106 protein-coding genes and 1 riboswitch (2 of these 107 cut by a window edge) are annotated in these 113,842 nt (G+C 64.2%); of the genes, 63 read left to right on the top strand and 43 right to left on the bottom strand.

The annotated features are described in order from the left end of the window. From pyrC to ruvX, 3 genes are all read right to left on the bottom strand, one after another. A protein-coding gene (gene pyrC / locus E8M79_RS11235; protein WP_137151987.1) for a dihydroorotase crosses the window boundary here: on the bottom strand, positions 1 to 392 show its 5' portion. Its footprint begins 904 nt before the window's first position; the window shows 392 of its 1,296 coding nt (coding positions 1–392); it begins with the start codon at positions 390 to 392; the stop codon falls past the left edge of the window. A gap of 8 nt (positions 393 to 400) precedes the next feature. Next, positions 401 to 1,390, bottom strand: a complete 990-nt coding sequence (locus E8M79_RS11230) for an aspartate carbamoyltransferase catalytic subunit (protein WP_137151986.1) — start codon at positions 1,388 to 1,390, stop codon at positions 401 to 403. Positions 1,391 to 1,512: 122 nt separating this feature from the next. Then, positions 1,513 to 1,986: a Holliday junction resolvase RuvX gene (ruvX, locus tag E8M79_RS11225; RefSeq protein ID WP_137151985.1), complete on the bottom strand. Its 474-nt coding sequence runs from the start codon at positions 1,984 to 1,986 to the stop codon at positions 1,513 to 1,515. A gap of 72 nt (positions 1,987 to 2,058) precedes the next feature. Here ruvX and E8M79_RS11220 point away from each other — a divergent pair, with 72 nt between their 5' ends. The 6 genes from E8M79_RS11220 to E8M79_RS11195 all read left to right on the top strand — a co-directional run bounded on the left by E8M79_RS11220 (position 2,059) and on the right by E8M79_RS11195 (position 5,993). Continuing rightward, positions 2,059 to 2,592 carry a hypothetical protein gene (locus tag E8M79_RS11220; protein ID WP_137151984.1) on the top strand — a complete coding sequence of 178 codons (534 nt, stop codon included), beginning with the start codon at positions 2,059 to 2,061 and terminating at the stop codon, positions 2,590 to 2,592. Between the two features lie 111 nt (positions 2,593 to 2,703). Beyond that, positions 2,704 to 2,991, top strand: a complete 288-nt coding sequence (gene gatC, locus E8M79_RS11215; RefSeq protein ID WP_137151983.1) for an Asp-tRNA(Asn)/Glu-tRNA(Gln) amidotransferase subunit GatC — start codon at positions 2,704 to 2,706, stop codon at positions 2,989 to 2,991. Then, on the top strand, positions 2,992 to 3,474 hold the full coding sequence (locus tag E8M79_RS11210) for a GNAT family N-acetyltransferase (protein WP_137151982.1): 483 nt from the start codon (positions 2,992 to 2,994) through the stop codon (positions 3,472 to 3,474). 26 nt (positions 3,475 to 3,500) lie between these two features. Next, positions 3,501 to 3,935, top strand: coding sequence for a hypothetical protein (locus tag E8M79_RS11205; protein WP_137151981.1), 435 nt, complete (start codon positions 3,501 to 3,503; stop codon positions 3,933 to 3,935). Next, complete coding sequence (gatA, locus tag E8M79_RS11200) at positions 3,928 to 5,412, top strand: Asp-tRNA(Asn)/Glu-tRNA(Gln) amidotransferase subunit GatA (RefSeq protein WP_137151980.1); 1,485 nt, start codon at positions 3,928 to 3,930, stop codon at positions 5,410 to 5,412. The genes E8M79_RS11205 and gatA overlap by 8 nt, the downstream gene beginning before the upstream one ends. A 263-nt stretch (positions 5,413 to 5,675) precedes the next feature. Continuing rightward, complete coding sequence (locus tag E8M79_RS11195) at positions 5,676 to 5,993, top strand: hypothetical protein (protein WP_137151979.1); 318 nt, start codon at positions 5,676 to 5,678, stop codon at positions 5,991 to 5,993. A 49-nt stretch (positions 5,994 to 6,042) separates the two neighbouring features. On the opposite strand, the gene E8M79_RS11190 is transcribed toward E8M79_RS11195, so the two are convergent. Beyond that, positions 6,043 to 6,300 (bottom strand): YjhX family toxin, encoded by a 258-nt coding sequence (locus E8M79_RS11190; RefSeq protein ID WP_137153352.1) that lies wholly within the window; start codon positions 6,298 to 6,300, stop codon positions 6,043 to 6,045. A 248-nt stretch (positions 6,301 to 6,548) separates the two neighbouring features. On the opposite strand from E8M79_RS11190, the gene E8M79_RS11185 reads away from it, so the two are divergent. The 3 genes from E8M79_RS11185 to gatB all read left to right on the top strand — a co-directional run bounded on the left by E8M79_RS11185 (position 6,549) and on the right by gatB (position 8,990). Then, the gene (locus E8M79_RS11185) at positions 6,549 to 6,860 is read left to right on the top strand and encodes a chorismate mutase (RefSeq protein ID WP_137151978.1); all 312 of its coding nucleotides are present in this window, start codon (positions 6,549 to 6,551) and stop codon (positions 6,858 to 6,860) included. Positions 6,861 to 6,874: 14 nt separating this feature from the next. After that, entirely contained in the window at positions 6,875 to 7,384 is a 510-nt protein-coding gene (locus E8M79_RS11180) for a GNAT family N-acetyltransferase (RefSeq protein WP_137151977.1), read from the top strand. A 106-nt stretch (positions 7,385 to 7,490) separates the two neighbouring features. Beyond that, the gene (gene gatB / locus E8M79_RS11175; protein ID WP_137151976.1) at positions 7,491 to 8,990 is read left to right on the top strand and encodes an Asp-tRNA(Asn)/Glu-tRNA(Gln) amidotransferase subunit GatB; all 1,500 of its coding nucleotides are present in this window, start codon (positions 7,491 to 7,493) and stop codon (positions 8,988 to 8,990) included. 78 nt (positions 8,991 to 9,068) lie between these two features. Here the strand turns inward: gatB and E8M79_RS11170 are convergent, their stop codons facing one another. The 3 genes from E8M79_RS11170 to purM all read right to left on the bottom strand — a co-directional run bounded on the left by E8M79_RS11170 (position 9,069) and on the right by purM (position 11,747). Continuing rightward, positions 9,069 to 9,959 carry a DMT family transporter gene (locus E8M79_RS11170; protein WP_137151975.1) on the bottom strand — a complete coding sequence of 297 codons (891 nt, stop codon included), beginning with the start codon at positions 9,957 to 9,959 and terminating at the stop codon, positions 9,069 to 9,071. Positions 9,960 to 10,086: 127 nt separating this feature from the next. Next, on the bottom strand, positions 10,087 to 10,674 hold the full coding sequence (gene purN, locus E8M79_RS11165) for a phosphoribosylglycinamide formyltransferase (protein ID WP_137151974.1): 588 nt from the start codon (positions 10,672 to 10,674) through the stop codon (positions 10,087 to 10,089). Beyond that, complete coding sequence (gene purM, locus E8M79_RS11160; RefSeq protein ID WP_137151973.1) at positions 10,671 to 11,747, bottom strand: phosphoribosylformylglycinamidine cyclo-ligase; 1,077 nt, start codon at positions 11,745 to 11,747, stop codon at positions 10,671 to 10,673. Before purM ends, purN begins: the two co-directional genes overlap by 4 nt. A 134-nt stretch (positions 11,748 to 11,881) precedes the next feature. Between purM and E8M79_RS11155 the strand changes: the two genes are divergently transcribed. From E8M79_RS11155 to E8M79_RS11140, 4 genes are read left to right on the top strand one after another with little or no spacing between them, the layout of a single operon-like run. Next, complete coding sequence (locus E8M79_RS11155; protein ID WP_171015826.1) at positions 11,882 to 13,000, top strand: AI-2E family transporter; 1,119 nt, start codon at positions 11,882 to 11,884, stop codon at positions 12,998 to 13,000. After that, positions 12,978 to 13,724 (top strand): hypothetical protein, encoded by a 747-nt coding sequence (locus E8M79_RS11150; RefSeq protein WP_137151971.1) that lies wholly within the window; start codon positions 12,978 to 12,980, stop codon positions 13,722 to 13,724. The genes E8M79_RS11155 and E8M79_RS11150 overlap by 23 nt, the downstream gene beginning before the upstream one ends. Before the next feature lies 1 nt (position 13,725). Then, a complete protein-coding gene (locus E8M79_RS11145; RefSeq protein ID WP_248304975.1) occupies positions 13,726 to 15,882 on the top strand; it encodes an RNA degradosome polyphosphate kinase in 2,157 nt (718 codons plus the stop codon). A 2-nt stretch (positions 15,883 to 15,884) separates the two neighbouring features. Further along, on the top strand, positions 15,885 to 17,420 hold the full coding sequence (locus E8M79_RS11140) for a Ppx/GppA phosphatase family protein (RefSeq protein ID WP_137151969.1): 1,536 nt from the start codon (positions 15,885 to 15,887) through the stop codon (positions 17,418 to 17,420). Positions 17,421 to 17,448: 28 nt separating this feature from the next. Here the strand turns inward: E8M79_RS11140 and rnd are convergent, their stop codons facing one another. Next, the gene (gene rnd, locus E8M79_RS11135; RefSeq protein WP_137151968.1) at positions 17,449 to 18,618 is read right to left on the bottom strand and encodes a ribonuclease D; all 1,170 of its coding nucleotides are present in this window, start codon (positions 18,616 to 18,618) and stop codon (positions 17,449 to 17,451) included. A 199-nt stretch (positions 18,619 to 18,817) separates the two neighbouring features. Between rnd and aspS the strand changes: the two genes are divergently transcribed. The 14 genes from aspS (at position 18,818) to E8M79_RS11065 (ending at position 34,434) form a co-directional block, all read left to right on the top strand. Next, positions 18,818 to 20,611, top strand: a complete 1,794-nt coding sequence (aspS, locus tag E8M79_RS11130) for an aspartate--tRNA ligase (RefSeq protein ID WP_137151967.1) — start codon at positions 18,818 to 18,820, stop codon at positions 20,609 to 20,611. A gap of 172 nt (positions 20,612 to 20,783) precedes the next feature. Further along, positions 20,784 to 22,385, top strand: coding sequence for an EAL domain-containing protein (locus tag E8M79_RS11125; RefSeq protein WP_137151966.1), 1,602 nt, complete (start codon positions 20,784 to 20,786; stop codon positions 22,383 to 22,385). Between the two features lie 127 nt (positions 22,386 to 22,512). Beyond that, positions 22,513 to 24,798, top strand: coding sequence for an NADP-dependent malic enzyme (locus tag E8M79_RS11120; RefSeq protein ID WP_137151965.1), 2,286 nt, complete (start codon positions 22,513 to 22,515; stop codon positions 24,796 to 24,798). 433 nt (positions 24,799 to 25,231) lie between these two features. Continuing rightward, positions 25,232 to 25,630 (top strand): septum formation initiator family protein, encoded by a 399-nt coding sequence (locus tag E8M79_RS11115; RefSeq protein ID WP_137151964.1) that lies wholly within the window; start codon positions 25,232 to 25,234, stop codon positions 25,628 to 25,630. Positions 25,631 to 25,745: 115 nt separating this feature from the next. Then, complete coding sequence (gene pdhA / locus E8M79_RS11110) at positions 25,746 to 26,765, top strand: pyruvate dehydrogenase (acetyl-transferring) E1 component subunit alpha (RefSeq protein WP_137151963.1); 1,020 nt, start codon at positions 25,746 to 25,748, stop codon at positions 26,763 to 26,765. 11 nt (positions 26,766 to 26,776) lie between these two features. Next, complete coding sequence (locus E8M79_RS11105; protein ID WP_137151962.1) at positions 26,777 to 27,175, top strand: hypothetical protein; 399 nt, start codon at positions 26,777 to 26,779, stop codon at positions 27,173 to 27,175. Position 27,176: 1 nt separating this feature from the next. Further along, positions 27,177 to 28,565 carry a pyruvate dehydrogenase complex E1 component subunit beta gene (locus tag E8M79_RS11100; RefSeq protein WP_137151961.1) on the top strand — a complete coding sequence of 463 codons (1,389 nt, stop codon included), beginning with the start codon at positions 27,177 to 27,179 and terminating at the stop codon, positions 28,563 to 28,565. Continuing rightward, the gene (locus E8M79_RS11095; RefSeq protein WP_137151960.1) at positions 28,562 to 28,921 is read left to right on the top strand and encodes a hypothetical protein; all 360 of its coding nucleotides are present in this window, start codon (positions 28,562 to 28,564) and stop codon (positions 28,919 to 28,921) included. The genes E8M79_RS11100 and E8M79_RS11095 overlap by 4 nt, the downstream gene beginning before the upstream one ends. Beyond that, on the top strand, positions 28,911 to 30,278 hold the full coding sequence (locus E8M79_RS11090) for a pyruvate dehydrogenase complex dihydrolipoamide acetyltransferase (RefSeq protein ID WP_137151959.1): 1,368 nt from the start codon (positions 28,911 to 28,913) through the stop codon (positions 30,276 to 30,278). Before E8M79_RS11095 ends, E8M79_RS11090 begins: the two co-directional genes overlap by 11 nt. Positions 30,279 to 30,291: 13 nt before the next feature. Continuing rightward, the gene (locus tag E8M79_RS11085; protein WP_137151958.1) at positions 30,292 to 30,939 is read left to right on the top strand and encodes an SGNH/GDSL hydrolase family protein; all 648 of its coding nucleotides are present in this window, start codon (positions 30,292 to 30,294) and stop codon (positions 30,937 to 30,939) included. Positions 30,940 to 30,969: 30 nt separating this feature from the next. Further along, a complete protein-coding gene (gene lpdA / locus E8M79_RS11080) occupies positions 30,970 to 32,409 on the top strand; it encodes a dihydrolipoyl dehydrogenase (protein ID WP_137151957.1) in 1,440 nt (479 codons plus the stop codon). Positions 32,410 to 32,653: 244 nt separating this feature from the next. After that, complete coding sequence (locus tag E8M79_RS11075; RefSeq protein ID WP_137151956.1) at positions 32,654 to 32,911, top strand: GlsB/YeaQ/YmgE family stress response membrane protein; 258 nt, start codon at positions 32,654 to 32,656, stop codon at positions 32,909 to 32,911. A gap of 68 nt (positions 32,912 to 32,979) precedes the next feature. Then, positions 32,980 to 33,933: a lipoyl synthase gene (gene lipA, locus E8M79_RS11070; protein ID WP_137151955.1), complete on the top strand. Its 954-nt coding sequence runs from the start codon at positions 32,980 to 32,982 to the stop codon at positions 33,931 to 33,933. A 57-nt stretch (positions 33,934 to 33,990) separates the two neighbouring features. Beyond that, on the top strand, positions 33,991 to 34,434 hold the full coding sequence (locus E8M79_RS11065; RefSeq protein ID WP_137151954.1) for a type II toxin-antitoxin system RatA family toxin: 444 nt from the start codon (positions 33,991 to 33,993) through the stop codon (positions 34,432 to 34,434). Between the two features lie 21 nt (positions 34,435 to 34,455). On the opposite strand, the gene E8M79_RS11060 is transcribed toward E8M79_RS11065, so the two are convergent. Further along, complete coding sequence (locus E8M79_RS11060) at positions 34,456 to 34,965, bottom strand: CinA family protein (RefSeq protein WP_137151953.1); 510 nt, start codon at positions 34,963 to 34,965, stop codon at positions 34,456 to 34,458. Further along, positions 34,962 to 36,155 carry a bifunctional 2-C-methyl-D-erythritol 4-phosphate cytidylyltransferase/2-C-methyl-D-erythritol 2,4-cyclodiphosphate synthase gene (locus E8M79_RS11055; RefSeq protein ID WP_137151952.1) on the bottom strand — a complete coding sequence of 398 codons (1,194 nt, stop codon included), beginning with the start codon at positions 36,153 to 36,155 and terminating at the stop codon, positions 34,962 to 34,964. Before E8M79_RS11055 ends, E8M79_RS11060 begins: the two co-directional genes overlap by 4 nt. A 199-nt stretch (positions 36,156 to 36,354) precedes the next feature. Here E8M79_RS11055 and dusB point away from each other — a divergent pair, with 199 nt between their 5' ends. The 3 genes from dusB to ntrC are packed head-to-tail and all read left to right on the top strand — an operon-like array spanning position 36,355 to position 39,910. Further along, entirely contained in the window at positions 36,355 to 37,335 is a 981-nt protein-coding gene (gene dusB, locus E8M79_RS11050; protein WP_248304974.1) for a tRNA dihydrouridine synthase DusB, read from the top strand. After that, positions 37,332 to 38,468 carry an ATP-binding protein gene (locus E8M79_RS11045; RefSeq protein ID WP_137151950.1) on the top strand — a complete coding sequence of 379 codons (1,137 nt, stop codon included), beginning with the start codon at positions 37,332 to 37,334 and terminating at the stop codon, positions 38,466 to 38,468. The genes dusB and E8M79_RS11045 overlap by 4 nt, the downstream gene beginning before the upstream one ends. Further along, positions 38,465 to 39,910, top strand: coding sequence for a nitrogen regulation protein NR(I) (gene ntrC, locus E8M79_RS11040; RefSeq protein WP_137151949.1), 1,446 nt, complete (start codon positions 38,465 to 38,467; stop codon positions 39,908 to 39,910). Before E8M79_RS11045 ends, ntrC begins: the two co-directional genes overlap by 4 nt. A 3-nt stretch (positions 39,911 to 39,913) precedes the next feature. Here ntrC and E8M79_RS11035 read toward each other — a convergent pair whose 3' ends face one another. Beyond that, positions 39,914 to 40,816, bottom strand: coding sequence for a DMT family transporter (locus E8M79_RS11035; protein WP_137151948.1), 903 nt, complete (start codon positions 40,814 to 40,816; stop codon positions 39,914 to 39,916). Positions 40,817 to 41,111: 295 nt separating this feature from the next. Between E8M79_RS11035 and E8M79_RS11030 the strand changes: the two genes are divergently transcribed. The 4 genes from E8M79_RS11030 (at position 41,112) to hflX (ending at position 46,671) form a co-directional block, all read left to right on the top strand. After that, the gene (locus E8M79_RS11030; RefSeq protein ID WP_137151947.1) at positions 41,112 to 43,448 is read left to right on the top strand and encodes a PAS domain-containing sensor histidine kinase; all 2,337 of its coding nucleotides are present in this window, start codon (positions 41,112 to 41,114) and stop codon (positions 43,446 to 43,448) included. Next, a complete protein-coding gene (locus E8M79_RS11025) occupies positions 43,448 to 44,830 on the top strand; it encodes a sigma-54 dependent transcriptional regulator (protein WP_137151946.1) in 1,383 nt (460 codons plus the stop codon). The genes E8M79_RS11030 and E8M79_RS11025 overlap by 1 nt, the downstream gene beginning before the upstream one ends. Before the next feature lie 207 nt (positions 44,831 to 45,037). Then, positions 45,038 to 45,289, top strand: coding sequence for an RNA chaperone Hfq (gene hfq, locus E8M79_RS11020; protein WP_137151945.1), 252 nt, complete (start codon positions 45,038 to 45,040; stop codon positions 45,287 to 45,289). A gap of 8 nt (positions 45,290 to 45,297) precedes the next feature. Continuing rightward, a complete protein-coding gene (gene hflX, locus E8M79_RS11015; protein WP_137151944.1) occupies positions 45,298 to 46,671 on the top strand; it encodes a GTPase HflX in 1,374 nt (457 codons plus the stop codon). Positions 46,672 to 46,825: 154 nt separating this feature from the next. Here hflX and mazG read toward each other — a convergent pair whose 3' ends face one another. Then, complete coding sequence (mazG, locus tag E8M79_RS11010; protein WP_137151943.1) at positions 46,826 to 47,635, bottom strand: nucleoside triphosphate pyrophosphohydrolase; 810 nt, start codon at positions 47,633 to 47,635, stop codon at positions 46,826 to 46,828. 209 nt (positions 47,636 to 47,844) lie between these two features. Here mazG and E8M79_RS11005 point away from each other — a divergent pair, with 209 nt between their 5' ends. Then, positions 47,845 to 48,612 (top strand): hypothetical protein, encoded by a 768-nt coding sequence (locus tag E8M79_RS11005; protein WP_171015825.1) that lies wholly within the window; start codon positions 47,845 to 47,847, stop codon positions 48,610 to 48,612. 29 nt (positions 48,613 to 48,641) lie between these two features. Here the strand turns inward: E8M79_RS11005 and E8M79_RS11000 are convergent, their stop codons facing one another. Genes E8M79_RS11000 through E8M79_RS10990 form a run of 3 tightly spaced genes read right to left on the bottom strand, consistent with a single transcriptional unit; the run spans position 48,642 to position 51,518 of the window. After that, on the bottom strand, positions 48,642 to 49,703 hold the full coding sequence (locus E8M79_RS11000) for an iron ABC transporter permease (RefSeq protein WP_137151941.1): 1,062 nt from the start codon (positions 49,701 to 49,703) through the stop codon (positions 48,642 to 48,644). 39 nt (positions 49,704 to 49,742) lie between these two features. Further along, positions 49,743 to 50,702 carry an ABC transporter substrate-binding protein gene (locus E8M79_RS10995; protein ID WP_137151940.1) on the bottom strand — a complete coding sequence of 320 codons (960 nt, stop codon included), beginning with the start codon at positions 50,700 to 50,702 and terminating at the stop codon, positions 49,743 to 49,745. A 9-nt stretch (positions 50,703 to 50,711) separates the two neighbouring features. Continuing rightward, complete coding sequence (locus tag E8M79_RS10990) at positions 50,712 to 51,518, bottom strand: ABC transporter ATP-binding protein (RefSeq protein ID WP_137151939.1); 807 nt, start codon at positions 51,516 to 51,518, stop codon at positions 50,712 to 50,714. Between the two features lie 110 nt (positions 51,519 to 51,628). Beyond that, a riboswitch (cobalamin riboswitch) is annotated at positions 51,629 to 51,844 on the bottom strand. Positions 51,845 to 52,544: 700 nt separating this feature from the next. Here E8M79_RS10990 and fgd point away from each other — a divergent pair. The 6 genes from fgd (at position 52,545) to E8M79_RS10960 (ending at position 58,301) form a co-directional block, all read left to right on the top strand. Further along, positions 52,545 to 53,540 (top strand): glucose-6-phosphate dehydrogenase (coenzyme-F420), encoded by a 996-nt coding sequence (gene fgd / locus E8M79_RS10985; protein WP_205747907.1) that lies wholly within the window; start codon positions 52,545 to 52,547, stop codon positions 53,538 to 53,540. A gap of 54 nt (positions 53,541 to 53,594) precedes the next feature. Then, positions 53,595 to 54,446, top strand: a complete 852-nt coding sequence (cofE, locus tag E8M79_RS10980; RefSeq protein WP_137151937.1) for a coenzyme F420-0:L-glutamate ligase — start codon at positions 53,595 to 53,597, stop codon at positions 54,444 to 54,446. Positions 54,447 to 54,450: 4 nt separating this feature from the next. Next, positions 54,451 to 55,398: a putative F420-0 ABC transporter substrate-binding protein gene (locus tag E8M79_RS10975; protein ID WP_137151936.1), complete on the top strand. Its 948-nt coding sequence runs from the start codon at positions 54,451 to 54,453 to the stop codon at positions 55,396 to 55,398. Further along, complete coding sequence (locus tag E8M79_RS10970; RefSeq protein WP_205747906.1) at positions 55,395 to 56,414, top strand: putative F420-0 ABC transporter permease subunit; 1,020 nt, start codon at positions 55,395 to 55,397, stop codon at positions 56,412 to 56,414. The genes E8M79_RS10975 and E8M79_RS10970 overlap by 4 nt, the downstream gene beginning before the upstream one ends. Beyond that, positions 56,411 to 57,211 (top strand): ATP-binding cassette domain-containing protein, encoded by an 801-nt coding sequence (locus E8M79_RS10965; protein ID WP_137151935.1) that lies wholly within the window; start codon positions 56,411 to 56,413, stop codon positions 57,209 to 57,211. The genes E8M79_RS10970 and E8M79_RS10965 overlap by 4 nt, the downstream gene beginning before the upstream one ends. A gap of 88 nt (positions 57,212 to 57,299) precedes the next feature. Continuing rightward, positions 57,300 to 58,301 (top strand): TIGR03842 family LLM class F420-dependent oxidoreductase, encoded by a 1,002-nt coding sequence (locus tag E8M79_RS10960; protein ID WP_137151934.1) that lies wholly within the window; start codon positions 57,300 to 57,302, stop codon positions 58,299 to 58,301. Positions 58,302 to 58,524: 223 nt separating this feature from the next. On the opposite strand, the gene E8M79_RS10955 is transcribed toward E8M79_RS10960, so the two are convergent. From E8M79_RS10955 to E8M79_RS18675, 7 genes are read right to left on the bottom strand one after another with little or no spacing between them, the layout of a single operon-like run. Then, positions 58,525 to 59,361, bottom strand: coding sequence for an MBL fold metallo-hydrolase (locus E8M79_RS10955; RefSeq protein WP_137151933.1), 837 nt, complete (start codon positions 59,359 to 59,361; stop codon positions 58,525 to 58,527). 3 nt (positions 59,362 to 59,364) lie between these two features. Further along, positions 59,365 to 60,144: a TatD family hydrolase gene (locus E8M79_RS10950; RefSeq protein WP_137151932.1), complete on the bottom strand. Its 780-nt coding sequence runs from the start codon at positions 60,142 to 60,144 to the stop codon at positions 59,365 to 59,367. Positions 60,145 to 60,146: 2 nt separating this feature from the next. Beyond that, complete coding sequence (gene metG, locus E8M79_RS10945; RefSeq protein ID WP_137151931.1) at positions 60,147 to 61,697, bottom strand: methionine--tRNA ligase; 1,551 nt, start codon at positions 61,695 to 61,697, stop codon at positions 60,147 to 60,149. Beyond that, the gene (locus E8M79_RS10940; protein ID WP_137151930.1) at positions 61,694 to 62,722 is read right to left on the bottom strand and encodes an AAA family ATPase; all 1,029 of its coding nucleotides are present in this window, start codon (positions 62,720 to 62,722) and stop codon (positions 61,694 to 61,696) included. Before E8M79_RS10940 ends, metG begins: the two co-directional genes overlap by 4 nt. Then, on the bottom strand, positions 62,719 to 63,405 hold the full coding sequence (gene tmk / locus E8M79_RS10935) for a dTMP kinase (RefSeq protein WP_137151929.1): 687 nt from the start codon (positions 63,403 to 63,405) through the stop codon (positions 62,719 to 62,721). Before tmk ends, E8M79_RS10940 begins: the two co-directional genes overlap by 4 nt. A gap of 21 nt (positions 63,406 to 63,426) precedes the next feature. Continuing rightward, entirely contained in the window at positions 63,427 to 64,572 is a 1,146-nt protein-coding gene (locus tag E8M79_RS10930; RefSeq protein ID WP_248304973.1) for a D-alanyl-D-alanine carboxypeptidase family protein, read from the bottom strand. A gap of 45 nt (positions 64,573 to 64,617) precedes the next feature. After that, positions 64,618 to 65,658, bottom strand: a complete 1,041-nt coding sequence (locus tag E8M79_RS18675) for a septal ring lytic transglycosylase RlpA family protein (RefSeq protein ID WP_137151928.1) — start codon at positions 65,656 to 65,658, stop codon at positions 64,618 to 64,620. Between the two features lie 271 nt (positions 65,659 to 65,929). On the opposite strand from E8M79_RS18675, the gene metH reads away from it, so the two are divergent. The 3 genes from metH to E8M79_RS10910 all read left to right on the top strand — a co-directional run bounded on the left by metH (position 65,930) and on the right by E8M79_RS10910 (position 71,120). Next, positions 65,930 to 69,691: a methionine synthase gene (gene metH / locus E8M79_RS10920; RefSeq protein ID WP_137151927.1), complete on the top strand. Its 3,762-nt coding sequence runs from the start codon at positions 65,930 to 65,932 to the stop codon at positions 69,689 to 69,691. Positions 69,692 to 69,719: 28 nt separating this feature from the next. Beyond that, positions 69,720 to 70,070: a hypothetical protein gene (locus tag E8M79_RS10915; protein ID WP_137151926.1), complete on the top strand. Its 351-nt coding sequence runs from the start codon at positions 69,720 to 69,722 to the stop codon at positions 70,068 to 70,070. Positions 70,071 to 70,169: 99 nt separating this feature from the next. After that, a complete protein-coding gene (locus E8M79_RS10910) occupies positions 70,170 to 71,120 on the top strand; it encodes a patatin-like phospholipase family protein (protein WP_137151925.1) in 951 nt (316 codons plus the stop codon). A 20-nt stretch (positions 71,121 to 71,140) separates the two neighbouring features. On the opposite strand, the gene E8M79_RS10905 is transcribed toward E8M79_RS10910, so the two are convergent. Next, positions 71,141 to 71,692 (bottom strand): DUF1643 domain-containing protein, encoded by a 552-nt coding sequence (locus tag E8M79_RS10905; RefSeq protein ID WP_137151924.1) that lies wholly within the window; start codon positions 71,690 to 71,692, stop codon positions 71,141 to 71,143. After that, entirely contained in the window at positions 71,689 to 72,603 is a 915-nt protein-coding gene (locus E8M79_RS10900; protein WP_137151923.1) for a bifunctional methylenetetrahydrofolate dehydrogenase/methenyltetrahydrofolate cyclohydrolase, read from the bottom strand. Before E8M79_RS10900 ends, E8M79_RS10905 begins: the two co-directional genes overlap by 4 nt. 496 nt (positions 72,604 to 73,099) lie before the next feature. Here E8M79_RS10900 and E8M79_RS10895 point away from each other — a divergent pair, with 496 nt between their 5' ends. Continuing rightward, the gene (locus E8M79_RS10895; RefSeq protein ID WP_137151922.1) at positions 73,100 to 74,575 is read left to right on the top strand and encodes an AMP nucleosidase; all 1,476 of its coding nucleotides are present in this window, start codon (positions 73,100 to 73,102) and stop codon (positions 74,573 to 74,575) included. Positions 74,576 to 74,670: 95 nt separating this feature from the next. Further along, positions 74,671 to 75,084: an NAD(+)--rifampin ADP-ribosyltransferase gene (gene arr, locus E8M79_RS10890; protein ID WP_137151921.1), complete on the top strand. Its 414-nt coding sequence runs from the start codon at positions 74,671 to 74,673 to the stop codon at positions 75,082 to 75,084. Between the two features lie 52 nt (positions 75,085 to 75,136). Here the strand turns inward: arr and eno are convergent, their stop codons facing one another. Next, positions 75,137 to 76,414: a phosphopyruvate hydratase gene (gene eno, locus E8M79_RS10885; protein WP_137151920.1), complete on the bottom strand. Its 1,278-nt coding sequence runs from the start codon at positions 76,412 to 76,414 to the stop codon at positions 75,137 to 75,139. 186 nt (positions 76,415 to 76,600) lie between these two features. Between eno and E8M79_RS10880 the strand changes: the two genes are divergently transcribed. Continuing rightward, positions 76,601 to 77,032, top strand: a complete 432-nt coding sequence (locus E8M79_RS10880) for a VOC family protein (protein WP_248304972.1) — start codon at positions 76,601 to 76,603, stop codon at positions 77,030 to 77,032. Positions 77,033 to 77,035: 3 nt separating this feature from the next. Here E8M79_RS10880 and E8M79_RS10875 read toward each other — a convergent pair whose 3' ends face one another. Together E8M79_RS10875 and E8M79_RS10870 are read right to left on the bottom strand one after the other, a co-directional pair. Then, complete coding sequence (locus tag E8M79_RS10875; RefSeq protein ID WP_137151919.1) at positions 77,036 to 78,001, bottom strand: NAD-dependent epimerase/dehydratase family protein; 966 nt, start codon at positions 77,999 to 78,001, stop codon at positions 77,036 to 77,038. A gap of 3 nt (positions 78,002 to 78,004) precedes the next feature. Then, positions 78,005 to 78,235, bottom strand: coding sequence for a DUF4169 family protein (locus E8M79_RS10870; protein WP_137151918.1), 231 nt, complete (start codon positions 78,233 to 78,235; stop codon positions 78,005 to 78,007). 188 nt (positions 78,236 to 78,423) lie between these two features. Between E8M79_RS10870 and E8M79_RS10865 the strand changes: the two genes are divergently transcribed. Beyond that, complete coding sequence (locus tag E8M79_RS10865) at positions 78,424 to 79,113, top strand: peptidoglycan recognition family protein (protein WP_137151917.1); 690 nt, start codon at positions 78,424 to 78,426, stop codon at positions 79,111 to 79,113. Positions 79,114 to 79,118: 5 nt separating this feature from the next. Here E8M79_RS10865 and E8M79_RS10860 read toward each other — a convergent pair whose 3' ends face one another. From E8M79_RS10860 to tpiA, 4 genes are all read right to left on the bottom strand, one after another. Further along, the gene (locus E8M79_RS10860) at positions 79,119 to 79,619 is read right to left on the bottom strand and encodes a GNAT family N-acetyltransferase (RefSeq protein WP_137151916.1); all 501 of its coding nucleotides are present in this window, start codon (positions 79,617 to 79,619) and stop codon (positions 79,119 to 79,121) included. Continuing rightward, positions 79,619 to 81,247: a CTP synthase gene (locus E8M79_RS10855; RefSeq protein WP_137151915.1), complete on the bottom strand. Its 1,629-nt coding sequence runs from the start codon at positions 81,245 to 81,247 to the stop codon at positions 79,619 to 79,621. Before E8M79_RS10855 ends, E8M79_RS10860 begins: the two co-directional genes overlap by 1 nt. A 111-nt stretch (positions 81,248 to 81,358) precedes the next feature. Continuing rightward, entirely contained in the window at positions 81,359 to 81,901 is a 543-nt protein-coding gene (gene secG / locus E8M79_RS10850; protein WP_137151914.1) for a preprotein translocase subunit SecG, read from the bottom strand. A gap of 107 nt (positions 81,902 to 82,008) precedes the next feature. Next, the gene (gene tpiA, locus E8M79_RS10845; RefSeq protein ID WP_137151913.1) at positions 82,009 to 82,764 is read right to left on the bottom strand and encodes a triose-phosphate isomerase; all 756 of its coding nucleotides are present in this window, start codon (positions 82,762 to 82,764) and stop codon (positions 82,009 to 82,011) included. 124 nt (positions 82,765 to 82,888) lie between these two features. Between tpiA and E8M79_RS10840 the strand changes: the two genes are divergently transcribed. From E8M79_RS10840 to lexA, 8 genes are all read left to right on the top strand, one after another. Further along, positions 82,889 to 84,760, top strand: a complete 1,872-nt coding sequence (locus tag E8M79_RS10840) for a peptidylprolyl isomerase (protein WP_137151912.1) — start codon at positions 82,889 to 82,891, stop codon at positions 84,758 to 84,760. Positions 84,761 to 84,798: 38 nt separating this feature from the next. Beyond that, the gene (trpE, locus tag E8M79_RS10835; RefSeq protein ID WP_137151911.1) at positions 84,799 to 86,307 is read left to right on the top strand and encodes an anthranilate synthase component I; all 1,509 of its coding nucleotides are present in this window, start codon (positions 84,799 to 84,801) and stop codon (positions 86,305 to 86,307) included. Between the two features lie 80 nt (positions 86,308 to 86,387). Then, positions 86,388 to 86,987 carry an aminodeoxychorismate/anthranilate synthase component II gene (locus tag E8M79_RS10830; protein ID WP_137151910.1) on the top strand — a complete coding sequence of 200 codons (600 nt, stop codon included), beginning with the start codon at positions 86,388 to 86,390 and terminating at the stop codon, positions 86,985 to 86,987. Continuing rightward, a complete protein-coding gene (trpD, locus tag E8M79_RS10825; protein ID WP_137151909.1) occupies positions 86,987 to 88,006 on the top strand; it encodes an anthranilate phosphoribosyltransferase in 1,020 nt (339 codons plus the stop codon). Before E8M79_RS10830 ends, trpD begins: the two co-directional genes overlap by 1 nt. Then, entirely contained in the window at positions 88,003 to 88,815 is an 813-nt protein-coding gene (gene trpC, locus E8M79_RS10820; protein ID WP_137151908.1) for an indole-3-glycerol phosphate synthase TrpC, read from the top strand. The genes trpD and trpC overlap by 4 nt, the downstream gene beginning before the upstream one ends. Further along, a complete protein-coding gene (gene moaC / locus E8M79_RS10815; RefSeq protein WP_137151907.1) occupies positions 88,815 to 89,306 on the top strand; it encodes a cyclic pyranopterin monophosphate synthase MoaC in 492 nt (163 codons plus the stop codon). Before trpC ends, moaC begins: the two co-directional genes overlap by 1 nt. Beyond that, positions 89,303 to 90,505, top strand: coding sequence for a gephyrin-like molybdotransferase Glp (gene glp / locus E8M79_RS10810; protein ID WP_137151906.1), 1,203 nt, complete (start codon positions 89,303 to 89,305; stop codon positions 90,503 to 90,505). Before moaC ends, glp begins: the two co-directional genes overlap by 4 nt. 107 nt (positions 90,506 to 90,612) lie before the next feature. After that, complete coding sequence (gene lexA / locus E8M79_RS10805; protein ID WP_137151905.1) at positions 90,613 to 91,326, top strand: transcriptional repressor LexA; 714 nt, start codon at positions 90,613 to 90,615, stop codon at positions 91,324 to 91,326. A gap of 141 nt (positions 91,327 to 91,467) precedes the next feature. On the opposite strand, the gene E8M79_RS10800 is transcribed toward lexA, so the two are convergent. From E8M79_RS10800 to E8M79_RS10790, 3 genes are all read right to left on the bottom strand, one after another. Next, positions 91,468 to 91,965, bottom strand: a complete 498-nt coding sequence (locus E8M79_RS10800) for a GyrI-like domain-containing protein (RefSeq protein WP_171015824.1) — start codon at positions 91,963 to 91,965, stop codon at positions 91,468 to 91,470. Between the two features lie 97 nt (positions 91,966 to 92,062). Then, positions 92,063 to 92,458, bottom strand: a complete 396-nt coding sequence (locus tag E8M79_RS10795; protein WP_248305058.1) for a DUF2155 domain-containing protein — start codon at positions 92,456 to 92,458, stop codon at positions 92,063 to 92,065. Positions 92,459 to 92,504: 46 nt separating this feature from the next. Further along, on the bottom strand, positions 92,505 to 92,888 hold the full coding sequence (locus tag E8M79_RS10790; RefSeq protein ID WP_137153347.1) for an NADH:ubiquinone oxidoreductase subunit NDUFA12: 384 nt from the start codon (positions 92,886 to 92,888) through the stop codon (positions 92,505 to 92,507). Between the two features lie 771 nt (positions 92,889 to 93,659). Between E8M79_RS10790 and E8M79_RS10785 the strand changes: the two genes are divergently transcribed. The 6 genes from E8M79_RS10785 to E8M79_RS10760 all read left to right on the top strand — a co-directional run bounded on the left by E8M79_RS10785 (position 93,660) and on the right by E8M79_RS10760 (position 101,776). After that, entirely contained in the window at positions 93,660 to 97,370 is a 3,711-nt protein-coding gene (locus E8M79_RS10785) for a vitamin B12-dependent ribonucleotide reductase (protein WP_137151903.1), read from the top strand. Between the two features lie 119 nt (positions 97,371 to 97,489). After that, positions 97,490 to 98,062, top strand: a complete 573-nt coding sequence (locus tag E8M79_RS10780) for a 3'-5' exoribonuclease (protein ID WP_248304971.1) — start codon at positions 97,490 to 97,492, stop codon at positions 98,060 to 98,062. Further along, positions 98,063 to 99,070 (top strand): nucleotidyltransferase domain-containing protein, encoded by a 1,008-nt coding sequence (locus E8M79_RS10775; RefSeq protein WP_137151902.1) that lies wholly within the window; start codon positions 98,063 to 98,065, stop codon positions 99,068 to 99,070. A 401-nt stretch (positions 99,071 to 99,471) separates the two neighbouring features. Then, complete coding sequence (locus tag E8M79_RS10770; RefSeq protein WP_137151901.1) at positions 99,472 to 99,861, top strand: HNH endonuclease signature motif containing protein; 390 nt, start codon at positions 99,472 to 99,474, stop codon at positions 99,859 to 99,861. 194 nt (positions 99,862 to 100,055) lie between these two features. After that, positions 100,056 to 100,706, top strand: coding sequence for a hypothetical protein (locus tag E8M79_RS10765; protein ID WP_137151900.1), 651 nt, complete (start codon positions 100,056 to 100,058; stop codon positions 100,704 to 100,706). Positions 100,707 to 100,825: 119 nt separating this feature from the next. Beyond that, a complete protein-coding gene (locus tag E8M79_RS10760; protein ID WP_137151899.1) occupies positions 100,826 to 101,776 on the top strand; it encodes a Tim44 domain-containing protein in 951 nt (316 codons plus the stop codon). 116 nt (positions 101,777 to 101,892) lie between these two features. Here E8M79_RS10760 and E8M79_RS10755 read toward each other — a convergent pair whose 3' ends face one another. The 9 genes from E8M79_RS10755 to E8M79_RS10715 all read right to left on the bottom strand — a co-directional run bounded on the left by E8M79_RS10755 (position 101,893) and on the right by E8M79_RS10715 (position 112,604). Further along, entirely contained in the window at positions 101,893 to 102,144 is a 252-nt protein-coding gene (locus tag E8M79_RS10755) for a PepSY domain-containing protein (protein ID WP_171015823.1), read from the bottom strand. A gap of 140 nt (positions 102,145 to 102,284) precedes the next feature. Further along, positions 102,285 to 103,400, bottom strand: coding sequence for a PLP-dependent cysteine synthase family protein (locus E8M79_RS10750; protein ID WP_171015822.1), 1,116 nt, complete (start codon positions 103,398 to 103,400; stop codon positions 102,285 to 102,287). Between the two features lie 113 nt (positions 103,401 to 103,513). Beyond that, on the bottom strand, positions 103,514 to 104,473 hold the full coding sequence (locus E8M79_RS10745) for an ABC transporter permease (RefSeq protein ID WP_137151897.1): 960 nt from the start codon (positions 104,471 to 104,473) through the stop codon (positions 103,514 to 103,516). Positions 104,474 to 104,482: 9 nt separating this feature from the next. Further along, positions 104,483 to 105,532: an ABC transporter permease gene (locus E8M79_RS10740; protein WP_137151896.1), complete on the bottom strand. Its 1,050-nt coding sequence runs from the start codon at positions 105,530 to 105,532 to the stop codon at positions 104,483 to 104,485. Next, complete coding sequence (locus E8M79_RS10735) at positions 105,529 to 107,055, bottom strand: sugar ABC transporter ATP-binding protein (protein ID WP_137151895.1); 1,527 nt, start codon at positions 107,053 to 107,055, stop codon at positions 105,529 to 105,531. Before E8M79_RS10735 ends, E8M79_RS10740 begins: the two co-directional genes overlap by 4 nt. A 67-nt stretch (positions 107,056 to 107,122) precedes the next feature. Beyond that, positions 107,123 to 108,259 (bottom strand): sugar ABC transporter substrate-binding protein, encoded by a 1,137-nt coding sequence (locus E8M79_RS10730; protein ID WP_137151894.1) that lies wholly within the window; start codon positions 108,257 to 108,259, stop codon positions 107,123 to 107,125. A gap of 98 nt (positions 108,260 to 108,357) precedes the next feature. Further along, complete coding sequence (locus E8M79_RS10725) at positions 108,358 to 109,110, bottom strand: GntR family transcriptional regulator (RefSeq protein ID WP_137151893.1); 753 nt, start codon at positions 109,108 to 109,110, stop codon at positions 108,358 to 108,360. Next, positions 109,107 to 111,068, bottom strand: a complete 1,962-nt coding sequence (locus tag E8M79_RS10720) for an ABC transporter permease subunit (protein WP_137151892.1) — start codon at positions 111,066 to 111,068, stop codon at positions 109,107 to 109,109. Before E8M79_RS10720 ends, E8M79_RS10725 begins: the two co-directional genes overlap by 4 nt. Before the next feature lie 135 nt (positions 111,069 to 111,203). After that, positions 111,204 to 112,604: an extracellular solute-binding protein gene (locus E8M79_RS10715; protein WP_137151891.1), complete on the bottom strand. Its 1,401-nt coding sequence runs from the start codon at positions 112,602 to 112,604 to the stop codon at positions 111,204 to 111,206. Positions 112,605 to 112,965: 361 nt separating this feature from the next. On the opposite strand from E8M79_RS10715, the gene ugpC reads away from it, so the two are divergent. Further along, positions 112,966 to 113,842: the 5' portion of a sn-glycerol-3-phosphate ABC transporter ATP-binding protein UgpC gene (gene ugpC / locus E8M79_RS10710; protein WP_137151890.1), read on the top strand. 191 nt of this gene lie beyond the right edge of the window; 877 of the gene's 1,068 nt are visible here — the first part of the coding sequence; its start codon is at positions 112,966 to 112,968; the stop codon falls past the right edge of the window.

Genomic DNA, 113,842 nt, shown 5'->3' with positions numbered 1-113,842 from the left:
GCGCCGGCGGGCAGCACATTGACCTTGGACGTCGCCTTGGCGCGGCGGATGAGGAAATCGACGAGGGCGCCATCGTCCACCACCGGGGTGGTGTCGGGCATCATGACGAAGCTGGTGACGCCTCCGGCAGCGGCAGCCTCGCCGGCCGAGGCCAGGGTTTCGCGATATTCCTTGCCGGGTTCGCCGGTGAAGACCCGCATATCGATCAGGCCGGGCGCCAGCGCCAGGCCGCGTGCATTGATGACCTCGACATGGTCGGGCACGCCGATGGGCTTGCCGATGGCGATTTCGGCGATGATGCCGTTTTCGATCAGCACGGCGCCCAGATGATCGGTGCCGGTGGCGGGATCGAGGATGCGGGCGTTTTCGATCAGCGTGGCGGTGGTGGTCATGGCGGCGCTCATGGCTCGTTTCTCGCCGGCAGCAGCGCATCGAGCACGGCCATGCGCACGGCGACGCCCATTTCCACCTGATCGGTAATGACCGAAGCGGGGCCGTCGGCGATGGCGGGGTCGATCTCGACGCCGCGGTTCATCGGGCCGGGGTGCATGACGATGGCGTCCGGCTTGGCATAGCTGAGCTTTTCGGCGTCCAGGCCATAGAAGTGGTAGTATTCGCGGATCGAGGGGATCATGCGGCCATTGGCGCGCTCGTGCTGCAGGCGCAGCATCATGACCACGTCGGCGTCCTTGAGGCCCTCGCGCATGTCGGTGAAGACTTCGGTCGCGAGGTTCTCAATGCCGGCGGGCAACAGATTGCGCGGGGCGATGACGCGGGTGCGCACGTTGAGCGCGCCGAGCAGCAGCAGGTTTGAGCGCACGACACGGGAATTGCCGATGTCGCCGCAGATGGCGACGGTGAGCCCGGCAATGCGGCCCTTGTGATTGCGGATGGTCAGGGCATCGAGCAGGGCCTGGGTGGGATGCTCATGGGCGCCGTCGCCGGCGTTGATCACCGAGCAGCCGACTTTCTGGCTCAGCAGTTCCACGGCGCCGGCGGCCGAATGGCGCACGACGATGACGTCGGGGCGCATGGCGTTGAGCGTAGCGGCGGTGTCGACCAGGGTTTCGCCCTTACTGACCGAGCTGGTCTTGACCGACATGTTCATCACCAGTGCGCCCAGCCGCTTGCCGGCGATCTCGAACGAGGCCTGGGTGCGGGTGGAGGGCTCAAAGAACAGGTTGATCTGTGTCTTGCCCGTCAGGGTCGGGTGCGTCTTCCGCTCCTGGCGGGAGATGGGCACCATGGCCGCGGCGCGATCGAGCAGATCGATGATCTCGTGCTGCTTGAGGTCGGCAATCGAGAGCAGATGGCGCTGATTGAACGGGGGATAATCGCCGGAGGTGCCGGCGGGCGAATTCGAGGCTGTGCTGGCGCGAGCTTGGGCCATGCGCTCCCATTCCCTATCGATTTGCTGCGGTCTAGCGGAGGGGGACCACAGGGGCAAGGGGGCGCGCGATTTTCATACAGCTATCGCTTCGCGAAGCCGGGCTATCGCTTCGCGAAGCTGGGCTATCGCGGGCGCAGCCGGTCGAGCGCGCCCTGCAGGATGTAACTGGCCGCGAGCTTGTCGACCACTTCGGCGCGGCGGTCGCGGCGCAGGTCGGCATCGATCATCATGCGGGTGACCGCGCTGGTGGACAGGCGCTCGTCCCAGAAGGCGATCGGCAGGGTGATGCGCTGCGCCAGGCTCCGGGCAAAGGCGCGGGTGGACTGCACGCGCGGGCCTTCGCTGCCATCCATATTGAGCGGCAGGCCCAGAATGATGGCGACGATAGCGTTTTCGGCAATGAGCTGGTCGAGCCGGATGGCGTCGGCGGTGAATTTGGTGCGCTTGATGGTTTCAAGCGGGGTGGCCGAATAGCGCATGCCATCCGAGACGGCGACGCCAATGGTCTTGGTGCCCAGGTCCAGCCCCATGATGCGGCCGCTGGGGGGGATGGCGGCCAGCGGATTGGCGAACTCTGGATAGTCGGCGTCAGTCATGCGGGGGGCTCGCTTGCCATGATGGCTTGGTCCTATAGGGTGCGGGCCAATTTGGCGACAGGAAAGCGCGGCATGAAACTGACCTGGTTTGGCGGCACGACGGTGCGCATTCACATTGGCGGGGCCATTGTGGTGGTGGATGCCGCCGGGGCGCCCGCGGGAATCGATGCGGCCGAGCTGGTCGCCGGGGCCGATCAGGTGGTGGCTGACTTTGGCGCGGGGCTCGAGACAGTCGACGCCGCCCAGTTCAAGCCGCGCAAGCCGGTGCGGCTGCTGGATGAGGGCGAGGGCCTGCCCGATATGATGATCTGGTCGGCCGGGCCGGGGGCGCTGGTGATCGACGCCATGGGCGAAGCGCCGCTGCTGCTGGTGGCGGGCGAGATGCCGGCGCTGGGGCGCTGGGCCGATGCGGCCGTGGTGGCGCTGTTTGGCGACGGGGCAGGGCTGTTGGCGCGGGGGCAGGCGCTGCTCGGCATGCGGGCGCCGCGGCTGGTGATGCTGGGCGGCGACGAATCGGCTGTCGACATGGCCATAGACGGGCTGCGCGCGGGGCTCGATGGCACGGGGCTGGTGGCGTTGGAGGCCGGGCTGGCGCTCGAAGCCTGAGGCCGGCGACAGAACAGATGGGCTGATGGCGGGCATCCGCCATTTTCATTGTCTTTTTGGCTGGGCCGTTGCTAATAACGCGCCAACAGGCCGTATTTTCTGGAGTGACCCATGTCCGTCGACGCCACCACTGTAAAGCGCATCGGGCGCCTGGCGCGTATCCGCATCGAAGAGCATGAGGTGGCCGGCTACCAGTCCGAGATCAACTCCATCCTGGGCTTTATCGAGCAGCTGGGCGAAGTGGATGTGACGGGCGTTGAACCGATGACCTCGGTGAGCCCGATGGTGCTGCGCCGCCGCGACGACGTGGTGAGCGACGGCGGCTATCCCGAGCAGATCGTCGCCAATGCGCCGCTGGCGGAAGACAATTTCTTCATGGTGCCCAAGGTGGTCGAATAAATGGCGGTCAGCGTCGCCATCGAGACGCCGTTGCAGGACGATGTGCGGACGCTGGTTGCGGCGCTCAATGCGCATCTGCTGCCGCTGTCGCCGCCCGAGTTCCAGTTCAAGCTGACGGTCGAACAGATGGCGGGCGCCGACACCAGTGTGTTCGTGGCGCGCGACGAGAGCGGCCAGGCACTGGGCATTGGTGCGCTCAAGGTGCATTCGGAGACCATGGGCGAGGTCAAGCGCATGTTCACCCTGCCGGCGGTGCGCGGGCAGCGGGTGGGCTCGGCGCTGCTGGATGCCATTGTGGCGCTGGCGCGCAGCAAGGGGCTGAGCATGCTGATGCTGGAGACCGGCGCCGCGGCGGATATGCCGGAGGCGCATCGGCTCTATACGCGCAGCGGCTTTGTGCCGCGCGGGCCGTTCCTGGATTATCCCGATAGCCAGTGGTCGGCGTTCTTTGAGCTGCCGCTGAAGGTTGAGGTGACCGCATGAGGGCGTTGCTGGCATGTGTCATCTGCATGGCCGGTTTTCCGCTGGCGGTCGTGGCGCAGGATGATCTGCCGATCGACCAGTCCAAGCTCTATGTGAGCGATCCGGCCGCCTGTGACGCGCTGGAGAAGAAAGGCGTCGACGCCTTCATGGATTCCGACTTTCTGGTGCTGTCGTTCAAGGACGGCATCCAGTCGATGGAGTTCACCTGCGACCTCTTCGACATCAAGACGCTGCCCAACAACAACATGCTGTTCGTGGACGCCGTGTGCCAGGCACCGGGCGAGGTTTATCCTGACACGCTCTCGATCAGCCCCTATGATGCCAAGACCCTTCAGGTGGTTTCCACCTATGACGCCATGATGGCCATGGCCGCGCCCGCCGACCCGGCGGAGCTGACTGGCAATCCCGGCGTTACCCTTTATACCCGCTGCGACAATCTGAGCGAGATCCGTGTTGACTGACCTGACCAAACTGAGCCTGGCCGCCGCCCGCAAGGGCCTGACCGACAAGAGCTTTTCGGCAAGCGAACTGACCGGGGCCTATCTTGGCGCGATCGAGGCCGCCAATCCGGCGCTCAATGCCTATGTGGCCGTGACGGGCGAACAGGCCCTGGCCATGGCCAAGGACAGCGATGCGCGGCTGGCCAAGGGGCAGGCCGGGCCGCTCGAAGGCATTCCGCTGGGCATTAAGGACCTGTTCGGCACCAAGGGCGTCCATACCCAGGCGGCCAGCCATATCCTGGATGGCTTCAAGCCCGAATATGAATCGACCGTGACGGCGAACCTGTGGCGCGACGGCGCGGTGATGCTGGGCAAGCTGAACATGGACGAATTCGCCATGGGCTCGTCCAACGAGACCAGCTATTACGGCCCGGTGGTCAGCCCGTTCAAGGCCGAGGGCAGCAATGCCAATCTGGTGCCCGGCGGCTCGTCGGGTGGCTCGGCTGCGGCCGTGGCGGCCTGGCTCTGCGCTGGCGCGACGGCAACCGACACCGGCGGCTCGATCCGCCAGCCGGCCGCGCTGACCGGCACGGTGGGCATCAAGCCGACCTATGGCCGTTGCTCGCGCTGGGGCGTGGTGGCCTTTGCGTCCTCGCTCGATCAGGCCGGTCCGATCGCCCGCACGGTGGAAGACGCCGCGCTGCTGATGACGTCCATGAGCGGGTTCGATCCCAAGGATTCCACCAGCGTTGATATGGCGGTGCCCGATTTCGCGGCGGCCGTCGAACGCGGCGTCAAGGGCCTGACCATTGGCGTGCCGCGCGAATACCGTATGGACGGCATGCCGGGCGAGATCGAAAAGCTGTGGACCCAGGGCCTTGAGTGGCTCAAGGCCGAAGGCGCGGTGATCAAGGACATCTCGCTGCCGCACACCAAATATGCCCTGCCGGCCTACTACATCGTGGCGCCGGCCGAGGCCTCGTCGAACCTGGCGCGCTATGACGGCGTCAAGTTTGGCCTGCGCGTCAGCGGCAAGGACATCACCGACATGTATGAGCTCACCCGCGCCGCCGGTTTCGGCCGCGAGGTGAAGCGCCGCATCATGATCGGCACATACGTGCTGTCTGCCGGTTACTTTGACGCCTATTACGTCAAGGCGCAGAAGGTGCGTACGCTGATCAAGAAGGATTTCGAGGACGCCTTCCATGCCGGCGTCGACGCCATCCTGACCCCGGCGACGCCCTCGGCGGCCTTTGGCATTGGCGACGAGACCCTGGCTGCCGATCCGGTGGCGATGTATCTGCAGGACGTGTTCACTGTCACGGTCAACATGGCGGGCCTGCCGGGCATTGCCGTGCCCGCGGGCAAGGACGGCAAGGGCCTGCCGCTGGGCCTGCAGCTCATCGGAAAGCCGTTTGACGAAGAGACGCTGTTTGCCGCAGCCCGCGTGATCGAAAAGAGCGCGGACATGGACTTTTCGCCCAAGCGCTGGTGGTAACACCGCGCTTTTGCACGGCTGACCACCCCCACCTCTGATCCCTCCCCACAAAGGGGGAGGGAGACGATAGAGCGGTCGAAACAGGCTCCAGAGGCGCTTTGCCTGCAACGGCGAAGCACAGGCGGATCGATGTGCGCGTTAAGGGTCTGTTGACCTCGCCACTTGATCCGCCCGCCGATCCGCCTTATTTGGCGCCAATGCACAAATTGAAATTGGTTGCGACGACGCCCCGGGCGGCGTCCGGGCCGACAAGGGTTTCACCGATGGCCTCAGATATCTTCACCACGCTGGACTGGTCCGAGCCCCCCAAGGACATGAGCAAGCCGCTGCAGGCGCTGTGGTGGCTCAAAAAGGGCGGGCTGCGCGTCGGCCCTGAGTGGGAACAGGCCCATGTGATCGTCCAGGCCATGGAGGGCGTGGCGGCCTTTGACTGGGTGCATGCGCTGATGCACTGGATCGAAGCCGACATGGGCAATGCCGACTATTGGTATCGCCGCGCCGGCAAGAAGCGCGCCACGGCCAGCGTCGCCAGCGAATGGGAACATATCGCGGCGGCGCTGAGCGAAGTCACGCGGCACTAGCCTGTCACTGCCGGGCAAAGCCCGGCAATGACGATGCCACGATGCGCCGCTAGCGGTTGTCATACTCGCTGCGGACGAGCTCCAGCCCGCGCCGCGTGATGCGATACGGCTGCCCACCAGACGATTTGATCGCCTTCTTTGCCTTGAGCTTGCGGAACAGCAACAGGGTACAGCCGCTGCTCAGCCAGCCCTCGCGGTTGAAGAATTCAAGGCCGGTGACCTTGCCGTCTGCGTTGCGGATAAGGGCGATGCAGCCGCCCTGTGCGAGGGCATGCAGCACCCGCTGTTCGTCTCGGGAAATATCCATGAAAGTCTGAAGCCTGATGGCGGCCCCAAAAGGGCCGCGGATAAACAAGGCCCGTCGCCGGCATCGCGCGCGGCGTCAGGCTGGTTCATCAATGCCCCGTCGCAGTAGGACGGGGCGTCAGGCGGTTTCAGACTGCATACACATGCGCGTTTGATAGCGCCGCATGGACGAATTGCGCAAGGCGGGCGGTTGAAATCGCGCGGCAGTCGGTGCAAACCAGCAACAGAGCCAATTGAGTGGATAGTGCTGTGACCGCTGCCAAACTGCCTGCCGACTGCCAGACCAAGGACGATGTGCGCGCCGAGATCGACCGGATCGATCTGGCCCTGCTGACCCTGTTTGCCGAGCGGCACGCCTATGTGACGCGCATGGCCGAGATCAAGACCGATCCGCATGAGGCGCGCGACCCGACCCGGATCGAGGCGGTGATCGCCCGTGTCCGTGAGCGCAGTTTGGCCCTTGATCTTGACGAAGATCAGGCCGAACTTGTCTGGCGCACCCTGATCGACTGGAACATCAACTACGAGAAGGGCATCATCGCCGCACGGCGACGCAGCTAGACCCGGAGGTCTCAATGGCAGGTGTCAGCATACGCAAGGCGGTGACCGGTGATATGCCGCACCTGGCCGACATCGCCTACCGCGCCTGGGAAAGCGGCATCTATCCGCTGATGACGCCGCAGCCGGGCCTCAAGGCTCGCGAACAGGCGCGGCTGGGGCAGGTGGTGGCCGAGACGCTGAACCGCATCATCGTGGCCGAAGTGGCGGGCGTGGCAGCGGGCTGGTGCTCGCGGGCGGCGCGGCGGGCCTATATTCCCTATCTCTTCGTGGCGCCAGAGATGCAGCGCATGGGCCTGGGCTCAATGCTGCTGCGGCGCATGGAATCGCTGATGGAGCTGGAGGGCGCCGCGCGGGTGTATCTCGAAACTCCGGCGGACAATGTGCCCGCCGTGCGCTTCTACGAGAAGCAGGGCTATCATATCCTGGCGCTGCGCCAGGACGGCCAGGCTGCCCATGAGGCCTTTCTGAGCGTGCACCTGGAAAAGCGCCTGCTGCCCTTCACCGGCGAGATCGACGAGGACTGAGCCGGGCAGGGCCTGTTTGCGCCCTCGACTGCGCAAAGCAATTGCAACCGCAGCCCCCAGGCACTATGCGTTTGGCATCGCTTTGCCTCGCCTCAGGACGTCTCAATTGACCCTTATCGACACGCGCACGCCCAACCCCAAGAGCTTTATCGCCGGATCGACCGGCGACTGGGAAGTGATCATCGGCATGGAAGTGCATGCGCAGGTGACCTCCGAGAGCAAGCTGTTCTCGGGTGCGTCCACGCAGTTCGGCAATGCCCCCAATTCCAACGTGTCTTTCGTGGATGCCGGCATGCCCGGCATGCTGCCCGTGATCAATGAGGAATGCGTGCGCCAGGCTGTGCGCACCGGGTTGGGCCTCAAGGCCAAGATCAACAAGCGCAGCGTGTTTGACCGCAAGAACTATTTCTATCCCGATCAGCCGCCGGGCTATCAGATCTCCCAGTACAAGGATCCCATCGTCGGCGAGGGCGTTGTGGCGCTCGACGTCAATGGCGACCAGGTCGAGATCGGCATCGAGCGGGTGCATCTGGAGACCGATGCCGGCAAGCTGCTGCATGACCAGCACCCGAACATGAGCTTTGTCGATCTCAACCGCGCCGGCGTGGCGCTGATGGAGATCGTCTCCAAGCCCGACATGCGCTCGTCGGACGAGGCCAAGGCGTATCTGGCCAAGCTGCGCTCGATCCTGCGCTACCTGGGCACCTGCGACGGCAATATGGAGCAGGGCTCCATGCGCGCCGACGTCAACGTCTCGGTGCGTCGCCCGGGCGGCGAGTTCGGCACGCGCTGCGAGATCAAGAACGTCAACTCGATCCGCTTTGCCGGCCAGGCCATTGAATTCGAAGCCCGCCGCCAGATCGATATTCTCGAGGACGGCGGCGTGGTGGAGCAGGAAACCCGGCTCTATGACCCCAAGCTGGGCGAGACGCGCTCGATGCGCTCCAAGGAAGATGCGCAGGACTATCGCTACTTCCCCGATCCGGATCTGCTGCCGCTCGAATTCGACGATGCCTTCGTGGCCATGTTGGCCGAGAATCTGCCGGAGCTGCCGGACGAGAAGACCGCGCGCTTCATCAAGGACTTTGGCGTGACGCCCTATGACGCCATGGTGTTGACGCTGGATCGCGAGACTGCGGACTATTTCGAGGCCGTGGTCAATTTCGGTGGCAGCGTGCGCGACGGCAAGGCCGTGGCCAATATGCTGAACGCCGATGTGGCGGCCTTTGCCAATAGCCAGGGCCTGGCCATCTGGGAAACCCATCTCAAGCCGGCGCAGATCGCTGGGATCGTCGACCTCGTCGCCGCCGGGACCATCTCGTCCAAGGGTGCCAAGGACCTGCTGGCGATCATCATCAGCGAGGAGCCCGAAGGCGTGCCCGCCGAGATCGTCGAGGCCCGCGGCATGAAGCAGGTGACCGACATGGGCGCCATCGAGGCGATCGTGGACGAGATCATCGCCGCCAATCCCGACCAGGTGGCCAAGGTCATCGCCAAGCCCACCATGATGGGCTGGTTCGTCGGCCAGGCCATGAAGGCCTCGGGCGGCAAGGCCAATCCGCAGGCGCTCAATGAGCTGATGAAGAAAAAGCTCGGCCTCGAATAGGCGGCAAGCCAACGCCAGACAGAATGACGGCCAGTGTGAACGCACTGGCCGTTTTCGTTCATCCTATAGGGGAAGGCGTCAGGCGGGCTGGCGGCGACCGAGTTTGAGGATGCGGCCATCCAGCAGCAGCAGGCCGGCAAAGATCACCGCCATGCCGATCATGTGTACCGTCTCGAAGCGCTCATGCAGCACCAGCACGCCCAGCAGGATGGCCGAGATGGGGGTGATGAAGGTGTTGATGGAGAAGTTGGTGGCGCCGACGCGCGGCAGCATGCGGTACATCAAGAGGAACGCAAAGCTGCTCGACAGTAGGCCAATGCCGAGCAGTGCGCCCCAGGTTTCAAGCCGGGTGATCTGCGGCAGGCCCTCGAACGCCAGCGCCACGGGCGCAGAGACGATGGCCGCCGCGGTGAGCGAACAAGCGGCGATGGTGGTGGGGTCGATGCCCTTGAGGCGCCGGGCGTAATTGAGGGTAAAGGCATAGCAGAGCGTCGCCAAGAGGCAGGCGGCGATGGCCCAGAGCTGGCTGGAGGAGCCGCCGCCCAGCGAAGGCGAGGCCAGGATCGCCGCGCCGACAAAGCCGACCAGAACGCCGGCGGACTTGTTGAGCGTCGCCTTCTCCCCGCCCGGCCAGACATGGGAGACCATCACGGTCATCAGCGGGGTCAGCGCATTGATGACGCCGACCAGGCCACTGGGCAGATCATGCTCGGCCATGGGGAACAGGGCAAAGGGGATGGCATAGTTGAGCACGCCCAGCACGAAGAACTGGAAATAGCGCACCGGTTCGCGCGGCAGGCTGCGGCGCGTGGCGACGAAATAGGCCCAGCAGCCCAATGCGCCAATGGAGACGCGCAGGGCGGAGACCCAGATCGGCCCCAGCTCGCGGATCAGCACGGCATTGAACAGGAACGAACAGCCCCAGATCGCCCCGATCAAGATGATGAGCAGCCAGTCCCGTAATGCCATTGCGATTCTCCGTGAATGGATCGGACGCTACGCGGTGGCGGAACAAAGATCGAACCGATTTTGACGATGGGGGTGATCAAATCGGGTGATGACGGTGATTGGCTTGCCGCGCTGCGGCAGGCGCCTGTCAGGGGGCGGTGATGGCGCCGGAGGCGAGGAGGCGCAGAGCCTGGGGGTAGATGCGGTGCTCCTCAACCAGCACGCGGGCGGCGAGGGTGTCGGGCGTGTCGCCGGCGAGCACGGGCACTTCGGCCTGCAGGATCGGGGCGCCTTCGTCGAGGCCCGGGGTAACGAAATGGACGGTGCAGCCATGGGTGGTGGCGCCATCGGCCAGCGCGCGTTCATGGGTGTGCAGGCCCTTGTAGAGCGGCAGCAGCGAGGGGTGGATGTTGATCATCCGGCCGGCCCAGTGATTGACGAAATCATCGCCCAGGATGCGCATGAAGCCAGCGAGGCAGACGATGTCGACGGCCCAGCTCTCCAGCATCTGCGTCATGACATCTTCGAACATGTCCCGCGTGAGGAACTTGCTCTGGGCCAGCGAGGCGGTGGCGATGCCATGGCTGGCGGCGATGGTGAGGCCCTCGGCGGCCGCGCGGTTGGAGAGCACGCCGACGATCTCGGCCGGATAGTCCGGCGCCTTGGCGGCCGCGATCAGGGCCGACATGTTGGAGCCGCGGCCAGAGATCAGAATGGCGACGCGCTTGCGGGTCACAGCGCCAGGCTTCCCTCGAAGGTCACGGGTTCGCCGCTGCGATCGGTGAGCTGGCCGACGATGGAGGCGATTTCGCCGGCGGCGTTGAGCTGGTCGACCAGGGCCTGGGCGTCTTCGGGCGCCACGGCGACGAGCATGCCGACGCCGCAGTTGAAGGTGCGCAGCATCTCATGCTCGACGATGCCGCCGATGCGCGACAGCCAGCCGAAGACTTTTGGTACCGTGATGGCCGACAGGTTCACATGCGCGGCCAGATGGTCGGGCAGCACGCGCGGAATATTGTCGATGAAGCCGCCGCCGGTGATATGGGCCAGCGCCTTGATGGCCAGGCCCGCCTTGAGCGCGGCGAGCAGGGGCTTCACATAGATGCGGGTGGGGGTGAGGAGGGCTTCCGAGAGCGCCGTACCGGGGGCGAAGGGCGCGTCGGCGTCCCAGGCCAGGCCCGAGACCTCAACGATCTTGCGCACCAGCGAATAGCCATTGGAATGCACGCCAGAGGAGGCGATGGCCACCAGCGTGTCGCCGGCCGCGATATCGGCGCGGGGCAGCAGGGTGCCGCGCTCGGCGGCGCCGACGGCAAAGCCGGCCAGATCATAGTCATTGCCGTGATACATGCCCGGCATCTCGGCGGTTTCGCCGCCGATCAGCGCGCAACCGGCGAGGCGGCAGCCATCGGCAATGCCGGTGACAATGGCCGTGCCCTGGGCGACGTCGAGCTTGCCGGTGGCGAAGTAGTCGAGGAAAAACAGCGGCTCGGCGCCCTGGACGATGATGTCATTGACGCACATGGCCACCAGGTCCTGCCCGATGGTGGCATGATTGCCGGTGTCGATGGCGATCTTGAGCTTGGTGCCGACGCCGTCATTGGCTGCGACCAGCACAGGATCGGTGAAGCCGGCCGCCTTGAGGTCGAACAGGCCGCCGAAGCCGCCGATCTCGCCATCGGCGCCCGAGCGGCGCGTGGAGCGCACGGCTGGTTTGATGGCTTCGACCAGCGCATTGCCGGCATCAATGTCGACTCCGGCCTGCTTGTATGACAGACCATTTGATGTCAGGTTTTTCGGATCAGACATGGGCCTCGGACCATCATGGGGAAAGCGTGCGGAAAGCTGACACCGGTCGAGCAAGGCAGTTGCCAATTCCGGAGCCGGAAGCTATGCGGCCTGATAGCTTCTCCACCCCACATGCGCAAGGGCTGCCCAGCACCATGACACTGCGAAATCAAGTGCTGATCTGGATCGCGTTCCTCGTGGTCATGATTGTGCTGCTGTGGCTGTTCCGCGGCATCCTGCTGCCCTTCGTGGTGGGGGCGGCGCTGGCCTATCTGCTCAATCCGATGGTCAACCAGCTGCAAAGGTGGCGGTTCAACCGCGGCTGGGCGACCGCCGTGGTGCTGCTGGCGGTGATCACCATCTTTGTCGGGGTGTTCCTGATGTTCCTGCCGCTGGTGGGGCAGCAGATCATCGGCCTGATCCAGCGCCTGCCGGGCTATGTCACGTCGCTGCAGAGCCTGGTCACCGAATGGTCGCCGCAGGTCAATGAATGGCTGGGGCCAGAGCGTGCCGCGCAATTCCAGACCTCCATCACCGAGCTGACGCGCCAGGCGCTGGGCTTTATCGCGACCCTGCCGGCCGAGCTGGTCAATATCGGTTATACCGGCGCCGCCGTGATCGGGGTGACGCTGGTGACCCCGGTGGTGGCCTTCTATCTGCTGCTCGACTGGGAGGGCATGGTGCGGGGCCTGCAGGGCCTGTTGCCGCGCGACCACAAGCAGGAAATCGACGGCATTCTGAGTGACATCGACAAGTCCATGGCCGGGGTGATCCGCGGGCAGGGTGGTGTGCTGGTGATCGATGCGGTGTTCTATGCCACCGCGCTCAGCCTGATCGGGCTCAATTTTGGTCTTGCCGTCGGGTTGATCAGTGGCCTCTTGAGCTTTGTGCCCTTTGTGGGCTTTGCCTTTGGTTTCTCGCTGTCGGTGGGCATCGCCATCGTGCAGTTCTGGCCCAATTACTGGATGGTGGTGGCGGTGGCCGCGATATTCCTGGGCTGGCAGTTCATCGAGGGCAATGTGCTTTATCCCAAGCTGGTGGGGTCGAGCATCAACATCAATCCGGTGTGGCTGATGTTTGCCTTGCTGGCCTTTGGCGCGCTGTTCGGCTTCGTCGGCCTGTTGCTCGCCGTGCCGCTGGCGGCCATTGGCGGCGTGCTGGTGCGCTATGGCGTGGGCAAGTACAAGTCGAGCAGTCTCTATCTGGGCGCCAATGGCGGCACTGTCGCCATCAGCGATGCAGGCGATGGTGATGACCCTGTCCGAGCGCCCTGAGCCGGGCGATACCATACGACAGCTGGCCCTGGATCTGGCGCATACGCCGGCGCAGGGCGAGGCCGATTTCCTGGTGGGTGACGGCAATCGGCTGGCGCATGGCCGCATCCTGGCCTTTCCCGACTGGTCCGAACCCCTGACGCTGCTGCTGGGCCCGGCCAAATCGGGCAAATCGCATCTGGCGCGCATCTTTGCCGACCGGGCCGGGGCACGCTTTGCCCAGGTGGGGGCGCTGGAAGCGCTGGCCACCAGTGGCGGCAACCAGCCGCTGATCGTCGAGGATGCTGATCGGCTCGGCTATGACGAGACCGGGCTGTTCCATCTGCTCAACCAGTCGCTGCGCGACCGCCGGCCGATCCTGCTGACCGCGCGGGAAGAGGTTGCGCAATGGCCGCTGTCGACACAGGATGTGGTATCGCGGGTGCGCCGCGCCACGGCCTTTTCCCTGGAGCTGACGGACGACATCCAATTGTCACAGATGTTCGTGAAGTTGTTCGGCGACCGGCAGGTGGCCGTGGACCCCAGGATTATCGCCTATCTGGTGGCGCGCATGGAGCGCTCCTCGGAAGAGGCTGTGTTGCTCGCCGATTTGATGGATCGGCTGGCCCTGCAAAAGGGAACCGCGGTGACCCGCAGCATTGCCGCAGAAGCCCTTGACCGCCGCCGGCGCGACCGGGGCGAGACGGACGACGAACAGGATTGGGATAGCCAGGACGATGAATGACATGAGCGAGTTCTCCGACGGCGACGCAACGGTCCCCGACAGCGAGGCCCTGCGCGCAAGCCCGGCCCGGTTCGTCAACCGCGAGGTGAGCTGGCTGCAGTTCAACATGCGTGTGCTCGAAGAAGCGGGGAACGCCAATCACCCGCTGCTGGAGCGGCTGCGCTTTGTGTCCATCTCGGCCAACAATCTGGATGAATTCTTTATGGTGCGCGTCGCCGGGCTCAAGGGCCAGCTGCGCGCCGGGTTGACCAAGCAGAGCGCGGACGGGCTGAGCCCGGCCGAGCAGCTTGAAGAGATCGCGACCCTGGCCCAGCACCTGCAGCTTGAGCAGCAGGACCATTGGCAGGATCTGCGCGAGGAGCTGTTTGCCCAGAACGTGGTGATCCACGAGCAGGACGACCTGACGCCCGACCAGATCAACTATCTGCAGAAGCTGTTCCGCGAGGAAATCTTCCCGGTGCTGACGCCCATTGCGGTGGACCCGGCCCACCCCTTCCCCTTCATCCCCAATCTGGGGCTGGCGCTGGCCTTTGAGCTCAAGCGTCCAGACAATGATCTGCCGCTGACGGCGCTGGTGCGCATTCCAGGAAATCTGGATCGCTTTATCCATCTGCCCAGCACGCTGGTTTCGGAAGGGCGCAGCGAGGTGGTGACCATCGACACGCTGGTCAAGCTGTTCTTCCACAAGATGTTCCCCGGCCATGAAGTGGTGGGCTCGGGCGCCTTCCGCGTGATCCGCGACAGCGAAATTGAAATCGACGACGAGGCCGCCGATCTGGTGGTGGAATTCGAGAGCGCGCTGCGCCAGCGCCGCCGCGGCCAGGTGATCCGCCTGGAGATTGAAAGCTCGATGCCGCGGGCGCTCAAGCGCCAGATCGGCGAGCAGCTGGGCGTCAAGGACACCGAGCTGTTCGAGGTGCATGGCTTCCTGGGCCTGGCCGATGCCAGCAAGGTCTGCGAAGTGGACCGGCCGGACCTCAAGTTCACGCCCTACCACGCGCGCTTCCCCGAGCGTATCCGCGACTACAATGGCGACAGCTTTGCGGCCATCCGCGCCAAGGACATTCTGGTGCACCACCCGTTCGAGAGCTTTGACGTGGTGGCGCAATTCCTGATGCAGGCGGCGCGCGATCCCGACGTCGTGGCCATCAAGCAGACGCTCTATCGCACCTCGGCGGATAGCCCGATCATCAAGGCGCTGGTGCTGGCGGCGGAGGCCGGCAAGTCGGTGACGTGCCTGGTCGAGCTCAAGGCGCGGTTTGACGAAGAGGCCAATATCCGTTGGGCGCGCGATCTGGAACGGGCCGGGGCCCAGGTGGTGTTCGGCTTCATCGAGCTCAAGACGCATGCCAAGCTCAGCCAGGTGGTGCGGCGCGAAAAGGGCAAGCTGGTCAGCTATTGCCACATCGGCACGGGCAATTATCACCCGATCACCGCCAAGATTTATACCGACCTGAGCTATTTCACTATCGATCCGGCGATCACGCGTGACGTGGCGCGGGTGTTCAACTTCATCACCGGCTATGCCCGGCCGACGGAGCTGGAGACCATCGCGGTGTCGCCGGTGAACCTGCGGCAGACGCTGATCGACGATATTGCCCGTGAGGTGGAGTTTGCCCGCAACGGGCAGCCGGCGTGCATTCTGCTCAAGATGAACTCGCTGGTCGATCCGCTGATCATCGACGCCCTTTACGATGCAAGCCAGGCGGGCGTGAAGGTGGATCTGATCGTGCGCGGCATCTGCTGCCTGCGCCCGGGCATCCCGGGCTTCTCGGACAATATCAGGGTGAAGTCGGTGGTCGGCCGCTTCCTCGAGCACAGCCGCATCTATTGCTTCGGCAATGGCGAGGCCATGCCGAACCGCCGTGCCAAGGTCTATATTTCCTCTGCGGACCTTATGGGCCGCAATCTGGACGGACGCGTCGAGGTGATGGTGCCCATCCTCAACAACACCGTGCATAAGCAAATTCTGGATCGAATTCTGGTTGCCTATCTGCGTGACAACCAGCAGAGCTGGGAAGTGCTGCCCGATGGCAGCTCGCACCGTATCCGCGCGGCGGAGGGCGAAGAGCCTTTCAATGCGCATGACTACTTCATGACCAATCCCTCGCTGTCCGGCCGTGGCAGCGCCGGGCTGGTCGAAGCGGACGAGGGCTAGGGTTGAATAAATTCTGGGGCGTCGATGCCGATCCGACGGCGCAAGGCCGCATCAAGGGCGCCAAGCCCGTGGCGGTGCTCGATATCGGATCGAACTCGGTGCGTCTGGTGGTCTATGAGCGGCACGCCCGCGCGCTGACCCCGCTCTACAACGAAAAATCCGCCTGCGCCCTGGGGCGCGGGGTGGGGCAGACCGGACGGCTGGCCGATGCCAATGTGGCGCAGGCGCTCGACGCCATCCGGCGCTTTGCCCTGGTGTGCCGCATGATGCGGGTGGGCAAGGTGTTCGTGCTGGCAACGTCGGCGGTGCGCGACGCGGCCAATCGGCAGGACTTCGTCGGCGCCGTCGAAGCGATCATGGGCAGCAAGGTGCAGGTGCTCACCGGCGAGCAGGAGGCCCATTATGCGGCCCTGGGCGCGGTGGCCGGCATTCTGGGCTTCTCGGGCATTGTCGGCGATCTGGGCGGGGGGAGTCTTGAGCTCTCCTGCATTAGCAACGGCGCCGATACGGATGGCCGCTCGTTCGAGCTGGGCGTAATCCGCCTGCAGGACGACAGCGGTGGCTCGGCCGAGCGGGCCGCAGCCATGGTGCGCGAGCGCCTGGCGGCCAGCCCGCTGGAGCCCATGAGCAAGGGCGCCTCGTTTGCGGCCATTGGCGGCACCTGGCGTTCGCTGGCCAAGATCCACCAGGTGGTGACGAAATATCCGCTGCACATGGTGCAGCATTATGTGGTGCCAGCGGCGGACATGATCGCCTTCTGCAGCGAGATCGTGGCCACCGGCTCGCTCAAATCCTATCCCGGTTCGGTGCATGCCAGCTCATCGCGGCGCGAACTGGTGCCGTTCGGCGCGGCCGTCATGGCAGAAGTGCTCAAGGCCGGTCAGTTCAAGGATGTGGTGTTCTCCGCGCTCGGCGTGCGCGAGGGCTATCTCTATGGCATGCTGGACGCGCGCGAGCAGGCGATTGATCCGCTGATCCAGGGGGCCGAGGAGCTCTCGGTGCTGCGGTCGCGCTCGCCGGCGCATGCGGGCGATCTGATCGGCTTCACCAGCCAGTTCCTGGAGGCCACCGGCATTGCCGAGACCGATGAGCAGACGCGGCTGCGCATGGTGGCGTGCCTGCTCTCCGATATCGGCTGGCGGGCGCATCCGGACTATCGCGGGGCGCAGAGCGTGGATTCGATCGCCTATGGCTCACTGAGCGGCATCGACCATCCGGCCCGCACCTTCCTCGCCCAGACCATCGCCATCCGCTACGACGGGCTCAAGAGCAAGACGGCGGCCGCATTGGTGAACCTGGGTACCGAAGCGCTGACCGAGCGGGCGCGGCTCTTGGGTGCATTGTTCCGCGTCGCTTATCCGATGACCGCAGCGATGCCGGGTATTCTGCCACGCATCCGCTTTGAGGCGGAAGGCACGGGCGTCACCCTGGTGCTGCCGGCCGATCTGACCTTCCTCAATGGCGAGCATCTGCAGAATCGCTTCGACACGCTGGCTGGCGTTGCCGGCTACAAATCCGCGACGATTGCTGTGGCCTGAGGCCGCATCTGCCGAGGGCTGAAGCCGCCTATTCGGCGGCTTCAGGCTGCTTGACCTCGAATTCGACAATGCCCTTGCGTGTGGCGACCAGGCCGATGCGGCCATGCTTGATGGCCAGGGCCTTGTCGCCGAAGAGCTTGCGGCGCCAGCCCTGCAGGGCCGGCACATCGGCCTCGTCATCGAGCACCAGGGCATCGATATCGTCGGAGGTGGCCAGAATACGGGCGGCAACGCCATGCTCCTCGGCCACGGATTTGAGCAGCACCCGGATCAGATCGCCCACCGCGCCCTTGGGCGAGGGGCCGCGATAGCGCTCGGGCAGCATAGGCAGCTCGGCCTTGGTCAGCGCCTCGACCTGCTTGAGCAGGTTGATGATCTCGGCGGCGGCGCTGCTGCGGCCAAAGCCGCGCGGCACGGCGCGCAGCTTCTCAAAGGCGTCGGGCGTCAACGGGCGCTGCACGGCCAGTTCGGACAGCACATCGTCCTTGATGATGCGGCTGCGCGGCTGATCGGTGTCCTGCGCGCGCTGCTCGCGCCAGGCGGCCAGTGCCTTGAGGGCGGCCAGGTCGCGCGGGCGGTTGATCTTCATCTTGAGCCGTTCCCAGGCCTTGTCGGGCTGGACGATATAGGTGTCGATGCTGCGCAGCACGGTCAGCTCGTCTTCCACCCAGTCGCCGCGCCGCGTAGCGGCCACCTGCTTGCGCAGCTCGCGATAGATGTCGCGCAGGTGAGTGACGTCGGCGATGGCATAAAGGCGCTGCTTTTCGGTGAGCGGGCGGGCTGACCAGTCGGTGAAGCGGCTGGATTTGTCGAGCTCGACGCCGGTGATGGAGCGCACCAGATTGTCATAGGAGACGCTGTCGCCGAAGCCGCAGACGCTGGCAGCAATCTGGGTGTCGAAGATATTGGCCGGCACCTTGCCGGTGGCCTTGACGAAAATCTCGATGTCCTGCCGGGCGGCATGGAACACCTTGACCACAGCGGGATTGGCCAGCAGCGCATAGAAGGGGCTGAGATCAAAGCCGGCAACCAGCGGATCGATCAGCACGGCCTCGTCATCGGTGGCGACCTGGATCAGACAGAGCTTGGGCCAATAGGTGGTTTCCCGCAGGAATTCCGTATCCACCGTGACGAAATCGAATTTGGCCGCGCGCTCGCAGAATTGCGCGAGCACGTCTGTGGAAACGATGAGGTCCATGCGTCTGTCCGTCTCAAAATAGTCACGATTGTTCCTAGCAGGTGCGACCGGTGCACTCCACAACGGATTTCCCTGTATCGGATATGGCTGGCCCGGTGGCTGGCCGCGGGACGGTCCGCGTGGGCTTCAGCTTGACAATCGTGGCCTCGCGTGCGCTTTTCCGGCCCAAGATTCCGGCCTTTTTGCAGAGCTTTTTGACATGACCGAACATCGCTACCGCTCGCACACCTGCGGGGCACTGACCGCCAAGGAGGCCGGCCAGACGGTCCGCCTGAGCGGGTGGGTTCATCGTATCCGTGACCATGGCGGGCTGCTGTTTATCGATTTGCGCGACCATTATGGCCTCACCCAGGTGGTGGTCGACCCCGATTCGCCGGCCTTTGCCGCCGTGGAAAAGGTGCGCGCCGAATGGGTGATCCGCATCGACGGCGAAGTGAAGCTGCGCGACGCCGCGGCGGTGAACCCGAACCTGAGCACCGGCGCCATCGAAGTGTTCATCCGCGAGATCGAAGTGCTGTCGGCGGCCAAGGAATTGCCGCTGCCGGTGTTCGGCGATCAGGAATATCCCGAGGACGTGCGGCTGACCTACCGCTTCGTGGACCTGCGCCGCGAGAAGCTGCATGCCAATATCGTCAAGCGCACCAAGATCATCGGCTCAATGCGGCAGCGCATGGGCGAGGCCGGCTTTGCCGAATATTCGACCCCGATCCTGACGGCATCCTCGCCGGAAGGCGCGCGCGACTTCCTGGTGCCCAGCCGCATCCATCCCGGCAAGTTCTTCGCCCTGCCGCAGGCGCCGCAGCAGTACAAGCAGCTTCTGATGGTGGCCGGCTTTGACCGCTATTTCCAGATCGCGCCGTGCTTCCGCGACGAAGACCCGCGCGCCGACCGCCTGCCGGGCGAGTTCTACCAGCTTGACCTGGAAATGAGCTTTGTGACGCAGGAAGACATCTGGAACACGATGACGCCGATCATCACCGGCATCTTCGAGCAGTTTGCCGAGGGCAAGCGCGTCACCAAGGACTGGCCGCGCATTCCCTATGACACGGCTATCCGCACCTATGGTTCGGACAAGCCCGACCTGCGCAACCCCATCAAGATGCAGGCCGTGACCGAGCATTTCGCCGGTTCGGGCTTCAAGGTGTTCGCCAACCAGATCGAGGCCGATTCCAAGGTGGAAGTCTGGGCGATCCCGGCCAAGAACAAGGCCGGCGCCGAGCCGATCGGCCGCGCCTTCTGCGATCGCATGAACGCCTGGGCACAGGGCGAAGGCCAGCCGGGCCTGGGCTATATCTTCTTCAAGGACGGGCAGGGCAGTGGCCCGATCGCCAAGAACATTGGCGAGGAGCGCACGGCTGCGCTCAAGGCCCAGCTGGGCCTGGATGACGGCGACGCCGTGTTCTTCGTCTGCGGGCGCCCCGAGAAGTTCTACAAGTTCGCCGGCGAGGCCCGCACCAAGGCCGGCACCGACCTGGGCCTAGTGGACACCGAGCAGTTCGCGCTGTGCTGGATCGTGGACTTCCCGTTCTACGAGTGGAGCGAAGAGGAAAAGCGCGTCGACTTTGCGCATAACCCCTTCTCCATGCCGCAGGGCGGCATCGACGCGCTCAACAGCCAGGATCCGCTGACCATCAAGGCCTACCAGTATGATGCGGTCTGCAATGGCTTTGAGATCGCCTCCGGCTCGATCCGTAACCAGCTGCCCGACACCATGGTCAAGGCCTTCGAATTGACCGGCAAGAGCCGGGCGGAGGTCGAAGAGCAGTTCGGCGGCCTCTACCGCGCCTTCCAGTATGGCGCACCGCCGCATGGTGGCGCCGCCTTTGGCGTGGATCGCATCGTGATGCTGCTGTGCGGCGTGGCGAACCTGCGCGAAATCACAGCCTTCCCGATGAACCAGCAGGCCGAAGACCTGCTGATGGGCGCGCCCAGCCCGGCCTCGCCCAAGCAGCTGCGCGAGCTCAGCATCCGTCTGAACGTGCAGGACAAGTAGCTGCCAGCCCCTTTGGGTGGGGCATTGGCATTCAGGAGGCGGTCACCCCGGCGGGTGGCCGCCTCTTTGCTTTGGGCGCCCCAGAGGTTTCCAAGGGTTAACTAGCATTAATGATCCGTTAAATGCTGGTTGATACCGATAGGGGGTCATCGCCCATTCGGATTCGCAAAAGTTGAAGTCCCGATACTCCCATATCCTGATGCTGCTCGGCGCGATCCTCGCGTTCGTGCCGATCTTGAGTGTGGACTATTTCCTGGATGCCTATGTGCGGATGCGCGAGAAGATTGATGCTTCTCAATATGTAGCGGCCGTTTCCGCACAGATCGATGCAGCTTCGACCGATGCCATGTCGGCGTTGCGGACGGTCCTGGCGGACAGCCCATCGCTGTGCACGCCGACTTTTGTGGCCAATGTGCAGCTGGCCATCGAATCCAGTCTCAATATGAAGCAGGTGCTGGTCGAGAATGCCGATGGCGTCCAATATTGTGACGCTTTCGGGCGGACGCTGCATTACTCGCCGCTGTCGGACAGCCTGCCCGTGCCGGGGCGCACAGAATCGCTGACGGTGGTCCAATTCGCCGACATGGTCATGCCGGCGCTCAAGCTGACGCAGGCCTTTGGCGAATTGCGGCGCGTCTCGGCCTTCCTGCCGGTACTGAGCCAGAACACGGCCACCATGGAGCAGGGGCTCGATGCCGGGGCCATGGTGCGGGTGAGCCTGACCAATGGCACGCCGATCCTGACGCTGGGCGATCCGGGCGCCTTTGATCGCCGCGGCGCCGATGCCGATTTCATCTCGGCGGACAGCTTTGCCGGGGCGCTGCCGATCAAGGTGGAATATGCGGTGCCCTTCGCCATCGTGCGGGCCGGCTTTGCCGATCTGGATGTGAGCTTCACCATTGTGGCCAGCCTGATGAGCGCGGCCTTCCTGGTGCTGGCGCTGCACTATGTCCGGCGCTCGCGGGTGCCGGCGTTCGATCTGGAACGCGCCATCGCCCGCGGTGAGATCAAGCCCTATTACCAGCCGGTGATCAATCTGCGCACCGGCGCCCTGGTGGGTTGCGAAGTGCTGGCGCGCTGGGAGAAGAAGAACGGCAAGGTGGTGCCGCCTGGTGCCTTCATCGATTATGCCGAAGTCACGGGCCTGGCCATTCCGATGACGCTGTCGATGATGCAGCAGGTCAAGGCGGACCTTGGCGATCTGTGCACCATGATGCCGGACATGAAGGTGGCCATTAATCTGTTCGAGGGCCATTTCCGGGACGACAGCATTGTGGAAGACGTGCAGGCGATCTTCGGCAATTCGGCGATTTCCTATCGCCAGCTGGTGTTCGAGATCACCGAGCGGCATCCGGTCGGCAATTCGGCTGTGGCCAACAGCGTGATTGCGGGCCTGCATGCCCTGGGCGCCCGTCTGGCCATGGACGACGCCGGTACGGGCCATTCCAACCTGGCCTATCTGGGCACGCTGGGCATCGACATCATCAAGATCGACCGCATTTTCGTGGATATGATCAAGCCGGACACGACCCAGGTGCCGGTTCTGGACGGGCTGATCGCCATGGCCAAGGATCTCGATTGCGAAATCGTGGCCGAGGGTGTCGAGACCGAGGCACAGGCGATTTACCTGCGCGCCCGCGGCGTGCTGCAGGCCCAGGGCTATATCTTTGCGCCGGCGCTCAAGGTCGATGCTTTCCGCGAACTGGCGGTGGCGCTGCATGCCACGCAGGCGCCACGCCAGCGGATCGAGGCCGTAGTGGCCAGCGCCGCCTGAGCTCTGCGACTTTAGTTGCAAGCGACAAGGGGAATTGACCCTTTTCATTGCCGGGAAATGGTGGCACGAACGCGGTCCCGTACCTGAGAATGCACAGTGTTGCGTGCATGCGGGAGAGGAGGCTGAAGTGTCCAGCGACGTCAACGAACAGCGGAAGGCCCTGCGCGAAGCGGCGCTGCATTTCCACGAGTTCCCCAAGCCCGGCAAGCTCGAAATCCAGCCGACCAAGCCGCTGGGCAACCAGCGCGATCTGGCGCTGGCCTATTCGCCCGGCGTTGCGGCCCCCTGCGAGGAGATTGCCGCCAATCCCGACACGGTCGCCAAATATACCTCGCGCCAGAATCTGGTGGCTGTGATCTCCAATGGCACCGCCGTGCTCGGCCTGGGCAATATCGGCGCGCTGGCCAGCAAGCCGGTGATGGAGGGCAAGGCAGTCCTGTTCAAGAAATTCGCCGGCATCGATGTGTTCGATCTCGAGATCGACGAGATCGATCCCAAGAAGTTCATCGATGCCGTGGCGCCGCTGTGGCCGACCTTTGGCGGCATTAACCTGGAAGACATCCGCGCGCCGGACTGTTTCGAGATCGAGGAAACGCTGCGCGAGCGCATGCCCATTCCGGTGTTCCATGACGACCAGCATGGTACCGCCATCATCGTGGGTGCCGCTGTGCTCAACGGGCTCGAGCTCAAGGGCAAGCGTATCGAGGACGTCAAGATCTGCGCCTCGGGTGCTGGTGCGGCGGCTATCGCCTGCCTCAACGTGCTGGTGGCGCTCGGCGCCAAGTACGAAAACATCTGGGTCGCCGACAAGGATGGTCTGGTCACCCACAAGCGCAATGACGTCAACGACAAGTGGCGCGGCAAGTTCCGCCGCCAGAGCGACGCCACCACGCTGGCCGAGGTGATCGATGACGCCGACATTTTCCTGGGCCTGTCGGCTGCCGGCGCGCTCAAGCCCGAGATGCTGGCCAAGATGGCGCCGCGGCCGCTGATCCTGGCGCTGGCCAATCCCAATCCCGAGATCATGCCGGATGTGGCCAAGGCGGCACGGCCCGATGCCATGGTGTGCACGGGACGGTCAGACTTCCCCAACCAGGTCAACAATGTGCTGTGCTTCCCCTTCATATTCCGGGGTGCGCTGGACGTGGGCGCGACCACGATCAACGAAGAGATGAAGCTGGCGGCCGTGCGGGCCATCGCCAAGCTGGCGCATGAGCCGGGGCTGGAAGTGTCGCCTTCGGGCGCGCCGGCGGTGTTCGGGCCCGACCACATCATTCCCAATCCCTTCGACCAGAGGCTGATCCTGCGCATTGCGCCGGCGGTGGCGCGTGCGGCTATGGATTCGGGCGTCGCCAAGAACCCGATCACCGACTGGACGGCCTATCTCGACAGCCTCAACCGCTTCGTGTTCCGTTCCGGCCTCGTCATGAAGCCGATCATCGACCGGGCGCAGGGGCAGAACAAGCGCATCGCCTTTGCCGATGGCGAGGATGAGCGCGTGCTGCGCGCCACCCAGGTGCTGCTGGAAGAATCCATCGCCCGGCCGATCCTGATCGGTCGCCCCTCGGTGATCGAGGCGCGCATCGAGCGCTTCGGCCTGACGCTGAAGCCAGGCCGCGATTTCGAGGTGATCAACCCCGACGATGATCCGCGCTACCGCGATTATGTGAGCCTGTTCCACTCGCTGGTGGGCCGTGACGGCGTCACGCCCGATACGGCGCGGCAGGTGGTGCGCACCAATACCACGGTGATCGGTGCCCTGGCCGTCAAGCGCGGCGAGGCCGATGCGCTGATCTGCGGGCTGCAGGGCCGTTTCATCAAGCATGTGCGCGACATCCGCTCGATTATTGGCCTACAGGACGGGGTCAATGACGTCTCGGCACTGTCGATGCTGATCATGCCGCGCGGCGCTTTCTTCCTGGCCGACACCTATGTGAACATCGATCCGACGCCGGACGAGATCGTGGGCATCACTCTCAAGGCGCGCGACAGTCTCAAGCGCTTCAATATCGAGGCCAAGGTGGCGCTGCTGAGCTATTCCAACCTCGGTTCGCGCGATGGCGACAGCGCCTACAAGATGCGGGCGGTGTACAAGCAGCTCAAGGCCGTGGCGCCCGAACTGATCGTCGAGGGCGAAATGCAGGGCGATCTGGCACTCAACCAGATGCTGCGCGACCGCTATGTGCCGGACTCGCCGCTGAGCGGGGAGGCCAATCTGCTGATCTTCCCGAACCTGGATGCGGCGAACCTGTCCATGACGCTGCTCAAGGAAATGACCAATGCGCTTTCGGTTGGTCCGATCCTGATGGGGCCACGCGCGCCGGCGCATATCCTGGCGCCATCGACCACCAGCCGCGGCATCGTCAATATGGCCGCCATTGCCGCCGCCGAGGCGGTTGGCAGCGACAGCTGAGGGCAGGGCGCCTGACCCTGACCATGCCCCGTCCGACGCCCTGGGCCCCGGACGGGGCAAGACGATCCATTGTTAATTAAATGCTACAACGGATTATTTTCGGATTGCGTTTCTACCGCCGCGGAGGCTTATGGGGAGCCATTGGGTTCCCCTCGGCGTATGTGTTTCTGTGGATCGGTTGATCAAACAAATCAGTGTACGGCTAGAATTCTTGCCCCGGCCGGACTGGCTGGTGGGGATGCGCTTGCCGATCATCCTGCTGCTGGCCATTGTCGCCTGGATAATCGTGCTGGCGATCGGGGGCGGCATCTACCTGTTGATACGGCAGTTTTTGTAGCGCCCACAGGGTGATCGTGCGGCCTGGTCGCCTGGCTTCGCAACGCCGCGTTAAGCACTGGGCTGGCATAATGGGGCGTCCTAATCCGGTTGCCCAATGCCCACCCGCCTCAAACGACCCGCGCTTTGGCGCCCCCTGGCTCTGACCGTCGCCCTGCTGGGTTTCCAGGGCTATCTGGGCTTTTCGGCCATTGGCGGCCAGTTCGGCATAGAGAGCCGGACGCAGATCCTGCTCGACATCGATCAGCTCAAGGCCAAGTCGGCGGCGCTGCAGGCCGAGATCGATTCCTATCGCCACCGCGCCACGCTGATGGACCCGCGACGGCTTGATCCCGACATCGTCACCGAGCGCGCCCGGGCGCTGCTGAACATGGCCAATGCAGATGACATTATCGTCATGGTCGATCCGGACACCGGTGAACCACTTTCTGGTAAATTCAACGAATTAGCTGCAGATCAGTTAAATCAGATTATCGCTGCAGATTCAATTCTTTAGCTTGAGAATGGCGCTGGGCAGGAGCATTGCTTTGCGCCCCTTGCTTGCGCTATAGTGGGCTTCTGTGGCCATGTTGGCACAAGCGGCAATTCCATTTCGATGCGGAGCGTTCTCTATGGCGCGTAAGGCTGTGGCCACCAAGGCCAAGACGCAACCCAATATTCCCCAGTTCAGCCCCGAGCAGGAGCTCGAAGCCTATCGCGAAATGCTGCTGATCCGGCGTTTTGAGGAAAAGGCCGGCCAGATGTATGGCATGGGCCTGATCGGCGGCTTCTGCCACCTCTATATCGGCCAGGAAGCTGTGGTGACTGGCGTCACCATGGCGTCCGAAAAGGGCAAGGACGCCCAGATCACCGGCTATCGTGACCATGGCCACATGCTGGTGATGGGTCTGGATCCCAAGGGCGTGATGGCCGAGCTGACCGGCCGCCAGGGCGGTCTCAGCCGCGGCAAGGGCGGCTCGATGCACATGTTCTCCAATGAACACCGCTTCTATGGCGGCAATGGCATTGTGGGCGCGCAGGTGTCGCTGGGTACCGGGCTGGCCTTCGCCGCCAAGTACAAGGGTGACGGCTCGGTGAGCCTGGCCTATTTCGGTGACGGCGCGGCCAATCAGGGCCAGGTGTACGAAAGCTTCAACATGGCCAAGCTGTGGAAGCTGCCGGTCGTGTTCATCATCGAAAACAACAAATATGCCATGGGCACCTCGATCGAGCGCGCTGCCGCGACGACCGATTTCTCCATGCGCGGCGCGTCGTTCGACATTCCGGGCGAGCAGGTCGACGGCATGGATGTGCGCATGGTCTATGATGCCGCCCAGCGCGCCATCGAGCATGCCCGCTCCGGCAAGGGTCCGTATATCCTCGAAATGCTGACCTACCGCTATCGCGGTCACTCCATGTCCGACCCGGCGAAATATCGCTCCAAGGACGAAGTGACCAAGTATCGCCAGGAGCGCGACCCGATCGAGCAGGTCAAGGCGCGGCTGCTGGAATCGGGTGCCCAGACCGAGGAATCGCTCAAGGCGATCGAGAACGACATCCGGGCCATCGTGACCGAGGCGGCAGACTTTGCCACCAATGATGCCGAGCCCGATCCCAAAGAGCTGTGGACCGACATCACCATCAGCGCCTGAGGGGCTCAAGGATGACCGTGCTGCTGGGCGTGATTGCCGTGTTTGCCATCCTGTCGCTGGTCGTTGCGGCCAGCCAGGCGCGGGCGATCATGCGGCTGGCGCCGGCCAGCGCCGAGCTGGGCGCCTTCATGGTGCTGGGCTGGTGGAAGTTCGGCAAGCTCGAAGCCAAGGCCGGACCGGCCGCGGCGGCGAATCTGCAGATCTACAAGCGGGCCACGATCGCCTTCCTCGTTTTCATCCTGCTGGGTGTCATGCTCAGCGGCTGGGCCGTCAGCCAGCGCCCGGCCGCATCCGACACAGCGGCTGTGACCGGCGCCGTCGCCGGTCGGGTCGTTTCCGTGTCACTCATTGCCTTCAATACTGACCTTCGCCGCGTGGCCATGCCCGGCGCTACACTTCTGGAGAGCTAATATGCCCCAAATCCTGATGCCCGCGCTTTCGCCCACGATGGAAGAGGGCAAGCTGAGCAAATGGCTGGTCAAGGTCGGCGACACCGTGTCGCCCGGCGATGTGCTGGCCGAGATCGAGACCGACAAGGCCACCATGGAAGTGGAATCGGTCGACAGCGGCGTGGTCAAGGAAATCCTGGTCGCCGAAGGCACCGAGGGAGTGAAGGTCAATACGCCCATCGCCCTGGTGCTGGGTGAAGGCGAAAGCGTTGGCGAGGCTGCGCCCAAGGCCGCTGAGCCGACCGAGGTCGCGCCAGCGGCTGCCGCCGCTGCGGCGAGTGTGCCCGCCGAGGCCAAGGCTGCGCCGGCTGCCGATGCCCCCAAGTTTGTGGCCCAGGACGATCCGGACCTGCCCGAGGGCGTCGAAATGGTCGAAATGACCGTGCGCCAGGCGCTTAACGAGGCCATGGCCGAAGAGCTGCGCCGCGACAAGGACGTCTTCGTGATGGGCGAGGAGGTCGCCGAGTACCAGGGCGCCTACAAGATCACCCAGAACCTGCTGCAGGAATTCGGCCCCGAGCGCATCATCGATACGCCCATCACCGAGCATGGCTTTGCCGGTCTGGCCGTTGGCGCAGCCTTTGCCGGCCTCAAGCCGATCGTGGAGTTCATGACCTGGAACTTTGCCATGCAGGCGATCGACCAGATCATCAATTCGGCCGCCAAGCAGCTCTATATGTCGGGCGGCCAGGTGACGGCGCCCATGGTGTTCCGCGGCCCCAATGGCGCGGCATCGCGCGTTGGCGCCCAGCACAGCCAGGACTACTCGGCATGGTACAGCCATGTGCCGGGCCTGACCGTCATCGCGCCCTATAGCGCGGCCGACGCCAAGGGCCTGCTCAAGGCGGCGATCCGGTCTCCGAACCCCGTCGTCTTCCTTGAGAACGAAATTCTCTATGGCTCGACCGGCCTGGTCCCCAAGATGGACGATTTCGTGCTGCCGATCGGCAAGGCCCGCATCGCCCGCAAGGGCGCCGATGTCACCATCGTGTCGTTCTCGATGGGTATGCGCTACGCCACCCAGGCCACCGAAAAGCTGGTCGCTGCAGGCGTCGACGTGGAACTGATCGATCTGCGCACGCTGCGCCCGCTCGACAGCGACACCGTGATCGCCTCGGTCAAAAAGACCGGACGCCTGGTGACGGTGGAAGAGGGCTGGCCACAGGGCGGTATCGGCGCCGAACTGTCGGCCCGCGTGATGGAACAGGCCTTCGATTATCTCGATGCGCCCGTGATGCGCGTGACCGGCAAGGACGTGCCCATGCCCTATGCGGCAAACCTTGAAAAGCTGGCGCTGCCGCATGTCGATGACGTGATCGCGGCGGTCAATGCCGTGACCTATCGCTCATGATCGTTGTTGCCAAACCGCCCACTGACTTCCTGAATCGGCTCACATGGGCCGTATTCTGGCGCTGGGGTATTTTGGGGCTGATACTGCCATGGTTACTTGGCTTTGCAATCGGGTTCGTCTTGGATTTCGGCTATCATTTCCTTTCGATGTTCTTCACGAAAGGCAGGCCGGACTTTGAAAACACCCCGCAGGCGGTGATCACCTTCAGCCAAGTTCTTGCGGGCGTAGGTGGTCTGGTGGTGAACTTTTTTATTCTTCGTTGGGCGATTAGGTCTCAACTGGGCAAGGTCGCGGTCCAACACACACTTGTTGTCGCAGCGGTGAATACCGACAAGGAACTTCAAAATGCCAATTGATATCACCATGCCGGCGCTCTCTCCGACGATGGAAGAGGGCAAGCTCGCCAAATGGCACGTCAAGGAAGGCGACAGCGTCTCTTCCGGTGACGTGATCGCCGAGATCGAAACTGACAAGGCCACGATGGAAGTCGAGGCCGTGGACGAAGGCAAGATCGGCAAGATCCTCGTGGCCGAAGGCACCGAGAATGTGAAGGTCAATGCGGTGATCGCGGTGCTGCTGCAGGATGGCGAAAGCGCCGGCGACATGGCCGCGCCCAAGGCGGCTCCGGCCGCCGAAGCCCCCAAGGCTGCGTCTGCACCCGAAGCGGCCAAGCCCGCTGCGGCTGCACCGGCTGCTGCAACCAACACCAATACCGGCACCAGTGCGCCTGCCGCCAAGGCAGCGCCGGCACCGGCCAAGTCGGAAGGCGGCAAGGTGTTTGCCTCCCCGCTGGCCCGCCGTCTGGCCAAGGAAGCTGGCATCGATGTGTCGGCCATTTCCGGCACCGGTCCCAAGGGTCGTGTGGTCAAATCCGACGTGGTCGCCGCCAAGTCCGGCGCGACACCGCTCAAGGCCGCAGCCCCCGCCGCTGGCGCCGCTGCTGCGCCGGCTGGCGCAACCGTCGCCGGTGGCATGAGCAAGGCCCAGGTTCTGGCGCTCTACGAAGAGGGCAGCTACGAGCTGGTGCCCAATGACGGCATGCGCAAGGTGGTGGCCGCGCGCCTCACCGAATCCAAGCAGACCGTGCCGCATTTCTACCTGACCATGGACTGCAAGATCGATGGCCTGATGGCTGCCCGCGAGCAGATCAATGCCCAGGCGCCCAAGGGCAAGGACGGCAAGCCGGCCTATAAGCTCTCGGTCAATGATTTCATCATGAAGGCCTGGGCTGTGGCCCTGCAGCGCGTGCCGCTGGCCAATGCCACCTGGGCTGGTGACAGCATTTTGTACCACAAGCGCAGCGACGTGGCGGTGGCGGTCTCGGTCCCCGGTGGTCTGTTCACGCCGGTGGTCAAGTCCTGCGATACCAAGTCGCTCCGCGAGATCTCCGAAGAGGTCAAGGATCTGGCGACCCGCGCCCGCAGCAAGAAACTCGCGCCGCATGAATACCAGGGCGGCGCCTCTTCGGTGAGCAATCTGGGCATGTTCGGCATCAAGCATTTTGCCGCCGTCATCAACCCGCCGCATGGCACGATCCTGGCCGTGGGCGCGGGCGAAGAGCGCGTCTATCCCGAGAACGGCCAAATCAAGATTGGCCAGTTCATGACCGTGACGCTGAGCTGTGATCACCGTGCGGTGGATGGGGCCCTGGGCGCCGAACTGCTGGGTGTGTTCAAGGGCCTGATCGAAAATCCCGTGATGATGCTGGCCTAAGGGGCAAAGCGCTATGAAAACCATCCTCGCATATGGTGACAGCCTGACCTTTGGCGCCAATCCTTCGGGTGGTCCGCGCCATGGGTATGATGATCGCTGGCCGACGGCGCTGGAAAAGGGGCTGGGCGGCAAGGCGCGGGTGATTGCCGAGGGGCTGGGCGGTCGCACGACGGTGTCGGACGACTGGTATGCCAATGCCGACCGCAATGGTGCGCGCATCCTGCCGACGCTGCTCGAAAGCCACGGGCCGCTCGACATGGTGATCATCATGCTGGGCACCAATGACCTCAAGCCGGCCATCTGTGGCTCGGCGCTTGAGGCCTCGTTCGGCATGCGCCGGCTGGTGCAGATCATCCGTGGCCATGCCGCGGGCCGCAATGAGCCGATTCCGGAGATCATCATCGTGGCGCCGCCGCTGCTCTGTGCCAGCGAGAACGCTGACATGATGGGCCACTTTGGTGGCATTGCCCATGGCCTTGAGCAGTCGAGCCAGTTTGCTGCCCACTACGCCCGCCGGGCGGAAGAATGGGACACCGGCTTTTTTGACGCCTCGACCGTTGCCGTCGCGGACCCCGAAGACGGGGTGCATCTGGATGCCGCCAATACACGGGCGATCGGCGAGGGGCTCGTGCCGGTCGTCAAATCCATGCTGGCCCTCTAGGCCGGCTCCATAGACTTTCTGGAGGCCCAAATGGCTGACCAATACGACCTTCTCGTCATCGGCGCCGGTCCCGGCGGCTATGTTGCCGCCATCCGTGGCGCGCAGCTGGGCATGAAGGTGGGCATTATCGAACGCGAGCACATGGCGGGCATCTGCTCGAACTGGGGCTGCATTCCCACCAAGGCGCTGCTGCGCTCGGCCGAAATCTACGGCCATATGAGCCACGCCAAGGACTATGGCCTGACGGCGGAAAAGTTCGGCTTCGACATCGACGGCGTCGTCAAGCGGAGCCGCGCCATCGCGGCGCAGATGAACAATGGCGTCCAGTTCCTGATGAAGAAGAACAAGATCGACATCATCTGGGGCGAGGCGGTGATCACCAAGCCCGGTGAGGTCAAGGTGGCGCCGACCAAGAAGGCTATCCAGCAGCCGCAGGTGCCGCCGCCCAAGAATGCCCTGGGCGAGGGCACCTACAAGGCCAAGAACATCATCATCGCCACCGGTGCGCGTCCGCGCGTGCTGCCCGGCATCGAGCCGGATGGCGACAAGATCTGGACCTATTTCGAGGCCATGAAGCCGGCCGCCATGCCCAAGAGCCTGGTGGTGATGGGCTCGGGCGCCATTGGCGTCGAATTCGCCTCCTTCTACCGCTCCATGGGCGCCGAGGTGACCATCATCGAGCTGTTGCCGCAGATCATGCCGGTGGAAGACGCCGAGATCTCGGCGCTGGCCCGCAAGCGGCTGGAAAAGCGCGGCATCAAGATCCTGACCGACACCAAAGTGGAAAAGGTCGAAAAGACCGCCGCCGGCGTCACCGCCCATGTGCTGCTCAAGGACGGCAGCAAGCAGCAGATTTCGGGCGACAAGCTGATTTCGGCCGTGGGCGTGCAGTGCAATATCGAAGGCCTCGGGCTCGAGACTGTTGGCGTCAAGACCGAGCGCGGCGCCATTGTCATCGACGGCTATGGCAAGACCAGCGTGGATGGCATCTGGGCCATCGGCGACGTGGCCGGCCCGCCGATGTTGGCGCACAAGGCCGAGCATGAAGCCGTGATCACGGTGGAAAAGATCGCCGGGCTCAAGGTGCATGGGCTGGACAAGTCCAAGGTGCCGGGTTGCACCTATTGCGAGCCGCAGGTGGCCAGCGTCGGCCTCACCGAGGCCAAGGCCAAGGAAGCCGGGCGCGAGATCAAGGTCGGGCGCTTCCCCTTCGTGGGCAATGGCAAGGCCATTGCGCTGGGCGAACCCGATGGGCTGGTCAAGACCATTTTCGACGCCAAGACCGGCGAGCTGCTGGGTGCCCACATGGTGGGCGCCGAAGTGACCGAGCTGATCCAGGGCTTTGTGATCGCCATGAACCTCGAGACCACCGAGGAAGAGCTGATCCACACCATCTTCCCGCATCCCACGCTCAGCGAGACGATGAAGGAAAGCGTGCTGGACGCCTATGGCCGCGCGCTGAACATCTAGGGCAGCCCGGGAGAAGTTCTGCACAGGCTGTGCACAGCTTTTCCACAGGCTATCCCCAAGATCTCCACAGGGGACGGGCTGCGCCCCCTGAGCAAAGAACTTGATGCTGCCTGGGGTTGCCGGTGGTTTTCCCCAATGTTCCCACAGTTTGCTGCGAGGCTCTGTGGATAAGTCGGCCGGAGTGTTCCAGCCGCAGGACCGCTAAAGCGGCCCGGATCGCAAACCCAGGCCCAGGAGACGGACCATGAGTATTGGAATGCAGGAACTGCTGATCTTTCTGGGCATCGGGCTGGTGGCCGGCTGGCTGGCCGGGCTGGTGCTGGGTGGGGGCGGTCTGCTGCGCAATCTGATCGTTGGCGTGATCGGCGCCTTTGTCGGCGGCTGGCTACTGTCGGCGCTCAATATCTCGCTGCCGATCGGCAATGTGCTGGTCAGCCAGATCATCACCGCCACCATCGGCGCCATCGTGGTGATCGCGGTGGCCCGGGTGATCGCGCGCTAGCGGTCACCCCTTGAAGGTCCGGCTGAGCCGGGCGATATGTCACGCCAAGCGTGGAAGGCAGGAAGCAAGTGGTCACACTGATCGACACAGCAGCATCCCGGCCGCGGCACCCCGAAAAGGTGAACCGGCCGGAGAGCGTGGTGTTGCGCAAGCCGGACTGGATCCGGGTCAAGGCACCGGGCTCGCCGGTGTACAAGGAAACCCAGGACATTGTGCGCCAGAATGGCCTGGTGACCGTGTGCGAAGAGGCCGGCTGTCCCAATATCGGGGAGTGCTGGAGCAAGAAGCACGCGACCATGATGATCATGGGCGAGATCTGCACCCGCGCCTGCGCCTTCTGCAATGTGCGCACCGGCATGCCCGGCCCGCTCGATCCGGCCGAGCCCGAGAAGGTGGCCAATGCCGTCCAGCAGCTCGGCCTCGAGCATGTGGTGATCACCTCGGTGGACCGCGACGATCTCGCCGATGGCGGGGCACAGCATTTTGCCGATGTGATCGTGGCGATCCGGGCGCAGAACCCCAGGACCACCATTGAAATCCTGACGCCGGACTTCCTGCGCAAGGAGGGGGCGCTCGAGATCGTCGTCGCCGCCAAGCCGGACGTGTTCAACCACAATCTTGAAACCGTGCCGTCGAACTATCTCAAGGTGCGGCCGGGTGCCCGCTATTTCCACTCCATCCGCCTGCTGCAGCGGGTCAAGGAGCTGGACCCCAGCATGTTCACCAAGTCCGGCATCATGGTCGGGCTGGGTGAAGAGCGGAACGAAGTGCTTGCACTGATGGACGATCTGCGCACGGCTGATGTGGATTTCCTGACCATCGGGCAATATCTGCAGCCGACCAAGAAGCATACGCCGCTGATCCGCTTTGTGACGCCGGACGAGTTCAAGTCCTATGCCACAGTGGCGACGGCCAAGGGCTTCTCGCTGGTGTCGTCGAGCCCGCTGACGCGCTCGTCGCACCATGCCGGCGAGGATTTTGCGGCGCTCAAGGCGGCGCGGCTGGCCAAGCTGGGGCGTTAAGCGCCTTGCCGCGGGGGCGCCAGTCGCGGGACGGAAGAAAGCCAGAAGCCTGAGACCATGAATCGTTTCTTCGAACGGCATATGCCGCATCTGCCCGAGCGCATGTATGAGATCGTCGGCGATTTGGCCGACTACCCGCGCTTTGTGCCCAACTGCAAGGCCATGGCCGTGCGGCCGGACCCGGCGTCAAGCGACGGGCGGGTGCAGCTGGCGACCATGACGCTGCATTTCGGGCCGATCACCCAGGCCTATACAAGCCGGGTGACCAGCGACCCGGTGGCGCTGACCATCAAGGCCAAGGCCGTCGATGGTCCGTTTGCCTATCTCGACAGCCTGTGGCGCTTCGAGCCCGAGGGCATGGGCACGCGCGTGCGCTTCGAGATCGACTTCAAGATCTCCAACCCCTTCATCGCCGCCATTGCCGAGCCGGCCTTTGCCGCCAAGCAGGACGAGATCATGCAGGCCTTTGCCGATGAGGCCGACCGGCGCTTCGGCAGCTGATGACCGCTCCCGGGTGACTGCTCAGGCCTTGACGCCCTTGAGCACTTCGATGACGAGGTCGAGTGCGGCCTCGACGCTGGCGGCGCGGATGGCGTCGCGGCCGAGATCGCCAAAGCGATGCTCGATGACCACGGTCGCCAGTTCCGACGACACCGCGACATAGACCAGGCCCACCGGCTTTTTCTCCGAGCCACCATCGGGGCCGGCAATGCCGGTGACAGCGACGGCATAGTCAGCATGGGCGGTGTTGCGGGCGCCATCGGCCATGGCGCGGGCGACCTGGTTGCTCACGGCGCCATAGTCGCGGATCAGCCGGGCCTGCACATGGATCATGCGCGACTTGGCCGTGTCGGCATAGGTGACGAAGCCGCCATAGAAGGCCGAGGACGAGCCGGGCACGTCGGTGAGTGCCGCGGCGATCATGCCGCCGGTGCAGCTTTCAGCGGTGACGATGTTGCGGTTGACCTCGGTGAGCAGGTCGATGACCTGGCGCGCCTTGTCGCTGGCTTTCGCTGCCGGTTTGCTGGTCATAGCTCCCCCCTCGGCACTTCTACACTTGCACTTGCCATAGCCACGATACCTTCCTCCCGCCCGGTAAACCCGAGCTTCTCGCTTGTCGTTGCCTTGATCGCGATCCTTGCCGGCGCGATGTTCAGTGTTGTGGCGATGACGGCGCGCATCGCCGCAACATGTGGGTTAACTTTCGGCCCTTCGCAGACGATTGTCACGTCCAGATTGACGATGCGGCCGCCGGCCTGGGCGATCATGTCGCTGGCATGCTTGAGAAAGATGGTGGAGGCTGCGCCCTTCCATTGCATGTCGGACGGCGGGAAGTGCACGCCGATGTCGCCGGCCCCGATAGAGCCATAAAGCGCATCGGTCAGGGCATGCAGGGCCACGTCGGAATCAGAGTGGCCGTTGAGGGCGTGGTGATAGGGAATGCGCACGCCGCCCAGCCAGACGTGATCGCCGGGCACGAAGGCATGCACGTCAAAGCCGGTGCCGACGCGGGTTTCCATAAGACTGTCTCCGGATAGGATGCGTTCGGCGCGGGCAAAGTCCTGGCTGAACGTGAGCTTGATATTGTCGGGGTCGCCCATGGTCATGGCGACGCGCAGGCCGGCCCATTCGGCGATTTCGGCATCGTCGGTGAACTGGCGGCGGACTGTGCCGGCGCGCATATGGGCCGAGAACAGCTGGCCGAAGCGGAAGCCCTGCGGCGTCTGCGCGGCAGCGAGCTGGTTGCGGTCCTCGGTGGTGGCGACATGGCGACCGTCGAGCGTGCGCTTGATGGTGTCGGTGACCGGCAGGGCGGGCAGGGCGCCGTCGTATTGCTCAAGCAGGGCCAGCACGTCGCCGATCAGCTGTGGGCTGGCGAAGGGCCGCGCCGCATCGTGAATCAACACACGGTCGGGCCGCATCGGCGCCAGGGCCTTGAGCCCTTCGAGCACCGAGGCCTGGCGGCTGTCGCCACCGATGACCGGGGGCAAGAGGCGCGGATCGCTGAGTCCCAGGGCGGCATAGCGCGCCTGATGGTCGGCATGGATGACGGTGAGGATCGTGGTGACTTGCGGCATCGCCTGGAAGGCTGCCACCGTATGGGCCAGCACGGGCTTGCCGGCCAAGGGGCGATATTGCTTGGGATCGGGGATGCCGTCGGTGCTCACCCGCTCGCCCTTGCCGGCGGCGACGATGATGACGGCGATGGTTTTTTGACGCATGGACTGGGCAAACTCGGACGTGAAACCGTCATATCACCGTGGTCTAGCGCTGCCCAAGTCATGCGGCAAGGGCAGGGCTGCCCGACCGGGAATCTCACCAGATAAGGGATTGCACCGGCACGGGTTTTGACTATTGTGCAGGCATATTTTTCGGATTGACCATTTCTGGGGCATGTTTGTGTCGGTGGGTGCCTGCAAGTTGAGCATCGGAAGCCATTTCGTTGGCAATAGTGCTTTTCTCGCGCCTATGGCCGGGATCACCGACCGGCCGTTCCGCAAGCAGGCCGAGCGTTTCGGTGCCGGCATGGTGGTTTCCGAGATGATTGCCAGCAATGCGCTGGCCGTCGGCAATCACGAAATGGCCCGCAAGCTGGGCCGGCCGGGGCGTCTGCCGCATATGGTGCAATTGGCGGGCTGCGAGGCCGAATGGATGGCGCGCGGGGCGCGGATTGTCCATGACGCGGGCGCCGATATCATCGACATCAATTTCGGCTGCCCGGCCAAGCGGGTGACCAATGGCTATTCGGGCTCGGCGCTGATGCGCGTGCCTGACCATGCCATGACGCTGGTGGAGGCCGTGGTCAAAGCCACGCCGCTGCCGGTGACGGTCAAGATGCGGCTCGGCTGGGACGATGACAGTCTCAATGCCGCCGATATGGCGCGGCGCGCGGTCGACGCCGGTGTGCAGATGATCACGGTGCATGGCCGCACGCGGCAGCAGTTCTACAAGGGCAGCGCCCGCTGGGAACTGGTCCGCGCCGTGGTCGAGGCCGTGGATGTGCCGGTGGTGGTCAATGGCGATATTATCGATCTCGACGCCGCCCGCACGGCGTTGGCGCAGTCCGGCGCGGCTGCCGTGATGCTGGGCCGCGGTGCCCAGGGGCAGCCCTGGTTGGTCGGCCAGATCGGCGCCGGGCTCGATGGCCTGGCCCCGCCGGCAGCGCCAGAGGGCGCAGAACTCGTCGCCCTGGTGCGCGAGCACTATGAGGACATGCTGAGCGAATATGGCGTGGCCGTTGGCCTGCGCGCCGCCCGCAAGCATCTGGGCTGGTATGTCGATGCGGCCGGCATTGCCCTCGACAAGCCAATGCGCACCGCATTGCTCAATTCGGAAACACCCCAGGAGGTCATGGCGCTGATCGGCACCGTGTTCTCCGGGGACTGGAAGGTAGCAGCATGACTGCAGAACTGGCCAAGAGCGCGCTGGCGCCGGCATCGACCACCGCCATTATCCAGGCTTTGCCGCAGCCGATCATCGTCTGCCGGGAAGACCGGCAGATCGTGTTCGTGAACTATGCCGCCGAGGCCTTCTTCGGCGCCTCGCTCAGCGTGCTCACCCGGCAGAAGCTGGATGATCTGATCGCCTTTGGCTCGCCCATCATTAGCCTGGTTGAGACGGTGGTGCTGCGCCAGGCACCGATGACCGAGTATCGTGTGCGCGTCGGCTCCTCGCGCTTTGGCGATGAGCGGGTGGCCGATGTGTTCGCCAGTCCCCTGTCTGACAGCCAGGGGCAGGTGGCCCTGCTGATCCAGGAACGCACCATGGCCGACAAGATCGACCGGCAGATGGTATCGCGCGGCGCAGCGCGCTCGGTGACGGGCCTGGCCTCGATGCTGGCCCATGAGATCAAGAACCCGCTGTCGGGCATTCGTGGCGCGGCGCAACTGCTCGAACAGACCGTCAGCAGCGACGAGATCCCGCTGGCGCGGCTGATCCGCGAGGAGACCGACCGCATCGTGCATCTGCTCGACAGGGTGGAAGTGTTCGGCGACGAGCGCCCGATGGAGCGCGAGCCGATCAATATCCACGTGATCCTGGATCGTGTGAAGCTGCTGGCCCGCAATGGCGTGGCGCGCGGTGTCACCTTCTCAGAGGAATATGACCCCTCGCTGCCGCCGGTCTATGGCAACCGTGACCAGCTGATCCAAGTCATCTTGAACTTGGTGAAGAACGCCTCGGAAGCCCTTGAAAGAACTCAGAAACCCGAGATCAAGTTTTCGACCGCGTTCCGGCCCGGCATCCGCATCAGCGTGACCGGCGTCTCCGAGCGCATCTCGCTGCCGCTCGAGATCGTCATCGAGGACAATGGCCCGGGCGTGCCACCTGATATCCTGCCGTTCCTGTTCGACCCCTTTGTGACCACCAAGCAGAACGGCTCGGGCCTCGGGCTGGCGCTGGTGGCCAAGATCGTGGGTGACCATGGCGGGGTGATCGACTGCGACAGCCGCCCGGGCCGCACGCGTTTCCGTATTTTGCTCCCCGTTGCGAGCGGGGCGTTCCAAGCCATCCAGGAAGAGGAATTGGCCCCATGAGCCATGTCGTTCTGCTCGCTGATGACGATGCCGCCATCCGCATGGTGCTCAACCAGGCGCTGACCCGCGCCGGCTATGAAGTGCGCCCCACGGGCAATATCTCGACCATGTGGAACTGGGTCAGCCGCGGCGAAGGCGATATTCTGATCACCGACGTGGCCATGCCGGACGGCAATGCCTTTGAGGTGATGCCCAAGATCAAGAAGCTGCGCCCCGATCTGCCCATGATCGTAATGAGTGCGCAGAACACCTTCATGACCGCCATCCGCGCCTCGGAAGTGGGCGCTTATGAATATCTGCCCAAGCCCTTCGACATCACCGAGGTGCTCTCGGTGGTGGCGCGGGCCCTGGCCGACGCCAAAAAGCCGACCACGGCTGAGCGCAAGGCCGAGGAGCCGGGCGAAACGATGCCGCTGGTGGGGCGCTCCACCGCCATGCAGGACATCTATCGCGCCCTGGCGCGGCTGATGCAGACCGATCTGACGGTGATGATCACCGGCGAAAGCGGCACCGGCAAGGAGTTGGTGGCGCGGGCGCTGCATGACTTCGGCAAGCGCCGCAATGGCCCGTTCGTGGCCATCAACATGGCCGCCATTCCGCGCGACCTGATCGAAGCCGAGCTGTTCGGCCACGAGAAGGGGGCCTTCACCGGCGCCAACACGCGCTCATCGGGGCGCTTTGAGCAGGCCGAGGGCGGCACGCTGTTCCTCGACGAAATCGGCGACATGCCCATGGATGCCCAGACGCGTCTGCTGCGCGTGCTGCAGGAGGGCGAATACACCATGGTGGGTGGCCGCAGCGCCATCAAGACCAATGTGCGCATTGTGGCCGCGACCCACCGCGACCTCAGCCAGATGATCCGCCAGGGCTTGTTCCGCGAGGATCTCTACTACCGCCTCAACGTGGTGCCGATCCGCCTGCCGCCGCTGCGCGAGCGCATCGACGATGTCGGCGATCTGGCGATGCACTTCCTCAAGGTGGCCCAGCGCGAGGGCGAGCCGGTCAAATCCATCTCGCCTGAAGCCATCAAGCTGATGCAGAACTATGCCTGGCCAGGCAATGTGCGCGAGCTCGAAAACCTGGTGCGCCGGCTATCGGCGCTCTATGCCGACGAGAGCATTTCGGCCGAGATCGTGCAGAGCGAGCTCAATATCGCCGAGCGGCCCAATACGCCCGGCGCGCCGGGGCCGGTGGATGTCTCGATGGCCGTGGAAACCCATGTCGGCCAGCTGCTGCGCGAATATGAGCCCAATCTGCCGCCCAACGGGCTCTACCAGCGGGTGATCGACAAGGTGGAGGCGCCGCTGATCGCCATGGCGCTCAATGCCTGTGGCGGCAACCAGATCAAGGCAGCGGACCTGTTGGGTCTCAACCGTAACACGCTGCGCAAGAAGATCCGCACGCACAGCATCGAGATCGTCAAGCACAGCCGGCGCAGCTAGGTCTCAGGGGGCGGCAGTCATGCCGCGCCCAGGGCGCCGTTCGCTGATGGCCAGGGTCAGCCCGGCGGCCACCACTAAGAGCGCACCGACATAGACATTGGCCTGGGGCAACTCGCCCCAGAACAGAAAGCCAAAGATAAAGCTCCAGATCAGCGCGCCATATTCCACCGTGCCCAGCACGCTGGCCGGCACCTGCCGGGCTGACTCCACCAGAATATACTGGCCCAACCCGCCCACCAGGCCCGCCATGACGCACAGGCCCAGTTGGCGCGCGTCCATGCCGTGCCAGAAGGGCAGGGCGATAGCGCCCATGGCCAGGAAGTGGATCAGGTTCTGCGCAAAGACCTGCACCAGCGTGCTTTCGCTCTTGGAGATGGTGCGCATCAGGATCATGGCGATGGCCCAGCACAGCGCTGCCGCCAGCACCAGCAGCACCGGCCAGTCGAGGGTGAAGCCAGCCGGGTTGGCCGCCACCATCACGCCGAAAAGGCCGATCGCCGCGCCGCCGACCCGCGCCAGCGTCAGGCGCTCATGCAGGAAGATCACGGCCAGAACCGTCGTCAGAACCGGGGCGAAGTAATAGAGCGTGGTCATCTCGGCCAGCTGCAGGCTGCGGCCGGCGCTGTAATACATGACCCAGGCGGCCAGGGTCATCAGCCCGCGTCCGAGGATCAGCCAGCGGTTGCGCGACTGCCAGAGGCCGGTAACCACCGAGCTGCGGCCAATCAGGAGGCACAGCAGCAGGATCACCGCGCTGCGCACGAACAGGATCTGCGGCGCTGGCACCGTCATGATGACGCCCTTGACCATGGCGTCATGCAGGGCGAACAGCGAATAGGCGCCAATGCCTAGGGCCATGCCCGTGAGGCTGGCCGTCTGGACGCGGATAGGGGCGGAGGTGGACACGGGGACACTCTGGTCGGGCTGGCGGCAGTGTTTGCCTGCAGATGCGATGTCTGTCCAGCGGGGACGGGGTCGGCGTGCGGCCAATGGTTTCGGAGAACTGGATTTTACCCGTGGCCGGTCCGCCCTGCGAGCGTAGCTCTTCGGGCCTAACGACCTCAAATCGCGCCACCGGCGCGATTTGGCGCGGAGCGCCGGTCGTTAGTGTCACATTTAAGCAACAATTGTCTTGAAGGGTCGGGGGAATTGCGGCAGGTTCCAGCCCTTGTTGCTTGAAGTGGAGTGGTCCCGGCCGCTGATGACTGAAACCGCGATGATCGAACAGGCAGAGCCGACAGTGCGGGTCGAACCCGCCGGCAAGCCGACGCGTGGTGCGCGGCTCGGACCGCGCGGGACGGGGCCGCTGCGCGTGCTGGGCCTGGTGGTGGTCGTGGCCGCCGTGGTGCTGACGCTGATTTCCTTCCTGATTCTGTCGGGCGCCACCAATATCGAGCCATCCACCACCACATGGACCGTGATCTGGGTGGTTACCGGCATTCTGGTGCTGCTGGTGATCGCCCTGGTGCTCACCGAGGCGACGCTGCTGATCCGTGCCCGGCTCAACAAGCAGGCCGGCGCCGGCATGCAGATCCGCATGGTGACCATGTTTGCCCTGGTGGCCGCCATTCCGGCGGCGATCGTGGCCGTGGTGGCCACCATTGCCCTCAACCAGGGGCTGGACCAGTGGTTCTCCGAACGCACCCGCGCCATGGTGGAAAGCTCGCGGCTGGTCGCGCGCTCCTATCTGCTCGAGCATTCCCAGGTGCTGCGCGACGATGTGATCTGGGTGGCCACTGAGCTTGAACAGGCCCGGCCGACCTATGACAGCGATCCCGAGCGCTTCCAGGGCATTCTGACGGCGCTGGCCGTGACGCGCTCGCTACCCTTCACCTCGCTGGTCAATGCCAAAGGCGAGCCGCTGATGCGGGCGCAGATCGCCGTACAAGGCGCCTATCCGCGATTGCCGGATGGCATTACCGAAGGCCTGGTGGAAGGCATTCCGGCCGAAATCGCGCCGGGGCGGGTGAACCTGGTCGGCTCGGTCATCAAGCTGCGCGGCTATGACGACACTTATTTGTTCGTGGCGCGCCCGGTGGAAGCCGAAGTGCTCGAATATATGCGGCTCACCGACGAGAACATCACCGAATACCGGCAATATGCCTCCAATCGGTTGGTGTTCCAGATCACGTTCACCATCATGTATGTGGGCCTGGCCGTGGTGCTGCTGCTGGCGGCGCTGTGGATCGGCATTGCGCTGGCCAACCGCTTCGTCGACCCGATCCGCAATCTGATGATTGCCTCGACCCGCGTCAGCGGCGGCGATCTCGATGTGCAGGTGCCGGTGCGCGAAGGCAGTGGTGATCTGCGCGATCTGTCCAATGTTTTCAATACGATGACGCGGCAACTTAAGACACAGCGCGAAGCATTGGTGACGGCCAATGAGATGAATGAGAAGCGGCGCCAGTTCACCGAGGCGGTGGTGGAGGGCGTGTCCGCCGGCATTATTGGCCTTGATCCCTTCGGTACGGTGACTCTGGCCAACGCGCGCGCTTCCGAAATGTTGGGGCGCGATGAAATCGCCCTGATGGGCGAGCGGATCGAGGTGGTGATGCCGCAGCTGACGCCCATTCTCGAACGCGCCCGCTCGGCCCGCCGTGGCCAGGTGCGCGATCAGATCGAGCTGGGCAATGAGGCGGATCGCCGGACCTATCAGGTGCAGCTGACCCGCGAGGGTTCGATCACCGAATCAAAGGGTTATGTGCTGACCTTCGACGACATCACCGATCTGGAATCGGCCCAGCGCACCAGCGCCTGGGCCGATGTGGCGCGCCGCATCGCCCATGAGATCAAGAACCCGCTGACGCCCATCCAGCTGTCGGCCGAGCGGCTGCGCCGTCGCTATGGCGCCAAGCTCGAGGACGACCGCGAGGTGTTCGACAAATGCATCAACACCATCGTGCGCCAGGTCGGCGATATCGGCCGCATGGTCGACGAGTTCTCGGCCTTTGCCCGCATGCCCGAAGCCGCGCCGGATATTGCCGACCTGTCTGATACGGTGCGGCAGGCGGTGTTCCTGGAAAGCGTGCGGCTGCCCGAGGTCACCATCGACACGCTGCTGCCCGATGAGCCGATCATCGCCTGGTTCGACAGCCGGCTGATCGCGCAGTCGCTGACCAATCTGATCAAGAATGCCGTGGAGGCCTTCGAGACGGTCGATCGCGCCGAAGGCGTGGTGCCGACCATTCGCGTCGAGGGGCATGTGGAGGGTAATCATGCGCGCATCTCGGTTTCCGACAATGGCAAGGGCTGGCCCAAGGACAATCGCCAGCGGCTGCTCGAGCCCTATATGACCACCCGCGAGAAGGGCACCGGTCTGGGTCTGGCCATCGTGGCCAAGATCATTGAACAGCATGGCGGCATCGTTGAGCTCATCGATGCCGAGCCCGATGCCAGCGGACGGGTCGGCGCCTGTGTGACGTTCACATTACCGTTGCAATCGCCGACCAAGACACCAGAGGCGGAGGAGACGGCCCAGGCCGCCATCACCACCGCCCAACAGGAGGAGCCGCTGAACACAGCGGCGGTTCAGAACTAATGGCACTCGACATTCTGATCATCGATGATGAAGACGACATCCGCGACCTGATCGCCGGCATCCTGGAGGATGAAGGCTATGAGGCACGCCAGGCGCATGACGCCGACAGCGGGTTGAACGAGATCGCGCGGCGGCGGCCGAGCCTGGTCTTCCTCGACATCTGGATGCAGGGGTCGCGGCTCGATGGGTTGCAGCTGCTCGACGTGTTCCAGAGCCAGCATCCGGACATGCCGGTGGTGATGATCTCGGGCCATGGCAATGTGGAGACGGCCGTCTCGGCCATCCGGCGCGGCGCGTATGACTATATCGAAAAGCCGTTCAAGATTGACCGGCTGCTGCACATCACCCAGCGGGCAATGGAAGCCACGCGCCTGCGCACGGAAGTGGCCGAACTCAAGGAGCGCTCGGCCACCAAGAGCGCCGATATGGTGGGCACCTCGCCGGCCCTGCAGGCGGTGCGCGGCATTATCGAGAAATCGGCGCCGACCAATTCGCGCATCTTCATTTCCGGCCCTTCGGGCGCCGGCAAGGGCCTGGTGGCCCGGCTGATTCATCAGCGCAGCCCGCGTGTGGAATCGCCCTTTGTCGAAATCAATGCCTCGCTCTATGCGCCCGAAGAGGTGCCGGTGGTGCTGTTCGGCCGCGAAGCGCGCGAGAAGAGCGGCATTCTCAAGGTCGAGGTCGGTGCGCTGGAAAAGGCGCATGGCGGCACGCTCTATCTGTCGGAAGTGACGACGCTGCCGCAGGCGACCCAGGCGCTGCTGCTGCGCACGCTGGTGGAAAACCGCTTCAACCGCGTCGGCGGCACCCAGGCCGTGCCGATCGATGTGCGCATCATCGCCTCCAGCTCGCAGAACGTCGCGGCGCAGGTGGAATCGGGCGAGTTCCGATCTGATCTCTTCCACCGGCTCTCCATCGTGCCGCTGCCGCTGACCCCGCTCAAGGAGCGTCGCGAGGACGTGCCGCCGCTGGTCAATGTGTTCATCGAGCAGGTGGCGCGGATGCACAATCTGCAGCGCCTGGTGGTGGGCGATGATGCCATGGCGGTGCTGCAGGCGCAGGAATGGCCGGGCAATGCGCGCCAGCTGCGCAATTCCATCGAGCGACTGATGATCCTGATGAAGGACCAGCAGCCTGAGGATGGGCTGATCAGCGCCACCATGCTGCCGTCCGACATTGGCGAAGTGCTGCCCACGGTGGGCGACACCGATGCCTCGGCGCATCTGATGAGCCTGCCGCTGCGTGAGGCCCGCGAGGTGTTCGAGCGGCAGTACCTCTTGGCGCAGATCGAGCGGTTTGGCGGCAATATCTCCAAGACAGCCGAGTTCGTCGGCATGGAGCGCAGCGCGCTGCACCGCAAGATCAAGTCGCTGGGGCTGTGATGCCCATCAGGTCGCTGGGGATTTGATCCCAGCGCAAAATTCGGGGCAGCCTTGCGGCTGCTTCGGGTAGGCACGAAAAACGAACTGTGTAATAGTCGGCATTGTGTACAAATCACATCGGCGCGGTCTGTGCGGCAGGTTCGCGACCGACTGGCAGGCGCGCGCAGCCCGGCAGCGAAAAGCAATGCCGCAATAACGAGGCCAAAAATGCCCAGCGAAAAGCAGCAAAATCTCCAGGATTCCTTCCTCAACCATGTTCGCAAGCAGAAGGTTCCGGTCACGATCTTTCTCGTGAACGGCGTCAAGCTGCAGGGCGTGATCACCTGGTTTGACAATTTCTGCCTGCTCCTGCGTCGCGACGCGCAGTCGCAGCTGGTCTATAAGCACGCCATATCGACCATCATGCCCGGTGCGCCGATCCAGCTGTTCGATCCCGAGCAGAACCACGACAGCGACTGACAGGCCCCATGACTGAATTCGACGATGACGAGGCCGTCCAGCCGGGCGGCCGCAAGCCGTTTATTGACCAGCAGGCGCGCCCCTTCCGCGTCGGCGTGGTGGTCCCCGATGTGCGGGGCCATGTGTCCCAGCATGCCATCGAGGCGCGGCGCGACGAATTCGTCGGCCTGGCGCAGGCCATTGAGCTGGACGTGGCCTTTGTCGACGTCATCAAGGTGCGCGAGATCAAGCCGGCCACCTTTATCGGTGGCGGCCATGCGGAAACCCTCAAGGTCAAGGTCAAGGCTGACAAGATCGACCTGCTGCTGGTCGATTGCCAGCTGACGGCCATCCAGCAGCGCAACCTCGAAACCGAAACCGGCGCCAAGGTGCTCGACCGCACCGGGCTGATCCTGGAGATCTTCGGTGACCGCGCGGCGACGCGCGAAGGCGTGCTGCAGGTGGAACTGGCGCATCTCAATTATCAGAAGGGGCGGCTGGTCCGCTCCTGGACCCACCTTGAACGCCAGCGCGGCAGCGGCGGCAGCGGCTTCATGGGTGGCCCGGGCGAAACGCAGATCGAAAGCGATCGCCGCCAGATCATGGACCGTATCGTGCTGCTCGAAGACCGGCTCGACAAGGTCAAAAAGACCCGCGCGCAGCAGCGCCAGCAGCGCACCGGCACGCCCATTGTGGCGCTGGTGGGCTATACCAACGCCGGCAAGTCGAGCCTGTTCAACGCTTTGACCAAGGCCGATGTCTTCGCCAAGGATCTGCTGTTCGCCACGCTCGATACCACGGTGCGCAAGCTTGAGTTGCCGCATGGCCGCGAGATCATGATCAGCGACACGGTGGGCTTTGTCGCCGATCTGCCCACTGACCTAGTGGCTGCCTTCCGGGCGACGCTGGAAGAGGTGCTGGACGCCGATGTGATCCTGCATGCCCGTGACGTGGCCAATCCGGACCATCTGGCCCAGGCGCATGATGTGCTCAAGGTCTTGGGCGATCTGGGCGTGTCGGCCGAGACCACGCCGATCATCGAAGTGTGGAACAAGATCGACCTGCTCGGCCAGCCCGAGCTGGACATGGACGAGCGCCTGGCTGGCATTGCCCCGGCCGGCAAGGTTGCCGCGACCGTGCCGGTTTCGGCGGTGACGGGGCAGGGGATCGATGCCCTGCTGCTGGCCATCGAAAAGGCGCTGGGCGAGAAGAGCCGCACCTATCGCGTGCATGTGCCGCATAGCGCCGGCGCCGACATCGGCTGGCTGCATTCGCATGCCGAGGTGATCTCGCGCGACGAGCCCACTGAGAAGGGCACCGGCTTTGTGGTGCGCGTCGAGCCGCGGCACAAGACGGCGTTCCTTGAACGTTTCAACGGCCGCATCGAAGGCTCGGACGCCTGAACGTCCGCCAGGCCGTTGATGCTGGTCTGCAAATGACGGTTTTCTGCGCTGCCGGTCCTCACGTACCCAAATGTACGCTCCGGTCCGGTGCTCGAAAACCGCCATTTTCGACTCAGCCTGAACGGCCGCCAGGCCGTTCAGGTGCGCGATGCTGTCAGGCCTTGTCGGCCGCGCGGATCTCGTTCCAATAGCCATCGAGCCGCTCCAGCCCCGCCTGGGCCGGCGCGATGCCGTCCTCGCGGCAGCGGGCTTCGACGTGGTGGAAGCGGCGGGTGAACTTGAGATTGGCGTCGCGTAGGGCGCCTTCGGCATCCACGCCGGCTTTGCGGGCCAGATTGGCCACGGCGAACAGCAGGTCGCCGATCTCCTCATGCACGGCGGCGGCATTGCCGCTGGCCTCGGCCTCGACCACTTCGGCCAGTTCTTCCTCGACCTTGGCGCGTACGGCGGCCAGGTCCGGCCAGTCAAAGCCGACCTTGGCGGCGCGTTTGGTCAGCTTTTCCGCCCGGGCCAGCGCCGGCAGCACCTGGGGCACGTCGTCGAGCAGGGATGGCGTGGTGTCGCCCTTGCACGCAGCCTTGGCCGCGCGTTCCTGCACCTTGATGGCTTCCCACTGGCCCTTGGCCATTTCTGCATTGCGTGCGGCCTCTTCGCCGAACACATGCGGATGGCGGCGGATCAGCTTTTCGGTGATGGCCTGGATCACGTCGCCAATGTCGAAATAGCCAGCCTCGCTGGCCATCTGGGCGTGATAGATCGGCTGCAGCAGCAGGTCGCCCAGCTCCTCGCGCAGGTCATCAAAATCCTCGCGCTCGATGGCGTCGGCGACCTCATAGGCCTCCTCGATGGTGTAGTGGCGGATGCTGGCGAAATCCTGCTCCAGATCCCAGGGGCAGCCGCCGACCGGGTTGCGCAGCGCCGCCATGATCTCGATGAGGCGGGACAGGTCGCGGGAGGGCTGCATGGGCGGGCTCATGGGTTGGAATCACTGCCCGAGCCTAGCGCGCCGGCCGCGCCCAAGTCGCCATTGTTGCCGGGTGGGACGGGCAAATCTTGCCCAGGGGCAGCATTGGCCGGGGGATAATGGGGCGCAAAGGCCCGGGAATCCGGCCCGGCGGATGTGGCACGAGAATTGCTAAATCACTCTCAGCAATCAACATTCGAGGGCAGACGATGACGGAAATCAGTGGTGTTGGCGGGACATTGCTCAACCGGCTGTTCGCTTTGGCGGACAAGGACCGGGATTCCAAAGTGTCCGGCGCCGAAATGTCCGAGCTGCTCGACAAGGTCGGGCAGAAGGGCAAAATCGATCAGGTCATGGCTGCCCAGGATGCCGACAAGGATGGCGCGCTCAGCCTTGAGGAATGGCCCGGCAAGCTGCTGTCGAGCGAGGCGATCGGCCAGCTGTTGACCGCGCAAGACTACAAGGCCATGAGCCCGGCTTCGCGCGCCGAGCTGGCGCAGCAGGCCAAGGACGCCTATTTCGCGCGGGTCGATGTGGACGGCAATGGCGTGCTGAACCGCGAGGAGATCGAGGCTGACAAGGTGATGAACCAGGCCAATTATCTCGACAACAACGCCCTGCCCAATGTGGCGGTGATGTTCCGGGCCGGGGCCGATCGCAACGCCATCACCAAGGATGACATAATGGTCGGGCAGCGGCTGGACCTGTCCGCCATGACGGCTTCGCCGATCAAGCAGATTGCCGAAGAGGATATGAGCGACGCGGAAAAGGAGATGCTCCGCATCGTGCGGGAAGGGGCTGCCCGCAGTCCTGACGCCGGCGCCCCGCCCGCTCCAGTTCCTGTGCCCGAAACGCCTGAGGCCGCGCGCGAGCGGGTGAGCAGCAGCGAGTTCACATCGGCCCTACTGAGCCGCCTCTTGGCGCAGTTCGGCCGCGGCACGACGCCGGGGGCTGACGCCGGCAACAGCGCCGCCTAGGGCAGGGGCCAAGTTGGCCGGCGCGGGCCCTAGCCCAGCCGGCCGTTGCGGCGCATCAGCGCGATGAAGAACACGCCACCGACCAGGCCCGTGATGACGCCGATGGGCAGGTCCTGCGGCGGGATGATGGTGCGCGCCACCATATCGGCCAGCACCAGGAAAATGGCGCCCACCAGGGCCGAGAGCGGCAGCACGCGGCGGTAGTCGCCGCCGATGGCCATGCGCACCAGATGGGGGATCATCAGCCCGACAAAGGCAATGACCCCGGAAAAGGCCACGGCCGCGCCGGTCAGCAGGGCGCAGACGATAAAGACGATCAGCCGGAAGCGGCCGGCGGGCAGGCCCAGTGTCGTGGCGCTTTCATCGCCCAGCGTCATGGCATTGAGATTGCGCGCATTGGCCAGCAGGAACGTGCCGCAGAGCACGAGCGCCGCGAGCGGGTAGGGCAGTTGCGCCCATTGCGCGAGGCCCAGCCCGCCCAGCATCCAGAAGATCACCGTATGGGCGGCGCGCGGATCGCCCAGAAAGATGGCCAGGCTCCCCAGCGAGGTGATGACAAAGGAAATGGCCACCCCGGTCAGCACCAGGCGGCTGGCGTTGGTGGCATTGGCGAGATTGGCAACGCCGACCACCAGGGCCGTGCTGAGCAGCGCGCCGCCAAAGGCGAACAGCGGCACGGTGACGAGGCCGAGGAACAGGCCCGTGTGCATCAACACGACAATGGCGCCCAGCGCCGCGCCCGAGGACACGCCCAAGAGGTGCGGGTCGGCCAGCGGATTGCGCGTCACCGACTGCAGCGCCGCACCGACCACAGCCAGGCTCGCGCCGACTGTGGCGCCCAGCAGCACGCGCGGCAGGCGCACTTCCCAGACGATATTGTCGCGGCCGGCCGACCAGTCCGGTGTGATGCTGCCGGGCACGAGGTGGCTCAGCACCACGCGCCAGACCATGTCGAGCGGAACGGCAATGGCGCCGACGCTGACCGCCAGCATGGCGACCAGCAGCAGCAGGCCGCACAGCCCGGCGATGGCCAGGGGCAGGTTGTGGATCAGGGCGTGGCGCGGGCCGTCGACGAGGTGCTTGTGCGACATGGGTGTGGCGGGCCGGCGCGAGGCCGGCCCTGGTCTCCGTCAGGCAGGATGAAAGGCCGTGGCAAGGCGCTTGATGGCCTCGATATTGCGCGGGCCGGGCGTCGCCTCGACATAGTCGAGCACCACGAAGCGGTCATTGACCACGGCGGGAATGGCCGAGAAGGCCGGGTTGGACTTGAGGAAGGCGATCTTCTGCTCGGCGGTGACGTCGCCATAGTTGACGATGACGATCACCTCCGGATTGCGCTCGATCACCGGTTCCCAGCCGATGCTGACCCAGCTCGACTGCACATCATCCATGATATTGCGGCCGCCGGCGGCTTCGATCAGCGCCGTGGGAATGCCGTAGCGGCCAGCGGTGAAGGGTTTGTCCTCGCCGGAGTCATAGACGAACACCGTCGGCGGCGTGCCGCTGGTGTCGAGCGTGGCGGTGAAATCGGCCAGCTCCTGGCGATAGCCGGCCACCAGGGCCTCGGCCTTTTCGGCCACGCCGAAGATGCGGCCCAGGTTGAGCAGATCGACATAGAGATCGTCCATGGAGGCCTTGGGCTTGTCCATGATGTGGATGCAGCTCTCGGTCAGCTCATAGACGGCGATGCCGAAGGGCGCGAGCGTCTCGGGCGTCACTTCGCCGCCCACTTTCATGCCGTAGTTCCAGCCGGCAAAGTAGAAATCGGCGTCAGCACCGAGCAGCACTTCCTTGGTGGGGTAATTGGTCGATAGCTCGGGCAGGGCGGCGACGCCCTCACGCAGGCGCTCGTCGAGCGTCTTCCAGTCGGACACGCCGGTATAGCCCACCATATGGTCGGTCAGGCCCAGGGCCAACATCATCTCGGTGAGGTTGACGTCATTGGACACGGCGCGCTGCGGCGCGGCGTCAAAGGTCACCGCGCGGTTACAGCTCGTGACCGTCACCGGGAAACCGGACGCCAGGGTCAGCGGCACGGGCAGGGCAAGAGCCACCAGGGCAGTGGCCATCAAAAGGGGCAGGACGCGCATCAAAAACTCCTAAATGTCTGAATTATCGCGGTGAAAGGAAAAGCGGGGCCGGCCGGTGGCCGGATGGCTGTCGATGGCGGTCTCGACAGCAAAAGTCTGGCGGATCGCCAAGGGCGTCAGCACCTCGAGCGGCGCGCCGAACTGGGCCTGGCGGCCCTGATCGAGCAGCAGCACGCGATCGGCATGGGCGGCGGCCAGCGCCAGATCGTGCAGCGACACCACCACGGTGGTGGGCAGGCTGGCCAGGAGCGCCAGCACATCGAGCTGGTGGCGGATGTCGAGATGATTGGTGGGTTCGTCCAGGATCAGCAGATCCGGCCGCTGCACCAGGGCCCGGGCGATCATCACGCGCTGCTTTTCGCCGCCGGAGAGCGAGGCGAAGTCCCTCGGCGCCAGCGCGGTAAGCTGCATCAGCGCCAGCGCATCCTCAACGGATTCATAGGCCGGGGCGCCAAAGCGCTGCTGATGCGGCGTCAGGCCAAGCTCGACGATCTCGGCGACGCTGAGGCCGAAATCGGAGGCCGATTCCTGCAGCACGGTAGCGACGCGGCGGGCGAGGGCCCTGGGCTGGGACTGCCAGATATCGGCGCCATCGAGCAGCACGCAGCCAATCGTCGGGCGATGATAGCGATAGAGGCAGCGCAGGAGGCTGGACTTGCCGGCGCCATTGGGTCCGACCACGGCCAGCATGGCGCCGGGCTCGACCGTGAAATCGAGGTCGGCAATGATCGGCCGGTGGCCCCTGGGGCCCCAGCTCAGCCTCTCAACAGTCAGTCGGGCCGGATTACCGCCGACGAGTCGTCGCGCCAGATCCATCGCAGGCCTCCGCCAATGGGCAGGGCGGTGCGAAAGAACCGATCAGGCAGAGTGCTGCGATGTGGTGGTCGTCGAGCGCCATCGTCGTTCCCCTCGGCACACCCCGGCCGGGTTTCGTGGATGTCGATGGCAGGTCTCCTGGCTCACGGGTCTCAGCGCTTCCAACCTTCCCAGCCCATAAAGGCCAGTGGTGTCTTGGAAGAGCTCACCGCTTACAGTTGCGGGGGCAGCCACGGTTTTGCGCCCTGATGGGTACGTCGCACCGTGTTCCCTTTTAATCCCCGTTGGCAATCGACCGCCGAGGAACCTTCAACGGTCGAGATAAAGCGCAGGGGGTAGAGTCTTGTCAATGGTCGATCAGGCGCGTGGTTGGGGGCGTGATAGATGGATGTGCGCCAGGGGAATGGAGCTCGCTGGCATTGTGGCGTTTGGAGCGCCAGGCAGCACAAGTGGATCAGGGCCGCGCAGAACCTAGCACCAACCAGCCCTTCACAACCCGATATCCACAATTCGCATAATATATATTATGGAACTTTTGTGGATGGCAATATGGCGGGTTTGCTGGCTTTTGGGGTCTTCGAGCCGATTTGGCTGTGCCGAATGTCGGTTTTTGCATTTTGCTGGCGATGCGGCCGTTGGCAAGCGCGTTGTGTGTCGTCTGGCGCAATGTCCTGCACCATCATGATCTGTTTTAGCGCTCACTCGGGTGCCGCAGCCGTGCTGGTGATCGACGTGGTGAACCTCGGATCGCCGCAACGGTCGCTGAGCTCTGCGGATCGTCCCGTCAGCACGGCGTCCAGAGCGCCGATGCCAAGCCAATGTCCGGGCCTATAGCCGCGCCATTTGCCATGCGCCTGCAATCTGGCCGGCATACCGTCCACCGGGACACCGTCGCGGTTACGCAACGCTGCCCGGATGACCAGTCAGAGCCCCGGAATCGGTCCCGGGACGGCGCGCAAGAATCCGATGGACAATTTTGACCAGTTGGTCAAAGTATTGTCGTTGGCATGGGCATGGAGGATGGCAATGCGCTTCGGATACAAGGCGTCGGCGGAACAGTTCGCGCCCACCAAATTGCTCGATTTCGCCGTCGAGGCGGAGAATGCCGGCTTTGACTCGGTGTTCGTCAGCGATCATTTCCAGCCCTGGAAGCATACCGATGGCCATGCGCCCTTTGCGCCGGCCTGGATGGCGGCAGTGCTGGCGCGCACCGAGCGTGTGGTGCTGGGCACCTCGGTGCTGACGCCGACCTTCCGGCTGCATCCGTCGGTCGTGGCGCATGCCTTTGGCACGCTGGGCGCCATGTTCCCCAATCGCGTGATCCTGGGCGTCGGCACCGGTGAATCGCTCAACGAAGTGCCGTCCACCGGCATGGTCTGGCCCGAGCTCAAGGAGCGGTCGGCGCGGTTGCGCGAAGCCGTGGCACTGATCCGGCAGCTGTGGAGCGAAGATCGCGTCAGCTTTGAGGGCGAGTTTTACAAGACGCAGAACGCCACCATCTATGACAAGCCCGATGACATGGTGCCGATCTATCTGGCCGCCGCCGGGCCGCTCAATGCCAAATATGCCGGTCGTGCCGGCGATGGCTTTATCTGCACCTCCGGCAAGGGCGCCGAGCTCTATGTCGACCAGCTGCTGCCCAATGTGGCGCTGGGCCGGGCGGAATCCCCGCTGGCCGGCAAGCCGTTCGAGCGCATGATTGAGGTCAAGGTCTCCTACGATCCCGATCCGGAGGCGGCGCTCAACAATACGCGCGGCTGGGCGGCGCTGTCGCTGTCGGCCGAGGAAAAACACTCGGTGGAAGATCCCGAGGAAATGGAGCGGCTGGCTGCTCAGTTGCCCATCGAGCGCATCGCCAAGCGCTGGATTGTTTCGAGCGATCCGGACGAGCATGTTGCCGCGATCAAGACCTATATCGATTATGGCTTTGATCACCTGGTGTTCCATGCGCCCGGCGATGACCAGAGCCGGTTCCTGCAGCTTTATGCGCGCGATATCCTGCCGCGCCTCAAGGCGCTCTAACGCCGGGGAACAGGCCCCCTGCCCCCTCTGCCAGCCACGCACGGGTTTTCGAGAATGAGTTTGCCACGCTTTTCCGTCTGGGGCCTGACCGGATTGCCCGAAATCGCGGCCGGCGATGATCTGGTGGCGCTGATCGCCGATGCCGTGGCGCATCAGGCGCTCGACGATGCCGAGACCGCGCTGCGCGACGGCGATATTTTGGTGGTCACCAGCAAGATCGTCTCCAAGGCCGAGGGGCGCCAGGTGCCGGTGGCCGACCGGGAAAAAGCCATTGCGCTTGATACAGTGCGCGTGGTGGCCGAGCGTGTGCACCCTGGCGGCGTCACCCAGATCGTCGAGACCCGCCAGGGCCTGGTGATGGCTGCGGCGGGCATCGACACCTCCAATGTGCCCGATGGCGTGGCGCTGCGCCTGCCCGAGGATCCCGATCTGTCGGCGCGCCAGCTTTGCGCCGGCCTGCGCGACAGGCTTGGCCTGCGCCTGGGCATCATCATCACCGACACCTTCGGGCGACCCTGGCGTGTCGGGCAGACCGATGTGGCGATCGGCGCCGCCGGCGTCATTGTCACCGACGATATGCGCGGCGGCGTCGATGCCAATGGCAAGCCGCTGCAGGTGACCATCACCGTGCTGGCCGATGAGCTGGCTGGCGCTGCCGACCTGGTCAAGGGCAAGGCCAGTGGCATTCCGGTCGCCATTGTGCGCGGCCTGGGCCGGCTGGTGGTCGATATCGATGCGCCCGGCGCCCGCACGCTGGTGCGCTCGGTCGACGAAGACATGTTCCGCTTCGGCTCCGCCGAGGCCTATCGCCTGGGTTACGCAGCGGCCGTTGCCGAACGCGGTTCGGACGCTGCCCAGCCCGACACTTCCTCCGTTTCTCCGCCCCAAGCCCAGCATCAGGACTGATCCCATGCGCGCCTCCCATACCTTTTTCGCCCTTGCCCTCGCTGCGCTGTCGAGCACAGCCGCCTTTGCCGAAACTGCCTATCCGCTGACCCTCGATAATTGCGGGGTGTCGGTCAGTTTTGCCGCCGCGCCCAAGCGCGTGGTGACCATCAAGTCCTCGACCACCGAAATGCTGCTGGCCCTGGGCCTGGCCGACCGCATCGTCGGCGTCGGCTTCCAGGACGATCCGGCACCCGAGCCCTGGACCGCGACCGCTGCGGCTCTGCCCGTACTGGCCGACAAGGTGCCCTCGCAGGAAGTGGTGCTCGAGGCCGAGCCGGACCTGGTCTATGGCGGCTGGGAGAGCAATTTTGCCGCCGATGGCGCCGGCGAACGCCAGAGCCTGCTCGATCTCGGCGTTGCCAGCTATGTGGCGCCGGCCGCCTGCCGTTCGATCAAGCCGGCCAAGCTCACCTTTGATGGCGTTTTTGCCGAGATCGCCGAAATCGGCACCATCTTTGACGCCAGCGCTGCGGCCGAGGCCCTGATTGCCGAGCAGCGCACGGCCCTGGCCGGCGTCACCGCCGATACGCGTGGCCTCACTGCGGTCTGGTATTCCTCGGGCACCAAGGCGCCCTATGTCGGCGCCGGCAGCAATGCCCCGGCCATGATCATGGAAGCACTCGGCCTCACCAATATCTTCGCCGATGTCGATGAAGGCTGGTTCGCCAGCAGCTGGGAAGCCATTGTCGATGCCAATCCCGATGTGATCGTGCTGGTCGATGCCGCCTGGAACTCGGCCGCGCAGAAGAAGAAGCTGCTGGCCGAGAACCCGGTCACCAGCAAGCTTGATGCCGTGGTCAACCAGCGCTATCTCGTCCTGCCCTTCCCGGCCTCGGAAGCCGGCGTGCGCAATGTGCCCGCCACCATCGACATGGCGGCCCAGTTGGCCGCGCTGACCGTCACGCCGTGAGCCTGAACCAGGGTCCACAACGCGCGCTGAATGGCGCCTTGTGGGCGCTGCTGGCCCTGAGCCTGGTGTTGGCGGTGACCCTTGGTCCCGCCGACATCGCTGCCACCGAAGTGTGGCAGACCATTGCCCATCATCTGGGCCTGCCCGGCGAGGTGCCGGTGACCCGGCTGCGCGACGCCATCATCTGGGATCTGCGCCTGCCGCGCGTGCTGGTGGCCGCCGGCATTGGCGCTGGCCTGGCGCTGTGCGGCGCCATTATGCAGGCGCTGACCCGCAACCCTCTTGCCGATCCCTATTTGCTCGGCCTTTCCTCCGGCGCTGCCTTGGGCGCGGTTGTCTTTCTGCTGATCGGCGCGTCTTTGCTGATGCCGGTGGGCGCCTTTGCGGGCGCTGGGGCTGCCATGGCGCTGACGCTGCTGATCACCAAACTGCTCGGCGGCGCCACGCCGTCGCGGGCGATCCTTTCGGGCATTGCCATTTCCGCGCTGATGTCGGCCGCGACCTCCTTTCTCATCTTCTGGTCAGCAACCGGGGATTCCTATCGCGAGATCCTGAGCTGGCTGATGGGCTCGCTCAGCGGCTCGGGCTGGGCCGATGCCGGCGTGGTGCTGGCGGCTGTTCTGGTGCTCGGCGTGCCCATGCTGTTTGCCGGCCGGGCGCTCGATGCCTTTGCCTTTGGCGATGCGGCGGCCGCCACGCTGGGCGTCGATGTGGTGCGCCTGCGCTGGCTGCTGCTCGGCGCCACGGCGTTGCTCACGGGATCGCTGGTCGCCGTGGGCGGGGCCATCGGCTTTGTCGGGCTCATCGTGCCGCATGTGGTGCGCCTGGCCACCGGCTCGCGCCACCGCGTCATGCTGCCCGTGGCCATGCTGGTGGGCGCCAGCTTCATGGTGTGGACCGATACCGCGGCGCGGAGCCTCTTTGCCCCGCGCGAGCTGCCGGTCGGCATCATCACGGCGCTGCTGGGCGCGCCGATCTTCTTGCTCGTTCTCCTGCGCTATCGGCGGGTCACATGAGCGCGGGCCTCGTCTTCTCCGGTGTCTCGGTGCGCGCCGGTGCGGCTGTGCTGCTCGACGGCGTCAATTGCCGCGCCGAAGCTGGGCGGCTGACCGGGCTGATCGGTCCCAATGGCGCCGGCAAGTCGAGCCTGCTCAAGGCCGCTCTGGCACTTGTGCCGCTCGAGCGTGGCGCTATCCACTTCAACGGCGCCGACCTCCCGACCATGCCGCGGCGGGCGCGGGCGCAGCTCTCGGCCCTGGTGGAGCAGAGCGGTTTGGCGGAGGTGCATCTCAGTGCCCGTGAGGTGGTGCAGCTTGGCCGCATCCCCTTCCAGTCCGTCTGGCAGTCGGCCCCCTCCCCCGAGGATGACGCGGCGGTCGATGCGGCGCTGGCCGCCGTCGGCATGGCGCCCCTGGCGGCGCGCGCCTATCAAAGCCTCTCCGGTGGCGAACAGCAGCGGCTGCATGTGGCGCGCGCTCTTGCGCAGCAGCCACAGCTTCTCTTGCTCGACGAGCCCACCAATCACCTCGATATCCACGCGCAATTTGCCATTCTGGAGCTGCTGCGGCAGCGCGCCCGCGCCGGCGCCACCGTGCTGCTGGCCATTCACGATCTCAATCTGGCGGCCAGCTTTTGTGACGCGCTGATCGTGCTGGCTGGTGGCCGCATGGTGGCCCAGGGGGCGCCCGAAGCGGTGCTGACCCCGGCCCTGTTGCGCGCGGTCTATGGTGTCAGCGCCAGCGTGCTGCGCCATCCAGCCAGCGGGCGCCCGCTCATTGCCTATGACGGTCCGGTGGCGCCCGGAAACGATTGAGCAAAGGCGATTGACAATGGCGCCGGGCGCGACCAAAAATTTGATCGACTGGTCAAATTTGCTGCGGCACGGGGAGACGGAACGCATCATGGAATTCGGCATCACCTTCAAGGGCTTTATCGAAGCGGATCGCGCCCGCTATCTGGTGCGCGCGGCGGAATATGCGGGCTTCAGCTATTGCTGGTTCTATGACTCCCACATCCTGTGGCGCGACTGCTACGCGGCCATTGCCATGTGCATGGAGCACACCAAGGACATGCGCTTTGGTCCACTGGTCACCAATCCGGATGTACGCGACTGGTCGGTGGCGGCCTCGCTCTTCGGCTCGCTCGCCAAGCAGAGCGGCGGCCGCTTTGATCTCGCCGTCGGTCGTGGCGACAGCTCGCGTCGCGTGATGGGCAAGAAGCCGGCGACGCTGGCCCGGGTGGCCGAGTTCATCCACAAGACCCGCGCCATGGTGCGCGGCGAGGAAGTCACCTATGGCGAGATCGACGAGCCGGTGAAGTTCCCCTGGGCCGTTGGCCATGACATGCCCAGCTGGATTGCCGCCTATGGTCCGCTGGCGCTCAAGACCGCTGGCGAACATGCCGACGGCGTGGTGCTGCAGCTGGCCGATCCGGGCCTGTGCAAATGGTTCACCGACCAGTGCATAGACGCCGGCAAGGCCGCCGGCCGCGACATGAGCAACTATCGCTCCATGGCCGCCGCACCCGCCTATTTCGGCGACAAGGCCCGCGCTATCGAGGCAACCAAGTGGTTTCCGGCCATGGTGGGCAATCATGTGGCTGATATCGTTGAGAAATACGGCGCCGACAGCGACAAGGTGCCGGCCAGCCTGACCAGTTATATCGAGAAACGCCGCGGTTACGATTACTCCAAGCACGGCCAGGCCGATAACCCGTTCCTCGACTTCATCACCCCCGATGTGGTGGAGAATTTCTGCGTGCTGGGCGAACCGGACGAGCACATCGCCAAGATGCACGCCCTCAAGGCGGCCGGCATCACCCAGTTCAACATCTATCTCGACAGCGGCGACGAAGAAGAAATCATCGCCGGCTACGGCCGCCACGTCATCCCGGCGTTCCGGTAAGTCTGAGGTTCGGGGACGGTGAGGTCCGAAGCGCCCTGCCGTCCCCCCTCACAGCCCCCCTTGATGGGGCTTCGAGCCGTCCCGTAGGGCAAATCGCGCCAGCGGCGCGATTTGAGGTGAGAAGGCCATGAGGGCTATGCCCGAATGGCCGGCTAGGAGGGGGTGACAGGGAGCCCCTGGCCTCTCGGCTCCTGCCCTGTTCGTCTCAAAGAAGTCGCTGAACTTACCTGTTCAGGATCATCCCGGTCACCACATCGATCTGCATGCCATCAAACGCCGGCGTCACATGCGCCGGCGTTTGTGCGTCGAGCGTGGCATAGTCGAGGTCGATGTGCATGTCGGTGAGCACGGCCAGGCGTGGCGGGAAGCGGGTGATCCAGTCCAGCGTTTCGGCCAGGCTCAGATGGCTCGGATGCGGCGTCTGGCGCAGCGCGTCGATGATCCAGACGTCGAGCCCGTCGATGTCGGCAAAGGACTCCGGCGGAAAGGCCGAGAGGTCGCAGCAATAGGCCAGCCCGCCGATGCGGAAGCCCAGCGAGTCGATATTGCCATGCTCCTGGCGGAAGGCTGAAATCGCCAGCGTGCCGCCGGGTCCGTCGATCTCGAGCTGTGCGCCAGGCGCGACTTCATGGGCGGTCAGGATGGGCGGATAGTCGCTGCCCTCGGGCGATTCAAAGCAATAGCCGAAGGCCTCGCGCAGGCGGTGTCCGCATGCCGGGGTGAAATAGACGTCGACGCGCTTGCGGTTGTGCAGCGCCAGCACGCGCAGATCATCAATGCCGTGGGTGTGGTCGGCGTGCTCATGGGTATAGAGCACCGCATCGACGCGATCGACGCCGACGTCCAGCAGCTGTTCGCGCAGGTCGCAGCCGGTGTCGATCAGCACGCGGGTGGGTTCTGCCGCGCCATCGGTCCAGCCCTCGATCAGCAGCGAGCAGCGGCGGCGGCGGTTGCGCGGCTCATGCGGGTCGCAGGCGCCCCAGTCATTGCCGATGCGCGGCACCCCGCCCGAGGAGCCGCAGCCCAGGATGGTGGCGATGATGCGCTGCGCCGCGGGCATGGCTCAGGCCAGCCCGGTCTTGGAGAACAGGCGAGCGAAGTTGCCCGTGGTCTCGCGGCCCAACTGCTCAAGGCTGATGCCGCGCACTTCGGCGAGTTTTTCGGCGGTGTGGCGCACGAAGGCCGGCTCATTGGAGGCGCCGCGATGCGGGATCGGCGCCAGATAGGGCGCATCGGTTTCCACCAGATAGCGGTCAGCCGGCACGAATTTGGCGACCTCGCGGATTTCCTCGGCATTCTTGAAGGTGATGATTCCGGAGAACGAGATATAGCCACCCAGTTCGAGCGCGGTGCGGGCCAGCTCGACGCCCGCCGTGAAGCAATGCAGCAGGAAGGGGAAAGCCCCCTGCCCCATCTCCTCGCGCAGGATGGCGGCCATGTCGTCATCGCATTTGCGGCTGTGGATAACCAGTGGAAGACCGGTGATGCGCGCGGCCGCGATATGGCGGCGGAGACCCGTGGCCTGCGCCTCGCGCGGGGCATTGTCGTAGAAATAGTCCAGCCCCGCCTCGCCGATGGCAACGCAGCGTGGATGGGCACTTAGGCGGACAAGGTCATCCGTGGTGATATGCAATTCGGCATCGGCATGATGGGGATGGGTCCCCACCGAACACCAGACATTGGGATAGCGCTCGGCAATGGCGGCGTATGTGGAAAACTTATCCACATGTGTGGATATCGTCACCATGCCCGAGACACCGGCCGCTGCGGCGCGCGCCAGCACGCCGTCGAGATCGTTGGCCATGGCCTCGAAATCGAGGTGGCAGTGGCTGTCGATCAGCATGGCTATTCGGCCTTGCGTTCGAGGCGGGCAAACACCCCCTGCGGCACGGGCAGATCGGTGCCCGGCACCAGGCGATTGGCCTCTGCCGCATCGCTCAGCCCGCGCTGATCGGCCGGCACCGCCAGCTGGTCGAGCAGGCGTGCGGCGGAAGCCGGCACAAAGGCCTGCATCGGGATGGTCAGGCGCCGCACAGTATCGGCCGTCACATAGAGGACGGTGGCCATGCGCTCGGGATCGGTTTTCTTGAGCGCCCAGGGTTCCTGGCCGGCGAAATAGTTGTTGGCCGAGCTCAGCGCGGCGATGATGGCGCCGGTGGCTTCATGCACCAGCTGCTCGTCCATGGCCTTCTGCGCAGTCGCCAGCGCCGCGTCGACTTCAGCGATCATGGCCTGGTCTGCCTCGCTCAGTGCGCCGGGCTGGGGCACCTTGGCGTCGCAGTTTTTGTTGATCATCGACAGCGAGCGCTGCGCCAGATTGCCCAGATTGTTGGCCAGGTCCGCATTGACGCGCAGCACCAGCTTGTCATGGCCATAGTCGCCGTCATTGCCGAAGGAGACTTCACGCAGGAAGAAGTAGCGCGCCGCGTCGGTGCCGAACTCCTCGATCAGCGCGAAGGGGTCGATGACATTGCCCAGCGACTTGCTCATCTTCTGGCCGTCCACGGTCAGAAAGCCATGCGCAAACACGCGATGCTGCACGGCGATGCCGGCGCTCATCAGGAAGGCGGGCCAATAGACGGTGTGGAAGCGGATGATGTCCTTGCCGATGACATGCAGATCCGCCGGCCAGAACTTCTTGAACAGCGGATTGTCGGTGTCGGGATAGCCCACGCCGGTGATGTAATTGGTCAGGGCATCGACCCAGACATACATCACATGGCCCGGTGCGTCCGGCACGGGAATGCCCCAGTCAAAGGTGGTGCGGGAGACCGAGAGGTCCTTGAGCCCACTCTTGACGAAGGAAATGATCTCATTGCGCCGCTCCTTGGGCGCGATGAAGTCGGGATTGGCCTCGTAGAGGTCCAAGAGCTTCTGCTGATAGGCCGAGAGGCGAAAGAAGTAGGTGGGCTCTTCCACCCAATTGACCTCGGCGCCGGTGGGGGCAAATTTCTTGCCGTCCTTCTCGGTCAGCTCTTCCTCGTCGAAATAGGCCTCGTCGCGCACCGAATACCAGCCCTTGTAGGTGGACTGGAAAATGTCGCCATTGTTGTTGGCGGCCATCTTCTTCCAGATGGCCTGCACGGAGTCGTAATGGCGCGGCTCGGTGGTGCGGATGAAGTCATCATTGGAGATGTCGAGCACCTCGGCCAGCCGGCGGAACTCGGCCGAATTGGCATCGGCCAATTCGCGTGGGGTCACGCCCTGGGCGGCGGCGGTCTGCACCATCTTGATGCCGTGCTCGTCGGTGCCGGTGAGGAAATAGACCTCGCGGCCTTCCAGCCGCTTCCAGCGCGCGATCGCGTCGGTCGCAATCATCTCATAGGCATGCCCGATATGGGGCGCGCCATTGGGATAGGAGATTGCTGTGGTGACGTAAAAGGGCTTGGCGGTCATGAGAACTCAGCGGAAACGGAGGCGGTCGACGATACATGCTTCCTGATCGCGTCGAAGATGGCGACCAGCGTCTGTTTCATATCCAGATTGATGCTGTCGGCGTCGGCGAGCAGGGCATGGGCCTTGTCCCATAGCTCATTGGCAGAGGCAAGACGCATCCTGGCGCCGGGCTGCATGGCGGCGTTGCGCGCCTCATCGGCAATCCAGTCGTCGAGCATTTCGCGGGCAAAGGACAGCTCCGGGCTCTGGCTGTCGTTGCCCAGCGCCTCGGCCAGTTGCAGCGACACCGCCGGCGGATGCGCCGTGGGATTGGTGAGCCAGGCCCGCAGCGCGCCCAGGGTGGACTCGGCCTCAAGCGCCAGCGTTTCAAAGGCCCGCCGCGGCCGACCCCCGGCAAGGCCAATGGCGCGGGTCAGCGCCTCGGCGCCCAGGGCCGCATCATGCTCAAGCAGAATGTCGCGCACAGCACTATCGGCAATCGGGCGGAGCGCCAGATTGTGGCAGCGCGACTTGATGGTGGGCAGCAGCTGGCCCGGGCGGTGCGACACCAGAAGGAACGTGGTGTCGGCCGGCGGCTCTTCGAGCGTCTTGAGCAGCGCATTGGCGGCCGAGGGATTGCAGTCATCAATGCTGTCGATGATGGCGACGCGGTGCCCGGCCCGGCCACGGGTGTGGTGCAGGCTGTCGCGCAGGTCGCGCACATCCTCGACGCGGATGACGGTGTAATAGCCCTTGGCGTCCTTGAGGCGGCGGCGCAGCAGAAAGACATTAGGGTGAGAGAGCGCGGCGACCTGCTGATGCACGCGGTGCGCGTCCTCGTCGCCAGTGGCGGTCAGGATGGCGGCGGCCAGCTCGAAGGCAAAGGTGGCCTTGCCGATGCCCTGCGGCCCATGCAGCAGGATGGCGCCCGGCAGGCGGTGCCCGGTGATCTGGGCGGTGATGGCGGTGCGTGCCGCGTCATGGCCATACGCGTGCTGCCGCTGTTCGGGCGGCAGCACGCCGGCCAGGGCATTGGGGTCGCTCACCGCCCCGGTCCGCCCAGCAGTTCGGGAAAGCGCTGGCTGACAACGTCCCAGATGGCCGCTTCCAGCGCCTCGGGCGACTGGTCGGCCGAGAGCACCACGCAGCGGTCGGGATTATCGCGGGCAATGGCCAGGAAGCCTTCGCGCAGGCGGATGTGCCAGTCGAGCTCTTCCTTCTCGAAGCGGTCGCCGGTCTGGGCCAGGCCATCCTCGATGGCCCGGTCCGCCACGCGCTTGAAGGCCTGTTCGGGGTCCATGTCGAGCACCAGCGTCAGGTCCGGCGTATGGCCGTTGAGCGCCAGTTCCTCGAGCGCGGCGATCAGTCTGGGCGCCACGCCGCCGGTCAGGCCCTGGTAGGCGCGGGTCGAGTCATGAAAGCGGTCCGACAGCACCCAGGTGCCATTGGCCAGGTTCGGCGCAATCAGCTGGGTCACATGGTCGAGCCGGGCCGCGGCGAACAGCACGGCTTCGCCTCCTGCCCCCCAGCTTTCCGAACGGCCCTGCAGGATGAAGGAGCGGATGGCTTCGGCCTTGGGCGTACCGCCGGGTTCGCGCGTGCGCACCACTTCAACGGCATGGCGCTGCAGGTTCTGCTGCAGGCGTTTGACCTGGGTGGATTTGCCGACGCCTTCGCCACCCTCAAAGGTGATGAAGCGGGCCTGTCTGGCGGAAAGCGTATCGAGCATGACGTGCCTTGTACCCGAGTCTCAGAGCCAGCCGAAAGCCAGTTGCTTGAGCGCATCTGTTGCCTTGCGCACGATGTCGCCTTCAGCCACGTCGCTGGCGGCATAGAGCGGCGCTGTCTGCACCAGCTGGTCGTCGCACATCACGCGCAGCTCGGCAATCTTGGTGCCTGCCACAACCGGCGGCATCAGCGGGGCCATATAGGTCACCTCAGCATTAAGGCATTTGCGCGAGCCGCGCGGAATGTAGAGCGCGATGGGCCCGTCGCCGACCAGGCCCACGCTATCGGTCAACCCGCCATAGACCTTGGCATAGGCGACGACCGCGCCCTGGGCATAGGCCTCAAAGCGTTCAAAGGCGCGGGCGCCCCAGGTGATCAGCTTGCGGCCTTCTTCGGCGCGCTGCGCCATGGAGGTGAGGCCGTGCACCACCCCGACCAGGCGGCGGCCGCCTTCGGCCGTGGAGATCACCGAGCCGTAACCGGAGGCTTCCGTATGCCCGGTCTTGAGGCCATCCACGCCGATGCCCATTTCGACCAGAGAATTGCGGTTGGGCTGCTTGATGCCGTTCCACTCCATCTCGGGCTCGGAGAAATAGTGGTAATATTCGGGGAAGTCGCGGATCAGATAGCGCGCCAGATTGGCCAGGTCGCGGGCCGTGACATGCATGTCCGGGTCCGGCAGACCAGTGGGATTGGAGAAGTGCGATGCGGTCAGGCCGATGGTACCGGCCAGCTCGTTCATCATATTGGCAAAGCTGCCTTCGCTGCCGGCAATGCCTTCGGCCAGAACGATCGCCGCATCATTGCCCGACTGGATGATCACCGAGCGGATCAGGTCATTGACCGGGATCTTGGAGTTGAGGTCCGCAAACATGGTCGAGCCGCCCGAACTGGCACCACCGGTACGCCAGGCATGTTCGGAGACAAACAGCTCGTCGGTGAGTTTGACCCGTCCTGCGCGCACCTCGTTGAAGACCACGGCAATGGTCATCAGCTTGGCCATGCTGGCCGGTTCCATGGGGAGATCGGCGTCTTTCTGGAAGATCACCGTGCCAGTCTCGGCATCCATCAGGATGGCGAATTTGGCGGCTGTTTCAAAGCTCACCTGGGCCCAGGCGGGGGCGACCAGCACAAGCAGCGCGACCAGAATGTAACCGAGCCGTTTCACGTTCAGCCTTCCCCCGGGGGACCGGCGGGCTGCCGGCAGTCCTGTCTAATAGAGCGTTATGTCGTTCAGGCCAAGTTGCCGTGCAAGGTCGAGGGCATCGGTCTTGGCGACGCCGGCCTTGAGATGGGTCAGTGTCAGCCGGGTCGCTGCGCGGCCATTGACGGTCACCTGATCCTCGTCGACAGCGCCCAGGATGGCGAATTGTTCGGCCAGAGCGATGGCATTGCTCTGGTCGGTGAAGACGCCCAGGCCCAGCTTGATGGTGCGGGAATCTGCGTCCATCGACTTGGCCCAGTCCTGCAGCGCCGGATTGCGGGTCGCCATGGCGGTGACGGCAGCATGGGCGGTGCCGATATTGGCATCCTGCGCCTCAGGCGTCGTGTCGGCATAGGAGAACAGGCCACCGAAGAAGTTGCCGGCCATATCGGCCAGGCTATTGGTGGTGTCGGCCTGGGCCACGCGGGTAGTGCTACTGCCGTAATTGGCCGGGCCGGAATAGCTGGCCACCAGCATGCGGGTGTCGTCGCCTTCAAGCGGGGCGCGGCCGACATATTGCGCCGTGATCTGGGCATGGCCGCTGTTCACATAGCCCAGCATTTCGGCGGCGCGATGGCTGAGGTCCATGATGCGGCCCGGCATATAGGGGCCACGGTCATTGACGCGCACGATGATGGAGCGGCCGTTTTCCTGATTGGTCACGCGCACATAGCTGGGCAGCGGCAGCGTAGGATGGGCGCCCGTAATGGCATTGGCCGAAAAGATCTCGCCATTGGCGGTGCGGCGACCATGGAAATCCGAGCCATACCAGGAGGCTTCGCCCGAGGCGGTATAGTTGGGGTTCTCCTGGGGCACATAGACCTTGCCGCGCACGGTATAGGGCTTGCCGACCTGATAGCGGCCGCCGCCCTTGGGCGGATTGGGATTGGAGGTGACGCGCGGGGAAACCCCGACGCCGTATTCGGACGACGAAAAGGCCGAGCGTTTGACCGTGGCGCCCAATCCGCCGATGCCGCAGGCGGCAAGGCTGGGGGCGATCAACGCCACAAGGGCAATGAGGCGGACGGCATGGCGCCAGGGCGTCGTCATTGTTTGCAAACTCAGGGTACTCGAACTTGGGCCGGACTAAGGTGCGCGGGCGCCATCATAGCGCGCCCACAGGGCTTGGACGCGCAGAGAACAGTTTTCTGGTTTCAGCGAGGTTAAAGACAACAAAGCGTTAGCCGTTTGCGTGACATTTGAGTGACCCGGTGCACGAAGCATTGATCGCGCCATGGGGGCAGGCTTTCCTTGTATCAGGGTTGATATAAAGATATCTTTATGTCACATCCGACGTCCGAATGAACCGAGGTGAACGGCCATGAGCCAGACCGAACAGCAGCATGCCCTCCCCGACTGGACCGAGGTGCGCGCGGCGCTTGCAAAAGCCGCCAGCGAGCGCATCCTGATTCTGGACGGCGCCATGGGCACCATGCTGCAGCGGCGCAAGTTCACCGAGGAGAACTTCCGCGGCGAGCGCTTCAAGGACTGGACGCTTCCGCTGCAGGGCAACAATGACCTGCTGGTGCTGACCGAGCCGCAGGCCGTCGAAGACATCCACTTCGAATATTACATGGCCGGCGCCGATATCGTTGAGACCAACACCTTCTCGGCGACCTCGGTGGCCCAGGCCGACTATGCCTGCGAAGACGCGGTCTATGACATCAACTACCAGGGCGTTGTCGTGGCGCGGCGCGCGGCACTGCGCGCCCAGGCCATCGACGGGCGCCGGCGCTATGTCGCTGGCGCGCTGGGGCCGACCAACAAGACGTCGTCGATGTCGACCGATGTGAACAGTCCTGGTCATCGCGCCATCACCTTCGACCAGCTGGTGGTGGCCTATGGCGAGGCCATTCGTGGTCTGGTCGATGCCGGCGCGGACCTGCTGCTGTTTGAGACCATCACCGATACGCTCAACACCAAAGCCGGCATCTTTGCCGCGCAGCGGCTGTTCGAGGAGCGCGGCATCGACGTGCCGATCATGATTTCGGGCACTATTACCGATCTCTCCGGCCGTACGCTGTCCGGGCAGACGCCGCTGGCCTTCTGGTATTCGGTGCGCCATGCCAATCCGCTGACCATCGGGCTCAACTGCGCCCTGGGCGCTGACCTCATGCGCGCCCATATCGCCGAGCTGTCGAGCGGCGCCGATACCTTCATCTGCGCCTATCCCAATGCCGGTCTGCCCAATGAATTCGGCGGCTATGACGAAACGCCCGAGATGATGGCGTCCCAGCTCGAAGAGTTTGCGCGCGAGGGCCTGGTCAATATCGTGGGCGGCTGCTGCGGCTCGACGCCGGACCATATCCGCGCCATTGCCGAGGCGGTCAGCAAATATCCGCCGCGCGTTGTGCCCGAGATCGAGCGCCGCCTGCGCCTGTCGGGTCTGGAACCCTTTGTGCTGACGGCGGAAATCCCCTTCGTCAACGTCGGCGAGCGCACCAATGTCACCGGCTCGGCCCGCTTCCGCAAGCTGATCACTGCCGGCGACTATACCGCCGCGCTTGATGTGGCGCGCGACCAAGTGGCCAATGGCGCGCAGATCATCGACATCAATATGGATGAGGGGCTGATCGACTCCAAGCAGGTGATGATCGACTATCTCAACCTCTTGGCGGCCGAGCCCGACATCGCCAAGGTGCCGCTGATGATCGACAGCTCCAAATGGGAGGTGATCGAGGCGGGCCTGAAATGCGTGCAGGGCAAGGCCCTGGTCAATTCGATCTCCATGAAGGAGGGCGAGGAATCCTTCCTCAAATATGCCCGGCTGGTGCGCGCCTATGGCGCGGCCGTGGTGGTGATGGCCTTTGACGAGCAGGGCCAGGCCGATAGCGAAGAGCGCAAGGTCGCGATCTGCACGCGCGCCTACAGACTGCTCACCGAGGTCGTGGGCTTCCCGCCCGAGGATATCGTGTTCGACCCCAATGTGTTCGCCGTTGCCACCGGCATCGAGGAACACAATGGCTATGGCGTGGCCTTCATCGAGGCCACCAAGACCATCACCGACACCCTGCCCCATGTGCATATCTCGGGCGGTATCAGCAACCTGAGCTTCTCGTTCCGCGGCAATGAGCCGGTGCGCGAAGCCATGCACGCTGTCTTTTTGTACTATGCCATCCAGAACGGCATGGACATGGGCATCGTCAATGCCGGCCAGCTGGCGGTCTATGAATCGATCGATCGCGAGCTGCGCGACGCCTGCGAGGACGTGATCCTCAACCGCCGCGCCGACGCCACCGAGCGCCTGCTCGACATTGCCGAGCGCTATCGCGGCAATGCCGGCAAGGAAGCGGCAGCCAAGGATCTGAGCTGGCGCGAAAAGTCCGTCGAGGACCGTATTGCCCATGCCCTGGTCAATGGCATCACCGAATATATCGACGCCGATACCGACGAGGCCCGGCAAAAGGCTGCACGGCCGCTGCATGTCATCGAGGGCCCGCTGATGGCCGGCATGGGCATCGTGGGTGACCTGTTTGGCTCGGGCAAGATGTTCCTGCCCCAGGTGGTCAAGTCCGCCCGCGTGATGAAGCAGGCCGTGGCCCTGCTGCTGCCCTATATGGAGGCCGAGAAGAACGCTGATGGCAATGCCACCGGCCGCCAGAGCGCCGGCAAGGTGCTGATGGCCACCGTCAAGGGCGACGTGCATGACATCGGCAAGAACATCGTCGGCGTCGTGCTGAGCTGCAACAATTACGAGATCATCGACCTGGGCGTCATGGTGCCCGCGGCCAAGATCCTGCAGGTGGCGCGCGACGAAAAGGTCGACATCATCGGCCTCTCCGGCCTCATCACGCCCTCGCTGGACGAAATGGTGCATGTGGCTGCCGAGATGGAGCGCGAGGGCTTTGACATCCCCCTGCTCATCGGCGGGGCGACGACCAGCCGCGTGCACACGGCAGTCAAGATCCATCCGCGCTACGAAAAGGGCCAGGCCGTGCATGTGCATGACGCCAGCCGTGCCGTGGGTGTGGTGGGCAATCTGCTGTCGGCGGACAGCAAGGTGAGCTTCATCGCCGATATCCGTGCCGAATATGCCAAGGCGGCCGCCGCCCATCAGCGCGCCGAGGAAGACAAGCAGCGCCTGCCGCTGGCCAAGGCGCGTGCCAATGCCTTCAAGGCCGACTGGTCGAGCTATGTCGCGCCCAAGCCGGCGTTCCTCGGCACCCGGGTGCTGGAGGATTTCGATCTGGCCGAACTGGCGACCTATTTCGACTGGACGCCCTTCTTCCAGACCTGGGAGCTCAAGGGCCGCTACCCCGCCATTCTCGAGGACGAGCGGCAGGGCGAGGCGGCGCGGCAGCTGTTTGCCGATGCCAAGCGCATGCTCGACCAGATCATCGCGGAGAAGTGGTTCAAGCCGCGCGCCGTGGTCGGTTTCTGGCCGGCCAATACCGTGGGCGATGACATCAGCCTCTATACCAATGAAGGCCGCGACGAGGAGCTGGCGCGCCTGTTCACCCTGCGCCAGCAGCTGAGCAAGCGCGACGGCAAGCCCAATATGGCGCTGAGCGATTTCGTCGCCCCGGCGGACTCCGGCAAGCCGGACTATCTGGGCGCCTTCGTGGTGACGGCGGGCCTTGAGGAAGTGGCCATTGCCGAGCGCTTCGAGAAGCAGAATGACGATTACTCGGCCATTCTGGTCAAGGCTTTGGCCGACCGCTATGCCGAGGCGATGGCCGAATATGTGCATGCCCGCGTGCGCCGCGAGTTCTGGGCCTATGCCCCGGACGAGGCGCTGAGCCCTGAGGAGCTGATCGGGGAAAGCTATCGCGGCATTCGCCCAGCGCCGGGCTATCCGGCCCAGCCCGACCACACCGAAAAGACCACGCTGTTCCGCCTGCTCGACGCGCAGAACACTGTGGGCGTCACCCTCACCGAGAGCTATGCCATGTGGCCGGGCTCCTCGGTCTCCGGCTTCTATTATGCCCATCCCGAGGCCTATTACTTTGGCGTGGCCAAGGTGGAGCGCGACCAGGTGCTCGACTATGCCGCGCGCAAGAATATGCCCTTGGCCGAGGTCGAACGCTGGCTCGGCCCGGTGCTGAACTACATCCCCGGCCCGGCCATCGCGGCGGCGGAGTAGGTACTGTCCTGTGGCTGGGGTGATCTCGATGTCCAAGGCTGAGCCCATTCCCGTGACCCTGGTCACCGAGCCCGGCCACATGCTGGCGCTCGATGGCGAAACGGCACTGCTGCGCCTCGCCGCCAATTCGGGCCATGGCCATGCCGATGGCAGCACCTGCGTTGCCTGCGCGACGCGCACCGATGTGCGGGCGCTGCTGTTCGACATGCTCGAAGAGGTCAAGCTGGGGCGCCGCCCGGCCTTCAGCAGAGTGATGGTCGATGCCAGCGCATTGCCCGACCCATCGGTCGTGGTGGCGGCGCTGACCGGCAAGCTGCCGGCCCTGGCGCTGCGCGATCATACCGTCGCCCGGCGCTTCTATCTGGCTGGTGCCGCCTGATATTGTGCCGCAGGCGGGGCGGCCTGGTGGCTCTCTGATCATAGGTGACAGGGCCAGTGCGCGTGCCTATCCTGCCGGCGCAACAGCAGAGGCTTCGCCATGTCCAAACCCGTCATCGCCCTGGCCCTGGGAAGCGGCGCCGCGCGCGGCTGGGCGCATATCGGGGTGATCGATGCCCTGGTCGAGGCCGGCATCAAGCCTGACATTGTCTGCGGCACCTCGATGGGTGCCCTGGTCGGCGCCGTCTATGCCAGCGGCCAGCTCGACAAGCTGCGCGACTGGGCCATCGGTGCCGACTGGCGCGTGGTGGCCTCCATGGTCGATGTGGGCCTCTTGGCCGGCGGGCTGGTCGATGGCGTGCGCATCGTCAACTGGCTGGGCGGTCTGGGCCTGTCGGAGACCATCGAGGACCTGCCCATCCCCTTTGGCGCGGTGGCGACCGATATTTCCAGCGGCCGCGAGATCTGGCTGCGCAATGGCCCGCTGACCCAGGCGATCCGCGCCTCCATCGGCATGCCGGGCGTGTTCAGCCCCGTCAAGCTCGATGGCCGCTGGCTCAGCGATGGCGGCCTGGTCAATCCGGTACCGGTGTCGCTGGCCCGCGCCATGGGCGCCGACTTCATCATCGCGGTCAATCTCAACGAGGATCTGCTGGGTCGCCGGCTGGTCGCCGAAGATGCCGCCGATGACGCCGCTGCAGCCGAGCCGGAACTGCCGCTGGCCGCGGCGGGTGGCCCAGCCAGCTTTATCGACATGGTGCGCGCCATTCCCGCCTCGGTGCAGGCGCGCATGGCGACGTTCAATTTCTTCGGGTCCACGCCCGCAACGCCTGGCTATTTCGACGTGCTGGCCAATGCCATCGACATCATGCAGGACCACATCACCCGCTCTCGCCTGGCGGGCGAACCGCCGCATGTGCTGGTGCTGCCGCGGGTGGTCGATATTGCCATCATGGATTTCCACCGCGCCGAAGATGCCATGGCCGAAGGCCGCGCTGCCGCCGAGCGGGTGATCCCGATCATCGAGGCCAAGCTGGCGCGGCGCGCCTAGCACTCGGCCCGGGAGGGACCTCAGAGCCCCGCAAACGCCACCAGCGGCGTATCGGCGCGCAGATAAAGCGGATGCTTGGGCGAGCCATCGGCATTGGTGCCAAAGCACCAGAGGTCAATGCCATCGGCCCGTAGCGCCGCCACCAGCTCCCGCCCGGCCGGCGCCAGCGCCTTGTTGAGCTTGCCATGGCAGAGGATCACCCGGTCGGCGCCTTGGGCGGCCGCACGGATCGCCGGCAGATTGTCCGGCGACACGGCAGCGACGCCCGGCGCCAGCAGCATCTTGGGATCGGTGGCGCGATAGTCGCCCACATTGGCCTTGACCATGGCCTCAAAGCCCTCGCGGCGTGTGAACGTCCACTCGCGTGCGCAGGTCGGGTCATTGACCATGGCATCGGCCGTGCTGGGGTTCATGCCGATGAACAACAGGTAACGCGACGGGAACGCGTCACCGATCCAGCGCCGCATCAGCCGGCGATAGCGGCCATCGGCGCTGAAGCTGGCGTCGCCCTTGACGCCCGGCATCAGCGCCAGGCGCACCTTGCCGCCCGGATCATGGGCATCGATGGTCATGCGGTGAGGTCGCTCGGCGGCACGAGACCATTGATCAGGCAGGCCGTGGTCACCGTATTGGCCAACAGGCAGGCAATGGTCATGGGCCCCACGCCACCTGGCACCGGCGTGATGGCACCGGCCACGTCCTTGGCCGAGGCGAACTCGACGTCACCCAAAAGGCGGGTCTTGCCGGGCCCACGCTCGGGCGCATCGATGCGGTTGATGCCGACGTCGATCACGGTGGCGCCCGGCTTGATCCAGTCGCCCTTGATCATTTCGGGTCGGCCGACAGCCGCGACCACGATATCGGCCTGGCGCACGATGGACGGCAGATCGACGGTGCGCGAATGGGCGACGGTCACCGTGCAATTGTCGCGCAGCAGCAATTGCATCATCGGCTTGCCGACCAGGTTGGAGCGCCCGATGATCACGGCATGCTTGCCGGCCAGCGTGCCGAGCTGGTCGCGCAGCAGCATCAGGCACCCCAGTGGCGTGCAGGACACCGGGCCCGGCAAGCCGATCTGCACCTTGCCCACATTGGCGGGCGTGAAGCAGTCGACATCCTTGGCCGGGTCGATGGCCTCGATGACCTTATTGGGGTCGATCTGCTTGGGCACCGGCATCTGCACCAGAATGCCGTGGATGGCCGGATCGGCGTTGAGCTTGTGCACCAGCGCCAGCACCTCGGCCTCGCTGGTGTCCTCGGGCAGCTCGTATTTCTCGGAATGCATGCCCACTTCCACGGTCTGCTTGGCCTTTTGCGCCACATAGACCTGGCTGCCCGGATCATGGCCGACGATGACCACCGCCAGGCCCGCCGTGATGCCGTGCTCGGCCTTGAGCCGGGCGACATGGTCGGCGATGCGGCCGCGCAGGCCCTCGGCAAAGCTCTTGCCGTCGATGATCGTGGCTGTGCTCGTGGCTGTCATGGGGGCGCCTCCAGTTTGGACCGATGCTGCCGCCAGCTCGGGCAAAGCCCTCAGCGGCGTTGCGGCATGCAATAGGAAATGTTGGCCGCCCCGTCCATGGGCTTGCGCCGGCAGAGACGGCTTTTCTCGTTCGGCAGCACTGGAAACGAAAGGGCCACCGAAGCATCTCTGCTTCGGTGGCCGGTGGGAATGCAGGCTCGCCGCACTGTTGAGGGCTTGGGGGACAAGCGGCCAACACAACATTCCTGGTTCACCGGTTGCATGGGTCGCTTGCCGAGCCAGTGAACTGATGAAGAAGATGGTGTCCAAATGCGGCGAGAAAAGAGCACATCACTGCCTTGTGAAAGCCCCGCCCTTGGACCGCCAAAACCGGGGTGCAGTTGAAGCGCCGTCTAGAAGCTGTCATTTGAGGTGGATAGACGCTGCGCACCACGAAAGCGCGATTCCGCCGACGGCGGGTTCAATCCGGAACCCGCGAGATGAAAGAGAAACAGAGATGACGACCATCAGCCCCCCGCGCCTGGAGACCAAGTCCTTCACCGAGCCTGCGGAGGCCTGGCGTTATATGGCCGAGATCTACCATCGCAATACCGGCTTCATTCGCGGCCACCTGGCCTCGCTGGCCAAGGGCATTATCCCGCCCGGCCGTGTGCGTGCCTGTTATCCGCAGATCGAAGTGCGCTCCACCAGCTATAGCCGCAGCGAGAGCACCCTGCCCTATGGGTTCCTGCATACCCCGGGCATCTATCGCACCACCGTGACCGCGCCGGACCTGTTCTGCAGCTATTTCCAGGAACAGTTCGCCGTCATCCTGAAAAACCACGGCGGCACCATCGACATCGGGGAATCTGACACACCCATCCCGCTGCATTTCGCCGTGCCGGCCAATGAGCGGATCGATGGCGAGGCGCTCAATGCGCTCAATATCCCGCTGCGTGACGTGTTCGACGCGCCGGACCTGGGCAATACTGACGACGAGATCGCCAATGGCACCTTTGTGCCGCCGCGCGGCGGACCCTATCCGCTGGCTGCCTTTACCGCGCCGCGCGTGGACTATTCGCTGTTCCGGCTCAGCCACTACACTGGCACTGACGCGGGCCATTTCCAGAATTTCGTGATCTTCACCAATTACGCCTTTTACATCGACGAGTTCTGCCGCGTCGCCAAGCAATACCTGGCCGATGGCCACACGCACTACGAGAGCTTCATCGAGCCGGGCAATGTGGTGACCGACAATGCCCTGGCCGGTGGCAAGGTGGCGGGCACGTCGCCTGCCCGCGCGCCGCAGATGCCGGCCTATCACCTGACGGCCCCCAATGGCCGCGGCATCACCATGGTCAACATTGGCGTCGGCCCGTCCAACGCCAAGACCATCACCGACCATATCGCTGTGCTCCGGCCGCATGCCTGGATCATGCTGGGCCACTGTGCGGGCCTGCGCAATTCGCAGGAACTGGGCGATTATGTGCTCGCCCATGCCTATGTGCGTGAGGACCATGTGCTCGACGCCGACCTGCCGCTGTCGGTGCCGATCCCGGCGCTGGCCGAGGTGCAGGTGGCACTCGAGCAGGCCGTGCACGAGATCACCCAGACCGAAGGGCTCGAAACCAAAAAGATCATGCGCACCGGCACGGTGGCGACGTTTGACAATCGCAATTGGGAGCTGCGCGACCAGGCCGAGATCACCCAGCGGCTCAGCCAGTCGCGCGCCGTGGCGCTCGACATGGAGTCCGCGACCATTGCCGCCAACGGGTTCCGCTTCCGCGTGCCCTATGGCACGCTGCTCTGCGTCTCCGACAAGCCGCTGCATGGCGAACTCAAGCTGCCCGGCATGGCCTCGGATTTCTACCGCACGCAGATCAATCGGCATTTGCTGATCGGCCTGCGCGCCATGGAAATCCTGCGCGACCAGCCGGCCGAGCGGCTGCACTCGCGCAAGCTGCGCAGCTTTGCCGAGACGGCGTTTCAGTAGGGCGTCTTCCCATTTGTACATGTGGGGCGAAAGGGGCTTGCTTCAAGCCCCGCGCCTTGCTGTAGACGAGGGGCTCCCTGAAACAGGAGCTGCCCATGTACGCATCCGAACAGCCTGACACCGCGGTGTTCTACCATGGCACGCGCGCCGATCTCCGGATCGGCCAGCATATGGTGCCCGGTTACAAGTCCAACTTCGGTGCAGGCAAGCCGTCGTCATGGATCTATTTCGCAGCCACGCTCGAGGCTGCCATATGGGGGGCAGAGCTGGCCCAGGGCGCGGGGCGGCAGCGCATCTACATCGTCCGCCCCACAGGCCCGTTCGTTGACGATCCCAATCTCACCGACGCCAAGTTTCCTGGCAATCCGACACAGTCCTATCGCAGCCAGCATCCGCTGGAGATCGTAAGCGAGGTCGAGACCTGGCAGGGCCACGCCCCCGACGTGCTTCAGAAGATGAAGGACAGTGTGGAGCGGATGCGGCGCGAGGGGATCGAAGCGATCGACTGACAAAAAAGCCCGGTGTCACCACCGGGCTTTTCCGTAACCATTGTCGAACCGATCAGCGGCCCTTGACCACCGAGTAGCCGGCGTACTTGGCCGAGGTGCCGAGCTGCTCTTCGATGCGGATGAGCTGGTTGTACTTGGCCAGGCGATCGGAACGGCTGAGCGAGCCGGTCTTGATCTGACCGCAGTTGAGCGCCACGGCCAGGTCGGCAATGGTGGAATCTTCGGTTTCGCCCGAGCGATGCGACATCACCGAGGTATAGCCAGCGCGGTGTGCGGTATCGACGGCGTTGAGGGTTTCCGAGAGCGAGCCGATCTGGTTGACCTTGACCAGGATGGAGTTGGCCACCCCCATCTTGATGCCCGAGACGAGACGCTTGGTGTTGGTGACGAACAGGTCGTCGCCCACCAGCTGTACCTTGTCGCCGATGGCGTCGGTCAGGGCCTTCCAGCCTTCCCAGTCGTCCTCGGCCATGCCGTCTTCGATGGTGATGATGGGGTAGCGGGCAGCCAGGTCGGCCAGGAAGGCCACGTTTTCGTCTGAGCTCAGCGACTTGCCTTCGCCGACCATCTCATACTTGCCGCCCATGAAATATTCGGTGGCGGCGCAGTCGAGGCCCAGGAACACGTCTTCGCCGGGCTTGTAGCCGGCCTTTTCGATCGAGCGCATGATAAAGCCTAGCGCGTCGTCGGCGGATTTGAGGTTCGGCGCAAAGCCGCCTTCGTCACCCACGGAGGTGTTGTAGCCCTCGGCCGAGAGGCCCTTCTTGAGCGTGTGGAAGATTTCCGAGCCGATACGGACAGCGTCGGCCAGGTTCTCGGCGCCGGCGGGCAGGATCATGAATTCCTGCATGTCGATCGGGTTGTCGGCATGCTCGCCGCCATTGATGATGTTCATCATCGGCACGGGCAGCACATGGGCGTTCGGGCCGCCGATGTAGCGGTAGAAGGGCAGTTCGCTCGATTCGGCAGCGGCCTTGGCCACGGCCAGCGAAACACCCAGAATGGCATTGGCGCCCAGGCGCGACTTGTTCGGCGTGCCATCGAGATCGATCATGGCCTGGTCGACGGCGAGCTGGTCGAGCGCGTCCATGCCCTGGATTTCGTCGAAGATCGCCGAATTGACGTTCTCGACGGCCTGGGTCACGCCCTTGCCATTGTACTTCTTGCCGCCGTCGCGCAGCTCGACAGCCTCATGGGCGCCGGTGGAGGCACCCGAGGGCACTGCGGCGCGGCCGAAGCTGCCATCGTCGAGCACCACATCAACTTCGACCGTGGGGTTGCCGCGGCTGTCATAGATCTGGCGGCCGGTGACGTGGATGATTGAAGACATGGATAGCCCTTCCCGATGGGAGTTCACGCGATTGCTGGCCTTCTGTTAGACGCAGGTCATGACAGTGAAAAGAGGGCACCCAAGAAAAATTGCGCTGGGAGCGCCGATCGCGCCGTGCTTTGCCGCGCCAGCGGTTGTTCGTCGGCCGGATTATCGCTAATACGGGAGCAACCCTGAGGAGGACCGATGACGAACACAATGATCAAGCAGGTGGCCCATGTCTGCGTTTTTGCGCAGGATCTGGCCAAGACCGAAGCCTTCTATGTCGATGTGCTGGGCCTGGAGAAAGCCTTCGACTTCAACCGCGGCGAGGACTGGATCGGCTTCTATCTGGCCACTGGCGCGCGCACCTTTGTCGAAGTGTTCCGCCGCGACGCCGTGCAGTTTGCCGATAGCAATCCGATCAACCACCTGTGCTTTGAGACCGAGGACCTTGATGGTCTTCTGGCTCATGTGCGGGCCAAGGGCGTTGCCATCACCGACAAGAAGCTGGGCGTCGACGGCACCTGGCAGGCCTGGACCGCCGACCCCGATGGCGCCAAGATCGAGATCTTCCAGTACACGCCCCAAAGCAGGCAGTTCCAGCCGCATGGCGGCGTCTGCCAGGTCAACTGGTAGCCTCTAGCGGACCGGTCCGGTGACCTGGCCATTGGCGATCAGCCAGGTCACTGATTCCTGCACAGCCTCGAGGGAGGTATAGCGCGGCGCATAGCCGAGCAGGCGCCGACCCTTGTCGATCGAACAATTGGGCGAGCGGGCAATATGCTCCCAGGTGGCCTTGGCCTCCTCGGGGTCCTGCTCGGCGGCCCATTGCTCGAAGCCGGCAAAGCGCAGGCGCGGCTGGTGCCCGAACCAGCGATACATGGCCTCGGCATAGCCGCGCAGCGTTACGGCCGCGCCGGAGACGGCATGGAAGGCTTCGCCGACCGATGCGGTGCGATTGTCGATGGCGCGCACGATGACCTGGGCCACGTCGTCGGCATGCACATGATGCACGGTTTCCAGCCCGAAATTGGCCAGTGGTAGCTCGTCGCCACGCGCAATGGTGCTGAACACCGCCGGGTTGAAGTGGCCCGCCGGATTGAGCGGCGCCCAGCCGGGCCCGACGATATGGCCAGGATGCACCAGCGTGGCGGGAAACTGCTCCATGGCCGCCCGGTGCAGCAGGTCGGCCTCGATGGCGGCTTTGGCGACGCCATAGTCGCCGAAGGGGAATTTGACGGCCGATTCCGGCGTCGGCACCACGGCCGAGACGCCATGGGTCCAGATGGTGCCCACATGGATGAAGTGGCTGACCTGGCCGCGCAGTGCATCGGCCAGCTGGTTGTGGCTCTCCAGCGTGAAGCAGATGCAGTCCACCACGATATCGGCGCCCAGATTGGCAATGGCGCTGCCGAAGCTGCCCCGGGCCTCCTCGGCCGCGCGGTCGATGGTGACCATGCGGGCATGCTGCCAGACGGCGGACGGCTGATAGGGCTGCGCCCTGCCCCGGCTGACGGCAATCACCTCGTGCCCGGCCATGATCAATCGGGGCACCAGATAGGTGCCGATATGCCCGGTCGCGCCGATAATGACGATCTTGCTCATGGCCTAGTCCTCCGTCGTCTTTTTGTGGCCGTCGATCCCGTCGCGGCTATTGCCGTCGACTTCATCGCGGCGATGGCCGTCGATGCGCTTGTCGGCCAGTGCCTTTTCGGCGGCGGCCTGCTGTTTCTCCGCCTTGGTGCGCCCAAAGCTGATGCGGTTCTGCGCCGCCTGCGCCTCTTTGTCGGCCCGAGCCTTGTGCTTGCGCGCCATGCGCAGGTTGATGATCTCGGCCATGTTTGGCTCCGGGCTTGTCTCCCCTCTGGCTAGCATGGCGCGCCCCATCCGGCCAAGTCCGCTCGCCCCGAAGGGCGTGCCGCTGTCGGTAGTTTTCCGGTGTGCTGACGGGGATTTGTACCAATTGCGGGTCCTGCGGCCCGGGCCTTGACTGGCCCCGGGGACATGGTGTCCCGGGAGAGGCAGAGATGACGGAAGAGTTCATGGCCGGCGAGCCCATTCGCCCGTCCGTGCGCGAGAGTGGCGCGGGAATGCTGTGGTACCCCCTGGCCGAGGCGGTTAGCCCGCTGATGAAGACCCAGGGCAAATATGCCAATCGCTATCCGGTGGGCGCCATCGTCCACTATACGGCAGGGCACGACCAGAGCGAGGACGATGCGCGCGGCACGCTGTCCTGGGGCCGGCAGCAGGGCTATTGCTTCTTCGTCATCGGACCAACCGGCAAGATCTACCAGTCCTTCCCGCTCGACGAATGGGGCTATCACGCCGGCGAGTCGCATTGGCCCGGGCTGGGCTCGGGCGTGAGCTCCAAGCTGGTGGGCATTGAAGTCTGTAGCGCGGGCCTGCTCGATGCCAAGCGCAAGAGCTGGTTCGGCAAGACCTATCCGGCCGAGCAGACGCGCGAGGTCAAGGAGGCGGACTACGGCTGCCCGTCAGGCATCTACAAGGCCTATACCGATGCGCAGGAAGAGGCGCTGATCCGCCTGCTGCTCTGGCTCAAGAGCAACAAGCCCAATGTCTTCGACAATCGCTATGTGCTGGGCCACCACGAAGTCAGCGGCAAGCAGGGCATTGGCTATTGGCGCAAGCAGGATCCGGGCGGCGCCCTGTCGATGTCGATGCAGGCCCTGCGCAAGCGCCTCGACGCCGGCGGCTGAACCGGTCAGGCGGCGGGGCGGGGCAGCGTGAGATAGATGCTGTCGCACCATTCCTCGCCCAAGAGAAATGTGCGCTCGGCCCGGCCGGATTCGACAAAGCCGAGCCGGGCCAGCACGGCCAGCGAGGCGGCATTGCGCGGATCGACATCCGCCTTGAGGTTGGGCGTGTCGGTGACGGCAAAGATATGGGCGACGGCGGCCTTTGAGGCCTCGGTGGCAAAGCCCCTGCCCCAAAAGTCCGGATGAATGATGAAGCCGAAGTCGGGCAGCCGCCCGGCGCCGACTTCGCCGATCACCTGGCCATCAAGCTCAATGGCAAAGTGCTGGCCGCCGGTGGCCTCGCGGCCGACCATATTGTCGAGCCACGTCCGCGTCACCGACAGGTCGGCATGCGGCAGCGTCGACCAATAGCGCATGGCAAGGGGGCTAGAGGTGATCCCGAAGAAGGCATCGAGATCACCCGGTCTGGGCCGCCGGAGCAGCAGGCGCTCCGTGCGGATATGCACTAGACGAGCCGGCTTTGATCGATGGCCGCCGCGATGAAGCTGGCGAACAGCGGATGCGGCTCGAAGGGCTTGGACTTCAGCTCAGGGTGGAACTGCACGCCGATGAACCAGGGGTGGTCGGTGCGCTCGACGATCTCGGGCAGCTTGCCATCGGGCGAGACGCCGGAGAACAGCAGGCCGTTCTTCTCGAGCAACTTGCGATAGTCCATGTTCACCTCATAGCGGTGACGATGGCGCTCGGAGATGCGGGTGGTGCCATAGATATCGGCAACGCGGCTGCCGCGGGTGAGCTGGGCCGGATAAGCGCCCAGGCGCATGGTGCCGCCAAGGTCACCGTCATTGGCGCGCTTTTCGGTGTCATTGCCCTTCACCCATTCGGTCATCATGCCGACGATGGGCTCCTTGGTGGGGCCGAATTCGGTCGATGAGGCATTCTTGATGCCGGCGGTGTTGCGGGCCGCCTCGACGCAGGCCATCTGCATGCCAAAGCAGATGCCGAAATAGGGCACGTCCTTGACGCGGGCAAAGCGGGCTGCCTCGATCTTGCCAGCCGAGCCACGCTCGCCGAAGCCGCCGGGCACCAGGATGCCATGCACATGCTCGAGATAGGGTGCCGGGTCATCGCGCTCGAAGACCTCGGAATCAATCCACTGCAGGTTGACCTTGACCTTGTTGGCGATGCCGCCGTGGTTGAGGGCTTCCGAGAGGGATTTGTAGGCGTCCTTGAGGCCGGTGTACTTGCCCACGATGGCGATATTGACCTCGCCCTCGGGGTTGTGCAGCCGGGCCGACACGTCCTGCCAGGCGCTGAGGTCGGGGGCCGGCGCGTCGGTGATGCCAAAGGCGGCGAGCACTTCGCGGTCGAGGCCTTCCTCGTGATAGGCCAGCGGCACGTCATAGATCGAGGCGACGTCGAGGCCCTGGATCACGGCGGTTTCGCGCACGTTGCAGAACAGGGAGAGCTTTTTCTTCTCGCCTTCCGGAATCGGGCGATCGCAGCGGACCAGCAGCACGTCGGGCGCGATGCCGATGGAGCGCAGCTCCTTGACCGAGTGCTGGGTCGGCTTGGTCTTCAGCTCACCCGCCGAGCTGATATAGGGCATCAGCGTCAGGTGCAGATAGCAGGCATGGCCGCGCGGCAGATCATTGCCGAGCTGGCGGATGGCTTCAAAGAACGGCAGGCCTTCGATATCGCCGACGGTGCCGCCGATCTCGACCAGCACGAAATCGAAGTCCTCATTGCCTTCGAGCACGAAATTCTTGATCGCGTCGGTGACGTGGGGAATGACCTGGACAGTGGCGCCGAGATATTCGCCCTTCCGCTCCTTGGCCAGGATGTCCGAATAGATGCGGCCGGTGGTTATGTTGTCGCGCTTGTTGGCGGCGCGGCCGGTGAAGCGCTCGTAGTGGCCCAGGTCGAGATCAGTCTCGGCACCGTCGTCGGTGACGAACACCTCGCCGTGCTGGGTGGGCGACATCGTGCCCGGATCCACATTGAGATAGGGGTCGAGCTTGCGCAGGCGGACCTTGTAGCCGCGCGCTTGCAGGACAGCGCCGAGCGCCGCCGATGCAAGACCTTTACCCAATGAGGAGACCACGCCTCCGGTGATGAATACGTACCGAGCCATGGGCGCTCACCTTAATCACATCAGCATCGATTCGTAGAGCCGCCGTGCAGCTCTACACAAAAAGAAGAAGGGGATGTTTCCATCCCCCTCTTTGGTCTCGCCTTGCGGCGCTTAATTGGCCGGCGCGGCCGGTGTTTCGGCTGGGGCCGGGGTGGTCTCGGTCCCCGTAGCCGCAGGGGCAGCCGCAGCGGGCGCCGTGGTCGTGGTCTCGGCCGGAGCCGTCGTGCTGGCCGCAGGCGCCGTGGTGGCGTCGGTGGCGGCCGGCGCAGCCGGGGTATCGGCAGCGGGCGTGGTGGTCGTGCTCGGGGTCGGCACCGGCAGATCGCTGGTGCTCTCGGGCTGCAGCGAGTTCAGTGCGTCCAGCACGCTGCCCGGCGCCGTGGCATCAGGCGTGGTCACCGCACCGTCGATGATGCTGGTGGTACCGCGGTCGAGCTCGCTCAGAATCGTCAGGCCAATGGCCGTGGCAAAGAACAGGGTGGCCAGGATCGCCGTGGTGCGGGTCAGCAGGTTCGCCGAGCCGCGCGCGGTCATGAAGCCGCCGCCGCCACCACCGCCAATGCCCAGTGCGCCGCCCTCGGAGCGCTGCAGCAGGATCACCACAATCAGCGCCAGGACGATCAGCAGATAGGCCACAATCAGGACGTTCGCCATCGTGTCTCAGTCTATTGGTCTGTCAAAAGATGGCGCGTCATACACGCCTCGGGTCGTAATTGCCAGAGGCCGGGCCGATTTTCCGGCCGGCCTCAGGCAGTCACCGTCTAGACGGCGGAAATAATGGTGTAGAAGTCCTTTGCCAAGAGGCTGGCGCCACCGACCAGGCCCCCGTTGACATTGTCCACCGCCAGGATCTCGCGGGCATTCTGCGGCTTGAGCGAGCCGCCATAGAGAATGCGGATGGTCATGCCGGTCTCGGCAAAGCGCGATACCAGCTGCTGGCGGATATTGGCATGCATGCGGGCGATGTCGTCATTGGTCGGGGTGCGGCCGGTGCCGATGGCCCAGATCGGCTCATAGGCAATGATGACCTCATGCAGGCCCGCTGCGTCCGGCACCGAGCCGGCCAGCTGTTCGGCCACCACCGATTCCGCCTGGCCGCTGTCGCGCTGGGCTTCGGTTTCGCCCACGCAGATGATCGGCTTGAGGCCGGCGCCGATAGCCTGTTCGCCCTTGGCGCGCACGATGGCATCGGTCTCGCCATGGTTGGCGCGGCGCTCGGAGTGCCCCACGATCACATATTGGGCACCGGCATCGGCAAGCATGGCGGCCGAAATGTCGCCGGTATGGGCGCCCGAGGCCTGGGCGTGACAGTCCTGGCCACCGGCCAGGATGCCGGCGGTGGCGCCGAGCTGGCACACTTCCGATAAAATGGTGGCTGGTGGGCAGATAACCACGAGCGCACGCGGGGATTCACCGGTGGTGAGCAGGGCTGCGAGCGCCGATATCTCGTCCAGCGCCCCCCGCAACCCGTTCATTTTCCAGTTCCCTGCGATCAGCGGCGATATTGTCGTGGTCACTGTTTGCTTCTCCTGCCTCTTGCACCGGAACGGGGATTGCCCTAACCCCGGCTGTCAAAATGGATTACTAATGCCCTGCCACCACTGTGGTAAAGGCTCAAGTCTCTGAAACGGAACGCTCGATATGCTCGATAGTTTGCGCGGTTTTGCGAAATCCTGGCCCGGCAAGATCATGGGAGCGTTCCTTTTGGTGGGCATAGCGGGCTTTGGCGTCAACAATGTGATCGGTGGTCTCAATACCACTTCGGTGGGCAAGGTGGGCAACCAGGACATCTCGCTGCGCAGCTTCCAGCGCGCCTATCAGGCGCAGCTCAACCAGGTCGCCCAGCAGATCGGCCAGATGCCGACCGCCGAGCAGGCCATGAGCTTTGGCATTCCCTCCACCGTGCTGCAGAGCCTGTCGCAGGATGCGGCGCTCGACCAGCTCGCCGACCAGTTCGGCCTGGGCGCATCGGACAAGAAGCTCAGCGAAATGCTGCGGCAGGATCCGGCCTTCCAGGGCACGCTGGGCAATTTCGATCCCACCGCCTTCAAGCAGGTGCTGGCCCGCAGCGGCTTCACCGAGTCCGAATATTTCGATGATCAGCGCAATGCGGCGCGCCGCCAGCAGCTGATTCTGAGCCTGTTCGCCGACACCACGCTGAGCAGCACCGCCTCGAGCCTGATCAACCGCTATGCCGCCGACCAGCGCACGGTGGATTATTTCGTGCTGACCGATGCCAATCTGCCGGCCCCTGCGGCCCCCACCGAGGACGAGCTGGCCAGCTATCTCAAGGATCACCAGTCCGAGTTCCGCACGGTCGAGACCCGGACGGTGCAGATGCTGCGCCTGTCGCCGGCCGATCTGGCTGCCACCAAGGTGATCACGCCAGAGGCGATCGCCGCCGAATATGAGCGCACCAAGGCCAATCTGACCAAGGCCGAGCGCCGCACCATCCAGCAGGTCGTGCTCAACGATACCCAGCTGGCCGCCTTTGAAGCCGGGCTCGCTGCCGGCACGCCCTTTGAGACGCTGGTCACCGACAATGGCCTGACCGCCACCGATCTGGGCACGCTGGCCCAGGCCGATATCACCGACACCAACCTCGCCACGGCCGCCTTTGGCCTCGCCCAGGGCGCGTTCGTCATCGTTGACGGCGTTGCCGGCAAGCGTGCCGTGCATGTCTCGGCCATCGAGGCCGGCGGTGTGCCGACGCTGGACGAAGCCAGCGCGCAGATCGCCCAGGACCTGGCTCGCGTGCAGGCCCGCAATGAAATCGCTGATGTGCAGGACCAGATTGAGGAACTGCGCGCTGCCTTCCGTCCGCTCAGCGAAATCGCCCAGCGCTTCGGCCTCAAACTCTATGATGCCAAGGTCACCGCCGGCGGCAGCGAGCTCAGCGTGCTGCCCGATCTGGATAGCGCCGACGTGCCCCGCGTCAGCCAGGCCATCTTCAAGGCCGAGCAGGGCCAGCTCACCTCGGCCATTCCCCTGGCCGGCAGCGGCAATCTCTATTTCGATCTGACCGCCGTCGATCCGGCCCGCGACCAGACGCTGGACGAGGTGCATGACGATGTTGTCGCTGCCCTGACCACCGAGCGCAGCAATGCCGCGCTGCTGGCCGCAACGGCCGACGCCGTGGCCAAGCTCGATGCCGGCACGCCCCTGGCCGATGTCGCGTCCGCCTATAGCCTCTTCCCGCAGCTCAGCTCGCCCTTCACCCGCTTTGGGGCCGAGGATGGCACCATTGACGCCACCGTGGCCGCAGCGGCCTTTGCCGGCGACGCCAAGCATCACGGCACGGCCGTGAGCGAGAGCGGCGAATATGTGGTGTTCCAGGTCGTTGATCTGGTCGCCGCCGAAGGTGCGCTCGAAGCCAATGCCGGCAAGAGCCTCGAAAACGAGGTTCGCGTCGGCCTCTATGGTGATTTCGTCACCGCCGTGCGCGACGACGCCGGACTCCGCATCAACCAGCAGGCGATCAATCAGATCCTTGCCGTCAATACCGGCCTGTAAGTACAGGCCGGCCCAACCCCAAACCGGATATGAACACGATGGTCGACGTCGATTTTCAGCACTTCTGCGCGCAATATGATGCCGGGAAGTCGCAGATCGTCTGGCGTCGCATCGTGGCCGACCTCGAGACGCCCGTTGGCACCTATCTCAAGCTGGCGCAGGGCCGGAAGAACACCTTCCTGCTTGAGTCGGTGCAGGATGCCGCCGTGCGGGGCCGCTACTCGATCATTGGCCTATTGCCAGATGTGATCCTCAAGGTCGAGGGGGGCACCGCCAGCATCAATCGCAATGCCCAGCTCAGCGACACCGGTTTCGAGCCCCTGCCCGCGTTGCCGCTCGATGCCCTGCGCCATCTGGTGGCCGACAGCGCCATCGAAGTGCCGCCCGGCCTGCCGCCGCAGTCCGCCGGCGTCTATGGCTATCTGGGCTATGAGATGGTCCGCTATATGGAAGTGCTGCCCGACAGCAATCCGACGGACATCGATACGCCCGAGGCGGTGCTGATGCGTCCCTCGCTGCTGGCCATCTTCGATACGCTTAAGGACGAGCTCTATCTGACCGCGCCGGTCTATGTGCGGTCGGGCGTTTCGGCCCGCCAGGCCTATGAGGCCGCCCAGGGCCGCATTGACGACGCTATCGACCGGCTCGGCCGCGCCATGCCGACCACCCCTGTCCTGCCCGACCTCGAAACCATTGCGGTCACCAGCAATACCTCCAGGGACGAGTATTTCGCCATGGTGGCGCGGGCCAAGGAGTACATCACGGCCGGGGACATTTTCCAGGTGGTGCTGAGCCAGCGCTTCTCGGCCGATTTCAGCCTGCCGCCCACCGCGCTCTATCGCGCGCTGCGCCGCACCAATCCCAGCCCCTACATGTATTTCCTCGATTTCGGCGGCTTTGCCGTGGCCGGTTCGAGCCCGGAAATCCTGGTGCGGGTGCAGGATGGCGAAGTCACCATCCGGCCGATCGCCGGCACCCGCAAGCGCGGCGCCACCCCGACGCGCGATCAGGAGCTGGCGGCAGAACTGCTCAGCGACCCCAAGGAACTGGCCGAGCATCTGATGCTGCTCGATCTGGGCCGCAATGACGTCGGCCGCGTCGCCAAGACCGGCACGGTCAAGGTCACCGACAAGTTCTTCCTCGAATACTACTCCCACGTCATGCACATCGTCTCCAATGTGGTGGGCGTGCTCGATCCCAAATATGACTTCGTTGACGCGCTTTCGGCGGGCTTTCCCGCCGGCACCGTCTCGGGCGCGCCCAAAGTGCGAGCCATGGAGATCATCGACGAGCTGGAAAAGTCGCGCCGCGGCATCTATGGCGGCTGCGTCGGCTATTTCGGCGCCGATGGCACCATGGACACTTGTATCGTGCTGCGCACCGCCATCCTCAAGGATGGTAAGCTGCATGTGCAGGCCGGCGCCGGCATTGTCGCCGACAGCGTGCCCGAACTCGAGCAGATGGAATGCGAAAACAAGGCCCGCGCCCTTTTCAGCGCCGCCGAGGAAGCGCTACGCTATGCTGGCGAGGCGAGGATCGGGCAATGAGTGTGGCAGGCAAGTTTCAATCGCGATGGCGGCGCTGGTTCTGAACGCAGCAGCAGAGCCAATTTTCAGGGACAGGCCCAATGACCAAGACCCTCGTCATCGATAATTACGACAGCTTTACCTACAATCTCGTGCATTTCCTGGGCGAACTGGGTGCCGACATCACCGTCGTGCGCAACGACAAGATCACGCTCGATGAGATCGCCGCCGTGGCGCCCGAGGCCATTGTGCTGTCGCCCGGCCCCTGCACGCCCAATGAGGCCGGCATCTGCCTGGCGGCCATCGAACGCTTCAAGGGCGAGATCCCCATGCTCGGCGTGTGCCTGGGTCATCAGGCCATGGGCCAGGCGCTGGGCGGCGAAGTGATCCGCGCGCCCCATCTGGTGCATGGCAAGACCTCCAAGATCCACCACACCGGCAAGGGCCTGTTCCGTGGCCTCAACAATGATTTTGAGGCCACGCGCTATCACTCGCTGCTCGTGCGCCGCGAAAGCCTGCCCGATGTGCTCGAAGTCACCGCCACCACCGATGACGGGCTGATCATGGGCATGCAGCACAAGACCCTGCCCGTCCATGGCGTGCAGTTCCATCCCGAGAGCATCGCCAGCGAGAACGGCCACGCTCTCCTGCAGAACTTCCTCGACATTGCCCGCGACTTCAACCTCAAGCGAGCCGCGTGATGGACATCAAGCAAGCCCTGAGCAAGATCGCCGAAGGTCGCGATCTGACCGGCGAGGAAATGCGCGGCGTCATGCGCATCATCATGGCCGGCGAAGCGACCCCCAGCCAGATTGGCGCCTTCCTGATGGGCATGCGCGTCAAGGGTGAGACTGTGGTGGAGATCGCTGCCGCCGTTTCTATCCTGCGTGAACAAATGGTGCCGGTGACCGCGCCCGAGGGGGCCATCGACATCGTTGGCACCGGTGGTGACGGCGCTGGTACGCTCAATATCTCCACGGCCAGCGCCATTGTCGTGGCAGCCTCAGGCGTTCCGGTGGCCAAGCATGGCAATCGCGCGCTGTCGTCCAAGTCCGGCGCCTCGCAGGTGCTTGAGGCCCTGGGCGTCAAGCTTGACCTCACCCCGGTCGAGATCGGCGCCTGCGTTGGCAGCGCCGGCATCGGCTTCATGTTTGCGCCCAGCCATCACCCGGCCATGCGCCATGTCGGCCCCTCGCGCGCCGAGCTCGGCACGCGAACGCTGTTCAACCTCCTTGGCCCTCAGTCCAATCCAGCTGGCGTTCGCCGCTATCTGCTGGGCGTCTATGATGAGCGCTGGGTCGAGCCGGTGGCGGCAGCGCTGCTCGCCAATCGCGCCATCAAGGCCTGGGTTGTGCATGGTAGCGACGGGCTGGATGAAATCACCACGACGGGGCCGACCCATGTCGCCCAGATCGAGGGCGGGAGCCTGACCACCTTTGAAATCACACCCGAGCAGTTTGGCCTGCCGCGGGCAACGCTGGACGATCTGCGCGGCGGCGACCCGGCGGATAACGCTGTTGCGATGCACGCCCTGCTCGATGGCAAGCCCAGCGCCTACCGCGACATCGTGCTGCTCAATGCCGGCGCGGCGCTCCTGGTGGCCGACAAGGTGACCACAATTGACGACGGCATTGCCATGGCGCGGGACGTGATCGACACCGGCAAGGCCAAGGACACACTCGCCCGGCTCGTGGCGGTATCGAACGGACGACAGGCATGACCGATATTCTCAAGCAGATCGAGCTCTACAAGCGCGAGGAAATCGCGGCGGCCAAGGCCATGCGGCCCTGGGCCGAGGTGGTGGCACAGGCCCATGACCAGCCCGCGCCGCGCGGTTTCGTCAAGGCCATCAAGGCCAAGCGCGCCGCCGGCCAATATGCCCTGATTGCCGAGGTGAAGAAGGCCAGCCCCTCCAAGGGCCTGATCCGCGCCGATTTCAACCCGGCCGAGATAGCCCGCAGCTATGAAATGGCCGGCGCGGCCTGTCTCTCGGTGCTCACCGACCGGCCGAGCTTTCAGGGCTCGCCCAGCTATCTGATCGAAGCCCGTGCGGCGACGCAGCTTCCGGTGCTGCGCAAGGACTTTTTGTTCGAGACCTATCAGGTCGCCGAAGCCCGCGCCTGGGGCGCCGACTGCATTCTGATCATTCTCGATGCCGTGGGCGATGACGTGGCGCGCTATCTGCTCGACGCCGCCGAAGAGTGGAAGATGGATGCCCTGGTCGAGGTGCATAACCAGCTCGAGCTCGACCGCGCCCTGGCGCTGGGCGCTGGCTTCATCGGCATCAACAACCGCAATCTGCGTACCTTCGAGACGACGCTGCAGACCTCGATCAACCTGGCCGTGGGCGTGCCCAAGGGGACGCTGCTGGTCAGCGAAAGCGGCATCGGCGGCCATGCCGATCTGGTGCGGCTCGATTCCGAGGCCGGCATTGGCACGTTCCTGGTGGGTGAAAGCCTGATGCGGCATGACGATGTGGCCGCGGCCACCCGCGCGCTGCTCATGGGCACGCCGCAGGCCGCCCGCTGATGGCCGGCGGGCTGACCCATCTCAACGAGAAGGGCGAAGCCCGCATCGTCGACATCGGTGACAAGGCGGTTACCCATCGCCGGGCCGTGGCCCAGGCGCTGCTGGTCGGCCAGCCGGCCACCATTGCCACCATCATGGGCGGCGGGCTCAAGAAGGGCGACGCCCTGGCCGTTGCCCGCATTGCCGGCATCATGGGTGCCAAAAAGACCGCCGAGCTGATCCCGCTCTGCCACCCCATCGCGCTGACCAAGGTCAGCGTCGACATTTCTGCGCAGGGCGACGACACCATCCGCATCGAAGCGACAGCCGAGACGACCGGGCAGACCGGGGTGGAAATGGAGGCCCTGGTCGCGGCCTCCACTGCCGCGCTGACCCTTTATGACATGGCCAAGGCCATCGACCGCGCCATGGTCATTACCGATCTGTGCCTGCTGGCCAAATCCGGCGGCAAATCGGGTGATTTCCAGCGCGACGAGCCCGCTGCGCCATGAGCCTGCTCCCCGTCGAAGACGCCATTGCCGCCATTCTGGCGCGGGTGCCTGTGCCAACAGGCGAGGCCGTGCCGCTGGCCGCGGCCGCCGGCCGCGTCCTCTTTGCGCCGCTGCGCGCCGGGCATGATCAGCCGCCGTTTCCCGCCAGTGCCATGGATGGCTATGCCGTGCGCGCCGCCGATATCGTGCCCGGCCATGCGCTGCGCCGCATCGGCATGGCGCAGGCTGGCGCCGGCTTTGCTGGCCAGGTCGGCGCGGGGGAAACCGTGCGCATCTTCACCGGCGCGCCCCTGCCCGCCGGTGCCGATGCCGTCATCATGCAGGAAGAGGCCGTGGCCGAGGGCGACCTCGTGCGCTTCTCCAGCCAGCCGCAGCCCGGCCGCAGCGTGCGGCCGCTGGGCAGCGATTTTGCCCGGGGTCAGCGCCTGCTCGATCCTGGCGTCCGGCTCACCGCCATGCAGCTGGCTGTCGCCGCCGCCGCAAATGCGCCCGAGCTGGTCGTAGCGCGGCGGCCGCGCCTGGCTCTTTTGGCCACAGGCGACGAGCTCGAACTGCCCGGCGCCGTATTGGGGCCCGACCAGATCATTGCCTCCAACAGTTTTGGCCTCGCGCCGCTTCTGGCCCCCTATGCCGAGACCATTGCCGACCATGGCATCGCCCGCGACGACCGCGCCCAGTTGCGCGCCAAGCTCGAAGCGATCTTTGCCACGCAGCCCGATGTGGTCATCACCACCGGCGGCGCCAGCGTGGGCGAGCATGATATCGTCCAGGAAATTCTGCTCGAACTCGGCGTGACGCTCGATTTCTGGCGCATCAATATGCGCCCGGGCAAGCCGCTGATGTTCGGCACCCGCGGCAAGACGCTGGTGTTTGGCCTGCCGGGCAATCCGGTTTCGGCCATGGTCACCGCCATTGCCTTCATCAAGCCAGCCCTGCGCGCCTGGCTGGGCCTTGCGCCGCAGCCGGTCTGGCATCTGCCGCTGGCCGGCCCGACCACGGCCAACACCGCCCGGCGCCATTTCATGCGCGCCCAGCTGGTCCATACAGCCACGGGCCCGATGGCTCTGCCCATCAGCCAGACCGACAGCGGCCATACCTCGTCGCTGGCCGCGGCCGAGCTCCTGATCGTGCAGCCCGAGCATGATCCCGGGCAGCCGGTCGGCGCGCTTGTCGAGACCGTGGTGATCGACGCGTTCTGAGCATCCAGCCCAACGTCAAGGGCTGGATTTTGCGGGGATATTGCAGAACATAACTGGAACACGTATAGTCGTTCTGTCTATGTTCCGATTCTCTCCCCGAGGGGCCCATGCTCACGCGCAAACAACACGAGCTGCTGATGTTCATCCACGAGCGGATGAAGGAGAGCGGTATTCCGCCGTCGTTCGACGAGATGAAGGATGCGCTCGATCTGGCGTCCAAATCGGGCATTCACCGGCTGATCACGGCCCTTGAGGAACGCGGCTTCATCCGCCGACTGCCCAACCGGGCCCGCGCGCTCGAAGTGGTCAAGCTCCCCGATTCCATGAACCCCTCGCTCGGCGGCCGCAAGGCGCGCTTTGAGCCATCGGTCATCGAGGGCAATCTGGGCAAGGTGGCGAGCCCGCCGTCGCGCATGTCGGCTGCCGAAGATTATGCCCGCCCCATCTCGGTGCCGGTCATGGGCCGCATCGCGGCCGGTACGCCCATCGAGGCGATCCAGAACCATTCGCACACCATCATGGTGCCGCCCGAAATGCTGGGCAGTGGCGAGCATTATGCGCTCGAAGTGCGCGGCGACTCGATGATCGACGCCGGCATTTTCGATGGCGACACCGTGCTGATCAAAAAGCAGGACCAGGCCAGCACCGGCGAAATCATCGTGGCTCTGGTGGATGATGAAGAAGCCACGCTCAAGCGCCTGCGCCGCAAGGGCAATACCGTGGCGCTGGAAGCGGCCAATCCGGCCTATGAGACCCGCATCTTTCCGCCCGATCGCGTCAAGGTGCAGGGACGCCTCGTGGGTCTGTTGCGCAAGTACTGATCCCAGCGGCGGCGCATCGGCGCCGGGCTCGGGATAGACACATAGACACCGGCTGGCGGATGCTGGCCTGGATGAGAAGCGCGGCCATCGCCGCGCTTTTTTGTGTCTGGCCCCTCTGCTCCGGCGCTGCTCTTCGCGCTGCTAGTCTGCTGTCTTGATCTCCAGCCGGGTGACCCAGTTGGCCGGGTCGGGAACGTCGGACGGGTCGGTTTCATAGATCTCCAGCCGGCAGGCGAAGTGGTCGCCATCGGCCGCCTCCGTCACATCCCAGGCAATGCCGCGCTCCTTGGCCCAGCCGATCAGCATGGCTGTGGCGTCATAGAGCTGGTCATAGGGTCCGGTGTGGGTTGTGGTGACAAACTTGCCGGCCGGCAGCGTGCCGAATTGGATCGGGCCACTGGCCTCGCCCAGCCGGCTCACCGCCACCCCGGCCTCGATATCGAGCGTGCCGGTCATGTCGATGCGGCGGTAGTTGAAGAAGGGCGCGCCGACCGGAGCGATGCCGTGCTGCCCCAGCCAGGCAAACAGGGCCGGAAAGCCCTCGTCCGCCGGCTTGGCGACGGCACTCATCGGCACCGAATAGGCGATGAAAGCATAGGATTTGGCCGGTCTGGCCTCAATCTGGGGAATGGTGGGCACTCTGTTCTCCTCTCCAAGGGCGATGCACTGCATCGGCATGGTGACAAGACGATCCGGCCCGGCCGGTTTCGACACGCGGCGCCGAAACTTCAGGCGCTCACTGGCGCGCCTCGGGCGGCGGCACGTCGGTGCTGGTCTTGCACTCGATCAGCCACACATCATAGATCGCGTGGTCAATGGCATGCAGCGCCGGGCTGTCGGCGAACATCCAGCCGGTAAAGATGCGCTTGGAGGCGCCATTGAGGCTGCGCTGGTCCACCTCGAGAAAGGCCGAGGTGCGCTGCGTCTCGGTGGCGGCGCGGTTGTAGCAGGCGCGCGGCGTCAGCTCGAGCGCGCCGAACAGCACGGTTTCGCCGATATAGACGTCAAAACGGGTGATTCGACCGGTGATCTTGTCCAGCCCGGCAAAGGTCGCCACCGGATTGGCAATCGGCTGCGCCTGGACCTGCGGCGCAAACGCCAGCAATGCCAGGGCCGCAAGCTGCCCCAGCATGGCGCGCATGCGGGTCACAATGGATCGGTGGCGCAAGGCGCCGGCCTTATTCGGGCGACCAGGCGGTGTAGTCGCCGGTCACGCGCGGGCGCTCGCCCTTGCTGAGCAGGCTGCCATCGGGACGGTAGGCGGCTGCCGTGCCGGTCAGATTGGCTTCATGCGGAAGCTGCCAGCTCTTGGCGACATAATTGGCCTTGGTGGGCACCACATCGGTGCGGTGGTGCATCCAGCCATGCCAGCCTTCGCCAATGGTGGAAGCGTCGGCATAGCCGGCATAGGTCACATAGCGGCGGTCCGCCTTGCGATCCTGGTAGTATTTGTTGCCGAATTCATCGCTGCCGACATAGTCGCCAAAGCGCCAGATCCACAGACGGGTTCCCCATGTCTGTCCGCCCCACCAGGAGAAGATTTCTGTCAGGAACTGCTTGATACCGGATTTGGCCAATTCTTCGATTCCGTCGTCGTCGAGGGATGCGCTAGGCCGGGTGTACCATGGGTCGGTGGCACAGCCTAGTGTTGCCGGAGGGGTTTGATGGTGTTTTTGCGGGGTCCGGCAGGCCCACTGCGCAGGGTGACCGCCGTCCCCTGCCCCATACGAGCGCTATGGGGCCACCGGGTCCGCCACACACAAGCTCTGGTGTGTGCCTGGTGGGTCCATGCCAACCACATTGTTGCCAAAATATCTGCGCTTGACAGCTTTTCCGGGCAGCGATTCTGCCTGTCTTCCGGCATGGTGAACATCATCCTAACGCCGCGCCGTCGTGGCCGGAAGGTCAGGATTCGCGGGGCCTTAGCGGGGGTTTCTCGGCAAGTTCATGTGACGAAGATGTGACATCAAACCCCGCCTGAACCGGCCCGATCAAGACCCGGTTTTCCTTGCCATTTGTCCCCACTATCCACATATTGAGCCTACTAGACGTTGTCATGCGACCCGGCCCGACCACTACACCTTGTGATTTCTTGCGTTGACGCTGGATTTGAATCGGCAGATGTTTTTGATCGTCCGCAGCGCCTCCCGCCGCGGGCAAAAGACCCCTGCTGAGAGCGTTGGCACCAGACCGGCACCAGGCATGGGCACAGGCAAGTTTTTCGGACCCGGCCACGGGTTCGGTTGGTGACGCGTCAACACAGATTTGGATGAGAAGCCGGTTTTCGGCTCGCGGGCCTTCGTGTGCCCGCTACATTGGGGACTAAGACGACTATGCGCATTGAACGCCGGTTCACGACAGCCAACCAGGATCGCTACAGCGGCATCGACTTCCGCTCGGCCACCAGCGAGATCCGCAATCCGGATGGCTCGGTGGTCTTCAAGCTCGAAGACATCGCGATTCCGTCGACCTGGAGCCAGGTTGCCGCTGACATCATTGCGCAGAAGTATTTCCGCAAGGCCGGCGTCGCCAAGGTGCTCAAGAAGGTTGAGGAGAATTCTGTCCCCAGCTGGCTGTGGCGCTCGGTCCCCGATGAGGCTGCCCTGGCCAAGCTGCCCGAAGCAGAGCGCTTTGGTTCGGAAATGGACAGCCGCCAGGTGTTTGATCGCCTGGCCGGCACCTGGACCTATTGGGGCTGGAAGGGCGGCTATTTCGACAGCGAGGAAGATGCCCTCGCCTTCCGCGACGAGCTCGCCTTCATGCTGGCCACCCAGCGCGTGGCGCCCAACAGCCCGCAGTGGTTCAACACGGGCCTGCACTGGGCCTATGGCATTGATGGCCCCGGCCAGGGCCATTTCTATGTCGACCCCTTCACCCACAAGCTGGTGAGCTCGAAGAGCTCCTACGAGCATCCGCAGCCGCATGCCTGCTTCATCCAGTCGGTCAATGACGATCTGGTCAATGAGAACGGCATCATGGACCTGTGGGTCCGCGAAGCGCGCCTGTTCAAATATGGCTCGGGCACGGGCACCAATTTCTCGGCCCTGCGCGGCTCGGGCGAGCGTCTGTCGGGCGGCGGCAAGTCGAGCGGCCTGATGAGCTTCCTCAAGATCGGCGACCGTGCTGCCGGCGCCATCAAGTCGGGCGGCACCACCCGCCGCGCCGCCAAGATGGTGGTGCTGGACATCGATCACCCCGATGTCGAGGAATATATCAACTGGAAGGTCAAGGAAGAGCAGAAGGTGGCCGCGCTGGTCACCGGCTCCAAGGTGGTCTCCAAGCACCTCAAGGCCATTATGAAGGCCGCCGTGAACTGCGACGGTTCGGGCGACGATTGCTTCGACGTGGCCAAGAACCCTGCCCTCAAGCGCGAAGTGCGCGCCGCCAAGAAGGCCCTGGTGCCGGAGAACTACATTTTCCGCGTCATCCAGTTCGCCAAGCAGGGCTATACCGATATCGAATTCCCGGTCTACGACACCGATTGGGACAGCGAAGCCTATCTCACCGTCTCCGGCCAGAACTCGAACAATTCGGTGCGCGTCACCGACGATTTCCTGCGCGCCGTTGAGGGCGACAGCGACTGGCAGCTCAAGGCCCGCTCCTCGGGCAAGGTGACCAAGACGCTCAAGGCCCGCGACCTCTGGGAACAGGTGGGCTATGCCGCCTGGGCCTCGGCCGATCCCGGCATCCAGTATCACACCACCATCAATGAGTGGCACACCTCCCCCGAAGCCGGTCCGATCAATGCATCGAACCCCTGCTCGGAATATATGTTCCTTGATGACACCGCCTGCAATCTGGCGTCGGTGAACCTGCTGCCCTATCGCAATACCGATGGCAGCTTTGACACCGCCGCCTATGAGCACACCGTCCGTCTGTGGACCATCGTGCTCGAAGTCTCGGTGATGATGGCGCAGTTCCCGTCCAAGGCGATTGCCGAGCGCTCGTTCGAATATCGCACGCTGGGCATTGGCTATGCCAATATCGGCGGGTTCCTGATGACCTCGGGCATTCCCTATGACTCGGTGGAAGGCCGCGCCATCGCTGGCGCCGTCACCGCCATCATGACCGGCGTCTCCTATGCCACCTCGGCCGAAATGGCCAAGGAACTGGGCCCGTTCAAGGACTACAAGCGCAACGCCAAGCACATGCTGCGCGTCATCCGCAACCATCGCAACGCCGCCCATGGCAATGCGACCGGCTATGAAGGCCTCTCCATCACGCCGGTGCCGCTGGACCATGCCAATCTGATCGATGCGGCCCTCAGCGAACGCGCCAAGCTGGCCTGGGACAATGCCCTGGCGCTCGGCGAGAAGCATGGCTTCCGTAACGCCCAGGTTTCGGTTATCGCCCCCACCGGCACCATCGGCCTGGTGATGGATTGCGACACCACCGGCATCGAGCCCGATTTCGCCCTGGTCAAGTTCAAGAAGCTGGCCGGTGGCGGCTACTTCAAGATCATCAACCGCGCCGTGCCGCCGGCCCTGCGCACCCTGGGCTATTCGGAAGGCGACATTGCCGAGATGGAGGCCTATGCGGTCGGCCATGGCAATCTCAACCAGGCGCCGGGCATCAACCCCTCGACCCTGCGCGCCAAGGGCTTTACCGACGACAAGATCGCCGCGCTCAACGCCGCGACCGCCTCGGCCTTTGACATCAAGTTCATCTTCAACCAGTGGACGCTGGGTGCCGATTTCCTCAAGAGCCTGGGCGTAACCGATGCGCAGCTCAATGACTTCAGCTTTGACCTGCTGAGCTTCCTGGGCTTTTCCAAGAAGGACGTCGAGGCCGCCAATATCCACGTCTGTGGCGCCATGACGCTCGAAGGCGCGCCGCACCTCAAGGCCGAGCACCTGCCGGTGTTCGACTGTGCCGCTCCCTGCGGCAAGATCGGCAAGCGTTCGCTGTCGATCGAAAGCCACATCCTGATGATGGCGGCGGCCCAGCCGTTCATCTCGGGCGCCATCTCCAAGACCATCAACATGCCCAATGATGCGACGGTGGAAGACGCCAAGGAAGCCTATATGATGAGCTGGCGCCTGGCCCTCAAAGCCAACGCCCTCTATCGCGATGGCAGTAAGCTCAGCCAGCCGCTCAATTCCTCCGTCCTGGCCGCGGCCGATGACGATGAGGATGATGCGGCCGAGGAACTGGCTGCCCTGTCGGCTGCCGCCCGCGTGCCCCATGTCGCCGAACGCATTGTCGAGCGCATCGTCGAAACGGTCGTGCGCGACCGCGAAAAGATGCCCGATCGCCGCAAGGGCTATACCCAGAAGGCCGTGGTCGGTGGCCACAAGGTCTATCTGCGCACCGGCGAATATGACGATGGTCGCCTGGGCGAGATCTTCATCGACATGCACAAGGAAGGCGCCGCCTTCCGCGCGATGATGAACAATTTCGCCATCGCCATCTCGCTGGGCCTGCAATATGGCGTGCCGCTGGACGAGTATGTGGAGGCCTTCACCTTCACCCGCTTCGAGCCCGCCGGCATGGTGATGGGCAATGACCGGATCAAGAACGCCACCTCAATCCTCGACTATGTGTTCCGCGAACTGGCCGTTTCCTATCTGGACCGCGACGACCTGGCCCATGTGAACCCGGAAAGCCCGACTTCGCTGGGCAAGGGCAATGACGAGAGCAAGGGCGGTCGTGCCGCTCCGGCCCCGGCAGCCCCCATGCAGGCCGATCGCTTCGTGTCGCGTGGCATGACCCGTGGTCGCGTCACCAACAAGAGCCTGATGATCGTCTCGGGCGATCACCAGTATAACCCCGTGCAGGCGATGCAGACCTCGACCGTGACCGCCCTCAAGACGGCCACCGCGCTCAAGGTCGACACCCAGCTCAGCCCCTCGGCCTTCGCGCCGGCGGAACTGAACCCGATCCCCAGCCCGCCGCCGTCCAAGGACACGGGGCTCCTGCGCGCCGAAGCCCAGATGAAGGGCTACACCGGCGACCAGTGCACCGAGTGCCATAATTTCACGATGGTCCGGAACGGCACGTGCCTGAAGTGCGATACGTGCGGCACGACGACGGGTTGTAGCTGAGGGAAGCGCGTACACTCTTTACGCGATTGGAATGAACGTCGAGGTGCCAGCAAGCTGGCACCTCGACTGATTTTTATGTACCGCTATTGCTATGCCACAATGTGGCAACGGAGGCAGGTTTGGACGTATACTTTTCGGCAGACGTGGAAACGGATGGGCCAATTCCCGGGCCCTATTCGATGCTGTCTGTCGCACTGGTGTTTGCTGGAACATATGATGGCGCCAAATTTGTTCGGCCAGTTTCGTACGATCACCACATATATCGGGAACTCAGGCCGATATCGCCGGACTTTCAGCCCGAGGCCTTAGCGGTCAATGGTCTTGATCGACAAAAACTAATGTTAACTGGCGGCGATCCCAACTACGTGATGACGGAACTAGCTGACTGGGTACGGCGCCTTTCAGGCAACGGCAACCCCGTACTTGTGGCCTACCCTCTTGGGTTTGATTGGACTTGGCTATATTGGTACTTTGTTAGGTTTTCTAGAAATGGTTCGCCGTTCGAATACTCGCGCGGATTCGACATCAAAACTGCGGTCTCAGTAAAAACCGGGCGCACGCTTTCCACGTCAAGCCGCTCTAAACTGCCCGATTTCGTTCGTTCCAATCGGGCTCACACGCACCATGCACTTGACGACGCAATTGAGCAGGCAGAGGTTTTTGCCAATATATTTAGCTGGAGGGGGAATTAATTGGCAGGAATAATTGATCGAAGGGCCTTCTCTGAAGAGAAGTACTTACTAATCGACGGCAAGATAGCAGATGCAAAGAGATACGCAGACGGGAAAGCGTGCATTTGCGCGACAGGTTCTTATGGCCGTTTGGAGGCAAGTGAGCATAGCGATCTAGACATATTTATCGTAGGTCTGGATAAATCGTCCGAAGACAAGATCTCCCCACCCAACAAAATACTTGAAAGTGAACTTTCACGTCTAGACGAAATATGCATCAAAGCCGACCTTATTTCTGCTTGTCGCTCACTAGGCCTAAAGGAATTTGATGCCGACGGGCAGTATTTGGCACACTATTCAGTGTCACAGTTGATTGGAACGTTGGGGAAGCCTGAGGATGATGCCTCAAACACATTCACAGCCCGCCTATTAATGCTTCTGGAGGGACGCCCCCTAAGTGGCGCTGAAGTTTTCAATAAAGCTATAGATGAGATAATAGCCTCGTACTGGCGAGACTACGGCGATCACAAGAATGATTTTGCACCAGCCTTTTTGTCCAATGACATTTTGCGGCTCTGGCGTACTTTTTGCGTAAATTATGAGGCAAGAACAGAGACAACTCCTCATGAGAAGAAACTCAAACGCCGCGTAAAGAACTACAAACTGAAGTTTAGCCGCCTTCTGACGTGCTACTCTGCGCTCCTTCAGATTCTGTATACATACAATTCAAATGGCACCGTATCGCCTTCAGATATGAGGGCGATTTGCTTGATGACGCCGATCGAGCGGATTCAAAACTTGATAGGAAGCGCTAAGGTCGCATCCGACCCGCTCTCAAAAATAGTCGATCAATACAACAGCTTTCTCGAAGTTACAGACGAGCCAATCAGCAACTTGCTTCTGAAATTCGATCACCCAGAGAAGAGAGACGAGTTGCTAAGAGGCTCATATGAATTTGCGGACTCTATTTTTGCCTCAATAAACCTGATTGGCCAAGGTAGCAAAATGCACAGAATGTTGGTTGTTTAGTTGATCTTCTTGCATAGTTTCCTAAATTAACGCGCGTCGCCCGAGCCTGAAAGTAGTGTTCTGGAGTGGCGGTGCATCGACTTTCACCAATCTCGCCACACCCACGGTGTCATCCCGGCCTTGAGCCGGGACCCATCCTGAGATCGCGCCCCGAGCGGCATCGCAGAGCAAGTCGCGGCCACCTTGCGGCTGTGGTCCGATCTCGGGATGGGCCCCCGCTTTCGCGGGGATGACATCGGGGTTGGGGATGGGTTGGGTGAAAACCCCTGCCCCTCCCGATCCCCGCATTCCTCGACATCCCCGCAAAGACCGGCTGCCCGTGCTACAATCAGCACCGCGCCAAAGCGCCGAGACTATTCCTTCCGCCCCGCTTCTAGCCTGTCCGCCGCCCAAGGTTCCCCATGTCGCAGGTCAAAAAACTCCGGGACGAGGCTTTTCACCGCCAGGGTGGGCTCTGCTGGTATTGTGGCCGACCCATGTCCGCGGCGAGTGACAAGCGGTCCAACAGGCGCACCGCTGAGCATCTGCTGGCGCAATGTGACGGTGGCGAGGATGTGGCGGACAACATCGTTGCTGCCTGCTGGCTCTGCAACACGCGGCGGCACACCTCAAAGACCCCGCTGTCGCCCCAAGCCTATCAGGACTATGTCCGGCAGCGGCTCGCCAGGGGGAACTGGTTCAATCCCAAGGGGGGCGTTGTCATGTCGCGCTCCGGCAGCACGGCGCAGCCGGCGCTGGCGCGGCTGGTGATCGCGGCACAGGCCGGCGGGGTTGACGGTTTTCCGGTCTGACCGCTGCACGCCGCCCCCAGGATCATGCCCGGCCGGGCCTGCGTAGCGTCCGGCCCTGCCCTGCCTCGCGCGCAGGCTCGTCCGGCCCTGTCGCGTCGGCCGGTTCCCGGCGCCCGTGGTCAAATCGCCGCGCAGAACGAGAAGGCCCCGTGATTTGAGCGGTCGCAGCCCGTCCGTCAGCTCTGGTCGTCGTCTTGCGCTGGCTGTTCCGGGCGACACAGCGCGGCCAGCCGTCTCCGGCTAGTCTGCGGACATTGGAAAAGTGCATCCACAAGGAACAGGAACCGGACATGCCGTTGGTAACACCAGAGGTGATGAGCGAACTCAGCAAGGGTAAGCCGGTTCGCGGTGAGATTTCCGCCCACAGAGATGGCCACCGCCGTGTCGTGATCATCTATCCGGTTGGCCCCGCAAGCCTGGGAAAGCCACTCCGGGTCCCCGAGCGGTTCAGCGTCATCTGCTGTGAGGAACCCGCCCAGGCCATGCAACATGGTCAGCCGAGCCGGTTCGATTGCGTTGACTATGACGTGCTTTATGTCGACAGCCCCGAGCGGCTTGAAGACGCTGTTCAGAGGCTTGCCGCTGGGCCTGTGACACTCTTGCCTTGGTCGCCCGTCCGCTTGGTTATTCGTCCAGAGCCGAGAAACTGGCGCATCGAAAACAACGGAAGGCTGCAGGCCTCTGCTGGCAGCCTTGGCCATGCGCTGTCCTTTGCCTATGCTGCTGCGCAGCACGAATACGAACAGAACGGTGTCGTGCCGCTGCTCTTCAGAATTGAGGCCGGCGTGGAAATATGGCTGCCCTGGCTGGCCGACCATGACTGGCTGGATGATCAGGACGACTGACCATCGAACGCGCGGCCGCTGCCAAAAATCATCCCCGTCTGCGCGGTGGGCTCTACACATCCGGCCGGCGCCATCCCATATCAGGCGTCACCGCTTTTCGTGTCGGAACCCAAGGACCTATGTTCACCTCCAAGCGCTTTCGCCTTGCTAGTCTGTTTGCCACGCTTGTCATGGCGATATCGATGATCTCCGTTGATCAGGCCGAAGCGCGGCGCGGTGGCAGTTTCGGCGGCCGTGGCACACGCACGTTCAATTCGGTGCCTGCCACCAATACCGCGCCCACTGTGACGGCGCCGGTGCAACGCACCATGACGCCGGCGCAGCAGCAACAGGCGCGCCCGGCCACCCCGGCCGGCCAGCAGCCGCGTGGGGCCTTTGGCGGCTTTGGCGGCTTGCTGGGGGGCCTGATGTTCGGCGGTCTGCTCGGCATGATGTTTGGCGGCGGCTTTGGCGGCTTCGGCGGGATCTTCGCCATGCTCATTCAGCTTGCGATTATCGGCTGGATCGCCAACTTGCTGTTCCGCCGTTTCGCGCGGCCACAACAGGCCAGTGTGGGTGGAGCGCCTTCGGGGAACGCCCGCGGTTATGGCGGCCAGTTTGGCGCGGCCGGGCTTGGCAATCCGGGCCGGAAGCCCGCTGCTGCGCAACGCCCCCGCAGTCCCGATGAACTGCCGGTCACGCCAGGCGATCTTGATCAGTTCCAGCTGATGCTGACCCAGGTTCAGACCGCGTTTGGCGCTGAGGACTATGGCACGCTGCGTCGCCTGACGACGCCCGAGATGATGTCGTATCTGTCCGAGGAACTCGGGGAAAACGCCAGCCGTGGCGTCAAGAACGAGGTTTCGGCGGTGACGCTGTTGCAGGGCGATGTCGCGGAAAGCTGGCGTGAAGGGCAGACCGAATATGCCACGGTCGCCATGCGCTACGAGTCGATCGACGTGACGCGCGATCGGGCCAGCCAGAGGGTAGTGGATGGCGATGCCGATACGGCGACCCAGACCACGGAACTCTGGACCTTCGTGCGCCAGACCGGGCGCGACTGGAAGCTGTCGGCAATTCAGCAGGCCTAGGGACGCGGTTGCCGTCTCGGGGTTCGTCCAATCCATGACACCCGCATTGCGGGCGGCACTCTGCCGTGGCCCGGCGCCGCTCAGGGAGGCGGCGCCGGGCTGTCAGAGCCTATGGATCAGCGGCGTTCGACGGGGCGCAGATCGCCCATGGTGTAGAGCTTCATGGTCTGGCGGCCGGTTTCGTCGGTGACATAGGCACGGATCAGGCCGCTCCATTCTTCCACGCCACTGACCTTGACGCCCTGCGCCTTGAGGCGGTGCACGATGTCGGTCTTGGCGGCGGTGTCGAGCTTGTCGGCGGCAAAGCCGGGGGTGACAGCGGCGGCGAACAGAACGGCGGCCAGCGTGGCGGCGATGGAGGTCTTCATGGTCATTCCTTCGTATCGACCGGGAGTGGTCTTGAGACAGAAACAACCAGCCAAGACTACAGAATGGGTCGACATTGGGTCCAGAAATGGTGGAGGCCGCCGCTGCGCCGAGCCGCCCCCTGCCCGCGCCTAGCGCTGTGTCAGGCGCCGCCCAGCCGGGCGCGGAACGGGCCGCCGGCCAGAAAGTCCTCGACCATGGCCTCATAGGGCTTGGTGTCGATGTGGCGGGCCGCCAGCCAGGCGTCGTCGTAATAGCTGTCGGCATAGCGTTCGCCGCTGTCGCAGATCAGCGTCACCAGCGCGCCGCATTCGCCGCGGTTGCGCATGCCGTCCGCGGCCCAGCACAGGCCGAAGAAATTGGTGCCCGTCGAGCCGCCGACGCGGCGCCCGAGCCGGCGCGACAGCACGCGCATGGCGCCGAGCGAAGCCGCATCGGGCACCTTGATCATTTCGTCGACCACATTGGGCACGAAGGATTGTTCCACGCGCGGGCGGCCAACGCCCTCGATGCCCGACGGCGTGGCGCAGCGCGCCGTGGCGTCGCCATGCGTCCAGCCGTCATAAAAGGCGGAATGCTCGACATCGGGCACCAAGAGCTGGGTCATGCAGCTGCGGTAGCGGATATAGCGGCCGATGGTGGCCGAGGTGCCGCCGGTGCCGGCGCCGACCACGATCCAGCTGGGGATGGTGAAGCGCTCGTTCTCCATCTGCCGAAAGATGGATTCGGCGATATTGTTGTTGCCGCGCCAGTCGGTGGCGCGTTCGGCATAGGTGAACTGGTCGAGATAATGCCCGCCGCATTCGGCCGCCAGCCGCTCGGCTTCGGCATAGATGGTGCAGCCATCGGCCACCAGATGGCAGCGCCCGCCCTGCTGCTCGATGGCCTCGATCTTGCTGTGGCTGGTGCTGGCGGGCAGCACAGCGATGAACTCGAGGCCGAGCAGGCGCGCATAATAGGCCTCGCTCACCGCCGTCGAGCCCGAGGAGGCCTCGGTCAGCGTCACGCCCTGGGTAATCTTGCCGTTACAGATGCCATAGAGAAACAGCGAGCGCGCCAGGCGATGCTTGAGGCTGCCGGTGGGATGGGCCGACTCGTCCTTGAGGTAGATGTCCAGATCAGGAAAGGCCGGCACAGGCACGGCGATCAGATGGGTATCAGCGGAGCGTCGCCCCTCGGCCTCGAGCAGGCCAATGGCCTTCCGCGCCCAGCTCCGATCCACGCCGCTGTGTCTGCAGGGAACCATGCTGTCCATCATGCGTCATTCCATCTGATTGCCATATAGGAGCATCACATGCTCATATTGGCATTCAATGTAGCATGATTTGGCGTCCGTGTGAACTATATTGGAACGGCGCGACCTGATCCGGCTCAGCCGGTGAGCCGTTTGTCCCGGCCATAGACCAGCAGCATGCCGATGATGACGCTGCCGTAGATCACCTGCCGCCCCGCCTCGGGCATCTGCATGATGGAGAGCACCGAATTGAGCAGCACGATCAGGGTCACGCCCACCACGGTGCCGACATAGCGCCCTTGCCCGCCCAGGATGCGCGTGCCGCCGATGACCACGGCGGCAATGGCCGGCAGCAGAAAGGCATTACCCATGCCCTGGTAGGCCTTGGTGGAATAGCCGGCCAGCAGGATGCCGGCGATGGCCGCGCAGATGCCAGAGATGACGAAGGCGCCCACGATCACCCAGCGGGTGCGGATCCCCGACAGATAGGCCGCCGCCTCGCGATTGCCGGTGGCATAGATGGAGCGGCCAAAGGCGGTGCGCGCAAGGATGGTGACGATGACCAGCGAGACCAGCACCCAGACGAAGATGGCCACCGGAATGCCGAGCAGCTTCTCGGCGGCCAGGAAGCGCATCAGTGGCGTGGCCTGGTCCTGCGGCGCGAAGCCACCGGTGTGCCAGACCATCAGGCCGCGCATCACCGAATCCACCCCCAGGGTGAAGATCATCGAGGGAATGCGCAGATAGGCGACGCCCAAGCCGTTGACCAGACCCACGGCGATGCCCACGGCAATGCCTGTGGGCAGCGCCATCTCGCCACCGACCGCCGTGGCCATCATGGCGGCCGCAGTCAGCGTCCAGGGCACGGAGAGATCGATGTGGCCGAGCAGGATCACCATCATCATGCCGGCTGCGACAATGCCGAGGAAGGCGCCGGTCTGCAGCTGCTGCAGCAGATAATTGGGCGAGAACAGCGGCGCCGAGCCCTGGGTGATGAGGGTATAGACCGTGCCCAGGATGAGGATGACCACAATGAAGGCCGCCGAGATGACGACGGGCTTGTCTTCCGGACGCAGGCGCGAAAAGGCAGATGGCATGGCGGTTTCCTAGCGGAAGAGGTCGAGACGGTTCCTGATGCGCAGCACGCGGACAGCCCCCAGGCTTACCGCCGCCAGCAGTACCAGGCCCTCGACCAGCGGCTGCAGCAGCGGATCGATGGACAGGATGCGGAAATAGAACGAGATGACGCGCAGGATCAGCGCGCCGATCAGCGAGCCAATGGCGCCGCCAACGCCGCCGAGCAGCGAGGTGCCGCCCAGAACCACCGCGGCAATGGAGTTGAGCGTATAGGCGCCAGCCTGGGTCAGGTCGGCATTCCCGGAGGCGGTCTGGATGGCGAGGTAAAGCCCGCCACAGGCCGCGAAAAAGCCGGCCAGGGTAAAGGCGGCGATCTTGGCGCGGTTGATGGGCAGGCCCGACATATAGGCCGCCCCTTCGGCCGAGCCGATGGCATAGATGGTCCGCCCGGTGACGGTGCGACGAAACGGCAGCCAGACGCAGGCGCCGAACACCAGGATGATCAGCAGTGGCACCGGGATCCAGGCCACGGGTGCAAACCAGGCCGCGTCAGCGTCGAACAGGCCATAGGTGTCAACGAAGTCCCACAGCGAATTGGTCACCGCCCAGTTGAGGTCACCGTCGATATCGCCGCCCGGCTTGGGGCGGATGAACAGTGCCAGACCCATGGCAATGGCGCCGGTGGCCAGCGTGGCGATGATGGGCTGCAGGCGGCCATAGACCACGATCAGCCCATTGCAGAAGCCAAAGGCCGTGCCGGCCAGCAGCGTCACCAGCATGCCCAGGATGATCTGCAGCGGCGAGCCATTGACCAGTACCGAGGCGATGCAGGCCGACAGCGTCATCACGGCGCCGACAGACAGATCAAGCCCCCCAAGCAGCACCGGAATGGTCTGCGCCATGGCGACAAAGACAATGGCCACCGATTCATTGGCGTTCTGGATCAGCACCGCCGAGGAAAAGCCGCGCGGATGCAGCACATTGTAGAGCAGGAACAGCGCAACCAGCAGCAGGACGGCGCCGGTGAAGGCGCGGTTCTGGCGGATGCTGGTGGCGAGATTGGCCAGTGGTGTGCTCATGATGCCACCCCGACGGGTGCGGCATGGATATTGAGCGCGGCGCTGACAATGGCTTCCTCGGTCACCGCGTCGCCGGACAGTTCGGCCACGATGGCACCGTCATACATGATGGCGACGCGCTCACAGCAGCCGATGAGTTCGGCATAATCGGTGGAGTAGAACAGGATCGCCCGCCCCTCGTCGGCCAGGCGCCGCATCAGGCGATAGATCTCCTGCTTGGTGCCGACGTCGATGCCGCGCGTCGGGTCATTGAGCAGGATGACGTCCGGGTCAGTCATCAGCCATTTGGCGATCACCACCTTCTGCTGATTGCCGCCCGACAGGGTCGCCACCGGATCCTGCGGATCGCCGATCTTGATCTGCAGCTTGGCGATGGCTTCACTGACTGCCTGGCTCTCCAGCATCGGATTGATGAAGGGGCCGACCGAGACATAGGCATAGGACGCGGCCAGCAGATTGTCGGCGATCGACATGGGCAGCATCAGGCCTTCGGTCTTGCGGTCCTCGGGCACCAGGGCAATGCGGCGCGGCGCCTGCTTGGCAATGGCGGGCGAGGTGGGCACGCCCTGCGTCTCGCCGACAGTCACCCTGCCCTCGACGCCGCGCAGCACGCCGAACAGCGCCAGCATCAGCTCTTTCTGCCCCTGTCCATCAAGGCCGCCCAGGCCGACGATCTCGCCGCGGCCGACGGTCAGCGAGGCGCCGCGCAGGCGCTTCTCCCAGCTCAGATTGTCGACGTGCAGGTGCGGCACATGCGGGGTCGGCGCCGGCTTGGGCGGAAACTGCGCATCCACCTCGCGGCCGATCATCAGGCGCACGATCTGGCCGTCGGTTTTGGCGCCCTTGCTGAAGGTCTCGACATGCCGGCCATTGCGAAACACCGAGAGCGTGTCGCACAGGCGCTCCACCTCGTTCATGCGGTGCGAGATGAACAGGCTCGCCACATTGTCCTGCCGCAGATCGGCGAGCAGGCCATAAACCGTTTCGACGTCGTTACGGGTCAGGGCCGAAGTCGCCTCGTCCAGGATCAGCAGGCGCGGCTGTTTGCCCAGCGCCTTGGCGATCTCCACCATCTGCCGGCGCGACAGTGAAAGGTCGCGCACCAGGGCATTGGGGTCGACGTCCTCGCATTTGATGCGCGCCAGCAGGGCCTCGGCGCGATGGCGCTGGGCGCGGCGGTCGATCATGCCATAGCGGCGCGGCGGCTGCGCCAGCGCGATATTGTCGGCCACCGTCAGGTCCGGCACCAGCGAGAGTTCCTGAAAGATGCAGACAATGCCGGCGGCATTGGCCTGGGCCGGATTGGCAAAGTCGAACGGCTGGCCGTCCAGGCTCAAGGCGCCGGTGTCAGGCCGGAGCACGCCGGAAATGATCTTGATCAGCGTTGACTTGCCGGCGCCGTTCTCGCCCAGCACGGCATGGATCGAGCCGCGTTCGCAGGCGAAATCGACATTTTCCAGCGCGCGGGTGCCGGCGAAGTATTTGGACACTCCAGACAGCTGGAGAAAGGGGTGTGCGGACATGAGGCAAAGGCTCTCCACCGGGCATGCCGGAAAGGCGGCGCCGGTCGTCGGCGCCGCCCGGGTTTGGTTACTTCACGTCCGCTTCGGACTGCGCCATGATGGCGGGACCCGAGACGTTGACGCCGCACGGCGGGAACTCGTTGACGGTAAAGAAGTTGTCCGGCAGGTCCGACCAGAAGTTCTCGCCATCCTTGAGCTGGTCATAGGTGGCCACCGGCAGCGGCACCGAGATCAGCTGCGGCATGACATTGCCTTCCAGCGCCGATACGGCCGCCTTCATGGCAATGGCCACCAGGCCCGGTGACTGGCCGATGGAAATGCCCTTCAGGCCATCGGCGGCATGCTGGGCCACCAGCTTGCGGAAGCCATTCTCGGATTCGCCGGCGATCGGCACCATGGGGTGGCCAGCGTCGATCAGGGCCTGCACCACGCCTGTGGTGCCGCCCTGGGCGGCGATAGCATCGAACTGGCCATGCACCGCAATGGCGTCAGCGGTCACCTTCTGGGCGGTGCCGTCATCCCAATTGCCGACCACTTCGATGATTTCCCAATTGCCGCCAGAGGCCGCAAAGGTCTCGTGGATGGCGGCCGAGCGGTCGCGGTCCACCGAGTTGCCGGCCAGGCCGCGCACTTCGAGGATCTTGCCGCCGGTCTTGCCCTGTGCCGCCAGCTCGTCGACCAGGAACTGGGCCCAGCGACGGCCCATTTCGGTCTGGTCTTCGTTGACCTGCATCACCGCGTCGGTGTCCAGCACGTTGTCGAAGGGCACCAGCACGACATTTTCCTTGTCGGCCAGGCGAATGACACGATCAAAGCCATCGGGTGAGACGGCGATGGTGACGATGGCGTCAAAGCCCTGGTTGATGAAGTCCTCGATAGCGCCGAGCTGCGCCGGCGCGTCGGTGCCGGTGGAGACCACCTTGAACTCGGCGATCTTGTCCTTGATGGCCGGATCCTCGGCAAAGGCCTTGGCCGTCTTGATCATCTGGATGCGCCAGGTATTGCCGACGAAGCCATTGACCACGGCAATGCGGTAGGGGCCCTCCTGGGCCGGCCACTGCATATATTTGGCGTCATCGCCCCAGGGGGCAAAACAGGTCGGGTCAGCACCCGGCCCAGACACAGTTTCTGGTCCAGCCAGGGTCAGGCTCGTCGATGCCAGCAGGCCAGCGAGAGCCAGCGATGCCAAGTGCATAGTCTTCATAGTCGTCCTCCCAAGATTGGCGTCTCCCCGACGCCTTGTTCAGGCGGTCCGGCCCCACATGAACCGGGCGGCCCGCACATCGCGCAGTGCAGCCGGCGTCACGGCGCCGGCTGTTCGGCCTCCCCTTCCTCGTCGAAGGCCCAAAGTCCCAGGTGCAGATGCGAGATCAGCGCATATTGGTAGTGAATGCGGTCGCGCAGCTCGAGCGCGTCCACCACGGCGGCGTGCTGCTCGAAGGTATCGGCGTTGAAGTCGCGGATCTGCTTGCCGCGCTCCATGATGCGGATGATCACCGGCTTCATGATGCGATAGACATCGCGCACCGCGCGGTTGTTCAGAATAGAGACCAGGCGCAGGTGAAAGCGGAAGTCCTGCTCGGAGGCCTCGGCAATGCTCTGGGCGCCGCGCAGCGCCACATTGATGGCCCGCAGTTCGGCGACATCGTCTGCGGTCACATGGTCGAAAATGGTATCCACCGAGCCGACCTCGATCAGCTTGCGGAAGCCCTGGATGTCGTTGAACGTGCGGCGGGAAACATCGAGCGTGTTGAACGAGAACAGATCCAACGCCCGTTCCATGCGGTCATCGATCAGCGTCGCGCCGACCTTGGGGCGCACGGCCACCACGCCATAGGCCTTGAGGATGCGCATGGCCTCTCGGACCGTGTTGCGGCCGGCGTCAAAGCGCTCGCAGAGTTCCTTTTCGGTCGGCAGGCTGTCGCCCAGCTGCAGGCCGCCATCGGAGATGAGGCCGCGGATCTTGGCCACCATGGCGTCCACCGCCGATGGCACGGGGCGCTCGGTGCTCACCGGCTTGGCCCGCACTGGCTTGACCGGCGCCTGGTCGGTCATCCCTTGACCGCTCCAACGGTGAGGCCTTCGGCCAGGAAGCGCTGCGCGTAGATATAGAGCACGGCGACCGGCACTGTGGTCAGCAGCGAGGCGGCCATGAGCTTGCCCCAGGGCAGGATGTCCCCGACCACCAGCGACTGCAGACCGATGGGCAGCGTGCGCAGGGACTCGGAGGTGATGAAGACAAAGGCGAACAGGAACTCGTTCCAGGCATTGGTGAAGGCGAACAGGGTCACCGACAGGATGGCGGGCGCGGCCAGCGGCAGGGTGATGCGCCAGAAGATATAGAGCCGGCTGGCGCCATCGATGCGGGCCGCCTCCTCCAGCTCCACCGGAATGGAGCGGAAATAGCCCATCAGCACCCAGGTGGCGAAGGGCAGCAGGAACGTTGGATAGGTCAGGATCAGTGCAGCATGGGTGTTGATCACGCCCAGCGAGGTCAGCGTCTGATAGAGCGGGATGAACAGCAGCGTGCCGGGCAGCAGATAGGTGATGAGCAGCAGCGTGGTCAGCAGGCCCGCTCCGCGGAAGCGCAGGCGCGAGAGTGCATAGGCCGCCAGAGACGCCAGGGCCACCGAGACCACGGTTGCCGCGCCGGCGACAAAGGCCGAGTTCAGCAGCCAGGTGACGAAGGGCGTATCCTGCAGCAGGGACTGGTATTGCGTGAGCGTGGCGGGCTGCGGCCAGAAGATGGACTGGCGCTGGCTGATCTGCTCGGTGGATTTAAGTGAGGTGGTGATGATCCAGTAGAACGGAAAGGCCACAAAAATCATCACCGGCAGCAGGACGATGAGGCGCAGCCAGGGGCCGGCAGCGCGGCGCACGGATTGGGAGGCGATCGGCTGCGTCACCCGCCGCCCGGAGGCGCGGCGAACTGTCCGCACGATGGCCTCATAGAGTTCGAACAGCATCTGGATCGGCCAGAGCACGGCATCGATCAGCAGGTTCATGCCTTTGCCGATCCATTTCAGGGTCCTGTCGGCAAGGCCCGGCGCCTGGTTGAAATCGCCATCGCGCTTGTCGTCCTGGCGCATGAAACGGGCCAGCAGCCAGATCAGCACGGCCATCAGCGGCGCCACCGAAAAGGCAATGGCGATGCCGGGGCCGTATTGCAGCGAGGCAATGGCCTTCTCGTAGGCCAGGATGGAATAGAGCTTGGTGGCGCCGCTGGGCCCGCCTGCCGTCATCAGGAAAGGCAGACCGAACTGGTTGAAGGTGGAAATGAATGACAGCAGCAGCGTCACCACGATGACGTAGCGCAGGCTGGGCAGCGTCACATTGCGGAAGCGCTGGATGGCATTGGCGCCATCGACCTGAGCCGCCTCGATCTGCTCGCGATCGACCGCCTTCAGCCCGGCCAGGAGCAGCAGCACGAAGAACGGAATGCCCTTCCAGACATTGACCGAGATGATGCTGCCCATGGCCATGCCGGGGTCTGACAGCCAGCCGAGCGGGCGATCGATGATCCCGACGCCCTGCAGGATCGGGTTGAGGCCACCAAACAGCGGGTCGTAGATCGACTTCCAGGCCAGGGCCGTGACGATCTCCGGAATGATCCAGGGCAGCAGCATCAGGCCGCTGAGGATGCCGCGGAACGGCAGCCGACTGTTCAGGATAAGCGCGACGGACAGGCCGACGATGAACTTGATGAGCAGCGACCAGAAGGTGAACACGATGGTGTTCTGCATCGACTGCAGGAAGTCGCTATTGCTCCAGAGGCGCGTGTAGTTGCGAAGCCCGACATTGGTGGTTTCGCCCGTCAGAAAGTTGAGTGATGTGGTGCTCTGGATGATGGCGCTGACAAAGGGCCAGAAGATCAGGAACGCCATGATGAGGACCATGGGCAGCACGAAAAGGTAGCCGACCCTCCAGTCACGACCAAAGAGCTGTTCGAGGCGCTTTGCGTGCCGACGACGTGGCTTGATGATGGCGGTCGCCAGGCTCATGCGATCTTCCATGGCTCAAACTCCAACGGGGACCTGCCCCCCGATTGACAATGGACAAGCGTCCGCAGCACCCCAAAGGGTGCACGGGGCGCCAATCGAGCGCACGGCCGGGGCGGGTGCGAGACCCGCCGCCGGCCGCAGCGCGACTTACATGATGCCGCCTTCTTCGAAGAGCTGGACGATCTTGTTGTGCGCGTCGGTCACCGCTTCCTGCGGGGTCATGCGACCGGCGATGACATTGCCCATAGACTGCTCGAGGATGCCCTGGGCGCGGATGGCGTCGATCTGGGCCGCCGGCTGGGCCGGCCAGGATGGGCCAATGAAGGGCTCGGCCACGCTCACCTGATCCTTGATGATCGCAAAGTTCGCATCGGCTGCGATCAGCTCGGGCGTCCACAGGCTTTCATAGGCCGGCATGAACAGGCCACCGGCCACCGACGACATCGGCGTGAAATTGGCAGGGTCGAGCAGATCGAGTGCCAGCTTCTTGGCGAGGTCGGCATTGGGCGCGCCCTTGAAGATGGTCAGCCAGCCGCCCACGGCCCCACCATCGCGGCTGTCGCCATTGTTGGCATTGGGCTGGCGCAGCAACACTGTGCCCGGGAAGACCGGATTGTTGTCGCGCTTGGCCGCCGCATAGACCGAAAAGGCATTGTGCGTGTAGCCGATGCTGCCAGCCAGATAGGCCTCGTTGTTGGAGATGTCGCCCCAGCTTTCAACGCCTGGCGGCAGCATGGCGGCATATTTGCCATTGCGGTCATAGGTTTCGCGGACGAACTCATAGGCCGCTACGGTTTCGGGCGTGTCAAATTCGACCTTGGTGCCACTTGCATCGGTGAAGTGGCCGCCAAAGGCATTGAGAATGCCCGAGGCCACGCCCCAGCCGTCGCCGGACTGGTTGACCGTCAGGCCCCAGCCATAGAAGCCATTGGCCGGATCCGAGATGGCCAAGGCCGCCTCGCGCCGCTTTTCCCAGGTATCGAGGGTCTGCGGGTCGATGCCCTTTTCTTTCAGCTTGTCGCCGCGGAAGAAGGTGCCGGTGGTGTTGGCGATGAACGGGATGGCGACCCAGCGGCCGTCGATCTTGCCGGTCTTTTCGGCATTGATGCCGCGCATCACGTTGCCATATTTGCTGATGGCTTCCTCGACCACGTCATTGACGTCTTCGAGCAGCCCCAGAAGGTGCATCTGCGGCACCGAGACATTGCTGGTATAGGCCAGGTCGGGCGGATTGCCGGCCTTCACGGCAGCGGACATCTTGCCCAGGAAATCACCGAAGGATTCGGGATTGGTGGTCGAGATGTCGAGTTCGGCGCCATTGGTCTTGGCAAAGGCGGTGACCGTATCGCGGAACAGGTTCTGCGCCGCTTCGAAATATTCGGTCCGATGAATGACCGTGAGCTTGCCTGCTGCCCCCTGGGGCAGATCGAGCTCAGGGGCCTTGTCCTGCGCAAAGACCGGCAGGCCCTGGCTGGCGGCCCAAAGGCCCAGGCCAGCAGCACTGCCACCACGCAGCACGTTGCGTCGATTGATCCGGTTTGTCGTCATGGTTCCAGTCTCCTCCTCAATGGAACATGGCGGCGGGCACCCGCACGCTGTCACGCGCACGGACGATCGTTGTGTCAAGCGATGCCCTAACCTCCCTGGCGGGGCCTTCTCCCTTGCCCCGCATTCGCCGCCCTGCCCCTATTTGTCCCAGCATTGGCGTCGAATTGTCGGATTAATAAGTCACGATGCGGTCATCGTCAATATATTGTCGGACAAAATGCTTGTGCGGTGCCCTGCCCTGCACTAAAAATCGTGCTGCCGCACAGCCTTGGCGGTGATGGTCAAACGGCGGAAAGCCAGACAAAGGCACAGGAATTCCGGCCATCTGGAGAAGATGGATACTCTGAGGGGAGGATGAACTATGGGCGCAGTGACGATCAGCGATGTGCGCAAGAGCTATGGCAGCGTGGAAGTGCTGCATGGGGTTTCCATCGACATTGCCGACGGCGAATTTGTGATCCTGGTGGGGCCATCGGGCTGCGGGAAATCGACATTGCTGCGCATGATCGCCGGGCTGGAGGACATTTCAGGCGGCGAGATCGCTATCGCTGGACAGGTGGTCAATGACCTGGCGCCCAAGGATCGCGACATCGCCATGGTGTTCCAGTCCTATGCACTCTACCCGCACATGACGGTGGAAGAGAACATGGGCTTCTCGCTCAAGCTGGGCCGGGTGCCGCGTGAGGAAATCCGCAAGCGCGTGGCCAGCGCGGCCCAGGTGCTGGGGCTCGATCCTTATCTTGAGCGCTATCCGCGGCATCTGTCGGGCGGTCAGCGGCAGCGCGTCGCCATGGGCCGGGCCATCGTGCGCAATCCGCAGGTGTTCCTGTTCGACGAACCGCTATCCAACCTGGATGCCAAGCTGCGCGTGCAGATGCGCAGCGAGATCAAGCTCAACCACCGGCGGCTGAGCACCACCACGGTCTATGTCACCCACGACCAGATCGAGGCCATGACCATGGCCGACCGCATTGTGGTGATGCGCTCGGGCATCGTGGAACAAATCGGCACGCCGCTCGAACTCTACGACACGCCGGCCAATCTGTTTGTCGCCGGCTTCATCGGCTCGCCGGCAATGAATGTGCTCGAGGGCGTCGTCGATGGCGCCGACTTTACCCTGACCGACGGAACGGCGATACGACTGGCACCACACTCGTCGGCGGCGCATCAGGGGCCGGCAAAGCTGGGGATCAGGCCCGAGCATCTGCGGCTTGATCCTGCCGGGCTCCGGGCGGAAG

The organism is Devosia sp. FKR38 (genome assembly GCF_005222805.1).
In the GTDB taxonomy this organism is placed as follows: domain Bacteria; phylum Pseudomonadota; class Alphaproteobacteria; order Rhizobiales; family Devosiaceae; genus Devosia.
Note: the sequence above shows the minus strand (reverse complement) of the source record. Positions and strands in the feature narration are given on the sequence as shown.

Bases quoted from the DNA above. Each gene is read 5' to 3' on its own strand.
- E8M79_RS18675 (WP_137151928.1), bottom strand. From the start codon at position 65,658: ATGACGACGCCCTGGCGCCATGCCGTCCGCCTCATTGCCCTTGTGGCG.
- E8M79_RS11025 (WP_137151946.1), top strand. From the start codon at position 43,448: ATGGCACTCGACATTCTGATCATCGATGATGAAGACGACATCCGCGAC.
- tmk (WP_137151929.1), bottom strand. From the start codon at position 63,405: ATGCTCGATACGCTTTCCGCCAGACAGGCCCGCTTCATCACCTTTGAG.
- E8M79_RS10770 (WP_137151901.1), top strand. From the start codon at position 99,472: ATGTCGCAGGTCAAAAAACTCCGGGACGAGGCTTTTCACCGCCAGGGT.
- metG (WP_137151931.1), bottom strand. From the start codon at position 61,697: ATGACCGCCAAGCCCTTTTACGTCACCACAGCAATCTCCTATCCCAAT.
- E8M79_RS11210 (WP_137151982.1), top strand. From the start codon at position 2,992: ATGGCGGTCAGCGTCGCCATCGAGACGCCGTTGCAGGACGATGTGCGG.
- E8M79_RS10735 (WP_137151895.1), bottom strand. From the start codon at position 107,055: ATGTCCGCACACCCCTTTCTCCAGCTGTCTGGAGTGTCCAAATACTTC.
- E8M79_RS11065 (WP_137151954.1), top strand. From the start codon at position 33,991: ATGAATCGTTTCTTCGAACGGCATATGCCGCATCTGCCCGAGCGCATG.
- E8M79_RS11170 (WP_137151975.1), bottom strand. From the start codon at position 9,959: ATGGCATTACGGGACTGGCTGCTCATCATCTTGATCGGGGCGATCTGG.
- rnd (WP_137151968.1), bottom strand. From the start codon at position 18,618: ATGGACCTCATCGTTTCCACAGACGTGCTCGCGCAATTCTGCGAGCGC.
- trpC (WP_137151908.1), top strand. From the start codon at position 88,003: ATGACCGATATTCTCAAGCAGATCGAGCTCTACAAGCGCGAGGAAATC.
- E8M79_RS10965 (WP_137151935.1), top strand. From the start codon at position 56,411: ATGAGCGCGGGCCTCGTCTTCTCCGGTGTCTCGGTGCGCGCCGGTGCG.
- E8M79_RS10785 (WP_137151903.1), top strand. From the start codon at position 93,660: ATGCGCATTGAACGCCGGTTCACGACAGCCAACCAGGATCGCTACAGC.
- E8M79_RS11220 (WP_137151984.1), top strand. From the start codon at position 2,059: ATGAAACTGACCTGGTTTGGCGGCACGACGGTGCGCATTCACATTGGC.
- E8M79_RS11000 (WP_137151941.1), bottom strand. From the start codon at position 49,703: ATGTCGCACAAGCACCTCGTCGACGGCCCGCGCCACGCCCTGATCCAC.
- E8M79_RS11095 (WP_137151960.1), top strand. From the start codon at position 28,562: ATGATCGTTGTTGCCAAACCGCCCACTGACTTCCTGAATCGGCTCACA.
- trpD (WP_137151909.1), top strand. From the start codon at position 86,987: ATGGACATCAAGCAAGCCCTGAGCAAGATCGCCGAAGGTCGCGATCTG.
- ntrC (WP_137151949.1), top strand. From the start codon at position 38,465: ATGAGCCATGTCGTTCTGCTCGCTGATGACGATGCCGCCATCCGCATG.
- E8M79_RS10915 (WP_137151926.1), top strand. From the start codon at position 69,720: ATGTCCAAGGCTGAGCCCATTCCCGTGACCCTGGTCACCGAGCCCGGC.
- arr (WP_137151921.1), top strand. From the start codon at position 74,671: ATGTACGCATCCGAACAGCCTGACACCGCGGTGTTCTACCATGGCACG.
- metH (WP_137151927.1), top strand. From the start codon at position 65,930: ATGAGCCAGACCGAACAGCAGCATGCCCTCCCCGACTGGACCGAGGTG.
- E8M79_RS10990 (WP_137151939.1), bottom strand. From the start codon at position 51,518: ATGGATCTGGCGCGACGACTCGTCGGCGGTAATCCGGCCCGACTGACT.
- E8M79_RS10745 (WP_137151897.1), bottom strand. From the start codon at position 104,473: ATGCCATCTGCCTTTTCGCGCCTGCGTCCGGAAGACAAGCCCGTCGTC.
- E8M79_RS10910 (WP_137151925.1), top strand. From the start codon at position 70,170: ATGTCCAAACCCGTCATCGCCCTGGCCCTGGGAAGCGGCGCCGCGCGC.
- E8M79_RS10880 (WP_248304972.1), top strand. From the start codon at position 76,601: ATGACGAACACAATGATCAAGCAGGTGGCCCATGTCTGCGTTTTTGCG.
- secG (WP_137151914.1), bottom strand. From the start codon at position 81,901: ATGGCGAACGTCCTGATTGTGGCCTATCTGCTGATCGTCCTGGCGCTG.
- E8M79_RS10895 (WP_137151922.1), top strand. From the start codon at position 73,100: ATGACGACCATCAGCCCCCCGCGCCTGGAGACCAAGTCCTTCACCGAG.
- gatC (WP_137151983.1), top strand. From the start codon at position 2,704: ATGTCCGTCGACGCCACCACTGTAAAGCGCATCGGGCGCCTGGCGCGT.
- trpE (WP_137151911.1), top strand. From the start codon at position 84,799: ATGGTCGACGTCGATTTTCAGCACTTCTGCGCGCAATATGATGCCGGG.
- E8M79_RS10975 (WP_137151936.1), top strand. From the start codon at position 54,451: ATGCGCGCCTCCCATACCTTTTTCGCCCTTGCCCTCGCTGCGCTGTCG.
- E8M79_RS11145 (WP_248304975.1), top strand. From the start codon at position 13,726: ATGAGCGAGTTCTCCGACGGCGACGCAACGGTCCCCGACAGCGAGGCC.
- E8M79_RS10750 (WP_171015822.1), bottom strand. From the start codon at position 103,400: ATGATGGACAGCATGGTTCCCTGCAGACACAGCGGCGTGGATCGGAGC.
- E8M79_RS10740 (WP_137151896.1), bottom strand. From the start codon at position 105,532: ATGAGCACACCACTGGCCAATCTCGCCACCAGCATCCGCCAGAACCGC.
- E8M79_RS10760 (WP_137151899.1), top strand. From the start codon at position 100,826: ATGTTCACCTCCAAGCGCTTTCGCCTTGCTAGTCTGTTTGCCACGCTT.
- E8M79_RS10870 (WP_137151918.1), bottom strand. From the start codon at position 78,235: ATGGCCGAGATCATCAACCTGCGCATGGCGCGCAAGCACAAGGCTCGG.
- E8M79_RS11045 (WP_137151950.1), top strand. From the start codon at position 37,332: ATGACTGCAGAACTGGCCAAGAGCGCGCTGGCGCCGGCATCGACCACC.
- E8M79_RS10840 (WP_137151912.1), top strand. From the start codon at position 82,889: ATGCTCGATAGTTTGCGCGGTTTTGCGAAATCCTGGCCCGGCAAGATC.
- hflX (WP_137151944.1), top strand. From the start codon at position 45,298: ATGACTGAATTCGACGATGACGAGGCCGTCCAGCCGGGCGGCCGCAAG.
- E8M79_RS10995 (WP_137151940.1), bottom strand. From the start codon at position 50,702: ATGCGCGTCCTGCCCCTTTTGATGGCCACTGCCCTGGTGGCTCTTGCC.
- E8M79_RS11180 (WP_137151977.1), top strand. From the start codon at position 6,875: ATGGCAGGTGTCAGCATACGCAAGGCGGTGACCGGTGATATGCCGCAC.
- pdhA (WP_137151963.1), top strand. From the start codon at position 25,746: ATGGCGCGTAAGGCTGTGGCCACCAAGGCCAAGACGCAACCCAATATT.
- E8M79_RS10960 (WP_137151934.1), top strand. From the start codon at position 57,300: ATGGAATTCGGCATCACCTTCAAGGGCTTTATCGAAGCGGATCGCGCC.
- E8M79_RS10795 (WP_248305058.1), bottom strand. From the start codon at position 92,458: ATGCTGGGGCAGCTTGCGGCCCTGGCATTGCTGGCGTTTGCGCCGCAG.
- E8M79_RS11075 (WP_137151956.1), top strand. From the start codon at position 32,654: ATGAGTATTGGAATGCAGGAACTGCTGATCTTTCTGGGCATCGGGCTG.
- lexA (WP_137151905.1), top strand. From the start codon at position 90,613: ATGCTCACGCGCAAACAACACGAGCTGCTGATGTTCATCCACGAGCGG.
- E8M79_RS10900 (WP_137151923.1), bottom strand. From the start codon at position 72,603: ATGACAGCCACGAGCACAGCCACGATCATCGACGGCAAGAGCTTTGCC.
- E8M79_RS10950 (WP_137151932.1), bottom strand. From the start codon at position 60,144: ATGCTGATCGACAGCCACTGCCACCTCGATTTCGAGGCCATGGCCAAC.
- E8M79_RS11105 (WP_137151962.1), top strand. From the start codon at position 26,777: ATGACCGTGCTGCTGGGCGTGATTGCCGTGTTTGCCATCCTGTCGCTG.
- aspS (WP_137151967.1), top strand. From the start codon at position 18,818: ATGACCGAACATCGCTACCGCTCGCACACCTGCGGGGCACTGACCGCC.
- cofE (WP_137151937.1), top strand. From the start codon at position 53,595: ATGAGTTTGCCACGCTTTTCCGTCTGGGGCCTGACCGGATTGCCCGAA.
- ruvX (WP_137151985.1), bottom strand. From the start codon at position 1,986: ATGACTGACGCCGACTATCCAGAGTTCGCCAATCCGCTGGCCGCCATC.
- E8M79_RS11060 (WP_137151953.1), bottom strand. From the start codon at position 34,965: ATGACCAGCAAACCGGCAGCGAAAGCCAGCGACAAGGCGCGCCAGGTC.
- E8M79_RS10730 (WP_137151894.1), bottom strand. From the start codon at position 108,259: ATGAAGACTATGCACTTGGCATCGCTGGCTCTCGCTGGCCTGCTGGCA.
- E8M79_RS11100 (WP_137151961.1), top strand. From the start codon at position 27,177: ATGCCCCAAATCCTGATGCCCGCGCTTTCGCCCACGATGGAAGAGGGC.
- E8M79_RS10905 (WP_137151924.1), bottom strand. From the start codon at position 71,692: ATGACCATCGATGCCCATGATCCGGGCGGCAAGGTGCGCCTGGCGCTG.
- purM (WP_137151973.1), bottom strand. From the start codon at position 11,747: ATGTCTGATCCGAAAAACCTGACATCAAATGGTCTGTCATACAAGCAG.
- E8M79_RS10720 (WP_137151892.1), bottom strand. From the start codon at position 111,068: ATGGAAGATCGCATGAGCCTGGCGACCGCCATCATCAAGCCACGTCGT.
- E8M79_RS11030 (WP_137151947.1), top strand. From the start codon at position 41,112: ATGACTGAAACCGCGATGATCGAACAGGCAGAGCCGACAGTGCGGGTC.
- E8M79_RS11195 (WP_137151979.1), top strand. From the start codon at position 5,676: ATGGCCTCAGATATCTTCACCACGCTGGACTGGTCCGAGCCCCCCAAG.
- E8M79_RS11150 (WP_137151971.1), top strand. From the start codon at position 12,978: ATGACCCTGTCCGAGCGCCCTGAGCCGGGCGATACCATACGACAGCTG.
- E8M79_RS11230 (WP_137151986.1), bottom strand. From the start codon at position 1,390: ATGGCCCAAGCTCGCGCCAGCACAGCCTCGAATTCGCCCGCCGGCACC.
- E8M79_RS11090 (WP_137151959.1), top strand. From the start codon at position 28,911: ATGCCAATTGATATCACCATGCCGGCGCTCTCTCCGACGATGGAAGAG.
- E8M79_RS10830 (WP_137151910.1), top strand. From the start codon at position 86,388: ATGACCAAGACCCTCGTCATCGATAATTACGACAGCTTTACCTACAAT.
- E8M79_RS11190 (WP_137153352.1), bottom strand. From the start codon at position 6,300: ATGGATATTTCCCGAGACGAACAGCGGGTGCTGCATGCCCTCGCACAG.
- E8M79_RS11085 (WP_137151958.1), top strand. From the start codon at position 30,292: ATGAAAACCATCCTCGCATATGGTGACAGCCTGACCTTTGGCGCCAAT.
- E8M79_RS11205 (WP_137151981.1), top strand. From the start codon at position 3,501: ATGGCCGGTTTTCCGCTGGCGGTCGTGGCGCAGGATGATCTGCCGATC.
- E8M79_RS11055 (WP_137151952.1), bottom strand. From the start codon at position 36,155: ATGCGTCAAAAAACCATCGCCGTCATCATCGTCGCCGCCGGCAAGGGC.
- E8M79_RS10755 (WP_171015823.1), bottom strand. From the start codon at position 102,144: ATGAAGACCTCCATCGCCGCCACGCTGGCCGCCGTTCTGTTCGCCGCC.
- E8M79_RS10865 (WP_137151917.1), top strand. From the start codon at position 78,424: ATGACGGAAGAGTTCATGGCCGGCGAGCCCATTCGCCCGTCCGTGCGC.
- lpdA (WP_137151957.1), top strand. From the start codon at position 30,970: ATGGCTGACCAATACGACCTTCTCGTCATCGGCGCCGGTCCCGGCGGC.
- eno (WP_137151920.1), bottom strand. From the start codon at position 76,414: ATGTCTTCAATCATCCACGTCACCGGCCGCCAGATCTATGACAGCCGC.
- E8M79_RS10955 (WP_137151933.1), bottom strand. From the start codon at position 59,361: ATGCCCGCGGCGCAGCGCATCATCGCCACCATCCTGGGCTGCGGCTCC.
- E8M79_RS10725 (WP_137151893.1), bottom strand. From the start codon at position 109,110: ATGACCGACCAGGCGCCGGTCAAGCCAGTGCGGGCCAAGCCGGTGAGC.
- glp (WP_137151906.1), top strand. From the start codon at position 89,303: ATGAGCCTGCTCCCCGTCGAAGACGCCATTGCCGCCATTCTGGCGCGG.
- E8M79_RS11155 (WP_171015826.1), top strand. From the start codon at position 11,882: ATGACACTGCGAAATCAAGTGCTGATCTGGATCGCGTTCCTCGTGGTC.
- hfq (WP_137151945.1), top strand. From the start codon at position 45,038: ATGCCCAGCGAAAAGCAGCAAAATCTCCAGGATTCCTTCCTCAACCAT.
- fgd (WP_205747907.1), top strand. From the start codon at position 52,545: ATGCGCTTCGGATACAAGGCGTCGGCGGAACAGTTCGCGCCCACCAAA.
- E8M79_RS11115 (WP_137151964.1), top strand. From the start codon at position 25,232: ATGCCCACCCGCCTCAAACGACCCGCGCTTTGGCGCCCCCTGGCTCTG.
- mazG (WP_137151943.1), bottom strand. From the start codon at position 47,635: ATGCAGCCCTCCCGCGACCTGTCCCGCCTCATCGAGATCATGGCGGCG.
- moaC (WP_137151907.1), top strand. From the start codon at position 88,815: ATGGCCGGCGGGCTGACCCATCTCAACGAGAAGGGCGAAGCCCGCATC.
- E8M79_RS10875 (WP_137151919.1), bottom strand. From the start codon at position 78,001: ATGAGCAAGATCGTCATTATCGGCGCGACCGGGCATATCGGCACCTAT.
- E8M79_RS10855 (WP_137151915.1), bottom strand. From the start codon at position 81,247: ATGGCTCGGTACGTATTCATCACCGGAGGCGTGGTCTCCTCATTGGGT.
- E8M79_RS10715 (WP_137151891.1), bottom strand. From the start codon at position 112,604: ATGACGACAAACCGGATCAATCGACGCAACGTGCTGCGTGGTGGCAGT.
- E8M79_RS11005 (WP_171015825.1), top strand. From the start codon at position 47,845: ATGACGGAAATCAGTGGTGTTGGCGGGACATTGCTCAACCGGCTGTTC.